The sequence below is a fragment of the Paenibacillus sp. FSL W7-1088 genome (assembly GCF_037969855.1).
In the GTDB taxonomy this organism is placed as follows: Bacteria; Bacillota; Bacilli; order Paenibacillales; family Paenibacillaceae; genus Paenibacillus.
Map to the genome: position 1 here is coordinate 3,629,845 of NZ_CP150216.1, position 115,343 is coordinate 3,745,187.

Annotated in this window: 88 protein-coding genes and 1 pseudogene (2 of these 89 only partly in view); 45 read left to right on the plus strand and 44 right to left on the minus strand. The window is 44.7% G+C overall.

The annotated features are described in order from the left end of the window. Nucleotides 1-150: the beginning of a permease gene (locus tag MKY42_RS16420; RefSeq protein ID WP_090898285.1), read on the minus strand. 885 nt of this gene lie to the left of the window's left edge; 150 of the gene's 1,035 nt are visible here — the first part of the coding sequence; it begins with the start codon at nucleotides 148-150; the stop codon falls past the left edge of the window. Nucleotides 151-421: 271 nt separating this feature from the next. On the opposite strand from MKY42_RS16420, the gene MKY42_RS16425 reads away from it, so the two are divergent. The 7 genes from MKY42_RS16425 (at nucleotide 422) to MKY42_RS16455 (ending at nucleotide 5,949) form a co-directional block, all read left to right on the plus strand. Then, nucleotides 422-1,627 carry a GTP-binding protein gene (locus MKY42_RS16425; RefSeq protein WP_090898288.1) on the plus strand — a complete coding sequence of 402 codons (1,206 nt, stop codon included), beginning with the start codon at nucleotides 422-424 and terminating at the stop codon, nucleotides 1,625-1,627. 74 nt (nucleotides 1,628-1,701) lie between these two features. After that, complete coding sequence (gene rpmG, locus MKY42_RS16430; RefSeq protein WP_024631975.1) at nucleotides 1,702-1,851, plus strand: 50S ribosomal protein L33; 150 nt, start codon at nucleotides 1,702-1,704, stop codon at nucleotides 1,849-1,851. 50 nt (nucleotides 1,852-1,901) lie between these two features. Then, nucleotides 1,902-2,609 carry a metal ABC transporter ATP-binding protein gene (locus MKY42_RS16435; protein ID WP_090898292.1) on the plus strand — a complete coding sequence of 236 codons (708 nt, stop codon included), beginning with the start codon at nucleotides 1,902-1,904 and terminating at the stop codon, nucleotides 2,607-2,609. Next, on the plus strand, nucleotides 2,555-3,448 hold the full coding sequence (locus MKY42_RS16440; protein ID WP_090898295.1) for a metal ABC transporter permease: 894 nt from the start codon (nucleotides 2,555-2,557) through the stop codon (nucleotides 3,446-3,448). Before MKY42_RS16435 ends, MKY42_RS16440 begins: the two co-directional genes overlap by 55 nt. Next, nucleotides 3,435-4,514 carry a metal ABC transporter substrate-binding protein gene (locus tag MKY42_RS16445; protein WP_339852633.1) on the plus strand — a complete coding sequence of 360 codons (1,080 nt, stop codon included), beginning with the start codon at nucleotides 3,435-3,437 and terminating at the stop codon, nucleotides 4,512-4,514. Before MKY42_RS16440 ends, MKY42_RS16445 begins: the two co-directional genes overlap by 14 nt. Nucleotides 4,515-4,716: 202 nt before the next feature. Next, nucleotides 4,717-5,193 (plus strand): hypothetical protein, encoded by a 477-nt coding sequence (locus tag MKY42_RS16450; protein ID WP_090898301.1) that lies wholly within the window; start codon nucleotides 4,717-4,719, stop codon nucleotides 5,191-5,193. Between the two features lie 48 nt (nucleotides 5,194-5,241). Further along, entirely contained in the window at nucleotides 5,242-5,949 is a 708-nt protein-coding gene (locus MKY42_RS16455; protein ID WP_110000202.1) for a M50 family metallopeptidase, read from the plus strand. Between the two features lie 58 nt (nucleotides 5,950-6,007). On the opposite strand, the gene MKY42_RS16460 is transcribed toward MKY42_RS16455, so the two are convergent. The 5 genes from MKY42_RS16460 to MKY42_RS16480 all read right to left on the minus strand — a co-directional run bounded on the left by MKY42_RS16460 (nucleotide 6,008) and on the right by MKY42_RS16480 (nucleotide 10,072). Next, nucleotides 6,008-6,379 carry a DUF4363 family protein gene (locus tag MKY42_RS16460; protein WP_090898306.1) on the minus strand — a complete coding sequence of 124 codons (372 nt, stop codon included), beginning with the start codon at nucleotides 6,377-6,379 and terminating at the stop codon, nucleotides 6,008-6,010. Nucleotides 6,380-6,402: 23 nt separating this feature from the next. Further along, nucleotides 6,403-7,131 carry a DUF421 domain-containing protein gene (locus MKY42_RS16465; protein ID WP_090898309.1) on the minus strand — a complete coding sequence of 243 codons (729 nt, stop codon included), beginning with the start codon at nucleotides 7,129-7,131 and terminating at the stop codon, nucleotides 6,403-6,405. A gap of 234 nt (nucleotides 7,132-7,365) precedes the next feature. Further along, the gene (locus MKY42_RS16470) at nucleotides 7,366-8,229 is read right to left on the minus strand and encodes an SDR family oxidoreductase (RefSeq protein WP_090898312.1); all 864 of its coding nucleotides are present in this window, start codon (nucleotides 8,227-8,229) and stop codon (nucleotides 7,366-7,368) included. Beyond that, a complete protein-coding gene (gene uxuA / locus MKY42_RS16475) occupies nucleotides 8,226-9,293 on the minus strand; it encodes a mannonate dehydratase (protein ID WP_090898315.1) in 1,068 nt (355 codons plus the stop codon). The genes MKY42_RS16470 and uxuA overlap by 4 nt, the downstream gene beginning before the upstream one ends. 47 nt (nucleotides 9,294-9,340) lie before the next feature. Continuing rightward, nucleotides 9,341-10,072 (minus strand): GntR family transcriptional regulator, encoded by a 732-nt coding sequence (locus tag MKY42_RS16480; RefSeq protein ID WP_090898318.1) that lies wholly within the window; start codon nucleotides 10,070-10,072, stop codon nucleotides 9,341-9,343. 196 nt (nucleotides 10,073-10,268) lie between these two features. Here MKY42_RS16480 and MKY42_RS16485 point away from each other — a divergent pair, with 196 nt between their 5' ends. Together MKY42_RS16485 and MKY42_RS16490 are read left to right on the plus strand one after the other, a co-directional pair. Beyond that, on the plus strand, nucleotides 10,269-10,571 hold the full coding sequence (locus MKY42_RS16485) for a metalloregulator ArsR/SmtB family transcription factor (protein ID WP_076288684.1): 303 nt from the start codon (nucleotides 10,269-10,271) through the stop codon (nucleotides 10,569-10,571). A 98-nt stretch (nucleotides 10,572-10,669) separates the two neighbouring features. Then, nucleotides 10,670-12,061 (plus strand): aldehyde dehydrogenase, encoded by a 1,392-nt coding sequence (locus MKY42_RS16490; protein WP_339852939.1) that lies wholly within the window; start codon nucleotides 10,670-10,672, stop codon nucleotides 12,059-12,061. Between the two features lie 65 nt (nucleotides 12,062-12,126). On the opposite strand, the gene MKY42_RS16495 is transcribed toward MKY42_RS16490, so the two are convergent. Beyond that, nucleotides 12,127-13,038: an AraC family transcriptional regulator gene (locus MKY42_RS16495; RefSeq protein ID WP_090898322.1), complete on the minus strand. Its 912-nt coding sequence runs from the start codon at nucleotides 13,036-13,038 to the stop codon at nucleotides 12,127-12,129. A 179-nt stretch (nucleotides 13,039-13,217) separates the two neighbouring features. On the opposite strand from MKY42_RS16495, the gene MKY42_RS16500 reads away from it, so the two are divergent. The 9 genes from MKY42_RS16500 to MKY42_RS16540 all read left to right on the plus strand — a co-directional run bounded on the left by MKY42_RS16500 (nucleotide 13,218) and on the right by MKY42_RS16540 (nucleotide 24,061). Continuing rightward, nucleotides 13,218-15,449, plus strand: coding sequence for a glycoside hydrolase family 52 protein (locus MKY42_RS16500; RefSeq protein ID WP_339843355.1), 2,232 nt, complete (start codon nucleotides 13,218-13,220; stop codon nucleotides 15,447-15,449). Further along, on the plus strand, nucleotides 15,446-17,596 hold the full coding sequence (locus tag MKY42_RS16505; RefSeq protein ID WP_339843357.1) for an alpha-glucuronidase family glycosyl hydrolase: 2,151 nt from the start codon (nucleotides 15,446-15,448) through the stop codon (nucleotides 17,594-17,596). The genes MKY42_RS16500 and MKY42_RS16505 overlap by 4 nt, the downstream gene beginning before the upstream one ends. Before the next feature lie 70 nt (nucleotides 17,597-17,666). Then, nucleotides 17,667-18,734, plus strand: coding sequence for an NAD(P)-dependent alcohol dehydrogenase (locus MKY42_RS16510; RefSeq protein WP_090898331.1), 1,068 nt, complete (start codon nucleotides 17,667-17,669; stop codon nucleotides 18,732-18,734). A 167-nt stretch (nucleotides 18,735-18,901) separates the two neighbouring features. Continuing rightward, nucleotides 18,902-19,168: an HPr family phosphocarrier protein gene (locus MKY42_RS16515; RefSeq protein WP_063563877.1), complete on the plus strand. Its 267-nt coding sequence runs from the start codon at nucleotides 18,902-18,904 to the stop codon at nucleotides 19,166-19,168. Nucleotides 19,169-19,312: 144 nt separating this feature from the next. Then, nucleotides 19,313-19,561 carry a type B 50S ribosomal protein L31 gene (locus MKY42_RS16520; RefSeq protein ID WP_063563876.1) on the plus strand — a complete coding sequence of 83 codons (249 nt, stop codon included), beginning with the start codon at nucleotides 19,313-19,315 and terminating at the stop codon, nucleotides 19,559-19,561. 215 nt (nucleotides 19,562-19,776) lie between these two features. Continuing rightward, nucleotides 19,777-20,082, plus strand: coding sequence for a Dabb family protein (locus MKY42_RS16525; RefSeq protein ID WP_090898334.1), 306 nt, complete (start codon nucleotides 19,777-19,779; stop codon nucleotides 20,080-20,082). Between the two features lie 172 nt (nucleotides 20,083-20,254). Then, complete coding sequence (locus MKY42_RS16530) at nucleotides 20,255-21,016, plus strand: SDR family oxidoreductase (RefSeq protein ID WP_090898337.1); 762 nt, start codon at nucleotides 20,255-20,257, stop codon at nucleotides 21,014-21,016. Nucleotides 21,017-21,240: 224 nt separating this feature from the next. Then, nucleotides 21,241-22,968 (plus strand): ubiquinone-dependent pyruvate dehydrogenase, encoded by a 1,728-nt coding sequence (gene poxB, locus MKY42_RS16535; protein WP_090898340.1) that lies wholly within the window; start codon nucleotides 21,241-21,243, stop codon nucleotides 22,966-22,968. Nucleotides 22,969-23,305: 337 nt separating this feature from the next. Beyond that, nucleotides 23,306-24,061: a glucose 1-dehydrogenase gene (locus MKY42_RS16540; RefSeq protein WP_110000215.1), complete on the plus strand. Its 756-nt coding sequence runs from the start codon at nucleotides 23,306-23,308 to the stop codon at nucleotides 24,059-24,061. 102 nt (nucleotides 24,062-24,163) lie between these two features. On the opposite strand, the gene MKY42_RS16545 is transcribed toward MKY42_RS16540, so the two are convergent. From MKY42_RS16545 to MKY42_RS16560, 4 genes are all read right to left on the minus strand, one after another. Further along, nucleotides 24,164-25,345, minus strand: a complete 1,182-nt coding sequence (locus tag MKY42_RS16545; protein ID WP_339843368.1) for an MFS transporter — start codon at nucleotides 25,343-25,345, stop codon at nucleotides 24,164-24,166. Nucleotides 25,346-25,592: 247 nt separating this feature from the next. After that, nucleotides 25,593-25,877 carry a metalloregulator ArsR/SmtB family transcription factor gene (locus MKY42_RS16550; protein ID WP_177185705.1) on the minus strand — a complete coding sequence of 95 codons (285 nt, stop codon included), beginning with the start codon at nucleotides 25,875-25,877 and terminating at the stop codon, nucleotides 25,593-25,595. A gap of 171 nt (nucleotides 25,878-26,048) precedes the next feature. Then, a complete protein-coding gene (locus MKY42_RS16555) occupies nucleotides 26,049-26,399 on the minus strand; it encodes a hypothetical protein (RefSeq protein ID WP_090898349.1) in 351 nt (116 codons plus the stop codon). A gap of 39 nt (nucleotides 26,400-26,438) precedes the next feature. Beyond that, nucleotides 26,439-27,629 (minus strand): cytochrome P450, encoded by a 1,191-nt coding sequence (locus tag MKY42_RS16560; RefSeq protein WP_090898352.1) that lies wholly within the window; start codon nucleotides 27,627-27,629, stop codon nucleotides 26,439-26,441. Between the two features lie 568 nt (nucleotides 27,630-28,197). Between MKY42_RS16560 and MKY42_RS16565 the strand changes: the two genes are divergently transcribed. From MKY42_RS16565 to MKY42_RS16605, 9 genes are all read left to right on the plus strand, one after another. Beyond that, on the plus strand, nucleotides 28,198-29,298 hold the full coding sequence (locus MKY42_RS16565; protein ID WP_179264796.1) for an AAA family ATPase: 1,101 nt from the start codon (nucleotides 28,198-28,200) through the stop codon (nucleotides 29,296-29,298). Continuing rightward, a complete protein-coding gene (locus MKY42_RS16570) occupies nucleotides 29,286-31,688 on the plus strand; it encodes a DUF5682 family protein (RefSeq protein ID WP_090898358.1) in 2,403 nt (800 codons plus the stop codon). The genes MKY42_RS16565 and MKY42_RS16570 overlap by 13 nt, the downstream gene beginning before the upstream one ends. A 23-nt stretch (nucleotides 31,689-31,711) precedes the next feature. Beyond that, entirely contained in the window at nucleotides 31,712-32,863 is a 1,152-nt protein-coding gene (locus MKY42_RS16575; protein WP_339852942.1) for a VWA domain-containing protein, read from the plus strand. Nucleotides 32,864-32,914: 51 nt separating this feature from the next. Continuing rightward, nucleotides 32,915-36,430, plus strand: coding sequence for a DUF4132 domain-containing protein (locus MKY42_RS16580; protein WP_339843377.1), 3,516 nt, complete (start codon nucleotides 32,915-32,917; stop codon nucleotides 36,428-36,430). Between the two features lie 4 nt (nucleotides 36,431-36,434). After that, complete coding sequence (locus MKY42_RS16585) at nucleotides 36,435-38,216, plus strand: hypothetical protein (protein WP_339843378.1); 1,782 nt, start codon at nucleotides 36,435-36,437, stop codon at nucleotides 38,214-38,216. Next, the gene (locus tag MKY42_RS16590; protein ID WP_143067022.1) at nucleotides 38,203-38,481 is read left to right on the plus strand and encodes a hypothetical protein; all 279 of its coding nucleotides are present in this window, start codon (nucleotides 38,203-38,205) and stop codon (nucleotides 38,479-38,481) included. Before MKY42_RS16585 ends, MKY42_RS16590 begins: the two co-directional genes overlap by 14 nt. A 110-nt stretch (nucleotides 38,482-38,591) precedes the next feature. Then, nucleotides 38,592-39,134 carry a sigma-70 family RNA polymerase sigma factor gene (locus MKY42_RS16595; protein ID WP_339843382.1) on the plus strand — a complete coding sequence of 181 codons (543 nt, stop codon included), beginning with the start codon at nucleotides 38,592-38,594 and terminating at the stop codon, nucleotides 39,132-39,134. A 5-nt stretch (nucleotides 39,135-39,139) separates the two neighbouring features. Further along, nucleotides 39,140-40,522 (plus strand): DUF4179 domain-containing protein, encoded by a 1,383-nt coding sequence (locus MKY42_RS16600; RefSeq protein ID WP_339843384.1) that lies wholly within the window; start codon nucleotides 39,140-39,142, stop codon nucleotides 40,520-40,522. A 169-nt stretch (nucleotides 40,523-40,691) separates the two neighbouring features. Further along, nucleotides 40,692-43,196 (plus strand): WG repeat-containing protein, encoded by a 2,505-nt coding sequence (locus MKY42_RS16605; RefSeq protein ID WP_339843386.1) that lies wholly within the window; start codon nucleotides 40,692-40,694, stop codon nucleotides 43,194-43,196. A 102-nt stretch (nucleotides 43,197-43,298) separates the two neighbouring features. Here the strand turns inward: MKY42_RS16605 and MKY42_RS16610 are convergent, their stop codons facing one another. Next, the gene (locus tag MKY42_RS16610) at nucleotides 43,299-43,601 is read right to left on the minus strand and encodes a DUF2642 domain-containing protein (protein WP_090898375.1); all 303 of its coding nucleotides are present in this window, start codon (nucleotides 43,599-43,601) and stop codon (nucleotides 43,299-43,301) included. 276 nt (nucleotides 43,602-43,877) lie between these two features. Here MKY42_RS16610 and MKY42_RS16615 point away from each other — a divergent pair, with 276 nt between their 5' ends. The 9 genes from MKY42_RS16615 to MKY42_RS16655 all read left to right on the plus strand — a co-directional run bounded on the left by MKY42_RS16615 (nucleotide 43,878) and on the right by MKY42_RS16655 (nucleotide 57,187). Continuing rightward, the gene (locus MKY42_RS16615; protein ID WP_090898378.1) at nucleotides 43,878-44,276 is read left to right on the plus strand and encodes an RDD family protein; all 399 of its coding nucleotides are present in this window, start codon (nucleotides 43,878-43,880) and stop codon (nucleotides 44,274-44,276) included. 319 nt (nucleotides 44,277-44,595) lie between these two features. Next, nucleotides 44,596-46,221, plus strand: coding sequence for an extracellular solute-binding protein (locus tag MKY42_RS16620; RefSeq protein ID WP_339843390.1), 1,626 nt, complete (start codon nucleotides 44,596-44,598; stop codon nucleotides 46,219-46,221). Between the two features lie 56 nt (nucleotides 46,222-46,277). Beyond that, on the plus strand, nucleotides 46,278-47,201 hold the full coding sequence (locus MKY42_RS16625; protein ID WP_072732961.1) for an ABC transporter permease subunit: 924 nt from the start codon (nucleotides 46,278-46,280) through the stop codon (nucleotides 47,199-47,201). Nucleotides 47,202-47,211: 10 nt separating this feature from the next. Continuing rightward, entirely contained in the window at nucleotides 47,212-48,093 is an 882-nt protein-coding gene (locus MKY42_RS16630; protein ID WP_339843393.1) for a carbohydrate ABC transporter permease, read from the plus strand. A 38-nt stretch (nucleotides 48,094-48,131) separates the two neighbouring features. Continuing rightward, entirely contained in the window at nucleotides 48,132-49,253 is a 1,122-nt protein-coding gene (locus MKY42_RS16635; RefSeq protein ID WP_339843395.1) for a glycoside hydrolase family 88 protein, read from the plus strand. 249 nt (nucleotides 49,254-49,502) lie between these two features. Continuing rightward, nucleotides 49,503-51,830 (plus strand): helix-turn-helix domain-containing protein, encoded by a 2,328-nt coding sequence (locus tag MKY42_RS16640; RefSeq protein ID WP_339843397.1) that lies wholly within the window; start codon nucleotides 49,503-49,505, stop codon nucleotides 51,828-51,830. A gap of 23 nt (nucleotides 51,831-51,853) precedes the next feature. Beyond that, nucleotides 51,854-53,503 carry an extracellular solute-binding protein gene (locus MKY42_RS16645; RefSeq protein ID WP_339843399.1) on the plus strand — a complete coding sequence of 550 codons (1,650 nt, stop codon included), beginning with the start codon at nucleotides 51,854-51,856 and terminating at the stop codon, nucleotides 53,501-53,503. Between the two features lie 195 nt (nucleotides 53,504-53,698). Next, nucleotides 53,699-56,365 (plus strand): discoidin domain-containing protein, encoded by a 2,667-nt coding sequence (locus tag MKY42_RS16650; RefSeq protein ID WP_339843401.1) that lies wholly within the window; start codon nucleotides 53,699-53,701, stop codon nucleotides 56,363-56,365. 414 nt (nucleotides 56,366-56,779) lie between these two features. Continuing rightward, nucleotides 56,780-57,187 carry a hypothetical protein gene (locus MKY42_RS16655; RefSeq protein ID WP_339843403.1) on the plus strand — a complete coding sequence of 136 codons (408 nt, stop codon included), beginning with the start codon at nucleotides 56,780-56,782 and terminating at the stop codon, nucleotides 57,185-57,187. A 592-nt stretch (nucleotides 57,188-57,779) separates the two neighbouring features. Here the strand turns inward: MKY42_RS16655 and MKY42_RS16660 are convergent. From MKY42_RS16660 to MKY42_RS16740, 17 genes and pseudogenes are all read right to left on the minus strand, one after another. After that, nucleotides 57,780-60,131: a glycoside hydrolase family 9 protein gene (locus tag MKY42_RS16660; RefSeq protein WP_339843405.1), complete on the minus strand. Its 2,352-nt coding sequence runs from the start codon at nucleotides 60,129-60,131 to the stop codon at nucleotides 57,780-57,782. A 754-nt stretch (nucleotides 60,132-60,885) separates the two neighbouring features. Next, nucleotides 60,886-62,601, minus strand: coding sequence for an ABC transporter substrate-binding protein (locus MKY42_RS16665; protein WP_339843407.1), 1,716 nt, complete (start codon nucleotides 62,599-62,601; stop codon nucleotides 60,886-60,888). A gap of 67 nt (nucleotides 62,602-62,668) precedes the next feature. Next, nucleotides 62,669-63,583 carry a carbohydrate ABC transporter permease gene (locus MKY42_RS16670; RefSeq protein WP_064637943.1) on the minus strand — a complete coding sequence of 305 codons (915 nt, stop codon included), beginning with the start codon at nucleotides 63,581-63,583 and terminating at the stop codon, nucleotides 62,669-62,671. A 12-nt stretch (nucleotides 63,584-63,595) separates the two neighbouring features. Beyond that, the gene (locus MKY42_RS16675) at nucleotides 63,596-64,486 is read right to left on the minus strand and encodes an ABC transporter permease subunit (RefSeq protein ID WP_082935270.1); all 891 of its coding nucleotides are present in this window, start codon (nucleotides 64,484-64,486) and stop codon (nucleotides 63,596-63,598) included. Nucleotides 64,487-65,261: 775 nt separating this feature from the next. After that, nucleotides 65,262-65,656 (minus strand): annotated as a pseudogene (locus MKY42_RS16680) (glycoside hydrolase family 3 C-terminal domain-containing protein); the annotation flags it as partial. 149 nt (nucleotides 65,657-65,805) lie between these two features. Next, nucleotides 65,806-66,075: a cellulase family glycosylhydrolase gene (locus MKY42_RS16685; protein ID WP_064637931.1), complete on the minus strand. Its 270-nt coding sequence runs from the start codon at nucleotides 66,073-66,075 to the stop codon at nucleotides 65,806-65,808. A 25-nt stretch (nucleotides 66,076-66,100) separates the two neighbouring features. After that, nucleotides 66,101-67,045 carry a carbohydrate ABC transporter permease gene (locus tag MKY42_RS16690; RefSeq protein WP_064637929.1) on the minus strand — a complete coding sequence of 315 codons (945 nt, stop codon included), beginning with the start codon at nucleotides 67,043-67,045 and terminating at the stop codon, nucleotides 66,101-66,103. Between the two features lie 13 nt (nucleotides 67,046-67,058). Next, nucleotides 67,059-67,970: a sugar ABC transporter permease gene (locus MKY42_RS16695; RefSeq protein WP_064637927.1), complete on the minus strand. Its 912-nt coding sequence runs from the start codon at nucleotides 67,968-67,970 to the stop codon at nucleotides 67,059-67,061. A gap of 2 nt (nucleotides 67,971-67,972) precedes the next feature. Continuing rightward, nucleotides 67,973-70,522 carry a DUF5696 domain-containing protein gene (locus tag MKY42_RS16700; RefSeq protein ID WP_064637925.1) on the minus strand — a complete coding sequence of 850 codons (2,550 nt, stop codon included), beginning with the start codon at nucleotides 70,520-70,522 and terminating at the stop codon, nucleotides 67,973-67,975. A gap of 14 nt (nucleotides 70,523-70,536) precedes the next feature. Next, on the minus strand, nucleotides 70,537-71,163 hold the full coding sequence (locus MKY42_RS16705; RefSeq protein WP_064637923.1) for a Yip1 family protein: 627 nt from the start codon (nucleotides 71,161-71,163) through the stop codon (nucleotides 70,537-70,539). Then, nucleotides 71,156-72,616 carry an NHL repeat-containing protein gene (locus tag MKY42_RS16710; RefSeq protein WP_064637921.1) on the minus strand — a complete coding sequence of 487 codons (1,461 nt, stop codon included), beginning with the start codon at nucleotides 72,614-72,616 and terminating at the stop codon, nucleotides 71,156-71,158. The genes MKY42_RS16705 and MKY42_RS16710 overlap by 8 nt, the downstream gene beginning before the upstream one ends. Before the next feature lie 16 nt (nucleotides 72,617-72,632). Further along, nucleotides 72,633-73,502 (minus strand): carbohydrate ABC transporter permease, encoded by an 870-nt coding sequence (locus tag MKY42_RS16715; protein ID WP_064637919.1) that lies wholly within the window; start codon nucleotides 73,500-73,502, stop codon nucleotides 72,633-72,635. A 5-nt stretch (nucleotides 73,503-73,507) separates the two neighbouring features. After that, nucleotides 73,508-74,461, minus strand: coding sequence for a sugar ABC transporter permease (locus MKY42_RS16720; RefSeq protein WP_064637917.1), 954 nt, complete (start codon nucleotides 74,459-74,461; stop codon nucleotides 73,508-73,510). After that, a complete protein-coding gene (locus tag MKY42_RS16725; protein WP_339852946.1) occupies nucleotides 74,451-77,306 on the minus strand; it encodes an extracellular solute-binding protein in 2,856 nt (951 codons plus the stop codon). Before MKY42_RS16725 ends, MKY42_RS16720 begins: the two co-directional genes overlap by 11 nt. A gap of 162 nt (nucleotides 77,307-77,468) precedes the next feature. Continuing rightward, nucleotides 77,469-78,881 carry an extracellular solute-binding protein gene (locus MKY42_RS16730; RefSeq protein ID WP_064637913.1) on the minus strand — a complete coding sequence of 471 codons (1,413 nt, stop codon included), beginning with the start codon at nucleotides 78,879-78,881 and terminating at the stop codon, nucleotides 77,469-77,471. 476 nt (nucleotides 78,882-79,357) lie between these two features. After that, nucleotides 79,358-82,273, minus strand: coding sequence for a glycoside hydrolase family 3 protein (locus MKY42_RS16735; RefSeq protein WP_064637911.1), 2,916 nt, complete (start codon nucleotides 82,271-82,273; stop codon nucleotides 79,358-79,360). A 21-nt stretch (nucleotides 82,274-82,294) separates the two neighbouring features. After that, the gene (locus MKY42_RS16740) at nucleotides 82,295-83,812 is read right to left on the minus strand and encodes a glycoside hydrolase family 43 protein (RefSeq protein ID WP_064640838.1); all 1,518 of its coding nucleotides are present in this window, start codon (nucleotides 83,810-83,812) and stop codon (nucleotides 82,295-82,297) included. A 462-nt stretch (nucleotides 83,813-84,274) separates the two neighbouring features. Between MKY42_RS16740 and MKY42_RS16745 the strand changes: the two genes are divergently transcribed. Next, complete coding sequence (locus tag MKY42_RS16745) at nucleotides 84,275-85,147, plus strand: helix-turn-helix domain-containing protein (RefSeq protein WP_064637909.1); 873 nt, start codon at nucleotides 84,275-84,277, stop codon at nucleotides 85,145-85,147. 177 nt (nucleotides 85,148-85,324) lie between these two features. Further along, nucleotides 85,325-85,843 (plus strand): family 43 glycosylhydrolase, encoded by a 519-nt coding sequence (locus tag MKY42_RS16750; RefSeq protein ID WP_064637907.1) that lies wholly within the window; start codon nucleotides 85,325-85,327, stop codon nucleotides 85,841-85,843. A 381-nt stretch (nucleotides 85,844-86,224) separates the two neighbouring features. Here MKY42_RS16750 and MKY42_RS16755 read toward each other — a convergent pair whose 3' ends face one another. Next, nucleotides 86,225-86,812 carry a hypothetical protein gene (locus MKY42_RS16755; RefSeq protein WP_339843414.1) on the minus strand — a complete coding sequence of 196 codons (588 nt, stop codon included), beginning with the start codon at nucleotides 86,810-86,812 and terminating at the stop codon, nucleotides 86,225-86,227. Nucleotides 86,813-86,954: 142 nt separating this feature from the next. Between MKY42_RS16755 and MKY42_RS16760 the strand changes: the two genes are divergently transcribed. Both MKY42_RS16760 and MKY42_RS16765 read left to right on the plus strand, forming a co-directional pair. Beyond that, nucleotides 86,955-87,749, plus strand: a complete 795-nt coding sequence (locus MKY42_RS16760) for an AraC family transcriptional regulator (protein ID WP_179264699.1) — start codon at nucleotides 86,955-86,957, stop codon at nucleotides 87,747-87,749. Between the two features lie 144 nt (nucleotides 87,750-87,893). Further along, nucleotides 87,894-88,280, plus strand: a complete 387-nt coding sequence (locus MKY42_RS16765; RefSeq protein ID WP_339843417.1) for a MerR family transcriptional regulator — start codon at nucleotides 87,894-87,896, stop codon at nucleotides 88,278-88,280. Nucleotides 88,281-88,577: 297 nt separating this feature from the next. On the opposite strand, the gene MKY42_RS16770 is transcribed toward MKY42_RS16765, so the two are convergent. From MKY42_RS16770 to MKY42_RS16785, 4 genes are all read right to left on the minus strand, one after another. Next, the gene (locus tag MKY42_RS16770; protein WP_179265879.1) at nucleotides 88,578-89,336 is read right to left on the minus strand and encodes a glucose 1-dehydrogenase; all 759 of its coding nucleotides are present in this window, start codon (nucleotides 89,334-89,336) and stop codon (nucleotides 88,578-88,580) included. Between the two features lie 389 nt (nucleotides 89,337-89,725). Beyond that, the gene (locus MKY42_RS16775; RefSeq protein ID WP_257031402.1) at nucleotides 89,726-90,958 is read right to left on the minus strand and encodes a cytochrome P450; all 1,233 of its coding nucleotides are present in this window, start codon (nucleotides 90,956-90,958) and stop codon (nucleotides 89,726-89,728) included. A gap of 119 nt (nucleotides 90,959-91,077) precedes the next feature. Continuing rightward, entirely contained in the window at nucleotides 91,078-92,505 is a 1,428-nt protein-coding gene (locus MKY42_RS16780) for a glycoside-pentoside-hexuronide (GPH):cation symporter (RefSeq protein WP_339843422.1), read from the minus strand. Between the two features lie 231 nt (nucleotides 92,506-92,736). Next, the gene (locus tag MKY42_RS16785) at nucleotides 92,737-95,466 is read right to left on the minus strand and encodes a glycoside hydrolase family 78 protein (RefSeq protein ID WP_339843424.1); all 2,730 of its coding nucleotides are present in this window, start codon (nucleotides 95,464-95,466) and stop codon (nucleotides 92,737-92,739) included. Nucleotides 95,467-95,619: 153 nt separating this feature from the next. On the opposite strand from MKY42_RS16785, the gene MKY42_RS16790 reads away from it, so the two are divergent. Beyond that, nucleotides 95,620-96,843, plus strand: a complete 1,224-nt coding sequence (locus MKY42_RS16790) for a helix-turn-helix domain-containing protein (protein ID WP_179264695.1) — start codon at nucleotides 95,620-95,622, stop codon at nucleotides 96,841-96,843. Between the two features lie 38 nt (nucleotides 96,844-96,881). On the opposite strand, the gene MKY42_RS16795 is transcribed toward MKY42_RS16790, so the two are convergent. Continuing rightward, complete coding sequence (locus MKY42_RS16795) at nucleotides 96,882-99,134, minus strand: glycoside hydrolase family 3 C-terminal domain-containing protein (RefSeq protein ID WP_257032045.1); 2,253 nt, start codon at nucleotides 99,132-99,134, stop codon at nucleotides 96,882-96,884. Nucleotides 99,135-99,524: 390 nt separating this feature from the next. On the opposite strand from MKY42_RS16795, the gene MKY42_RS16800 reads away from it, so the two are divergent. The 3 genes from MKY42_RS16800 (at nucleotide 99,525) to MKY42_RS16810 (ending at nucleotide 101,783) form a co-directional block, all read left to right on the plus strand. After that, the gene (locus MKY42_RS16800; RefSeq protein WP_179264693.1) at nucleotides 99,525-99,893 is read left to right on the plus strand and encodes a MerR family transcriptional regulator; all 369 of its coding nucleotides are present in this window, start codon (nucleotides 99,525-99,527) and stop codon (nucleotides 99,891-99,893) included. Nucleotides 99,894-99,974: 81 nt separating this feature from the next. After that, nucleotides 99,975-100,823: an oxidoreductase gene (locus MKY42_RS16805; RefSeq protein WP_339843427.1), complete on the plus strand. Its 849-nt coding sequence runs from the start codon at nucleotides 99,975-99,977 to the stop codon at nucleotides 100,821-100,823. A gap of 348 nt (nucleotides 100,824-101,171) precedes the next feature. Next, nucleotides 101,172-101,783 (plus strand): TetR/AcrR family transcriptional regulator, encoded by a 612-nt coding sequence (locus MKY42_RS16810; protein WP_339843428.1) that lies wholly within the window; start codon nucleotides 101,172-101,174, stop codon nucleotides 101,781-101,783. An 11-nt stretch (nucleotides 101,784-101,794) separates the two neighbouring features. On the opposite strand, the gene MKY42_RS16815 is transcribed toward MKY42_RS16810, so the two are convergent. The 4 genes from MKY42_RS16815 to MKY42_RS16830 form a co-directional block, all read right to left on the minus strand. After that, nucleotides 101,795-104,011, minus strand: a complete 2,217-nt coding sequence (locus MKY42_RS16815; protein WP_339843430.1) for an MMPL family transporter — start codon at nucleotides 104,009-104,011, stop codon at nucleotides 101,795-101,797. A gap of 185 nt (nucleotides 104,012-104,196) precedes the next feature. After that, nucleotides 104,197-104,841 carry a response regulator transcription factor gene (locus MKY42_RS16820; protein WP_179264689.1) on the minus strand — a complete coding sequence of 215 codons (645 nt, stop codon included), beginning with the start codon at nucleotides 104,839-104,841 and terminating at the stop codon, nucleotides 104,197-104,199. A gap of 25 nt (nucleotides 104,842-104,866) precedes the next feature. After that, the gene (locus MKY42_RS16825; protein WP_339843433.1) at nucleotides 104,867-105,934 is read right to left on the minus strand and encodes a sensor histidine kinase; all 1,068 of its coding nucleotides are present in this window, start codon (nucleotides 105,932-105,934) and stop codon (nucleotides 104,867-104,869) included. Between the two features lie 933 nt (nucleotides 105,935-106,867). Then, nucleotides 106,868-107,437, minus strand: coding sequence for a TetR/AcrR family transcriptional regulator (locus MKY42_RS16830; protein ID WP_218152272.1), 570 nt, complete (start codon nucleotides 107,435-107,437; stop codon nucleotides 106,868-106,870). Between the two features lie 155 nt (nucleotides 107,438-107,592). Here MKY42_RS16830 and MKY42_RS16835 point away from each other — a divergent pair, with 155 nt between their 5' ends. Continuing rightward, nucleotides 107,593-108,552: a carotenoid biosynthesis protein gene (locus MKY42_RS16835; RefSeq protein WP_179264687.1), complete on the plus strand. Its 960-nt coding sequence runs from the start codon at nucleotides 107,593-107,595 to the stop codon at nucleotides 108,550-108,552. Between the two features lie 342 nt (nucleotides 108,553-108,894). Here MKY42_RS16835 and ggt read toward each other — a convergent pair whose 3' ends face one another. The 5 genes from ggt to MKY42_RS16860 all read right to left on the minus strand — a co-directional run. After that, a complete protein-coding gene (ggt, locus tag MKY42_RS16840; RefSeq protein WP_090898509.1) occupies nucleotides 108,895-110,475 on the minus strand; it encodes a gamma-glutamyltransferase in 1,581 nt (526 codons plus the stop codon). Between the two features lie 62 nt (nucleotides 110,476-110,537). Continuing rightward, the gene (locus MKY42_RS16845; RefSeq protein WP_179264685.1) at nucleotides 110,538-111,860 is read right to left on the minus strand and encodes an amidohydrolase family protein; all 1,323 of its coding nucleotides are present in this window, start codon (nucleotides 111,858-111,860) and stop codon (nucleotides 110,538-110,540) included. Continuing rightward, a complete protein-coding gene (locus MKY42_RS16850) occupies nucleotides 111,857-112,303 on the minus strand; it encodes a cupin domain-containing protein (RefSeq protein WP_258377851.1) in 447 nt (148 codons plus the stop codon). Before MKY42_RS16850 ends, MKY42_RS16845 begins: the two co-directional genes overlap by 4 nt. Before the next feature lie 40 nt (nucleotides 112,304-112,343). Further along, nucleotides 112,344-114,026, minus strand: a complete 1,683-nt coding sequence (locus MKY42_RS16855; RefSeq protein WP_179264683.1) for a CocE/NonD family hydrolase — start codon at nucleotides 114,024-114,026, stop codon at nucleotides 112,344-112,346. Between the two features lie 96 nt (nucleotides 114,027-114,122). Next, a protein-coding gene (locus MKY42_RS16860; protein ID WP_179264681.1) for an FAD-binding oxidoreductase crosses the window boundary here: on the minus strand, nucleotides 114,123-115,343 show its 3' portion. Its footprint extends 114 nt past the window's final position; 1,221 of the gene's 1,335 nt are visible here — the last part of the coding sequence; the start codon falls outside the window, past its right edge; it ends in the stop codon at nucleotides 114,123-114,125.

Sequence of the window (115,343 nt, forward strand, 5' to 3'; positions counted from 1 at the left end):
AAAAATGCTGATAAATACGGTTTTCATATTTTGTAAGGCTTCACTGTTCCACGCCTCTTTCAAATTGGGAGCCATCGTGATCAACACGGGAACAAGAAATGCACAGGGAATCAGGAATGACAGGAGCTTAAGATGGGCTGCCATTTTCATAGGATAAACCTCCAGAACCGGGACTTTGGTAAAATATATGCTTGTACCGTCCGCATCATACTCGTTCCCTATAATTAATCAACATTTTTACGATTTACATATCTGGACCAAAACTTGTTAGGTTGACAAAAGAAACGAGGTTCAGGTATAGTTTGTTTTGTTAATCGTAATAATTACTATTAAAGAATGGTTATTTTCAGTCTAACGGTCAAGTGGAAGCTACATAAGCATTCCGATTTTTTAGTTTAAAAAGGATAAATGGAAGGGAGTAATGGAAATGACAGAACAACAGATACAACCCCGAGTTCCAGTGACTGTATTAAGTGGATACCTGGGTGCAGGCAAAACGACATTGCTTAACCATGTGCTCCATAATCGGGAGGGCATGCGAGTGGCTGTCATTGTAAATGACCTGAGCGAAGTTAATATTGACGCTGGCTTGATCCGGGATGGTGGTGGATTGTCACGTATTGATGAGAAGCTGGTGGAGATGTCCAATGGCTGCATCTGCTGCACGCTGCGTGAGGATTTGCTGAAAGAGGTGGAGCGGCTTGCGCTGGATGGTTCGTTTGATTATATATTGATTGAATCGACAGGTATTGGAGAGCCAGTCCCCGTTGCCCAGACATTTACGTATATTGATGAAGAGCTGGGAATTGATTTAACGAAATTTACGCGGCTCGATACGATGGTGACAGTAGTGGATGCTGCCCAGTTCTGGCGCGACTTCTACTCCAAAGAAACGTTGAAGGATCGGGGCCAGGAAGCAGGAGAGGACGATGTACGGGGGATCGTTCATCTACTGACGGATCAGGTTGAGTTCTGTGATGTGCTGATATTGAACAAGTGTGATCTGGTATCGGAAGAGGAGCTGCTCAAACTTGAAAAAGCACTGCACGCGATGCAGCCGGAAGCCCGACTTATTCGCACTACACATGGACAGATTGACCCGCGGGAGATATTGAATACCGGACGGTTTGATTTTGAAAAAGCAAGCCAGTCTGCGGGCTGGATCCGCGAATTAATGAAGGAAGAACACACACCCGAGACAGAGGAGTATGGTATTCACTCCTTTGTGTACCATCGGAAACGTCCGTTTCATCCGGAACGTTTGCTGCGCTGGATTGCGAAATGGCCTGATAGCATTGTACGTTCCAAAGGCTTAATGTGGCTGGCTACACGTAACCATATGGCGGTGTCGTTCAGTCATGCGGGAACATCCAAGCAGTTGGGACCAGCCGGGTTGTGGGTAGGCGCAATGAGTGACGAAGAGCGACAAATGCATTTTGGTGATACACTTCCGCCTATTCCGGATTGGGATGAGCAGTGGGGCGATCGGGTTACGAAGCTGGTGTTCATCGGGATAGATATGGACCGACTGGAGATCGAACGGACGTTAGATGAGACGCTCCTTACCGACGAAGAGATGCTAATGAACTGGCGAGAACTGAAAGATCCATTTCCTGCATGGAGTTGACAAACGTAAAAGCATGGGCTAAACTCATCAAATAGTAATAATTACGATTAAATAAATCAAAGGAGGCCCTATCCATGAGAGTCATTGTAACTTTAGCCTGCACCGAGTGCGGAGATCGCAACTATACAACTACCAAGAACAAACGTAACCATCCGGAACGGATCGAATTGAAGAAGTATTCACCACGATTGAAGAAGATGACCATTCACCGGGAAACAAGATAAAATTTTTTTATCATTTTTACATCGTAATATTTACGAAAAGAGGAAAAACCATGATTCTATCTTCCATGCGTGATGTGGTATTCGGATACGGCAAAGAGCCCGTCATTGACCAACTGTCGCTGGATATTCATGTGGGGGAGTTTGTCGGCATTACAGGACCGAATGGTTCTGCGAAGACAACCATGCTGAAATTGCTGCTGGGGCTGTTACAGCCCTGGAGCGGCACGGTACATATGAATGCACAGTCCGTACGTGGCAGTAAGCTGAACATCGGATATGTACCCCAACAGGTAGCATCGTTCAACAGTGGATTTCCCAGTACGGTGATCGAACTGGTGCGATCCGGATGTTACCGCAAACTCGGCTTGTTCCGCAGATTTACATCCGAGCAGGAAGCCATTGTGGAACGAAGCTTGCGGGAAGTCGGCATGTGGGAATACCGCAACGCCAGGGTTGGCGAACTGTCTGGTGGACAAAAGCAGCGAATCTGCATTGCCAGAGCCTTGGCAGGCCAGCCGCAGGTGCTTGTACTGGATGAGCCGACTACAGGCATGGACCGGCGCAGCCGTGAAGGGTTCTATGATCTGATGCGCCATTATGCAGACGTCCATGGACTAACCATTATTATGGTCACCCACGGATTGGAAGAGATGGGCAATCGATTGGATCGGACGATTACCCTGGAACGGCAAGAAAGTGAGGAGTGGCAGTGTTTGAGTACGAATTCATGCAGCGTGCTTTCTGGGCAGGCGGACTGATCGGAGTCATTGCTCCAATTTTAGGAGTTTATCTGATGCTGCGACGGCAGGTGTTGATGGCGGATACATTATCCCATGTTTCATTGGCAGGAGTTGCTCTAGGTTCTGTGATGAACCTGGACCCAGTGATCTGTGGGTTTGCGATTGCGATTATCGGCGCATTGCTGGTGGAACAACTCCGGCGAAATTACCTGACATATAGCGAAGTACCTGTAGCGATCATTATGACGTCGGGGCTGGCCCTTGCTGTGGTGCTCATGAGTCTGAAAACCAATTTGTCCAAGACTTTCAGCTCTTACCTGTTCGGTTCCATCGTTGCCGTTAGTGATATGCAGTTGTGGATTATGGCAGCTGTGTGCGTCATCGGACTGATTTTTTTCATTGTACTCAGAAGGCCACTGTACAATTTGACGTTTGATGAAGAGACAGCTTCTATTGGAGGCATTCAGGTTAAAGGTTTATCCTTTGCCTTTGCTGTCCTGACAGGAATGACTGTTGCTTCAGCCATGCCGATTGTTGGCGTATTGCTTGTGTCTGCTTTAATTGTACTGCCCGCTGCTCTGGCACTGAGATTGTCACGCAGCTTTGCAGCAGCAATCCTCATTGCTGTCGTCACCGGATTAATCGGTATTTTTAGCGGACTGACAACCTCTTACCATCTCAACACACCACCGGGAGGAACGATTGCTCTCATCCTGTTGGTCTTTCTATTGATTGGAATATCAGCACAAAAGCTGATTGGACGATATAACCGTAAACGTCATCGTAAAGAGAGAAAACAACAACGTGCGACTCTATTCATACATTCAAGGGAGAATACGCCACATGAAATTCAATAAAAAATCAGCTCTTGCCTTATTATTTAGTCTTACACTTATCGTAGCCGGTTGTGGACAAAATCAGTCCGCTTCCGATTCCGGTACCAGCTCGGCCAACACGCCGGTACCAGCAGAGACTGAAGAAGCGAAACTGAACGTTGAAGTCAGCTTTTATCCAATGTACGAATTCACCAAAAATGTAGCGGGCGATCTGGCTAATGTTCATACACTCGTTCCAGCGGGCATGGAGCCGCATGATTGGGAGCCGACACCACAGGATATTGCGAGCATCGAAAAAGCGGATGTGCTTGTCTATAATGGGGCGGGAATGGAATTCTGGATCGATCAAGTTACAGATAGTCTGAGCAATGCCAAACTCATTCAAGTGGAAGCGAGTCATGGCATCGATCTGCTGGAAGGATCGGAAGAAGATGAGCATGATCACGAACATGCCGATACAACGGACACGCATGACCATGCGGATGAAGCCACAACGGAGGAGCATGATCACGATCATGACGCTGAGGCAGAAGAGGGACATACACATGATCATGATCACGGTGGCCTTGATCCACACGTTTGGCTGTCACCTGCACTTGCTGTGAAGGAAGTTCGGAATATCGAGGCAGGACTCGCACAGGCTGCGCCTGAACATGCGGAGCAATTCAAGCAAAATGCCGATGCCTACATTGCCAAACTGGAGGCACTGGATCAGGATTTCAAAGCAGCAGTAGCAGACAGCAAACGTAAAGATTTCATCACACAGCATGCTGCATTCGGCTATCTTGCACAGGAATACGGTCTGCAGCAAGTACCGATTGCCGGTCTGTCTCCTGAACAAGAGCCTTCCGCAGCGCAAATGGCGTCCGTTATTGATTTTGCCAAGGAGCACCAGGTCAAGACGATTTTCTTCGAAACATTGGTTTCATCCAAAGTGTCAGAGACTATCGCCAGTGAAGTAGGCGCCAAAACGGCTGTGTTGAACCCCATTGAAGGGTTAACAGAAGAGGAGATCGCAGCAGGAAAGGATTACATCGGCGTAATGCGGGAGAATTTGGAGGCACTGAAGCTGGCGCTGAATGAATAGCATTTGTGTTTCTTTAACAAGTTGAATTTACGTAAAAAGAAAACCCATTTGATGCCTGTCATCGAAAAAGGTACAATAATACAACATGCTGAGGAATGGCACAGCCATTCCTTTGCCTTTGGCCACGCAGAGAGCACAGGGATGTGCTCTTTTCGTTGTTCAACGTGACGGAGATCATGAGGGGAACGGGAGGAAACGCCTTATGGATATACATGAAGAACAGGAAGTGCTGTTAAGCCAGCAGCCTGCCCATCTATGGAGAAGACGCAAGCTGGAGTTAATGCAGTGGACGGAACGCGAGAAACAGACCGTGGAAGCGAAAAGAACGGAGATTTGGAACGATGTCGAAGTGGATGCCGAGCTGGTCGCTGCCTTGACTTTGCTTCACAGAGCGGGCGTACGTACCGAGTTTTCTTGCGCTGGTGTAAGCCCACTAGATGAACCGATAGATCATTCCCTATATGCCTATGTTACACTTGTACAAAACGAGGCAGCTGATCGCTTTGTGAACTTTGCGCTGTCGAAGATGCGGAGCAGATTGCTTGCTACACTGGAGACAGGAACGGGTCGATATGATCTGTCTTCTTTTTTCATAGGTCATAACCGGAGTTTCTGCTGGTGGATGCAATATTGCGCCGCACATTTCACGAATCGAAACGATAATAGTGCAGACACGTAGTACAGTGATATGTATTTTTTACTCGGAGGCAAGGGAGGTAGGACTCGATTGAATAAATGGCTCAAAACCATACTGTTTCTGGTAGGTTCAGCGCTGCTGACTCGCTTTATCCCGTTTTCTTCATTGTTCCGTAACCTGGATACGATGATTCACGAATTTGGCCATGCACTGGTAACACTGTTGTTATCCGGCAAAGTATTGCGCATTGAATTATACGCTGATCACAGCGGCGTTACATATTCATCCATGCTGACACCAGGCAGATCTATATTGGTTTCCTTAGCGGGGTATGTCACGGCGTCTCTCTTTGCCTGGCTGCTATTCTATCTTTACCGGAAAGGACGGCACATGTGGGGACTTGGCATCATGACGGGTGTAGCTCTTGTGTCGCTTCTCTTCTATGTAAGAGGAGAATTCGGCATGCTCTGGCTTACAGGCTTCAGTGCGCTGAATGTTGTGATTATGATCTTTGGTGCCAAAATTGCGAAATTCTATTATTTATTACTGGCCTTCCTCACATTGGAAGAGTCCGTGGTTAGTGCCATGTATGTGGGGCTCATGTCCTGGACACAGCCGTCCCGGGCAGGGGATGCAGCCAATCTGGCACAACAGACATTCCTCCCAGCGCTGTTCTGGGGAACGTTATTTGCACTGTTTGCACTGTGGTGTGCGAAGGGAGCACTTACGCTCTTTTTTCGAAAAGAAAGCACGGCCCGCACGTCAAAATCTCGTGGATTACGCGGGCGGAATGTTTAGAAAACAGAAAAGGCACTTCCTTTTTTTTAAAGGAGAGTGCCTTTTTGCGTGTCTCGGGTCAATCTCCAAGATTTTCCCATAACACATAAAAGTAATAAATTTCTTCCATGATCGCCTTATCATCCTCCGCGGCAATACCGCCCTTCATCCGGGCAAGGGTACCCAGAATATCGTAAATCGTCTCACGCTCCACACTGAATTGTATGCGATTGACGATCTTGTCCCAGGCTTTCATCGCATAATCGATTTGGGATTTGGCTTCAGTCCATTTTTTGCCCTCAACCTGTTTCTGCAATGTTTGTACAGATTCAAGCAATCGATCATCAGCACCAAAGGGCTTTTTGAGAAGGGCTCCGCTTGCCATAATCGCAACGAACACAAGAATGAGGCAGATCGGAAGCACATACAGCAACCAGAAACGCGTTTTCATTCAATCGCCTCCTTCATGTAAATTTAGAAAGGCCCCTCATAATCGCCCATATCGATTTTTTCGGTGATCTTATCCTTAAATAGATCAATATACAATTTATCGTTAGGCAAAATAGCAGCAAAAGCAATATCCTGTATCGTCACTTTTTGCTTCTTGAGCTGCTCGCTGAGCCAATTCGTATCTTTATTTCGTTCCTCCAGATTTTGCTTAATCAGCACGCCATCAATGATAATCTCGGTCATCAGCTTGCTCTTGGCAGGATGCATATGCATGTCCTTCGCGGTTACCGGTTGATTCTCGGGTTTCAACACAACAGAGAGACTGCCGTCCGGTTCAAGAATGGCATAATCCAGCGTAGTGATGTCAAATACATCCTTTTGCCGCAGCATCATGGTCAATTCGTCGAATTTCACCCGCATTTTATGCAGGTTCTGTTCAAGGATTTTACCGTTCTGGATGACCAGTGTAGGGTCGGAGTCCATCAATTTGGAGATGGTACGATTTTTCAGCGTAATATACTGAAAGATAATCGTGATAGTGGTAAAAATGGTCAAGGCCACAAAATGAATCCACGCCTTGGAAGATAGATCGGTCGCAAATGTACCTGCAATGGAACCAATCGTAATACCGTTAATGTAATCAAAATACGTCAAGTTGCCCATTTGTTGTTTGCCCAGCACCCGAGTATAGATGATCAGGGTCAGAAAGGCGATAATCGCTCGCACAGCAACAACCCATGTTTCTTCCATCATGTATGTATCACCTTCCTTCGTTTCGTCTTACAAATTGAAAATGTGAATGCTTGGAGAGCCAAGCTTCATTTCCACACAGCATAATTGTGGGCTATATCAAGCTTTTCCTAGGCTGGATAATCTTATTCTTGAACGCAAAAAAACCGAAACCTGGTTAAGAGCTCCAGGCTTCGGAAGATCATTTGAACGTGTATTTAATTCGGTCAGTCCAAGTAAAAGTAAATAATATTGCGGTTATACGCCCGAGTAAGCCATAAACCCGCCATCCACAGGAATGACAGTACCTGTAACAAAACCGGACTGTCGTTCATCTGCCAGCCACATCAGCGTGCCCAGCAGATCTTCCGGTTTGCCGAAGCGGCGCATTGGCGTGTGCGCAATGATTTTGCTTGAACGTTCGGTCGGCGAGCCATCCGGCTTAAGCAGCAGATTACGATTTTGTTCAGTCAGGAAGAACCCTGGTGCAATGGCGTTTACCCGAATTCCCGATTCAGCCAGATGTACAGCAAGCCATTGCGTGAAATTGTTAATCGCCGCTTTGGCTGCACTGTACGCAGGAACTTTGGTCATGGGCGAAGGGGCACTCATGGATGAAATATTAATAACGGTAGCTGGAACATCACGTTCAATCATTTGTCTTGCGAAGATTTGGGTAGGGATGAGGGACCCGACAAAATTCAGATCCATCACCTGACGGAATCCCTCGACACTTACATCAAAAAAAGTAGTGATATCCGGCTGCTCCAAATCTTCCTGTCTGAAAATTTCATTCGTGGTATTGGCGCTGGCATGGTTGCCACCCGCTCCATTAATAAGGATGTCGCAAGGTCCTAGCTTCTCCTGAACAACAGCTGCTGCCGCTATTACACTATCGGCCTGGGTCACATCACAAGCTACAGCGATCGCTTTTCCACCCGCAGCCTCGATTGCCGCAACGACTTCTTCACCTTTGGATACGGTACGGTTCAGAATGGCTACACTTGCACCATGGCGCGCGAGCTCTTCAGCCATGGAACGACATAGAACACCTGCCCCGCCAGTAATTACAGCTGTTCTGCCTTCCAGACGAGTTGATCTTTCTTTGGCAAAGTCACTCATGCTTTTGACCTCCTTTGCAGGGAGTCCCAGACGCCCCACAGATACATAATTCCCAGAGCACGATCATACAGTCCATATCCGGGTCTGCATTGTTCTCCCCAGAGATGACGTCCATGGTCCGGTCGTGCATAACCTTCAAATCCAATATCGTGATAGGCTTCCACAACACCGGCAATATCGACATTTCCATCCTGACTACGGTGGGATGTCTCGATAAAGTCTCCGTTATCGTAGATTTTGACATTACGGATATGGGCAAAAGGAATACGGTCCTTGAACTCGTGGATCATACCGATAATATCATTGTTCGGATTGGCTCCAAGAGAACCGCTGCACAGCGTTACACTATTGTAAGGGCTATCATACAAGTTCAGATATCTGCGAACATTGTCTTGACTCGTAATAATCTTCGGCAGACCAAAGATCGGCCAAGGCGGATCATCCGGATGAATGGCCATTCGAATACCTAATCGTTCAGCAGTAGGAATGATCTCCTGCAGGAAATAACGGGCGTGCTCCCACATATCTTCCTCTGTTACATCCTTATAGGCTTCGAACAGACCTGTTAAATACTGCAATCGCTCCGGTTCCCAGCCAGGCATCGTCAATGCAGAATTTTCGGTAATGCGTCGAACCAATTCCAGCGGTTCAATGTCGGCAATTTTACTACTCTCATAGAAGAGGGCGGTAGAGCCATCTTCCATCTCCTTATGCAAATCCGTACGCAGCCAATCAAAGATCGGCATGAAGTTGTAACAAATCACTTTAACCCCTACCTGGGCGAGTTTTTCCATCGTTTTTTTGTAATTCTCAATATATTGATCACGTGTAGGCAGACCGAGCTTGATGTCTTCATGAATGTTAACACTCTCAACGACATCCAGATGTAACCCGGCCTGATCTGCAGCAGCTTTGACTGCCAGAATTTTGTCCATGGGCCATTCCTCACCTGCTGGTACATCATGCAGCGCCCATACAATGCCTTCGACACCGGGAATCTGCCGGATATGGTCAAGTGTTACGGTATCATTGCCTTCTCCAAACCAGCGAAAAACCATTCTCATCACATTCACCTCATCAAGATTAGTTTAAAGAACAGGTAGATCCATCATCATTGAAAATAGGAAGGGTATGTATCCCGCAGGACAGCCAGATCCGTAACGGTCTGATGCAGATGTTCCTGCATCATGTGCTCCGCCGTTTGGGCATCGTGCTGTTGTATCGCCTGAACCATGGAACGATGCTGTTCGAGCAAGTGATCCCAATGATGATCCGAAGACAGACGGAGCATTCGACTCCGGTTCAGATGCACGTTCATATGCTGGATCACGGACCAGGTGTTTTTTTTGTTACAGCCTGCAAAGAGAGTACTATGGAATTCCTCATCCAATCTGAACATTCGCTCATCGTCCGGTTCGAGTATGCATTCCTGCTGTTGTGCAAGGTTCTGCTCCAATATCTTCATGTGTTCATCTGGAAATTGCACACACGCAAGCCGTATGACAGCACGCTCAAGGTGCTCACGCATGAAACGTGCTTCCTCCACGAGATCAACCTGAATCAGAGATACATAGGTACCTCGCTGCGGATAGACTTCCAGCAGACCTTCCTGAGCGAGACGGACAAAGCTTTCTCGAACAGGGGTCCGACTTACATTGAACTCAAGCGAGATTTCTTTCTCCGAGATGGCGGTACCGGGAGGCAGCTTCAAACTCAGAATCAACTGCTTCAACGTCGTATAGACCGCCTCACGTGAAGAGAATGCCTGTTTGTTCCGAGAAGACGGGTTTATTAAGGATGATAATAATTCGGCTTTGGACGAAGACCTAGGGGGAAATTCCATAATCTCAACTCCTTCAAGGATATACTACCATACTTGTATGGTAGCGTGGAAGCGCTTTACATAAGTTAATCTACATTTTATTGAATACGGCTTGCTGTTAGCAGGGTGGTGGAGTAAACTATAGTCATTAGGTTCAAATGTTTAAACCAACAGACATGACAATTGTGATATCTGTAGAACATATAGAGGTGAAACCATGGGACAAAAAGCGATTTCTATTTTTCAAACCTGCATCCCCTTATTCCAGGTACTTAGCGACAATCATCGTCAGGCGATTTTGCTTGCTCTTAGCGAGAAGGGCAGCATGACAGTGAATGAAATTACAGAGCAGTTCAACCTGTCACGGCCTGCTATATCTCATCATCTCAAGTTATTGCTTGAAAAAGGGCTCATCTCTGTAGAACAGAAGGGCACACAGCGATATTATTCCGCTTCATTAAGGTCCTCGGTGGAACTATTGAAGGAATTGGTTGGGGCATTGGAAGAAGAGTGTTTATAAGCAAGAGTTGTTAAACATGCCTAGGCATGTGGTCTATATGTTCGTATGTTTAAACCAATCATCATTAACTCGAAGAGGAGTTGTCGTATATGAATGTTATGCAGGAATTAAGCGAACATGCAGTCGAAGAAATTTTACAGCAGCAACGGCAGTTTTTTCGCTCAGGGGCTACTCGTTCGGCAGAGTATCGCATTACACAACTAACCCGGTTGAAACAGGCGATTCAGAAGTATGAGTCCAGTCTCACCGAGGCGCTCTATCAGGATTTGGGCAAAAGTGAGTTCGAATCGTATACTACAGAGATTGGATTCATGCTGGATAGTATCACGCACACCATTCGGAAAGTGAAGAAATGGGTCAAGCCGGTCAAAGTCAAAACCCAATTCGCGCTGATCGGGTCCAAAAGTTATATCATTCCTGAACCCTATGGTGCGGTATTGATTATTGGACCTTTTAACTATCCATTCCAGCTGTTAATTGAACCCCTGGTTGGCGCGTTGGCAGCAGGCAATACGGCAGTCCTCAAAGCGTCAGAGAACACACCAGCCGTCTCGGCTGTTATACGCGAGATGATTAGCTCGGTATTCGAACCAGCATACGTTCGAGTGGTCGAAGGAGCCAAAGATACAACCACGGCGCTTATTCATGCGCCTTTTGACTATATCTTTTTTACAGGAAGTGTACCGGTTGGCAAAATCGTCATGGAGGCCGCTGCCAAAAATCTCGTTCCGGTGACGCTGGAGCTTGGTGGTAAAAGTCCGGTCATCGTGGATAAGCATGCAGATCTTAAAGTGGCTGCACAGCGTATTATATGGGGAAAGCTGCTCAATACGGGCCAGACCTGCATCGCTCCGGATTATTTGCTTGTGCATGAACAGGTGAAAGAATCGTTGATCACCGAAATGAAAGCAGCAGTGGAGTCGTTCTTTGGCACAGATATCCAGCACAATCGAGACTATGGGCGAATCGTCAACAAGGCCCATTTCAAGCGTCTCACGACGCTTATTGAGCGCGATCAGGATCATGTCATCTTTGGTGGTCAATCCGATGAGAAAGACCGCTTTATTGAACCGACGTTTATTGATGCTGAGTCGTGGGAAGCAGCAACAATGGAAGACGAAATTTTTGGTCCGATCCTGCCGATTATCAGTTATTCCCATATAGATGAGGCGATTGCAGGTATTGTGAAACGGCCGAAACCGCTGGCGCTCTATCTCTTTACATCGGATACACAATTACAAGATAAAGTGATGCGAGAGGTTTCTTTTGGGGGAGGATGCATTAACGATACGATTACCCATGTAGCCAACCCACGTCTGCCGTTTGGAGGGGTAGGACATTCCGGCCTTGGCTCGTATCACGGGCGGTATAGCCTGGAGACCTTCTCTCATATGAAAAGTGTGCTCAAAAAGAGCACCAGATTGAACTTATCTATTTTATATCCGCCATACGATAACAAGCTGAAGACGATTAAACGTCTATTAAAATAAAATAACTGACGTTTAATCGTAAGCAAGTTAAATATCATACTGGAATGATGTTCAAAGGAGGAAGTTCATTCGGGAGCAGGCTGTTCCAGTCTATAGCGTGTGGGTGATGTCCCTGACCAGCGCTTGAATTGACGACTGAAATGGGCAATATCCTTGTAACCTAGCATGGCAGCGATGTTCTGAACCGACAACTTAGGGTTGCCCAGCAGAACTTTGGCTTCATGCAGAACCATTTCAGATAAATATACACGCGGAGACTGACCATATACCTGCCGAAATACACGGTTACAATGTGAGGAACTGATGCCCAGCTCTGCTGCAATATCATCAATGCCATAATGGCTGGTAGACTCACGTCCCTGCTTAAATTGCTGACTCACCAGTCCTTGCAGCCGATTACGAATTTGATGGGCCAGTTCGATCTTCTCATATCCATCCGTGAACAATTGTGCGGCTTCCTGAGAGACAGCCTCCCATAAATGGCCGAACAACTCAAATACCGCCGATTGCAGCTGCATGCGCTGTACCATCGTACTCGCCGCCCGGTTATCCGCTGAAGACATTAATTTACGAAGTACAGGCTCGATCTGGCGCGTAACCGGACTATCTGCATCGAACAAAACCTGCTTGATTCGTGCAAGCAACGAGAGAAATAACTGATCATCGATATCAAAATGCATGCAAAAATACGTAAACCCCTTGCCGTTATGGCTCAGGCTGGAATGAATGCTCCCTGGAGGAATCAGGAGTAATTCGCCAGCCTTTTGAATATACAGCTTGCCGTCCACGGTCATGTATTGCTCGCCTTCCGTTACATAATTCAGCTCATATTGTGGATGTTCGTGGGCTGGATAATCCCAATCCGACCCCACACTTCGTAAATGTATAGCGAACAAATTCACCGTTGTTTGTACATCCGGGTAAAACACCTCATGTACACTCTCTCCCAAAGCGGGAGGCAAATAGGTGGAAGACATGGAAGACCCCCTTGATAAAAAGTATAGAAACAGATGTAACCGCTTTATTTATATTATAGTCTACTAGCTTGATTTGGGTAAATATCCGATTGATTTGACCATGGTCTATGGTGGAATGCCCATGGTAGGATGGGGCTAATGAAAACGCATGCAAACCATTTTGAGAGGGGTCATCGTTCATGAGCACTTCCAAATCCATCTTTTATAATGCCCATCACTCACCGATCGGGGCTTTTGCCAGCTTTACGCTTGGTTACAAAGGAGCCAAAGGCGGACTAGGCCTGGAGCTTGGCAAGCCAGCAGATCAGAATATATATATCGGTTTACAATCTCGCGACAGTGACTACTACGAAGCTTTACCATTTTTTGAAGCCGTTGAAGATGCCAGCGTTCGATATGATGTGGAGAAAGGGGACAATTCGGATTCAGATCAGGTGTCTTCGGCCTCGACGGAAAGTGAATTGAGCACGCCAACGGCAGTTGCAGCACAGGGAACACGCCCGTTAATTTCAGCGTTCCGCGATGAAGAGATTACGCGCGAGTTTACTTCAGGAACAGATACATGGACGGCGGGTGATCTGACTTTCCGTATTTACTCACCTGTGCGTCCTGTACCCGAACCGCTGAGTGGCGATCGTGAAGCACTAATGGATGCGCTTGTGCCTGCGGTGCTGGTGGAGATGACGATTGATAACACGCAAGGACAGCAGCAGCGTAAAGCATATTTTGGATACCAGGGTAATGATCCTTACTCAGCCATGCGTATCATCGGAGGACCTGAGGGTGGGTCATTAACCGGAGTTGGACAAGGTCGCCTAACCGCCATTTTATCTGCGGATGAGGGTCTATGGCCTGCTCGAGGATTTACACTGGAGAAGATATTGCAGGAGAAGCATCGTGAGAATCTCGCGTTCGGCCTGGGCGAAACAGCTGCCCTGTTGATGGACGTTCCCGCCGGAGAGAAGCGTACATACCGATTTGCCGTCTGTTTTTATCGCGGTGGGATCGTTACTTCGGGTATAGACACAACCTATTGGTATACACGTTATTTTGCAGATATCCTGGAAGCGGGGAAATATGCGCTTGACCGTTTCAACGAGCTGACTGCTTCCTGTAAGGAAGTTGAGCAACGTCTCGGTACAGCTGCTTTGAGTGAAGATCAATCGTTTATGCTTGCCCATTCCATTCATAGCTATTATGCAAGTACACAACTGCTGGATGCGGACGGCGAGCCGTTCTGGATCGTCAATGAAGGTGAATACCGGATGATGAATACACTCGATCTGACCGCAGATCAGTTGTATTTTGAACTTGCCTTAAATCCCTGGACCGTGCGTAACGAGTTGGAGTGGTTTGTGAAACGCTACAGTTATACGGATCAAGTGCGGTTCCCTGGCGAAGAGAAGGAATATCCGGGCGGCATTACGTTCACCCATGATATCGGCGTAGCCAATGTATTCTCACGTCCGGGACACTCGGCATATGAACTGGTGGGTATTGATGACTGCTTCTCGCAAATGAGTCACGAGGAACTGGTTAACTGGCTCTGCTGTGCAACGGTATATATTGAACAGACGCAGGACCGGGAATTTGTTAAAGAGATGCTGCCCGTCATTCGGGATTGCTTCGAAAGCATGTTGAACCGGGATCATCCGGATGAAAACCAACGCAACGGCCTGATGGGGCTGGATAGCAGTCGTACCAAAGGCGGAGCCGAGATTACCACTTACGACAGCCTGGATGTGTCACTTGGACAATCCCGCAACAACATCTATCTGGCAGGAAAATGCTGGGCCGTCTATGTAGCACTGGAGAAGCTGTTCGCTGCAGAGAAGCTGGCTGATTTGTCTCATCACGCAGGACGTCAGGCAGATCGCTGTGCAGCCAGTATCGCAGCCCAGTTAACCAATGGTGGCTACATTCCGGCAGTGATCGCCGAAAATAATGATTCCCGTATCATTCCGGCTATTGAAGGCTTGGTGTTCCCATACTTCACCGGCTGTGAAGGCGTGCTGGATGTTAATGGTCGTTTCGGTCCTTACCTGCAAGCGCTTCGAACCCACTTTAAAACGGTTCTTGTCCCTGGTACATGCCTGTTCGAAGATGGAGGCTGGAAGCTGTCCTCTACGAGCAATAACTCATGGCTCAGCAAAATATATCTTTCCCAGTTCATCGCACGAGAACTGCTGGGCATGGAATGGGATGAAACAGGCAAGGCATCTGACGCTGCTCATGTAAACTGGCTGCTGCATCCAGAGGAATCCTACTGGTGCTGGAGTGACCAGATCCTGGCAGGTGTGGCGGTCGGAAGCAAGTATTACCCGCGCGGAGTAACATCGATTCTATGGCTGCTCGAAGGCAAAGGTAAGCGCCTGGAGCAGATCTATGCCAGCAAGGAGGCTGTACAATGAGCAACACAACCGTTCAATCCAATATCTCAGGCCCGCAATATGATGCGTGGCTTGGATATCTTCAAAGTCAATCCGCAGTGAAAGGGGCCGCCCAAAAGGCAGTCCCTGCATGGAGCCATACCGTGACTGTGGTGGAACATGAGGAAATCATATCAACAGCAATAGCCGAACTGACTCAGGGACTCGATAAGCTGTTTGGCATCAAACCGAAAGTTAGTCAGGAAACTGCCAATCAAGTGAGTGAGTCGGAATCAGCCCACCGGGAGGCACAAGGGATCTGGCTTGGCACATGGACGGGCTCAGAAGCCGTGGCTCAGGCCTTCAGCGACACGGAGCGCTCTACCGTGCAAGGAGAAGGTTTTATTATCCGCGAAGACAAGGCGCAGGGGAAGCTGTTTATTGGTTCTGAAACCCCTCAAGGTGTTCTATATGGTACTTTTCATCTGTTAAGGGAGCTTGTTCTGGAGCAAGAAAACTCTAACGATGTAGATCCTGCTGCGGGAAGATTAAGTTACATTTCAGAGCAGCCTGTTAATGCATTACGCATGATCAATCAGTGGGATAATGTAGACGGCAGCATCGAGCGTGGTTATGCTGGAAAATCCATTTTCTATGCCAATGGGGAATTTACACGTGATCTTGGGCGTATTCGAGATTATGCCAGATTACTTGCTTCTACAGGTATTAACGCCATTTCAATCAATAACGTAAACGTGCATCAGCGTGAGAGCCTGTTCCTGACGGAACGTTTCCTGGGTGATGTTGCGAAGGTTGCTGCCCAATTCAGAGCGTACGGCATCCGGTTGTTCCTGAGCGCCAACTACGCAAGCCCAATAGAGATTGGTGGATTGCTTACGGCAGATCCGCTGGATGAACAGGTCCGTGAATGGTGGAACATTCAGACAGCCAAGGTATATGCGGCAATCCCGGATTTTGGCGGCTATCTGATCAAAGCGGATTCAGAAAATCGGCCTGGACCCTTCACATATAACCGTGATCATGCTGATGGAGCGAACATGCTGGCCGAGGCACTTCGCCCATTTGGTGGCCTGGTGATTTGGCGCTGCTTCGTCTATAACTGCAAGCAAGACTGGCGTGATCGCTCCACGGATCGTGCACGGGCGGCATATGACCACTTCAAGCCGCTGGATGGCCGATTTGCGGAGAACGTCATTTTGCAGATCAAGAATGGGCCGATGGACTTTCAGGTTCGCGAGGCCGTATCCCCGCTGTTTGGTGCAATGGAGAACACAAATCAGGTATTGGAGTTCCAGATTACGCAGGAGTATACGGGCCAGCAGCGGCATCTGTGCTATCTGATCCCACAGTGGAAAGAAGTATTGGATTTTGATACGTTTGCCAAGGGGCCGGGTTCTGAAATAAAACGCATTGCTGACGGTTCTCTGTACAACAGGCCCTATAGCGGCTTTGCCGCAGTATCCAATATCGGTGCGGATGCTTGCTGGACAGGACATCCGCTCGCTCAGGCGAATCTATACGGATATGGCAGACTTGCCTGGAATCCGGCGCTGTCATCGGAAGAGATCGCGGAGGAGTGGGTCAGACTTACATTCGGACATGACGAAGAGGTCGTTCGTCTAATCTCTGGCATGCTTTTGAATTCGCTCGATATCTATGAAAGTTATACGGCACCGCTCGGCGTAGGCTGGATGGTTAATCCGGAGCACCATTATGGTCCTAATGTGGATGGCTATGAATATTCCAAGTGGGGGACGTACCATTTTGCCGATTGTGATGGCATTGGGGTGGACCGGACCGTGAGCAGTGGAACGGGATATACATCCCAATACCATCGGGAAAACGCCGAGAGATATGAATCCGTAGACTCCTGTCCGGACGAGCTGCTGTTATTTTTCCACCATGTCCCGTATACACATGTTCTGCATTCTGGCAAAACGGTCATTCAGCACATTTATGATACACATTTTGATGGAGCAGAGCAGGCGGAAGCATTAGCACAGACCTGGAGACAGCTGGAAGGCAAAATTGATGCGACTGTATTTGATAAAGTGTCTGCGTTACAGGCAGGGCAGGCGGAGCATGCCAAGGAATGGCGAGACATGATCAATACGTACTTCTATCGCAAAAGCGGTATTGCCGATGAACAAGGAAGAACGATATATTAATCTGGATACAAGAGTCGGATCTTCTTCGTAGGAAAGAACAACGTTGGCATACACGAGAAGGAGGGAACATATGGGACATCATCAAGTACCCAAGACCATGAAGGCTGCTGTCATGACAGAGCCGGGGCACATCATCATTGAAGAACAGGCTGTACCACAGCCGGCTGAAGACGAAGTGCTCATTCAGGTAATGGCCGTTGGCGTCTGCGGATCGGATGTGCATTATTTTGAACATGGCAGAATTGGCCGATTTGTCGTTGAGAAACCGATTATACTTGGACATGAATGTGCAGGTATCGTAGCAGCTGTAGGCTCAAAAGTATCACGGCTGAAAGAAGGAGATCGGGTCGCCATTGAGCCCGGGGTAACCTGCGGACGATGCACGGCATGCAAAGAAGGTCGTTATAATCTGTGTCCCGATGTGCAATTTCTGGCCACGCCTCCGGTGGATGGAGCATTTGTACAATACATGACCATTCGGGAGGATATGGTTTTCCCGATCCCGGATCATCTGTCTTTTGAAGAAGCAGCCATGAACGAACCTTTCTCGGTTGGCATTCATGCTGCAAGACGCAGTAAACTGGCTCCGGGCACCACACTTGCCATTATGGGCATGGGACCTGTTGGACTGATGGCCGTTGCAGCTGCCAAATCGTTTGGCGTAGAACGCATCATCGTCACCGATCTGGAGGAAGTACGGTTGGAAGCTGCTCGTCGTATGGGCGCCACCCATACCATTAATGTACGGAACGAGGATGCACAGGCGGTGATCCGTGAGTTAACGAACGGCGTTGGTGTAGATACAGCATGGGAAACTGCGGGGAATCCGAAGGCGCTTCAGTCTGCATTATATTCGCTCCGGCGAGGAGGCAAGCTTGCTATTGTAGGACTGCCCGCACAGGACGAAATTGCACTGAATGTTCCTTTTATTGCGGACAACGAGGTGGATATATACGGAATCTTCCGTTACGCCAATACGTATCCTGCGGGAATTGAATTTCTGAGTTCAGGCCAGCATGATGTAATGTCCCTGATTACTGACCGTTATTCGCTTGAGGAGACGCAGCAGGCCATGGAACGGGCATTGCACAACAAGAGCGGCAGTCTGAAGGTAATGGTGTATCCGAACGGCAAATGAATCTACTTTAAAGGAGCCCTGAGATTGAGGGTTTCTTTTTTTGTATTTTTCGCCATAAAAGGATTAAACAAGCTTCCATAACGTGGTATAATGCTTGAAGATTTTAATATATAAAATGATACACACCACATTGGTTAAATAGCATCTAGCGAAAGGAACTGAAGGTTGTGAGAACACATGAATTTATGATTCACTCTGATTTCCACCGGGATGATCTGATGTCTGTATCTTCGCAAGCGTCGCGTTTTGCCTCGGATATTTCATTGTCATTTATGGATGCGAATCATGAGCATCGTGTAGATGTCAAAAGCCTGCTCGGTATGGCTTTACTTCCTATTCGACATGGCAGTGTGGTGAGATTGCAGACACGGGGAAGAGATGAACTTGAAGCGTTGGAATACATGCTAAATGTGCTGGAGAAGGGCTTAACTTGAACTCTGAAACCTGTGCAAATCACAGTGAATTGTAAAATATTTATCGTTTCTTCAATTCCGACTGGTACTTCGTCCAAAAAAAGAGTATAATAAAATTTAGTTCTATTCTAAGAAGTACCCATATTAAAGGAGTGTAAATAGATTATGCCAAAAGCTGATATCCATCCAAAGACACAAACAGTAATTTTCTTCGATGCAAGTGCTGATTACAAATTCCTGAGTTCTTCGACTAAATTTTCGAACGAAACAATGGAATGGGAAGATGGTAACTCTTACCCAGTAATCCGTGTGGACACTAGCTCCGCATCCCACCCATTCTTCACTGGTAAACAAAGAAACGTGGACATCGGTGGTCGTGTTGATAAATTTAACCGTAAATACAACATCAAATAGGTTGTCCAACCATTACAAGAAAACCTCGGGATTAGTCCTGAGGTTTTTTTGTTTGTATGCCGTTAGGTAGACCCATGCAATCCAAAGTTAAAAGTAATTCTAATCCCCCTACATATTCAACTGCTCTAAAATTAATTCAACCAATTATTGCGCTTACAATACTTTCGGATGTACACTAGGAAACAGAGTCAGTCATATTGGAGGAGGAAATAGAGATGAGCAGCATCAACCATATGGTAACGTTTACACTTTACGCAGGTAAAGATACACCTGAAGCAGAGGCATTTTTGAAAGAAAGCGCGGATGCACTGGCGAATATTCCGGGTGTAGAGCAATTCCAGGTCCTGCGTCAGGTGAGCGAAAAGAACGAGTTTGATTACAGTTTTTCGATGGTATTTGCCAATCAGGCTGCCTATGATGCCTATAATGATCACCCGGTTCACCGCAAATATGTGGAAGAACGGTGGGAAAAAGAAGTTAGTCGCTTCCAGGAAATCGATCTCATTCCGCACGGGAAGTAATAAAATGATGAATCTCATTGAAACCAAACAGAAGATAACATGAACTTCGAAAGCGTTTTCCAGTTAGATTCCAGTTTGTTTAATATGAGTTAAACTATTTTTGAAATCCTTCTTTCTTCATCGCTAAAATTTCGTGATTACACATGTGTGACTCAAAGGAGCGATTTATCACATGAAATTGGATCTTTCAGGTAAAACGGCGCTGGTAACTGGTGCAACCGGTCAATTGGGAAGGGTCATCGCTTGTACGTTGGCAGACTGTGGTGCTGACCTCGCGCTGCATTACATAAATAATGAAACGAAGGCGAGAGAGCTTCAGGCTGAGATTGAAGCCATCGGTCGGAAAACGGTCATTGTTCAGGGCGACATCACGAAGCAGGATACGGCATTTCGGATGCGGGATGAAATTCAGTCCAGCCTCGGCGATGTGAATATCGTGGTTGCCAATGCGGTCATCCAATATGCCTGGACAACGGTGCTGGAACAATCACCAGATGATTATATAAGCCAGTTCGAATCATGTGTGATGCAGAGTGTGTATCTCGCCAAAGCATTCATCCCTTATATGAAAGAAGCCAGAGCGGGTCGATTCATTGGTATCAATACGGAATGTGCGATGCAAAATTTTGCCACCCAATCTGCATATACAGCTGGAAAACGCGGCATGGACGGTTTGTACCGTGTGCTGGCGAAAGAGGTAGGCGAATATCAGATTACCGTCAACCAGGTTGCTCCTGGATGGACAATCAGTGAACGCGACCGGAGCAGTGAGCCGGGACATGATGAGGGTTATATTCAAACTGTGCCGTTGAAACGCAGGGGAGAAGATCAGGAAATTGCCAATGCGGTAGCATTTTTGGCATCCGACCTGTCCTCTTTTATTACAGGGGCTTATATCCCGGTCAGTGGTGGCAATGTGATGCCTGCCATTTAATATTGATTTATGGATGTGAATGAATTACTAAACATGCAATGAACCACTTTTAAAACCATAACAGCCCATGATCCGTTTGTCAGTCCATGACAAGCGGATTTTTTATATATCCATAAATACATATGATTTTGTTTCTAATTTCAAAAGATTGGGGTAAAAGAATAGGTAGTTTAACGCGGTGGAAACATAACTCAAAATAAGCGAATAAAGGAGACCGACCTGTCATGAAAAAAACAATTGCAGACGTTCTGGTCGAAGCACTATTGAACGCAGGCATCAAACGTATCTATGGTATCGTTGGAGACTCCTTAAATGCGGTACTCGATTCCATCCGTCGTTCGGGGAAAATTGAATGGATTCATGTCCGCCATGAGGAAGTGGCTGCTTTTGCGGCCGGGGCAGATGCCCAAGTGAGCGGAAGTATCGCTGTATGTGCAGGCAGCAGCGGACCGGGAAACATGCACTTGATTAACGGTCTGTACGACTGTCATCGGAACCGTGTACCGGTACTAGCCATCGCTGCTCATATTCCGAGTGATGAGATCGGGAGTGAGTATTTCCAAGCGACTCACCCAGAGTATTTGTTTCAGGAATGCAGTCATTATTGTGAGGTGATTACAACAGCCAAACAGATGCCGCGTTCCTTTACGATGGCTATGCAGACCGCAGTGGCTCGTTCAGGCGTTTCCGTTATTATATTGCCAGGTGATGTAGCGGCTCTGGAAGCGGCTGACCTGCCTGTGCCAGAGCATGTATATCATCCCACACACCCTGTTGTCCATCCTTCCGAACCTGAACTGCGGAAACTGGCGGAATTCCTGAATCAAGGCAAAAAAATTACGTTGCTGTGTGGCGCAGGCTGCGCCGGTGCTCGTGAACCGCTGATGCAGCTCTGTGATCGCTTGAAATCCCCAATGGTTATTGCTTTGCGAGGCAAGGAATATCTGGAATACGATAACCCGTATTCGGTAGGCCTCACCGGATTGATCGGGTATTCCTCCGGATATCATGCCATGATGGACTGTGATGTGCTCCTGATGCTGGGAACCGATTTTCCGTATCGTCAATTCTTCCCGGAAGATGCGGTTGTACTCCAAGTGGATATTCAGTCTTCACATCTTGGACGCCGCACAAAGCTCGATTATGGCGTGTGCGGAGATGTGAAGGCTACGATTGAAACATTGTTACCTTATTTGACGGAAGAGCATAGTGACAAACATTTGCATAAAAGTGTGGAACGTTACGAGAAAGTTCGCAAAGAATTGGATGAGCTTGCCGTAGGAAAACCCGGGAAGACGCCAATTCATCCGCAGTATTTAACCAAGGTCATCAGCGATGCTGCGGCGGAAAATGCAATCTTCACCTGCGATGTTGGTACACCTACAGTATGGGCGGCCCGCTATATTGAAATGAGCCGCAATCGCCGATTGTTAGGTTCATTCAGTCATGGCACCATGGCGAATGCTCTTCCACAGGCAATTGGAGCGCAGGTGTCTGATCCGGGAAGACAGGTGATTTCTTTGTCCGGTGATGGCGGCATTGCCATGCTGATGGGTGATCTTCTGACGCTTAAACAGCATAATCTGCCGATTAAAGTTGTCGTCTTTAACAATGGTGCACTCAGTTTTGTTGAACTGGAGATGAAAGCTGCCGGATTGCTTGAATCCGGTACCGAGCTTGTAAATCCCAACTTTGCGATGGTAGCTCAAGCGATGGGCCTGGAGGGGATACGGGTTGAAGATCCGGCTGATCTGGAAGGGGCTGTAGAGCGAGCATTGCAGCATGATGGCCCTGTTCTGATTGATGTTGTGGTGAACCGTCAGGAGCTGTCCCTGCCTCCGAAGATTAATATAAAACAGGCCGAAGGCTTCACCTTATGGATGATGAAGGCGGTGCTGAATGGGCGTGGCGATGAGCTGATTGAACTGGCTAAAACCAATTTGCTGAGATAAGGATGACGTTCGCCTTAGCATTATCGTGCTATGTTGAAATGTCGATCTGACTATGTAATGTATGAAATTAAACTGTACGTCTCACCAAAAAGAAGGGGAATGTTACACGCTTTTATTAAGAAATTCCCCTTCTTGAGATGTGTAGTATGTGATGAATATTATAGTATGCAGTCATATTATATGATTTGTTTTTAAGCCGTAACTCCATTAAAATAGGTAAAGTCAGGCAGGATTCAAAGCTTTCTACCCTACATATGTTGCATTCCGATGCAAGACCGCTTCATATTGAATTAATCGATCCGATGACAGATGACGAACACACATGGAGGAGATCAGAATGAGTCACGAAGGAAAAGTAGCTATTATCACTGGAGCAGGAAGTGGATTGGGCCGAGCAACCGCACTGAAGCTGGCTGAGAAGGGTGCATCTGTTGTGGTCGTTGATCTCGTGGCAGAGACGGGTCAGGAAACTGTAAAACAGATTGAGAAGCTGGGCGGTAAAGCCATTTTTGTACAAACAGATGTAAGCAAGGCGAACGAGGTAGAGAATTATGTTAACAAAACGATCGAGGAATTCGGTCGAATCGACATGTTCTTCAATAATGCCGGGATCGCTGGTCCGGGTATCAAATTAATTGAGCATACCATCGAGCAGTTTGACCAAATCATTGATATTAACCTGAGAAGTGTATTTTACGGATTGAAGTATGTGATTACCGAAATGCTCAAAACAGGCGGTGGTTCCATCGTCAATACGGCATCTACAGCAGGTATTGTGGGTGTTCAAGCGGTTGCACCCTATGCAGCGACGAAGCATGGCGTAGTTGGATTAACACGAACAGCGGCCATTGAATATGGCAAAGAAAACATTCGTGTGAATGCCATTGCTCCAGGTACGATTGAAACTCCAATGGTGGTTCAGTTTGGTAAGGATAATCCTGAAGTATTCAAAGCAACCCTTGACAGCATTCCTTCCGGTCGTCTCGGTAAGCCTGAAGAGATTGCCAATCTGGTATCCTTCCTGCTGGGAGACGAAGCACCTTATATTAATGGCGCTGTTTATCCTATTGATGGTGCTGTAACCGCACAATAAGGCATTTATCAGACATCATAAGAAAGAGAGGCGACTGTAATGTTACAGTGCCTCTCTTTTTGCGGTTATCATTTTTATTCTTGAGCTTAAGCTTAAATTCCATCATGCCACATTGGAAGATTCAGTCTGAGCTGTAGTGGCAATTCCCGGACGGTAAGCAAGAATAATGATGATCATTGCAATAACCACCCCTGCAGCTCCAATCCAGGTGATGGATGACAATGAAACTGCGCTGACGGCAATTCCCCCAATGCCTGCACCGGCAGCCATAGCCAGTTGCATAACCGAACTGTTCAGACTCAACATAATTCCGGACGATTCCGGTGCCATTGTAACCAGATTATATTGCTGTGTCGGGCCGGAAGACCAGGCGGAGAAGGACCATAGAATCAACACAATAAAGACGATCACACCCGAATGAGCCGTGATGTTCAGCATCAACAGACTTACGACATGCAAGGCCATTCCCAGGATGAGTGTTCGCTTTACTCCCATACGGTCTGCGCTGAATCCTCCTGATTTGGAACCAATCAGACTTGCGATACCAAAAGCCAGCAAAGCGGAACTTAACACCGTTTCGTTCATGCCTGCAACAGTTACCAGGTAAGGTGAAATGTAAGTATACGCAATGGAATAGCCTCCTAACCAGAAAAAGCTGACAAGCAGCGCGAATCCAATACGAGGTTGTTTAAGGAGCGCTAATTGTTTTTTCAAAGGAACGGGTGCTTCGCCTTCAGATGGCGGAATCGTAGAGGCAATAACAATCATGGCAAGCACACCCAAAATCGCGATACCTGCAAAAATCAGTTTCCAATCCCAAGCTGCAGCAACCATTCTTCCCAGTGGAACCCCCACGATTAGGGATGCGGTAAACCCTGTAATGACCGTTGCGATAGAGCTGGCCTGTTTGCCTGCAGGCGCTATTTTGGCAGCGACTGTCAAGGCTGTTACAACGACGACTCCGGCTCCCAGCGCCATAAGGATACGTGCAGCGATAAAGAGCCCATAGCCAGGTAAAAGGTAGGCCAAGACGTTACCTGCGACAAAAAGTCCCAGAAAGTAGAGCAGCAGCTTTCGTCGATCCATACGGGATGTTAAGGCGATAATGATGGGCGTACCAAGTGCATAAACGAGTGAAAAGATTGTGATCAGCTGTCCCGCAGCAATCAACGATATATTCATGGTGTCCGAGATCCGATCCAGAATGCCTGCAATGACATATTCGGAGGTCCCTACAAGAAAGCTGACCAAGGCCAGGACATAGATTTTCCATGTGTTAGACATGAGTATATAACCTCTTTCTGTTTATAATTATTATATTTTTAGAAATATAGAAATAAGGACGAGAGAACAGGATGAAGAAATAACTAACACACCCATGAAACAAGTCTGAGCACTTAATCTATCCATGCACCCGGGTTTTATGGCAAAAGGAGATTAATACGACTACGGTGAGGCTCAGCAGACCGAGTATCAATACCCATATATTGATTTGATATTTCTAGTATTATAGAAATAATAAACAAAAATTTTATCTATCCAGCAGATAAGGAGCGAATCTCTGTACAGTATCTGTATTCAGGGTGTAGTAAATATACGTACCTTTCTTTTGTGAGGTTAACAAACCACAATCGGAAAGCTGCTTCAGGTGATGAGATAAAGTGGAAAGCGCCACGGTTACAAGCCGATTCTCCAAATCAGCTGGACATAGGTTGCTTTCACCCGAAAGAATCTGAATGATTTTATATCGCGTTTGTTCGCCCAGCGCTTTATGAATTTTGACGGCCTGTTCATTATCAATCGGATTGGGTTGCATTAAAATCGGTCCTTTCGTCTTTATTTCTTATTTCTACAAATATTGAAATAACTTTATCATGTCTTTTGAAAAAAGTAAACTCCCTGCGAAGATCGTTGTTTTCAGTCGAACATGAATCAACTGAAAGCAAAAAACCTTTGCAAGGAGTTGGGAAGTCTATCTACATACTAATTATAAGCGTTCAAGATATTCAACGTATTCTTTGGCATCTTTCAATGACAGGTTTCTGGCTTCACGAGCCTTTTTGATTGCAATTATTTTTTTGCCCTGTTTTGCAAGTGCCTGCAATTCTTTATCAAGTTTGGTCAGATCAGCGTGTGTCGGTGTAGGTGTAAGTGGAGACACATTCACTGAAGAAGCGTTATAACTGAGAGGGGAGTGTGCGTTAAGGCCTGAACCATTCTCCAGACGTTCAACATCCCTTTTCAATTCATTCAACTGGGTCTGCAAGCTGATGACGCGAACCAATAAGATAAGAATAAGAAACAAAAAAACGACTAAAACAATGGTGTTTATTTCCATACAGTCAGGTGCCTCACTTTCCTTTCTTCAAATACATATTTATTTAAGCTGTACCGGAATTTCCTTAACCCCACGAACAATCATGCCAGGTCTCCATTCAAGTTCATTAACGTCTGTCTGAAGCTGCATATCGGGAAAGCGGCGAAGCAGTGTATTAATCGCAATCTCGCCTTCAAGTCGCGCGAGAGGGGCTCCCAGACAGAGATGAATGCCTTTGCCAAAAGCCAAATGTGGGCTCTTCTCACGAGTGATGTCAAAAACATCCGCATCTTTAAATTTCTCTTCATCCCGATTGGCTGAATCCAGTGCTACAATGACTAGTTCACCTTCAGCGATGTGATGTCCATGAAATTCTATGTCCTCGGATGCCCAGCGAGATGTGCTGAATTCAACCGGACCGTTATAACGCAGCATTTCTTCAACAGCATTATGGATTAACTCAGGCTGCTTGATCAGCAGGTCGCGTTGTTCCGGATGCTCCAAAAGGGCAAGTACACCATTACCGATCAGATTGACAGTTGTTTCGTGCCCGGCGATGATCAGCAGAGCGACAACACCAAGCAGTTCCTTTTCAGTGAGTTGTTCTCCTGATTCTTCTGCTACAACGAGCTGACTGATCAGATCGTCACCCGGCTGCTCACGTACTTTGGCAAACCAATTATTCAGGTAATCAATGAACTCCTGGGCATGCTTCTCAAACACTTCGGAATGCTCCGCACTTGTCGCATCGATAATGGAATTGGACCATAAACGGAATTTGTCCTGATCTTCAAGAGGTACACCCAGGATCTCGCTGATGACAATGATCGGTAATGGAAATGCAAACTCATCAATCAGATTCATCTTATCCTGGGAATTGAGATTATCCAGGAGATCGTCAGCAATATCTTGAATATGGCTTCTCATGCCCTCAATCAATCTTGGAGTAAAAGCCTTCTGTACGAGTCCACGTAACCGGCGATGATCAGGTGGATCGGAAAAAAGCATGTTATGCACGAATATATTTTGTTGATCGGGTCCATAACGTTTGACTACGTCCTTACTGAAACGGTTGTCTTTCAACACTTCCACTGCATCCTCATATCGGCTAATAATCCAACCGAAATCACCATGAGGAAACAGGACTCTGTGAATTGGATCATTTTGTCTCAGCTTTTCGTATACGGGGTAAGGGTTCTGTGTAAATTCTTGAGTGAACAACTCAGACTGTGAAGTTTCATTAGTACTCAAATGGTTAATCTCCTCTCATCAAAAGCTCGTATTGTTACGCATCTTATCTAAGGGATCATATGTTAATTTCGGTGGCTTCATACGAAAAGCCTGCACCATCTATATATTCAATATTGGATGGATTGAAACCTTGTTTTTGACTAACAAATATGGTATAGAAAGCCTACTTAATTTTAGATAGAATAGCACATGGAATAAGGAATAAAATCAAAAGAAATGAAGTAAAGACACAGACTACTGGGCTGTGTTTTTTTGTGAGATTGGACTTATGCTGCTTGAACCATATTACGTGGTGTTTAATGAACTATAAGGACGTATGGCCTATAAATTGAAGTTGTCTACAACAACAACGAGGATTCAAATTAGTTTTGAATGCAACCTCCATGATGCAATGATATAAGTAATTCACAATTATGCTACGAACTATGTCCATTGGCTCAGGAAGAATGCCGATAAGAAGGACGTTTCAACCATTTTTGGCGTTTTCTAAGTCCGTTCAAAGGCTGCTGTGATAAGATAAAACGTAATAAGAACATACGATCTGTTTGCGAGAGGAGAAACCTTGACGATGGAGATGCTTAAGCCACCCGCCGAGACACTATATGAGACAGAATTAAGGGCTTTACGAGAGGAAGATACGGGAAAACGTCCTCCAAACTGGCTGCTGTCCCCGGCCTATGTCAGAGATTTTATTATTGGCAGAGAAAAGCCTGCGATGTTGAATGGAGGTGAGGTTCCCATTACACGGAAATTTTATGGCAACGATGTTCTCATTGAACGTGCAGTCGTGACACTGGCAGGCAATCGGGGTTTAATGCTTGTGGGTGAACCCGGGACAGCCAAGACCATGCTCAGTGAACTGCTGACCGCTGCCATTTCTGGTACCAGCCTGAACACAATTCAGGGTACGGCAGGTACAACCGAGGACATGATTAAATATTCCTGGAATTATGCCATGCTGCTGGATAAAGGCCCGTCCGAAGCCGCACTTGTACCCTCACCGTTGTATAACGGAATGAAAAAGGGAATTCTTACCCGTTTTGAGGAAATTACACGTTGTCCTGCTGAAGCACAGGATAGCCTGATCAGTATTCTCAGTGACAAGGTGATGAGTATTCCTGAACTGGATGGCGGTGTGCTGTTTGCCAAACCGGGGTTTAACGTTATTGCTACGGCGAACATTCGTGATAAGGGAGTCAATGAAATGAGTGGTGCGCTGAAGCGCCGTTTCAATTTTGAGACGATCAAACCGATCAGCAGTGTGAAAATGGAAGCCAAAATTATTGAATCCCAGGCTCGCAGCCTGTTATTACATAGCGGGATAGACACCGAGATCAATTCGGATGTGGTTGAATTGCTGGCCACGACATTTATGGAGCTTCGCACGGGAATGACGCGGGAAGGTTACAAGCTGGATACGCCCCAAGCGTCCATGAGTACGGCTGAAGCTGTATCTGTATATGTACAGAGTGCAATGACTTCTTATTATTACGAAGACAAGGGAATCGCATTGGATCGGCTGGTGCAAAACATGCTAGGGACGATAGCGAAAGAAAGCGACAAGGATCTGTCCATTCTCAAAACCTACTTCTCCAAGGTCGTGAAGGAGCGTTCGAGAGAAGAAGGGATTTGGAAGGATTATTACGAGGAAAAGAAATGGATCGGTTAACAGGAAAAGCGGATTTGGATGTTGCCCAGTTACAGACGCTATTTGAGTCCCGGGTGTATAACCTGAACAACGGAACGGTTTATTTCCCCATACGCCATCATAGTCCAGCCTGTTCCTATCATTTGCTGCGATTGATTGAAGAATACAAGCCGGACTTCATTCTAATCGAAGGCCCTGAGAGCGGCAATCCCTTACTTCAAGTTCTGGCTGATGAGGCGACCCTACCTCCTGTTAGTCTTTACTACACCTATGAGAGTGAAGAGGAGAGAGCGGCCTGTTATTATCCAATGCTTCGTTACTCTCCTGAATATGTAGCGCTGAAAGAAGCAGCTCGGCTGAGCATCCCTGCAACTTTTATCGACCTGGATTATCATCATTTCTCCAAGCCCAACAAGGCAGAACAGCGGGAAATTTCCATTCAAGATGAAACTTTGCTCGCAGGGTCTGAGTTTATTAACCGTTTATGTCAGAAAACAAACTGTCGAAGTTTCGATGAGTTGTGGGAGAACGTATTTGAGATTGGTGGTCTGGGGAAGTCAACACAGGCATTTGTACAGGATGTATTCACGTACTGTACCTTATCCCGGATGTGTTATTCAGCGGAGCGCTTGCACAGTACAGGGGATTTGGCAAGAGAAGCTCATATGAGAAGTCGTATCAAACAGGCTGGGCAGGAGCATGCACGTGTGCTTGTTATCACTGGCGGATTTCATACGTATGGACTCCTCAGTCCCGAGAATCATGGGACGGACTCAGAAGAGATGACGATGCAAGAGCATGCGAAGGCTCACAATTCGGTGCATCAGCAGATGTATCCCATGGTCTATACGTTTGCCGAAGCGGATCGGCTGAATGGGTATGCAAGCGGCATGCCTTACGTGAATTATTACGAACAGATCTGGACCCAGCTGCTTCGGCGAAAGAATTCCGTGTACAATTTGACCGCTTTGGACTTGTTATCCCGACTAACCCGCAAGCTGAGGGAAGGACATGAACATGTATCAACCAGCGACGCTATTGAGGCGTACAGTATGGTTCAGGGACTCGCAGGACTGAGAGGAAAAAGGGAAGGCGGAGTCTATGAGCTGATGGATGCAACACTTTCTTCCTTTGTTAAGGGTGAACTTACATTAGCTTCAGACAAACCAATACAAGAACTGCACAGATTGCTAACCGGGGATGTCATCGGAAAAGTGGCTCCCAACCCATTCAGTATTCCAATCGTTGAGGATTTCAAAGAACGTTGTACAGAGTCCAAACTTCAAATTCGTACTACAGGCCAACATAAAAAGGTACTTGATCTATACGCCAAACCTGATCATCGTCGGCAAAGTCAATTGTTTCAATGTATGGTCTATCTCGTTCCGGAGTTCGCGAAGCGACAATCGGGCCCGGATTGGATTGCACAGCGTGACATGAACCTTGTTCGGGAGACGTGGGTATATACCTATTCCTCAAGAATTGAGGCTCGATTGATTGAGAATTCACTCTATGGAGGCACAATTCGGGAAGCCGCTACGCGCAAGATGGAAGAAGAGATGCAGGGAATACCGGATCATCACAGCGGTGACCTTGCTAAATCCATGCTTCAGGCTTTACTTATGGGTCTGCAGGATACCGCCATGAAGCTGTATGAACAAGTGAAGTCGGCGCTCCGGAAGGATGGGAATTTCCTGTCGTTGTGTGGAAGTCTGCATATTTTGAATCGAATTCAGCAGCATCGCAGACTTCTTGGGTTGTCTGAGGAACCGCAGCTCCTTAACCTCGTGTCTGAAGCTTATAACAATGCCGTTAACAAACTGATGCAGCTCTCAAGAACGAATCCGGATGAACATGAAGCGATTGTCCAGGGACTGAAGCTGCTTGCCATGCTGGCAGAGTCGTCCGAAGATCATTTTCGGGATGATACCTTCCGGGCACACCTGGATGAACTTCTGTCAGACAGCCAACTTCCGGCACAGCTGGAGGGGGTGTGTATTGCCATCTCTTCAGGACTTGGCGACAGACATAGAGAAGAGATCGTGGATCGGGCACGTGCATATATTCGGGGATCGCAGGAACAGTCCCGGCAGACTGCACTTTATCTACAGGGCGTGTTCTCTGTAGCACGGGACGCTTTTTTGTATGAAGATCAGCTTTTATCAGAATTGAACTATATGATCGAGCAGCTTGATTATGAAGAGTTTATTCGCATGATTCCTGAGCTTCGTTTGGCGTTTACCTACTTTACCCCCATGGAGACAGGCCTGATTGCGGATCGGGTTGCGAGCTTGCATCAGGTAGAGAACGAAGAGATGTCATGGCCTTCCGTTGACGAGCGATTGCTGATCCAGACCAAAACATGGGATGAAGCCCTTCGGAAGGAGTTTGACGCATGGAAGCTAATCTGAATGAGCTCAATACAACCAAGGAAATGGTGAAAGACAATGCTGAGCTGAATCGGGCAGAAACCTTAAACCGTTGGCGCCTTATTCTAGGTGAATCCGCCGAAGAAGGACTGTCCAATGCTGAAGACTATTCCCCTGATGATTTTAAATATACCGAAGTCGATGAGATTCTCGGATATCTGTATAATCGCGAATACGGTGAAGAGCAGGGTTACAGAAAAGGGGGAGGAAGGGGCCCTTCGGATCTATCCGTTCCCAAATGGTTGCATAAGGTCAGGGAATTATTCCCGAAATCAACGGTAGAAATTCTGGAGAAACAGGCGCTTGACCGGTATGGCCTAACGGAATTGTTAACGGACAAAAAGCTGCTGGAATCCCTCGAACCCAATATGAACCTGCTCAAGAACATTATGCAATTTAAAGGACGAATGAAAGGCGACGTGTTAAAGAGTGCCGAGGAAATCGTGCGAGTCGTGGTTGAAGATCTGCGACGCAAACTGGAATCTCAGACCAAAGCGAGCATTATGGGGAAACGCAGCCGTTATGCATCCAGTTCGGTGCGTTCCTTGCGCAATCTGAATTTCAAGCAGACGATTACCAAGAACTTGAAGAATTATGACAAAAACAATCGAAGATTTGTAATTGATCGTCTATATTTTGACGGGAATATCCAGTCTCATAACAAGTGGGACATCATCATTGGTGTGGATGAGAGCGGAAGCATGATGGATTCAGTGATATACAGTTCGGTGATGGCCAGCATTTTCTATCGCCTGAATGCACTGCGAACGAAATTGTTCATTTTTGACACACAGGTTGTCGATTTGAGTGACAGGCTGGAAGATCCGGTAGATGTGCTTATGAACGTGCAGCTTGGCGGGGGAACGCATATTACCAAGGCACTCCGTTATGGTGAGACGTTAATCGAAAATCCCGGGAAAACGATATACATTCTCGTTAGCGATTTGGAGGAGGGTTACCCGATCCAGCACATGTATAAGGCATGTAAGGATATTCTGGATACGGGCTGCAAATTGCTTGTGCTGACGGCACTCGATTTTAACGGAGATACCGTGTACAACAAACATGCTGCGCAGACGTTATCCAATATGGGTGCACATGTAGCTGCGATTACCCCCAATGAGTTGGCAGACTGGATTGGCGAAATTATTACGTAATTGGTTATATACAAGATCATTTATACACTGATATTCGAGGAGGAATGTGTAATGTTAACCGCAGACCGCGCAGTAGAAGCTTTGGTGGAGAAGTTTGCAGAGGTGTGTTCCAATGAATATTCGTTGAAAACGGACCGGAGTTCGGAAATCATCGATTATGTGATGGGAACGACGGATAAGTTTCCGGATATGATGGGTGGTTCCAGCCATTATGCGTACCAGACGATAGAAGTACTCATGAAAATTGCCAAAAAGGATGACGGAGATATCTTTTTTCGAGCGGGAGCCATTGTAATTCATATGGAATCCAATTATTCCAGAAGAAATTCGTGGAGAACCGATGGATTTACGCTCTGCCTTGGAAACGACTCGGAAGCTTATGGACTGAGTGGAAAGAGCAAAACCAATGATCGGATGGGCGGGTTGCTGTCCCGTTTGGAGAAAATCAATCGTTATGCTGGAGAGAAGGAAATTCTGGATGAATTAAAGAGCAGACTGAAGGGGAATTTCCGGGATGTAATCAATGGAATGATACTCCTTCGTCTCTATTCAGATCTCAATGATAGCCCTTCTCATCTTGCCCAGGTACAACAGTTCACTCAATCTCTGCCTGCATTGTTTCAACACGTGATGACCCATGATACAAGTAAGCTGCGGAACGAATTGCATGCATTGATTGAGCCACTGGTAGTTTGCAATTTCCAAACGAAACATAACAGATCTGCATATGAATTAAATGATGAATTCCTGCGAGAGAAGCATAATCAGGTTATAGCTGAGAACTATTCGAATTCTTCTCTCTCCAAAAAGGAGCAGCTGCCTTACAGTGAGTTCGACAAAACGATGATCCTTTTGAGCAATGCTTTGTTGTATTTGGTTAACATCAGTGGTGGCAAACACCGTTTCCTTGAAGACCAAAGTGAGACCGGTCTTATTTTGCTCGAAGCCATAAACCAATTACATGAGATCTATCCACTTGAAGTTCGGCGCTATTTGTTAAGTATGGATACAAGAACGAAAAATGCCAATGAGTTGCTGTCAGGACTGGTACCCCTGGATGAACCATATCAGCTCATCGAAAATTTGCGTACTGAACTCGAATCGTACACCATACCATGGCAATTTCTGCAATCAACGATTGTGAATGATCCGCAACAAGCAATTCGTGCATACCACATATTAAAACCCCCATTCCTCAAATTGTGTATTCAAAAAGTGCTGGAGGACCATGGAATCGCAGTGCCAGATGTGGATGAAACGGTTGAGCAAGCCGTATTCAGCGCTCTTCGACATCCATTAGATGGAGGCAGACAGGGAATTGCGATTGCACGATATTTAAACGGGGAGAGTTCCCTTGAGGACTACTGGGAAGATCCGAATAGTCGTGGACTGTTTAATAACCTGAATCGTGACAAAAGGCGCGTTCATAACTTGATCAGCATTAGTTTCCTGCCTTTGGATTCGGAGGCGATGCGTCGGTTCGTGATTCTGACCACGTATCCCGAGTGGACACTGGATATCGTTTCTGATATGTATCAATCTTACGCGTTTAGCGGTGAGAAGCTGCTTGAACTTTACGGCCAAGATCCAGAGGTGAAACAAGAGAAATTGCTGTCCAGCCTGATCTCTCTCAACGGAATGACCGATTATAAGTACAAATCGATGCCTCAGGATGAATATCGCCGGATCATTCAGCAAAATCTGGACTTTGCTCTGGGACAGTACAAGAAACTGCCCACGGACACACGTATCTTAATCCTGGAAATCACCTTTGAACAACGTCAAGGTCTATCGACTAAACAGGTAGCTGAAGCGATTCGTGCCGGGTTGCAGGATTCATCCAAAAAGGCAAATGGCGTAGCATTATCTGAATTCAATCGGATTCCTGACCCGGACTTATACACGACAATATATCGTTCGGAGAAAAAAACGGGTGTGAAAGAAATGGCTCTGAGCGCCATCCGCAGTTTGGATCATAGCAAGGAGATATACCTTGAGCTTCTGAAGGGTGAGAAGTCTGCCGAATGGAAGAACCTGATTCAAATTCTGCTGGATACCGCGGATCAAAGTCCAGAGTATGCTCATGCGGCACTTGCAGATCAGGCAGATGCCAAAAAGCTGACCAGACTAAGCTGGTTTTCCTTGAACGATCTTCCTTCTCTGATACGTTCAGAGGACAATCAACCATTAGATGATCGAATCAAGCAATATATCTTGGTCCAATCAATAGATCATACATCTGCGCCGAACGAAAGACTGAATGAACTCCGTGAGTATGTAAGCGAGGAATCGCTCGCACGGTTTGCTAGCGAGCTGCTGCAGTTGTGGATTCAGGTGGGTGCTACTGCGAAAGAAAAGTGGGCGATGTACCTCTCGGCACTCTTTGGGGATACTCAAATTGTGAATATCTTGGCTCCCCAAATTAAGGAATGGACAGAAAACAGCCGAGGCGCCATTGCCGCAGATGCTGTAAAAGTATTGGCCTATCTTAAGGAACCTTCTGCTCTCATGGCGATTGACAAGATTAAACGCAGTGTGAAGAACCGCCAGGTTAAGGGTGCGGCTGAAGAAGCGTTGCAGCTGGCAGCGGATAATAGGGGACTTACCTCGGAACAACTGGAAGATCGACTCGTCACCACACTTGGTTTTGATAAAAATGGGACGATGCAGCTGAGCTACGGGGAGCGTTCATTCCTGATTAAAGTGAATGGAGATCTGCAAGTCGTTGTTGTAAATGAAGAAACGGGTAAATCTGTGAAGAGTCTGCCTGCTCCAACGCAGAAAGATGATGCTGAACTTGCAGCACAATCTAAGGCGCGTTTCACACAATTGAAGAAGGATCTCAAAACGATGGTTAACATCCAGGCGCAACGTCTGGAAGAGTCCTTGTCCAAACAACGGCTGTGGTCTGCTGATGAGTGGACAGCATTGTTTGTACAGAATGTAATCATGCAGAAATTTGCTGTAGGTCTGATATGGGGCATATATGAAGATGGTCAGTTGGTCACCACGTTCCGTTATATGGAGGATGGAACGTTTAATACCGTCGATGAGGATGAATACGAGCTGCCTTCGGAATCTCTAGTGGGATTGATTCATCCACTCGAACTGGACCAATCTACGCTCGAAGGATGGAAAACGCAGCTGGAGGATTATGAGATCAAGCAGCCGTTTGAGCAGCTGAATCGTCAAATTCATGTGCCTGAGGATGAAGACAAAAACAAGGTTGAATATGATCGCTTGCCGGAGTCTGATTTCTCTCCCACTGCATTCCCCAAAGCACTGGAGAAATACGGATGGATCAAAGGTCCAGCACAGGATGGCGGCTGGTATCATGAATTTTACAAAGAGTATGGAGATCTTGTCGCAGAACTGCGCTTCAGTGGTACCAGCATTTCATATTATGAAGGATTGGAAGATATCACGCTGGAATCTCTGCACTTCTTCAAACCTGGCAGTCAGAAATACTATTATTATAGCGATCACAAGTCCATTGCTTTGGGTGAAATTGCAGGTCGTGTGTTCAGTGAGACGATCTATGATATTTTAAGAGCGTCAGGACGTTGATCACGTGAGTGGATTTGAACAGAAATTCCGGATATTTTCGACGCTGTGTACGGAGGATTATTTGATTCGATATGCTAACAAGGGATTGTACAAAAGGTCTCTGAAAGAGTTGGATCATGGCGTGACTGTGCAATACACTTGGAATGAAGCCTCTGTGAATTGTCAGTTGACTGATGGTACACATTGTATGCTTGAAAATACGCTGGATCATTGGGAATGCTCCTGTCCGGCAGACAATATTTGCAAACATGTACTGATTTCGATTTTGTATTATCAACGGGAACATCAGACTGAGGATACATTAAATCAGGGTGAAGAAGCGTCAACAGCAGAGTTGGCACCTGAGTCTGGTCTGGATAAAATGCATGTTCATCAGGCAGGTCAAATTCAAAATACACATTCCCATGGGATGAAGTCCCGCTTCCGCTGGATGGTTGAATCGGATCTTGCTCCTTTGATCAAATCATATCGTTCTTCGTTGATTGAGGAGGTTCTGTTCCGATTAAGATATCCAGAGCAGATTGAAGTATTGGAGGATTCTCTTCTAACGGTGCGTCTGGTGAAACAAGAAATTGAGGTTTCGTTTACAGAAGAACCTAGTCTGGCTAAGGCCCTGTGCAAAGTAAAACAAACTGCCGGTAATATGGCCAAACTTGAAGCAATACTGCGGTATCGGATGCAGCAAGGTTTGGATGATACGGATGTCATAAGTGGAAGAGTCCATGATACCACGTTTTCACTTCAAACAGTGAAGGAATGTCGTTCCATGCTGACAGGCCTGCTAAAGACGGGACTTGCTCGTCTACCGCAATCGTATATGGCCCAATTGGAGACATTGGCGATTGCCGCTCATAGTGGTCATCTTCCCGACATTGAGCGAGGTTTACGCGGGATTCAAGGAGAACTGCAACTGTTTTTTAACCGACACGTACGGTTCTCCATGCAATCGATGCTTGATCGGATAAGCAAGTTGTATCTTGCACTACAGGTGCTTGAACAAGAGAAGGTATCTGCGTTCAAACAAAGTCAGCTCATTGGCAGTTTTCGAAGTAAATACTATGCGGTTCCAGAGCTGCATCTGTATGGATTGGGGGCTGATGCATGGGAGACACGCTCCGGTTACCGTGGAATCACTTATTATTTCTATTGCTTTGATGATGCCGAAATCTATACGTACAGCGATGTGCGGGCGGTATACTATGAAGATAATCAATTCTCATATACAGAGCATTATGGTTCCTTCACTCCATGGCTGCCCAATCTGACTTTTCGTCAATTTGCCGGGGAAGAGGTTCAGTTTCGTTCGGTTAAAGTAAATGAAGAGCATAGACTCTCCTCCGGGGAAGGCGCAAAGCTTACACTGTTGCCACGAACATCAGTGGAAGAGATGAATCTGGGCAAGTACATGCAAGAAATACCCTCCGTACTTGCTCAGGATGCACGCTCATTTGAGTTGTTTTCCGTTCCGAAAGAACGACTGGCGATGATCAAGGTTGCCCGGGTTGTAGAGCATCGCTTCGATAAGCAATCGCAGGACCTTATTTTAACGATGGAGAGTGACCATGGGGAGACGTTGGATCTGACTCTTCCATATTCAACGGAATGGCAGACCATGATCAAACGGCTAGAGTCTGGCTATGGAGCAGGAACACTCGAAGACTTCTATGCTTTTGTACGTATAGAGCAGCAACGGATATACCCGATCAGCTTCCTGAAGGGTCCAACAGTGATCAGTCTGAAACTGGATACGGGTTATGGAAGGACGGGAAGAGTTGGAAGACTATAATCAGTTGATGCAGAAGATTAGCAGCTGGTCAGAAGAGCTGTTGCTTCGCGGATTATCCCAATTCACACTGAAAGATATTGATGTGTTGGAACAATTAATTGTAGAGACCTCGAGATTTCAAATGACTTTTCTTCGCGAGATTTTGGAACACATGATAGAAGAGGGCCGAAAAACCGCTTTGGGGAGCGGTAATGAGGAGCTTATGTTGCTTCATTATTGCCGCCTCACACAATATGTGCAGCTCAGCACTCAAGAATCATCCTGAACTAATCGGCACATAAAGAATTGCAGAAGCATGAGCCTCTGCAATTCTTTTTATTTTATTGGAGTAAAATGGGTTTTTGAATCGAATCTAATATGGAAGGGAGGGTGAGCATGAAGGAAGATCAGATCAGGGAAGCAGTTGCTAGACGTGACCATGAAGCTATGGAATGGGTGATGAATAACTATGCTGGATTGTTGTGGAAAATTATTTATTCCATATTACATAATGCCTCAACAGAAGAAATCGAAGAATGCGTAGCAGACACCTTTTTTTCATTTTGGCAAAATCCACTTTCTTTCCAACCCGAGCGCAGTAGTTTGAAAAATTATCTGGCAACCATTGCAAAGCACAAAGCCATTGACCGTTACCGGAAATGGAATCGGAGAAGTGAGATTTCATATGAGGAGAGCATTCATTTCGTTCAAACTGAGGACACTCTCTCTAAATTAATCAGTAAAGAAAGGCAACTTGAATTGGAGCAGGCTATTGAATCATTTCCTGAACCAGACCGGGAAATTCTGAAACGCCGATTTTACGAAGGTCAGAAGCCATTGGAAATTTCAGAAGCATTGTCTTTGCACGTCAGACAGGTTAATAACAAAATTTATCGTTCGAAACAGTGGTTGCGTAAGTGGTGGTTGCAGAAGAAATAGAGGAGGTGATTCCCATATCGAATCCAGGAGATCATTTTACGGAACAGAATCTAACCCATATCAAGAAATTATTCCATGAGAAAGCGCGCCTTGAGGAAAATTCGCCATGTAATTCACAGAAGAAGAGTACACAACCAAATAAAAGAAGAACCCGTAAATTAATCTATATCCCCATTGCAGCCATCCTGTCTTTAGCTATTGTTACTGGTGCAGCAGCGGCCATGGGAGTAATTGATCTTTCATCTATTCTGCAATTTTTGAGTGGAGATCGAATCAACATTCTTCGTCCCGTAAATAAGACCAGTGAAGATCAGGGCATACGCATGCAGACTCTCGGTGCTGTTCGAGACGGCAGCACAACTGAAATTTATGTAGCCCTCAAGGATTTAACAGAAGACCGAGTGAATGCTTCGCTTGATGTATATGATTTTCATGTATCAGGTGGTCGGTCACAGAACGCAAAGTTAGTACAGTATGATCCTGCTGAGAAGACTGCGATTATTCGATTTCTGGTTCAGGGAAAACGGCTCAGCAATCGAATAAGTGTCCAGATGAGTTCTTTTTTATCAGGTGCAAATAAAGAGGTGAACTATGATTCTGGGCTCAATCTCTCAGAACTCCTAAGTAAGAAGCAGCAGACCGAATATGACACTCTTGATCCACTCAAAGACAGTATTAGCGGGTGGGGAGGTGAATCTGCTCTGGAATTAAGTGAACAGGAATTCATTCATGTACTTCATCAGGAGCAAACTCATATTAAGTTGCCTGGGATCAATTGGATGTATATATCCAATATAGGTTTCGTCGATGGGAAATTGCATATTCAGATTAATCCAGATGACGAGATGGGTATATACAATCATGGTTATTTTTTCTTCACTGATGATCAAGGGAACAAGCAGGATATACCCATGAATAGTGTCTCCTATGGCTCTTATATTAAAGGGGGTACTCGATACGGTGGGGATTATGAGGAGTATATTTTTGATATCTCGGATATCAGTCAACTCAACAAGCTCCAGCTTAAAGGAGATTTTACTAGTTATGAGCAGTTCGTTACGGGGAAATGGAAAACAACTTTCGATCTGAAACAGGATTCATTCAGTAAAACTAGAAAAGCAACTCTTACGCTGGATGAGGAAATTCGTACAGAGATTGTAGTCTCCTCCTTGGGTGTTACGCTCATGGGCAAAGGCATCAATCAAATAACGCCTGAGAATCTTCACATGGAACTCTATCTCAACGATGGCACGAGCATTCTTCCCAAATCGGGGTTTCTGAACATTGACAACAATTTGATGAAGTGGATATCACCCCAGACAATACCGGTAAATGAAGTGAATTATTTGATGGTGAACGGACAGAAAGTGTTATTGCAAGATCCTTAAGGAAGGTTACAAAAAAATGGGCGGTCTTCACGACTGCTCTTTTTTTATAAGATTTTGCTATTCGCTTCAACTTTTCAAAGTTAACGGTTATATTCGCTCAGATGTCATATCCCCGCTTATGATGCATACCCATACATTAGGCGAATGCTGTCTTAAGGAGGAAACAGGCATGTCCATGAGTGAACCTCTGTTAACGCAAATTGTCAATCAACATATTCCGGCTGGCGCGACTGTCGTCACCATTGATAAACCGGTCAAACATCCGGCTATTTATGCTTCAGATTTAACCGGAGATGGAATGCCGGAGATTGCTGCTGTATATGAGCAGGGCGGTGAATTAATCCTGCTTGTTCTGAAATTTTACCAAGGTCACTGGATCAAGATGTCTTTGACGAAAGGCTTGGGTTATGGAGTTACCTTATTGACAGCGGCATCTGTGACATCCACGGCGCGGAACAATCTCATTGTCGGCTGGCAGGTCGGTGCGATCTGGTCAAAGCTTGCAGTATACGATTGGACAGAATCAGGACTGACTGATCTCGCGCCAGAAGATTTGTATTACAGCCATGCGGAAATCATCGATATGCCTGGTCCCCACGGCAGAGATGGCAAAGTAGAAATTGCACTCTGGATTCATGATACAGGTGAAGCTTATCGGGTCGAGATCATCCGCTGGCAGAATGGTAATTGGGTGCCCGCAACAGATGTGTATCCATATTACTTTCCTAAGGTCGTACAGTATTATGAACAATTGACTGAACACTATCCAGACTACAATTTCTATTGGTACTATCTTGCAGATGCCCAGTACAAGGCCGGATTATCTCCTGCCGCGCTCGTTTCGGTCCAACAAGCGTTAAGATTCAATGAACCATACCCTTCGCGGGAAGCACTGCTTGAGCTGGAAAAGAAGATTAGGCAAGCCATGGGCACAGAGGGGCCGCGTGAAACGACGTGGTTATTTCCGATATCGGTCAGAACGACAACTGGAACCCGGTGGGGTTATATGGACGCCCAAGGTCGTATTCGAATTGAACCGATCCTTGACGATGCCCAAGACTTTCAACGAAATGGCCTGGCTGTCGTAGTGAAAGACGGGAAGACTGGCATCATCAATCTTAACGGGCAATTTGTCGTTCAACCTGTATACGATTCCATTAATCCTTTTTCAGAAGGTCGGGCCATTGTCATTGATTCCCAAGGGTTCGAGATGATTGATGAACAAGGCGCAGTATTGACCAAACGGGCATATCCCTTTATTGCCGATGTGAAGGACGGCCGAGCGCTGTTTTACCTTTCAGACAACAGTCAGACAGGCGGGGAAGTCAGTCGTTACGGTTATTTGGACACCTCTGGAAATGAGGTCATTCGGGCGCAGTTCGCTTCAGCGAACGATTTTCAGGATGGCAAGGCCGTTGTGCAGATCAAGGAAAATGAATATGCGTTAATTAACCGAAATGGTCAGCGGCTGGCAACGTATCCATATGCCTATGTAGGTCCTCTGGGTAACGGATTACTTCCTTTTCAGAAAGAAGCATCAGGGAAATACGGTTATATCGACGAAAGTGGTCATATCCGGATTCAGCCGAGCTTCACTTCGGCATTTCCGTTCAGTGGTGGATACGCTATTGTGAATACAGCGGAGGATTACAACTCCATCTATGGCGTTATTAATACACAAGGCTCTTTTATCATCCAACCCGCCTACAATGACATTCGAGATCTGGGAGAACATCGGCTGGCCCTGGGGCAAGCGATTGACCCCAAACAGTCTTTTATTGGTTCGATCTATGCAATTGCAGATGTCAATGGTAGGAAACTTTCGGATTTTGTATATACGGATGTATCAAATTACAAGGGAGGACTGGCTTCAGCCACGAATGGGACACAAACGTTCTTTCTGGATCTCAATGGGCGACCTGCATCAGGATACCCCCGTGTTGAAGGGTCGGGCACCCTTGAATTGGTAGCTCCAGATCTAATCAAGGCGTATGTCGACCAGCGGGTATCCTATGTAAACCGGGCAGGGCAGATCATTTGGCGGCAAAATACAATCGTTCCCCTTCACCCGCCATATCGTGTACGCGAAGAAAAATATAAACCCAACCCGGATTACCTCGTGTATTATCCGCAATTGGAAGGGTTAACGGACCAAGCCGTTCAGCTTGCAGTAAATGCCAAGTTAAAGGCACTATCCCAAGTGAAGCCAATCCCTGCGAATCAGAAGCTGGGTTACACATATACAGGGGATTTTGATATTACGTTCTACCAACAGCAATTACTTCAGCTTAAACTCACGGGCTATAACTACCCGGCTGGTGCTGCACATGGCATGCCGACGATGATCTATGCGATTATTAATCTGAGCACCGGTCAGATGTATGAACTTAAGGATTTATTTAAACCGAACAGTGATTATGTGAAGGTGCTTAGCAAAATCGTAGGAGATCAGATCAAGAATGATCCGCAATACTCTTATGTTTTTCCGGACACATATGAGGGAATCAGCCCGGATCAGCCTTTTTTTGTCACAGCGGATGCACTGCACCTATACTTTAGCCCTTATGAAATCGCTCCTTACGTCGCGGGATTCCCGACATTTACGATTCCTTTTGCCCAGATCAAGGATATTATTAATACAGAGGGCTCATTCTGGAAAGCTTTTCATGCTTAAATGAAATGTTTCATCTTAGTGATGCCACAAACAGACTTCACATACTGGGGAGGATGAAAGCTGCTTTGCCTCGCGTATTATAAACATCTTTTTTGCTCATGATTACTCTTTTGCTATTTCAAAATAAACGATTTCACATAATCGAATGTGATGCTTTTTTCCAAGAACATCAAGAGTTACGTAATCACTAGAAACATCATCCAGAATACCTATCAATTTGCCGACAGTTGTCGTGATGACAATCTTTAACCCTATGTGTTGGAATAATAGCTCGGTGAATTTGGGCTCCACATAATTCGGTAATGCCAAAGTATTCTTGTGTTGTACATCTCTATTCAGATAATATTGCGGAGCTGCGGATAAGGCATAATCTTGTGGATCTCCATAGTACTTGAATCTATGCATGTGCTTCATCCTCCTCGGTCTTAAAATAATAAAACATCTATAACGTATGATAATACCTTAGGTGTTCCATGTCGGCCTTCAAATGAAATGTGTTAGACTTGGTTTTAATGGTGTAATGTGGTAGAGATATGAACAGTATATACACCCAGATAGGTGATGGTGAATACCGGTTCCCATGAGCTTCTTAAACCCATGTTGAGCTAGAACAAAAGAATGAAAGGAGTTAAATAACGTATTTATTCGTCTTTTTAGTAAAGAAAGTTTGGAGGAAACATTTTGTATAATGCAGGTTTTTGGATAAGGCTCGGCGCCAGTATTCTGGATGCTATTATTATTGCATTGCCGTTAATGGTTATCGCAGGACTGATTACAGGAAACTTTGATAGTGATGAACCTATAGCCAAAATATTAAGTGCATTGTATTCCATTTTATTGCCCGTTTTCTGGTACGGTAGAACGATAGGAAAACGTATTTGCGGAATTCGAATTCGAAAATACGATACACATGAGCCCCCTGGAATTGGAACCATGCTGATGAGAGTTGTTGTTGCAGGACTGGTATATGGAATCACATTCGGCATTGGTTTCATTGCGAGTGTCATCATGGTTGCTGTACGAGAAGACAAACGTGCAATACATGATTTTATCGCAGGTACCGAAGTGGTCTGGGACTAAAAATGAGATAGCGAGCTCTGCCGTAATATATTCGTGATATTCCAATCCACTCCTATTCACCCACGTGACAGACGATGAACAGTGTTCATGGTCTGTTTTTTGTGCTGTCATAAGTACACTCACAAACCCGCGCCAACACTGTAAATTCAATGCATTGCAGATGATGATATAGAGAATTCGTCTATCGTTTTGGCTAAATGATCATTTGGTTCTGACGAAATCAACATGTCATTTCATCTTTTGCGAATATCGCTACAATGCACTCTCCCTTACTCTGAGGTAGAGCACAGACATTCCCAAAAGGTGGAGGATAAGGTCCATGAGAAGAAAAGTGTTATCTACGAGTTTGATGATTCTGTTATTAGGTACAACGATCCTGGGGTGTTCGTCCGGAGACAGTAAAACGGGCGATGCTGATAAAGGGACACCAAGCGGATCAACGGAAGCAACAACCTATCCAATTCAAACGGATAAGACGCTTACGTACTGGGGTGAAATTAACGGAAACTTGATCGGGGTCAAAAATTCGCACAGCGAAATTCCATTCTTTCAAAAATGGCAGGAAAAAACCGGCGTACCACTCAAATTCACGGCACCACCGACCGGTCAGGTCAGAGAATCCTTTAACGTAATGCTGGCATCCGGGGATTTGCCAGACATGCTGGAGTACAATTTTATCGGAGATTTCCCTGGTGGACCGGAGAAAGCCATCAATGATGGTTATATCCTCAAGCTGAACGATCTGATTGACCAGTATGCTCCGAATCTGAAGAAATACCTGCAGGACAATCCGGACATCGACAAGATGGTCAAAACGGACAGTGGCAGCTACTATGTATTCCCGTTCATTCGGGGAGATGAGTATCTTCGTGTCTTCCAGGGACCCATCATTCGCAAGGATTGGCTGGATGAGCTGGGACTGCCTGTTCCGGAAACGATTGATGAGTGGACAACAACCCTGAGAGCTTTTAAAGAGAAAAAAGGCGCATCCGCTCCGTTCTCTGTTGTAAGTAAGCCACGATTCTTTAACGATTCCGGTAATGGTGCTTTCCTGGGCGCCTTCGGTGTAAACCGCGGATTCTATCAGGAAGACGGACAGGTCAAATTTGGTCCTGCGGAAGAGGGTTTCAAAGAATACCTGACGTTATTCCAAGAATGGTACAAAGAAGGTTTGATTGATAAAAACATCTCAACAGCGGATACCAAATCCGTCGACGGTAACCTCGCTTCGGGTGCTACTGGCGCTAGTGTCGGTAACGCAGGTGGAGGTATCGGCAAATGGCAGCCGCTCGTTGAAGCAAATGATCCGGATGCCGTTCTGGTCGCCGCACCATATCCGGTGCTTAACAAAGGGGATATTCCTAAATTCGGCCAGCTTAACCAGGGTTATGCCTCGGAAGGCACGGTTGCCATCACAACAGCAGCCAAGGACCCGGAACTTGCCGTTCGTATGCTGGATTATGGCTACAGTGAGGAAGGGCACATGTTCTTCAACTTCGGTGAAGAAGGTGTCAGCTATAACATGGAAGGTGATTATCCGAAATTCACGGACTTGCTGCTGAAGAATCCGGATAAACTCGCTCCTGCACAAGCGATTTCCCTATATGCCCGCAGCAGCTATAACGGTCCATTCGTTCAAGACAAACGTTATGCCGAGCAGTTCTTTGCATTACAGACCCAGCGTGATGCCATTGATGTATGGAAGAATACACAGGCCGCCAAATATAATCTGCCTTCAATCACACCTACACCTGAAGAAAGCTCCGAATACGCGACCATCATGAATGATATCAACACGCTCGTCGATGAGATGACCATCAAGATCATTCTGGGCAACGAACCGGTGGATCAATTCGAGAGCTATGTCGCAAAAATGAAATCGTTACATCTGGATCGAGCGATTGAAATCCAGACAGCAGCACTTGAACGCTACAACAACCGGTAATTGTAAAAGGGGAGGGCACTAGCCCTCCCGATTGAAAAGAGGTGAAAAGGTACATCATGAGCAATCGTCAATCCTTTAGAAGCCGGTTCGTGCGGGACTTCATGATGAACAAGTATTTATACATCATGATGATTCCCGTTATTGGATATTATTTAATATTTCATTACGGTCCGATGTACGGCGCAATTATTGCCTTTAAAGATTATTCTCCGATGAAGGGCATTTTGGGGAGTGATTGGGTTGGGCTGAAGCACTTTGAAGAGTTTTTCAACAGTTATTATTTCTTGCGTGTGCTGAAGAACACCCTTCTTATCAGTTTGTACACGCTGGTCTTTGAATTCCCCGCACCAATTATTCTGGCGCTGCTCATCAATGAAGTACGCAAGCGTACATTCAAGCGGGTCGTTCAGACGATTACGTATATGCCGTATTTCATCTCTCTCGTCGTCATATGCGGAATTATTACGGACTTCACGAACGCGGATGGTTTAATCAACCGTCTGATCATGATGCTCGGATATGACGGTCAGGCGATGCTGCAAAAGCCGGAGCTGTTTCGTCCGATCTATGTTCTGTCTGAAATATGGCAGCGGATCGGTTGGGAATCCATTATCTATATTGCTGCGTTGATGAGCATCGACCTGGAGCAGTATGAAGCGGCGAAGATAGACGGAGCGAGCCGTCTCAAGCAAATGTTTCACATTACGCTACCCGGATTGCTGCCTATTATTACGATCATGTTCATTCTCCGGATGGGTAATATGCTGAATGTCGGGTTCGAGAAAATCATTCTCCTTTATAATCCGGTGACCTATGAGACGGCTGACGTAATCTCCTCCTTCGTATATCGAAAGGGATTGTTGGAGTTCGGATGGAGTTACAGCTCGGCAGTTGGTCTATTTAACTCGGTGATCAATCTCGTTCTTCTGATTTCGGCGAACTATATCAGCCGCAGAGTGAGTCAAAACAGCTTATGGTGAGGTGGTAACTTTGATTAAGGAAAGCGGTTGGTTTGACCGAATCTTTACGATCTTCAATTATACGTTTCTAATCCTGCTTGTCATCGTCACATTGTATCCGCTGCTCTACGTGTTATTTGCATCCTTTAGTGACTCGGCGCAGCTGTTAGCAAACAAAGGTCTCCTGTGGAAGCCGGTCGGCTTCAGCCTGGAAGCTTACAAGAGTGTACTTGCCAATCCAGGTATAGCCACTGGTTTCCGTAATACATTGTTTATTCTTGTGTTCGGCGTTATCGTCAACCTGTTCATGACTGCGCTTGGTGCGTATGTGCTATCCCGTAAAAACGTGATGTGGAACAAGGTGTTCATGTTCTTTATCGTGTTCACAATGTTCTTTGGCGGCGGGTTGATTCCCCTGTATCTGGTTGTAAAAGGCGTTGGCCTGTTAGATACATTGTGGTCGACCATTCTGCCTTTTGCCATCAGCACGTTTAACCTGATCATCATGCGAACGTCATTTATGGGCATACCGGACAGCCTGGAAGAGTCGGCCAAGATTGATGGAGCGAATCACTTCACCATTTTGTTCCGTATCATTATCCCATTGTCCATGCCAGTCATTGCCGTGATGATTCTGTATTACGCAGTCGATAAGTGGAACGGGTGGTTCTATGCGTCTGTGTTTATCAAAAGCCGAGAACTGTTCCCATTGCAATTGGTGCTGCGTGAGATTCTGATCGCCAATTCCACGGAGAGCATGTCGGCCGGTGCATCGGCTGGGGACCGCTTCCAGATCGGGGAAACCATCAAGTATGCAACGATTATGGTAGCGACGATACCAATCCTGTGCATCTATCCGTTTTTGCAGCGCTTTTTCGTAAAAGGTGTCATGGTTGGTTCATTGAAAGGTTAAATCAAGTATTGAAGAACAGTAAGGAGGTATGAGGTTACATGAACGTATTAAATGAAGTGAACAAGGACGCATGGGATCAGATTAAAAGTAAAGCCGATCAGATGCTTGCAGCCATAGGTGATAAGTCTCCGCATGTCGCAGGAGCAAATGGCATCTATGACGACATGAGAATCGATTGGTGGACCTCGGGATTCTGGCCGGGCATATTATGGATTGTGTACGATATGACAGGTGATGAGAAATATAAAGAGGCTGCATGGAATTGGGATGAGAGACTATCGGAACGTTTTCTAGAAAACAACTACTTTGATCACGACGTGGGTTTTCATTTCCTGCCTACGGCTGTCATTAAATACAAGCTCACCGGAGATGCCGATGCCGCAAGGCGTGCTCTATTTGCCGCAAACTTTCTGGCTGGCCGCTTCAATACCAAAGGCAGCTTCATCCGGGCTTGGAATGGAGATATGCTGGGCTGGTCGATCATCGACACCATGATGAACCTGTCGTTGCTCTTCTGGGCATCTGAGGAGAGCGGAGATCCTCGTTTCAGCCATATCGCCAAAGCTCATGCGGATATGGTCATGAAGCAATTTGTGCGGGAAGATGGTTCTGTGCATCACATCATTCGCTTTGATCCCGAGACAGGTGAACGTGCAGAAGCGATAGGGGGTCAGGGAGCGGCGCCGGATTCGGCATGGAGTCGGGGAGCGGCGTGGGCTTTATATGGATTAACGAATACGTATCGGTATACAGAGGACCCGGCATATCTGAATGCTGCACAGCGTGTGGCGAACTTCTTCATTTCCAGCCTGCCTGAGGATAGCGTTCCGCATTGGGATTTTCGTGCTGAGACCGAAGAAGGGGAAGAGATCCCACGAGACAGCTCCGCTGGTGCCATTGCTGCTTCCGGATTGCTTGAGCTTGCAGATGTACTTCCTGATCCAGAGGGTAGACTCTATACTACCGTTGCCAAACGTATCCTGAGTTCCCTGCGGGATCATTATGGAACCTGGGATCTTCCTGAGCACGAAGGTATGCTTCTCGAGGGAACCGGTCATAAACCGGCAGGTCAGAACGTGAATGTCTCTCTTATATACGGTGACTATTTCTACGTTGAGGCGAGTGCCAAATTAAACGGTTGGAAGCATCGCATTTTCTAAAAAATGTATAAGAATATTTAAAAAACATTCTCCACTTGATACCGAATGCCCGATAGACGAAAGTAGTCTATTCGGGCTATTTGTGCTTGATTTGACGGGGGAAATCGGTGGTTGCTATCCTTTTTGTCAATCGAATTGAACTTTTTATCTATATCCCAATCGCGCTCTGACCGTTATAATAAATTCCTGATCCAAACATAGATAATCTACGAAGAGTTGGGTGATGTGTTGTTGCTAAACATTCGATATTTGTGGCAAAAACGAGAAAGCATAATTGTAACCTGGCTTGTCTCTTACAGTGCTGTTTTGATTGTGCCGATTCTGATCAGTTTGGTTATTTACATGCAAGCAAATGAGACTTTGAAGAGTGAAATACATCGCGCCAACGATTCTTTATTGAAGCAGATGCGTTATACGATCGATACACAAGTTGATCTGATGAAGCGGTTAAACATGGAGATGACGTGGAGCCCAAATCTGCAAACGTTGATGTATTCCAATCAGCCGGCCAAAGAGGCGCCGTATACGGCATACCAACTGGTGAAGGAACTCCGTCTCTATAAAACATCCTACGCATCCATCGATGAATTCTACGTCGTGTGGAAAAAAGATCAATCCATTCTCCGTTCAGGTAATATTCGGGATATGCGAACGGCATTTCATACCCTACATAACACAGGTGCAATGTCTTTCGAAGCGTGGCGGGATCAGATTCTGGGTACAGAGACGAATCAGTTCGTCATACTGCCACATCAGAATGCAGCTCCGGCGGAGTCTTCCATTGCATACATTACACGTCTTCCTGATGATTTGAATGGTCAGGAGACTGGTACGGTTGTCGTCATGGCGGATACGCGAAGGTTCCAGGAAGCAATTGAGAGCATTTCAGGTTTTAGTGATGCCACGCTGCTGATTCTGAATCAGAATAACGAGATTCTGATGAGCAATCATCCCGGGTCAGAGGAATTGAAGCCATTCATGAATGGCAATCAGGTTCAAATGGATAACGCCAAGGTAGGAAAATCGGAGATGTTTTATATGGACTCCGCGGTATCCGATCTGAAGTACGCATTGATTATTCCCAGCAGCCTGTATTGGGAAAAGGCAGTATATGTCCGCAATTTTACGTATATCAGCATCGTGGTGAGTCTCATTAGTGCGGGTGTACTGACCTGGTTCTTCATGCGCCGGAATTACTCTCCAATCCAGCAGCTCGTGGAATCACTCAAAGACAAAAATTCGCAGAACGAACCTGCTGATCGGAACGAACTTCGATTTATTCAGAAGGTCATCATGAACACACGATCAGAAAAGAATGAGATTGCCCAGCAGCTGCAGAAACATCAGCAGGTGCTGCGCTCCAATATGATTAATCGGCTTCTGAAAGGCAAACAGGATACGCTCGTGCCCTATGAAGATGCATTCCGTTCCTTTCATATGCCGCTGTATTCAAGTGAATTTGCTGTTATCTTATTTGTCATTGAGAATGAAGAGAATCTCTATGGAAAACTGCCGGGTATTGATATCAACGAACGAAACAAATTGATCCATCTCATTATTTCCAATGTGGTTGAAGAACTGGCTTCAGAGCGTCAGCACGTCGGATATGTGGCTGAAGTCGATGATATGATGGTCTGCCTTGTAAATATGAAAGCGGATTCTTCGAATTGGAACCAGGATCTTCATCACATTGCGGCAGAAGCACAGCGCTTCCTGGAACGTTATGATATGGAATTGACGATCTCCATCAGCGGACGCCATACGTCGTGGATTGGTATCGCCGAAGCATACCAGGAAGCAGTAGACGCGATGGAATACAAAATGGTGCTAGGCAAGAAAGGCATCATTACCTATGGTGATGTCCGCAGCGATGCGATGGCGGATGACCCGTTTGGCTACTACTATCCGCTTCAGGTGGAACAGCAGCTTCTTAATTTCATCAAAGCGGGAGATACCGACCAAGCCAGCGCTTATATGAACGAGATTACAGAGCGAAATTTTGATAAACCGATTATGTCGCTCACACTTGCACGTTGCCTGATTTTTAATCTGGTAGGTACAATGATCAAGGCCATCAATGATCTGGGGGACAGGGATAATCATGCGCTAACTCAATACCCGCATCGGATTGAGGACATTATTGCCGGGGATACCATCCAAGAGATGCAGGAGGCTTTGCAGAATTTGCTTGAGGAGGTATGTTCCTATGCCGCTGACAAGCGCGCAACAAATGTATCACAAGAACGTGAGGATTCCCTGCGTCATCTCAGTACTCAAGTCACACAGTATATTGAGAGTAAATATACAGACGTGAATTTGAACGTCAACGCGATTGGTGAGCATTTTGAGCTTAAGGGCAGTTACTTGTCCAAACTGTTCAAGAATCAGACTGGTGAGGGTCTGCTGGACTGTATTCATAAGTGCCGTATCCGACAGGCTAAAGAAATGATTGAGCATAAACAGGCATCCATTACAGAAATATCCCGAATGGTCGGGTATAACGATGCAGCAACTTTCATCCGGGTATTCAAGAAATATGAAGGCATTACGCCAGGTAAATATAAAGAAATCAGTTGATTGATTTGAAAGGAGACCGGAACATGAACGTAAAGAGGGAGTTCGCCTTCATAGCAAAGTTGACAGGATTCATCCTGCTGCTTGGCATGCTGACTGCTTGCGATCAGAACGGGACAGAGTCTGATGCCAAGCTGGATGAACGTTCCGGCTCATCAGAGTACCAGACCGTCTCAATTGCTGCACCCAATGACGCTGGGAAATTAACTTACTGGGCAGAATTGAATGGCAATGCAGCAAGCATTAAGTCCAGTTTCAATGAGGTTCCTTTTTTTCAGGAGTGGCAGCGGAGAACCGGCGTCAACCTGCAATTCATCCGGCCTCCCGCCAATCAGGCCAAAGAAGCGATTAATGTGCTGCTTACGTCCGGAGAACTGCCGGATATGATTGAATACGAGTGGAGCAATTATCCCGGTGGGCCGGAGAAAGCGATCAAAGACGGATATATTCTGAGATTAAACGATGTTATTGATCAATACGCACCTCATCTGAAGCAGTACCTGACGGAGCATCCAGACATTGATATGCAGATTCGCACAGCCAGCGGAAGTTATTATGCGTTTCCTTTTATCCAGGGAGATGATAAGCTGCGAACCTATCAAGGGCCGATTATCCGGAAGGACTGGCTGGATGAACTTGGACTTGATGTGCCAACCACGATTGACGAATGGCATACGATGCTTCAGGCATTTAAGGACAAAAAGGGAGCTGACGCCCCGCTTACTTTTCTGGGTGTTCCGAATCCGTTGTTTGGTATTGAAGGCGGCGGTTTTATTGGCGCATTTGGTATTAAAAAGGGGTTCTACGTGGAAGATGGCCAAATTAAGTTTGGGGCACAAGAACCTGAATATAAAGCGTTTCTCTCCTTATTTCGTGAATGGTACGCAGAAGGACTCATTGACAAGAACCTGGCCGCCGTCGATTCGGAGACTCAGGATACAAACATGACCACAGGACGCAGCGGCGCGAGTATCTGGAATGCAGGTGCGGGGATCGGTACATGGCTACCCATCTTGCAGGAGACGGATCCCCATGCAAAGCTTGTGCCAGCGCCATATCCTGTCATGAACAAAGGAGATCGCCCGAAATTTGGTCAACTTGCTCCCGCGATCGGTTCCAGTGGAGTCGCCATATCCAGCAACAGTCATCATGTAGAAGAAGCAGCACGGATGCTGGACTACGGGTATGGGCCTGAGGGACATTTGCTGTTCAACTTTGGCATTGAAGGTGTCAGTTTTGAGATGAAGGTCGGGTATCCGACGTATACGGAAACTATTTTGAAAAACCCTGATAAGTGGTCGCCGGCGCAAGCGCTTGCGATGTACACGAGAGCGAGTTATTTCGGTCCATTTGTCCAGGATACGCGATATATGGAACAATATTATATTTTACCGGAACAGAAAGAGGCGGTGCAGTTATGGTCCAGTACAGATGCTGTTCTGCATCAGGTACCAACTCTGCCCAAAACCGAGAAAGAAAGCACGGAAATGTCAGTCATCATGCAGGAAGTGAACAAAGTGGTGGACGAGATGTCGCTTAAAATCATTTTTGGCATTGAGCCGATAGATGCTTTCGATACCTATGTCGAGCAAATCAACTCCTTACAGATCGATCGTGCGATTGAGATTCAGCAGCAGGCGTTAGAGCGATATAATCGTGCAGTTTCCTCTAAATAAATCCTTATATTGTATAAAATGGGCATTTAAGTGTCGTTTTTGTTTATGTAATTTCGTTCCCTCGTGCTCTACAATCGGTTATGACATGCTGAGTTGGCATGCACATGACTCTTGCTTGAGCAGGATCGGAGGTGACTATAGGGTTTCTTGAAACCGCTCACATACTCTGAAATCCAAAAGGAGGAGAACGAAAGCATGCGTAGAAAGTGGCCTTTTTTATTGCTGGCATTTACGTTGACTGTTGGATGGTCTGTACCTGGAACCCAGGAGGTTCGAGCGTCAGAGGGTGGCTCACAGCCATCTATTGATCGTGCCGGTGAGAATCTGTCTCTGGGTACGGATGGCAGAAGCAGACTCTATCCAAACGATTGGTATCCTGGATTTAAAGATGAACAGGGAAGGTTTCTGCATGACTTTTCGTATGCCGGTTATCGGCGTGGGGAAACAGAATTACCTAAAACGGCTAAAAACAAACGGATTGACGTTACCAAATCACCGTATTTTGCCGATCCTTCAGGTGGCCGTGATGCAACACAGGCTATTCAAAAGGCAATTGATGCTGCTGTTGCTTTAGGTGGGGGTGTCGTGTATCTTCCCAAGGGTACATATCAGGTTAACCCTCAGGTCGGCAAGGATTATTCACTAAACATTCCTGCAAGTCGTGTAGTCCTGAAAGGTGACGGGATGAACAAGACTCATATCTATAATGCACAGCAAAATATGAAAAACAAGGATATTATCCGTATCGGTAACGGAGATTGGAAGAAAACCGGAATTTCCACGAAACTTCACAAGTCGGTTACTGATCCAACCGTCCTGCTACCCGTTGAGGACACAAGCGGGTTTGCAGTGAATGATTACGTGGTCATTTCATTCGAAACGACGCCAGGTTTCTTACGTGAACTTGGCATGCAAAACAAGTGGTCGTCACGTCTTGGTAAAGTAGAACCGCTATTCTATCGCCAAATTGTAGGCGTAGATCCGGAGAACCATACGATCACGCTAGACATTCCGACGCGTTATCCAATGAAGCTGCGTGATGATATTACGATTAGTCAGACCGCAGATCCGATTGTGGAGGTAGGGTTGGAAGATTTCTCGATTGCAAACATTCAAAATGCGAAGTCGGGGCTTGGTGAAGACGACTTCAAAGTCGTTGGGACTGCTGGATATGAAGCTGATAATGCCAAAGCGGTCAATGTGATTGCGGTGGCGAACAGCTGGATTCGAAATATTAACACCTATAAACCAGCGGGCAATACAGATTATCATCTGTTATCCAAAGGGATTATTCTGGATCGTACAAAGAACGTCACAGTGGATCATGTAACCATGCAGTACCCGCAGTATCGTGGAGCGAATGGGAACGGTTATTTATATCAATTTATTGGCAATGATAATCTCATCAAGAATAGTAAGGCAATAGGAGCTAGACATAGCTTCACATACGCCAACTTCTCTGCGAACGGGAATGTCCTGCAAAGTTCGTATTCTGAGAAGCCATCATTATTGACTGATTTTCATATGTATTTGAGCATGGCGAATCTTATCGATAACCTGGTCGTTAACGGGGACGGGATCTCTGCCATTACACGGGACTATGGATCATCCGAAACGAATCGTCATGGAGTGGTAACCACTGAAAGTGTGTTTTGGAATACAACCGGTCAGGCGGCACACCCTAGTAAATCCGGCATTATTGTAGAATCAGAACAATTCGGGAACGGATATGTCATTGGAACAAAAGGAAAGGACACCGGCGTAAACGTTAATATTGTGGGTTCCATTCCGGATGCGAATACGCTGCCATTTGATATGGCGGAAGGTATTGGACAGGGCGATCGTTTATCCCCGCAAAGTTTATATCAGGACCAGAGCAAGAAACGAATCAAAGATATTCATCTGGGGCTTCAATCCCTGTTAGTGAATGGCGAAGCTATAGGGGGTATGCAGTTCTTAAGAACGGATTACGTTCATATTTTGCCCTATGGCACAACCGAAACGCCGATCATCTCTGCAAAAGCTTATGCCAAGGATGCAAAGGTTAAAATTAAGCAACCGCAAGGAACTAATGGAACTGGAGAGATCACTGTATCCTATCGGGGGCACACCCAGAACGTGCGTGTGAAGTTTAAGGTAGCTGATACACCCGTACTTCCAGAGAATATCTCCATAAGTCCCAATAAAGCAGTACCCGGCTGGAGAGTTGCAGGGAATGCAATCAGCGCAGGCGGAAGCGGAGAATTATCTTCGTTTCTGACATTAGATAATGGGGAGATTGTAAACATTGCAGAATTGAACGTTCCTGTGACGTACACATCGAGTGATGATACGATCGGATATACGGAAGGGACTACATTCCATGCGTTAAAAGCGGGAAAGGTCGACATTATCGTGAGCTGCGTCTTTAATGGCGTAACGGTCGAGGCACGGGAGAAATTTGAAGTCAAAGAGCCTATGGCCGAACCGGAAGGACCGTTCGCTGTTGTAACCAAAGTTACGGCAAGTGCAGATGATGGCAATCTGCCGATCCATACGATCGATCGTGATCCAGACTCCAGATGGTCTGCAGATGGAAAGGGACAATACCTGCAGTTGGAGCTTGAGCAACAGACTCAAGTAGGGCAGGTAAGCATTCAATTCTATAATGGACATACGCGATCCAATTATTTCGATTTGGAGATATCAACTGATGGTATTAATTACCAAAATATATTAAGTAACGTGACCAGTAAAAAACAGGCTGCTTATGAAACATTTGAATTTGAACCGGTTCAGGCAAAATACATTCGTTATGTTGGGCAAGGAAACGAATCCAATACCTGGAACAGCATTATTGAATTTTGGGTGCACGTGAATTAAAAATGACGTAGGATAAAAATCAAAAGAAATTCAGAGAGTCAAATATAATATGCGCTCATTATAAAGCTGGAATGAGTGCATATTATATTTAAGATAACTGAGTTGTGTGATACGACAAATATAATATGCGGGATCACATATTTATCCATACGAAATTAAAAATATCTCGGGGGTTATAAAAAGAAAAAGCCACATTTATCCATGAGATTTAACTGATTGTTTCATTTGAATTATAACAACTGTTTCACAAAACTCGTATTTTGTACATATGTATATGCTTCATACATCACATCCCCGTTAGGCCATATATGTTGTCGGAGGACAAAAACTTGTACCGTTAAAGGACAAGAACTTGTACCCATTAACGATTGGTTCTTCAAGGATTTGCTCGGCCTTAATACTTGGTTTTTCAACTTGTACCCATTAACGATTGGTTCTTCAAGGATTTGCTCGGCCTTAATACTTGGTTTTTCAATCGGACTTCCTGGCTTTTCGTTTGCAATTGTTCAACATTATTTGTTCTTAATACTTATGATTGGTGCTCTCCACCTATTATTAAGTGCTCCTCTTGCCCTATTGGCCTGTATATCGCGTGGTTATCTGGTACCGATCGGCTTTGCATTTACAACTTTAATGTTGGCATTGGTGTTTGGTCCTACCGCCATTGGAGCTTATCTGCATTGGTCTGTACCTGCTTTGCATTTGCAGGAAAGCGGAGTATCTTTATTTCCCTTGTTGGGTACTAGTTATTTACTGGTTTTCTTAATCGGACTCCTAGGTCTCATTGGAACGGTTAAATGGTTACAAAACAGGGAGCAGTGATTGCCAGCCTCTTCATTTTTGCAAAGATCAAGCTTTTGATGCAGGAGCTTTCGTCTAACCTACTTTTCTTTTAATCAGCTCGCTAACTAATTGTTCAGTTGCCCAGCTAATATTACCTGCACCCTTTTGCATTCGCATCCTTCAACATATATCTGAGCTCTGTAGCATAGGAAGGCCCAACCATATGGTCGATAGGTCCTCCCTCCATTCATCTTCAGCGTCAGCTAAAAGGATGTAGAAACAGCGGCTGTCATTGGAAGAACTCTCCCTCCAGTTTGCGCTTCAGGTATTTCAGTTCGATCGCGGTCCTCTGCCCTAGCGTACGTGACCACATGGTCTAAATAGACCCGTGTGCCGGGAGGCTTGACCTCGAAGTGGTAACTCTCATGTGATTTATTCTCTCGGGAACAGGTCATCAAACTGCTTTCGGAAGATGTCGGCCCTAGAATTATCAAGTTTAAAACAAAAGGAGCCAAGGGATGCTTTCCCATTGACTCCTTCCGACCGATACTTTCGGATTTGTTATAAATATATTGGATAAGTTTGTGAAGCATGCAAATTCAAGTAGATTGAATCTGTAGATATATTTATATTATTGAAGATACTCATTTGCAATTTTTTCAATCTCCTCAGTGTAACTGCTGTACGCAAACACTGGAGCATGATTAACAGCTGTAGCTTGATTACTGTTAGCAAATGCAGTGATAAACACCAAATTCGAAGCTGAACCTATCGAGTGCTCATTTGTGGTCCATTCAGTTGCTGAATCCATATAGTTTTTGGCAGGAAAGATTGAGATACCTGTATTATTGTATCTATTAGGTCCCAACGGGATAAAACCCTTTGGTACATCCGGCCTTAGATCGTGGTTAAATATTCCATATACGGTTTTTAGACTATCTTCCCCATATCCCGTTACAAAACTCTTTCGTAAAGGGTTAGCTCCTAGAATGTAGTTTAATGCTGAAAGTGCCATATTATTAACAGTTTTAGTATTGATTCCGAGAATCGTGGAACCAATCAAAGCTTCTGTACCCGTACCCATTATTATATTGTTACTGCCCCAGTAATAATTACCTTCAAATATAGTGTTGTTCCAAGCACTCTGTTTATATCTATTCAGTCCTTTGTTTAACCATATCGTAAACTCATCCTTATACCATTTTGCAGCATCAACGTTAGGGTGGCTCGCTTTCATATAATAGAAAAATGCATAATTCCACAACCCAGCAGAATCCGCTTCCGAATTTTCAAATATATTTTTACTTTGTGTATAGTTATTCAAAAAGTATTCGTTATATTGTGCCTCACCAGTTGCTCTGAACAATGATGCAGATGCAGTCAGCCTCGACTCCTTGTCTGAGTCTGTTTCATAACTACGTGTTGGCCCTTTAACATTGTCGGGATTCTGCTCTAGATATGTCCAGGCACTCTTGGCCGCCTCTAAACATTGATCAGCAAACTCTGGATCATAGCTTGAATAAACAATTGAAGCATGAGCTAGCGAAGCAACTGCAATTGCAGTATCGTTTGTTGGTCTAAGATTTGTGACATTCCCACTCTTGTCTCTTATTACTCTCATATTATCATCATCATTAGTTGACTCAACTTTTGCGTAAAAACCTCCACTAACAGGATCTTGCATCTTTAGTATCCATTCAACTTCCCATCTAGCCTCATCAAGAATATCAGGAACACCATTTCCACTTTCAGGAATATTAAATTGATTATCAGTGTAAGACTCCGGATATAACTCGGATGACCATAACAGAGTCATTACTGCCAGTGCTCCGTCACTTACATATTTACCTTTATCTCCAGCATCAAACCATCCTTTTGTTACATCTCTTGTAACTGCAGAATTGGATTCGAAAGGAGCCGCTGAGTCCATAGGTGTTTTATCTGCCCTCGGAAAACCCAGGGCAAATTCCGGATCAAGCGCAGTTCCTGAACGTTGATAATAATAATATCTTGCCGCATCGGCCAATAGAGGTTTGAATACTTCTGACCCTATTTTAAAATTAAGTGATTTAGCTATTCCGTTTGCGTCAACAGTAATATAATAATCCCCAGGTTCAGTAAGGTCTGTAAATACAGCTTTTAGTACTCTTTCTCCTGAATCGATATCATAATCCTTAACGAGAAGCAATTGCCCACTATAAGCAACTGTGTCATCAGACACTCTCTTCACCTGAAATTGCGTTCCGGGTGTAGCATTGAAATCATCTTCAAATCCGGAAACATAGGCATATTTTTCTGATGAATTTCTGAAGCCCACCTGATTCACCTTAATAGCTGGAAATGCTTTTTCTTTATCAGGTGATGTTAATTTTATTTGGTTTAACCAAACAGTAAATGTATCGTCGTTCACTCTGTCCAATACAACAGATCTCGTATTATACTCATCCAAATCAAAGGATGGATCATTATATATATCCTTCAAAGGAATCTTTACGTGTTGCCATTCCGTGGTAACGGTTACATAATCGGTTATTGATTTATAAACACTTCTTTCATCCCCCGATGCACGCCTTGCAACAAGATCGTCGCCACCGATTTTAAATTGTTCTCCTCCTACTTTACCCTTAACATTAAATTCGAGATAACCGTTAGGGATATAATTATGAATGTCATGAGTATTCCATCCGGCCATAACAATTTTAGCCGCCATCCAATCTATTTTATTTGTAATACTAAATCTCAATGAAGGTAGATTTTCAAAAGTTTCTTGTGAATCTACAGGTAACCCACCATTTACAGTTTCTAAACCGCCACTACTCTCTGCGAACCCGCTAAAACTATCTTTAAATACATAATAATCCGGAAGATTTCTCCACCCCTCTGGAGCGCCGTAATTTGCATAGACCGTAGTGTTTGGAATTACCAAAGTAGACGCTAATGCCAATATACATAGTAATACTGTTAATATTTTTTTCGCTTTCAAAAGAATTACCTCCTTTATGTGCTAATTCGTCAAAAGTAGAATGATTCTGAAAACGGAGTAGACAGCCTTGATAAAACCTAAGTATTGGTGGAGTACAACACGAAAAAACAATTCAAACCGTTTAATTGATAACAAGATTTATAAAACCGCTTACAAGATTTTCGTTGATACTATAAATCCCTCCTTTTTGATATATTAAATTTCATACTGATTATATTTCACTGTACGAAAATAGACCTTAATTATACAGCCATAGATCAGCATCAAATGGACATACAAGCATGAATTTTGTATTATAATTTGGAATCCAGGCAATAAAAGTAGGGCCTTTCTCGGAGTTAAACCAAGAAGAAACCCTTCTCGATGATATTGTTATTGAAAACACTAAACAATCATTTGTTAATGAACATAATCGTATAAGTGCCTTTTTTGCCGGAGTGGCTCAGGTTTTCTTAACATGCCGATATCCCTATTATTAGCAATGTAATGATCCCTGATATCTTAAAATCATCAACTGTTTTATTGGCAAATGGAGCTCTTTTTCCGTTGGATCTAACAACATGTGATTCTCTCTATGGAACGAAGAAAAAGCTATGAATTGAAAAGTCGTGATGATGCGGCAAAGGCAGCATATCACGACTTTTATAAATTGGTACGTCTGATGGAGAAACTTGCATTAGTCAGTTATAGCAGACATGCTTTTTCCATTTTACTGCCAGAGCATTTAGCAAAGAATTTTGAAAGCCTTTCTGAGCTATTCATTCCAAAGCTTAACACGGTCTTGGACATATTTCGTAAATCCAGCTTCCATTTTCTCAACACCGGCATCAATCAATTCCTGCTGATACTCATCCCAAATTTGGTCAAATTCTTCTGGTTTAGCCAAAATAGCTTGAGGGATTCTTTTCCATGAGATGTCCTTCATCTTGACGGCCAGAATATTGGATTCATCATCAGTCGGTACAGGAATATTCCAAGCAGCGCCCCAAGCTTTTACCGGTAAATCATCTTCACTTGTAAACAAATCCGCCCAAGTCGTTACGCCATATGCTTGAAGAGTTTGTTTATCAGCTTCAGTATAACTATTAACAATTAATTCCGGGAAACTTTTTGTATAGTAGTTACCACTAGAATCTTTGACTCCGTCTCCGTAATGTGCGCCGATATTTGTATATAGACCTATTCCGGAATCCTTTGTGAATGCCGTATTGTCGTTTACAACACGGTTCTGAACATCTTCAGGAACAATACGCTTGCCATCTTGCATAGTGTAATGCTTACCCTCTATACCCCAATTGAGCAAAATTTGACCCTGCTCAGAAGCGAGGAAGTCCAGGAACTTAATCGCCCGAACGGGATCTTTGCATTCCTTCGTAATACCTATACCCCATCCAGCCATAAATCCAGTAGACTGTAAACGATTGTCCTTATACTCATCGGACAGCATTACAGGGTAATGTCCATATGTTTGGTCAAACTTACTATCCTTTTTAAGCGCTCTTTCACCATCTGCATAACCCCAGTCAGCATCAGTCAACCCAATTACTCTTCCAGAAGCAATCTTCGCCAAATATTCATCGTTTTTCTGGACAAAGCTATCTTTATCCAGTAATCCAACGTTATTCATATGGTTCAGCCATTTAAAATATTCTTTCTCACCTTCCGTTCGAAAGTGATATATTGCTTCATTAGTCTCGGGATTAATGTAATACTCACCATCATCCGATTTGCCTGTCGTTTCAGCAGCCGGATTCGTAACCGTGATATACATATGCCAGTCATCTCCATTGAGGCTGAGTCCGATGTTTTTGTTACCTTTATCATCGGTTGGATGCTTTTCAAGATAAGATTTGATTACATCCTCGTAGTCCTGAAGTGTTTTGATCGAAGGATAGCCGGCTTCCTTAACAGCACGGTGTTGAAGTTCGAAGCCGCCTCCTGCATTGAAATTTTTACCGTCCACTGCTGAATATGTCGGAATAGCATAAATCGCTCTGTCCTCATTGCTGTAACGAAGACGTTTAAATTGGTCGCCGAACAACTTTTTGATATTAGGAGCATACTGATCAATCAAATCAGTCAGATCAATCATAGCCCCGGCATCAACAAACTTGTTTAAATCTCCTGTTGCGCTGAGGAGATCCGGGTACTGACCACTAGTTGCCATTAAGGCTAACTTTTGCGCGCTACCCCCTACTTCAGTCTCGGCATCTAATGTAACACCAGTCATTTTTGTGATTTCTTTACCGACATCATCCTGCATATTGTTCCAATTAGCGCCAACACTGTAGAAAGAAAAGGTAATAGGTGATGTATCGCTTTCTTTCACTGCGTTTCCTTCAGCATTATTCGTCGTGACGTTTCCGCTACCTTGATTGGCATTGTTTCCACTGCAACCTGCCAGCAGCGTCATTGTAAACATAAGCGTCATAGCGATTTTCCCTGCTGTTCCCTTTTTCCTCACATACATTGCCCCCTTTTTAATTTCTACATATTGTATAAACAGGTTAGCCTGTCAATACACCTCTTAATTAACACTAACTTTTTACTGCTCCAAGCGTCATACCCTTGACAAAATAACGTTGGAGAAACGGATAGATAAGCAGAATTGGCACAGTAACGATGATCGTTATAGCCATCTTGATGGATTCTGGCGAAACCTGATTCATTACTTCATTCATGGTTCGCCCATTTACATTACCACTACCACTACCGCCGCCAGCCTGCGTGCTCTGTAATACTTTCATTAACTCATACTGAAGTGTAGTCAGATGTTTGTTCGATCCGTTATATAGGTATGTGTCAAACCATGAGTTCCATTGACCGACTGCCAAGAACAGAGCAATTGTTGCGAGTGCTGGTGTAGTTAGCGGAAGAATGATACGCCAATAGATTGTGAAATCATTGGCTCCATCAATCCTGGCAGATTCCTGCAATGCGTAGGGGAGACCGTCAATAAACGAACGAATCACGAATACATTGAAGGCGCTTACCATACCAGGCAGTACATACACTGCGAATGTTCCTAGGAGATTCAAATCTCGCATCAAAAGGTAAAAGGGAATTAGCCCGCCTGAAACATACATCGTCAATGCAAGGTAAGTGGATATAAATTTGCGTCCTTCAAATTCAGAACGACTAAGTACATAGGCTAGCATGGATGAGCTTATGAGCCCGAGTATAGTTCCAATTAATGTCCGTAGTACGGATATTTTGAAACCGGTAATAAGTCCTGTAAACGAGAGAATCTGCAAGTAATTCTCAAGTGTAAATTGACGTGGAAAGATTGTAATACCACCTCTAACGGTGTCAGTTGAGTCATTTAACGAAATGGCCAACACGTTCAAAAATGGATAAATCGTACCGATCGTAACTAATAAAATTACAAAGTAGACGATAAAGTCTAAAAACCGATCTGGAAACGAAGCAACTAATCGATTACGTTTTTCCAACTAAAGCCCTCCTTACATAATGCTCTCTTTGGTCACTTTTTTGAAAATGCCGTTAGCCACAAAGAGCAGGAATAAACTTACGACAGAGTTAAATATGTTGATTGCTGTACCGAAGGAATAACGCCCCAATCCCAGGCCATAATTAAGGGCATAGAGATCGAGCACTTCTGATTTCTCCTTTACTAAATTATTGCCAAGAAGGAACTGTTTCTCGAATCCGATACTGAGCAAGTGGCCAATAGACATAATTAACAAAATAATTATTGTAGAACGGATTCCAGGCATTGTTATGTGCCAGATCTGGCGTATTCGGCTGGCACCGTCAACGCGAGCTGCTTCGTACAGTTCAGGCCCAATACCTGCTATTGCCGCCAAGTAAATGATTGCATTCCACCCTGTTTCTTTCCATATGTCTGCACTTGTCACTATGTACCAGAACATACTTTCTTTCGCCATGAACTGAATAGGCTGGTCTATGAGATGCATATTCATTAAAATTTCATTAACAACACCGTTATTCGCTGAAAGCATTTTCGTTACAATGCCTGCAACAACAACCCAGGAGACAAAGTGCGGTAGATATGAAACTGTCTGTGCGAACCGCTTCAGAAATGAGTGACGAACTTCATTTAAAAGGACTGCAAATATTATAGGAATTGTAAAGCCTACAATAAGCCCCATCAAACTCATCGCGAGTGTATTGCGAAGAGCATTAAAGAATTGATCATCTTGAAGCAACATTCGGAAATTTTCGAGACCAACCCACTGTTGCTCAAAAAACGATTTTCCGACACGGAATTTTTGAAAGGCCATCGTCCATCCCCACAATGGCAAATAACTAAACACAAAAACCCATATAATGAACGGTACTGACATAAACCACAGGAGCCTATGTTGTACCATCCGATACCAGAGACCCCTCTTCGTCTTTAATGACGGAACTTGTTTCAATTTAACAGACAAACCAGCACCACTCCTCTGTAATATTGTTCCCAACTAGTATTATATTTTTCTTCTCGGTCCTAAAACCTTAATTCTAGAGACTTAAAACAGGATGATATGGACAAGTATTAAGCAATCCTACATATGTATTTTTTGAACCCGGTCGTATATTCTTCCATTCCGTATTTGAGACAGAAAATAAAGGAATAACGTGTTTTGTTTGTAAATGTTATCCAGGAGAATTTCAGCTAATGATATTGATGCTAAGCTAAACATTTAATTAATTATAATTCTCACAGAAGTACCTACTATCGAAAAATGCGAAGGGACTGCCCCAAAGTAGAATTTCTACTTATAGACACAGCCCCTTTATTTCAAAGCGGAAAGCAGTTTCTTTAAAACAATAGCGATAGTCTAAGGTACGATTATCCTAAAATACGCCATATTCAATCATGTGCTAAGATCAAATGATAAATTCAAGAGCGATTACCTAACACGGCTTAAATTCAATCCAGTTAATACTCATGCCAGGTTTTACATGATTAAGCTTGAGCTCATACAGTCCTTGCTCCAAACTGATTCTTTTAAACTTCTGTCGGACCCAGCGGCCTTCTGTGCCGCTGGTCAACACAGTGAGCATTAGTTCACCATTCATCATCACATTACAAGCGCTTTGCGCCCAGTTGTTGTCTGGTGACATCAGTTCGACTTGTAGCTGGTATTCCTGGCCTCGTCCCGCATTATCCTGGTCTTCCCCAGCCGTCCGACCAATAACAACAACAGCTTTTCCGCAACTCTTTCGTGCTTCGGATACGATCACATCGGTCAATGGCATTTCCTGTTGACGCCATGCTCATAAATTGCAGCCAGCCGTTCATCTACGTCTACTTCTGCTTTGCTCCGAAGCCCATTCAATAAATCTGTCACATAGGGTACATTAGCACTGCCGCCCGAACCCGTTCCCGTGCGGTAATAATCGATCTGGGCACGACCGAATATCGCGATTGCCTCACCGTCTTTAAGAGGAAGAATGTTTCTTGCATTTTGTAATAATACTGCACCTTCTGCGGCAACCCTTCTACTGAACTCCGCAAAGCCTTCCAGAGAGCCTTCAACCTGCCTAATACTCAATATTGTATCTCCTTATACAAACACGCTATTATTTATTAATTAAATCAAATCTGTCGACTTCAGATTGAAACAACGAGCTCACCCCCTACCGCTACGCTAGCAATGAGGGTAACAGACATTGCAATTAAGAATTGGTATTCACCTACGCTTCAATTAGCACTTGAAGCTTGGATCCAGCCATCCTCTCCGCCGTCATGGTGTACGTTCAGAATACAATACATACCCGCGTCTAGTACGTAATCTACAATCTCTTCCACTCTGTCCACCCATGACTTATTTACATTTCCCTCGTTATCCATATGATCTTTCCATGTAACAGGAACACGTACAGCGTTAAAACCGGCATTTTTCACCGTATTGATTTGTTTTCGCTTTTTTTCATCGGCAACCTCCTTTAATCTGCGATATAAATCAGCCAAATCATAGCTACTTCATTTCACTTAATTATCCAACAATACCTGAACGCTCAATCCCCTCAACAAAGTGACGCTGAACGAAAATATAAATAATAATGAGCGGCAGAATAGCCAACAAAATCCCCGTGTCCTGTACCATGCTTAAGTAAAATGGATCTGCCTGAGAGGCGGTTCCATCAGTCAGGCTCGACAAATTAAACGGCAAGGAAGCAAGTTGGATTGACATGACTTTACTTGAAGTCAGATAGGTTGTAGTGTAGAAGCTGTCATTCCATTGCCATACAAACGAAAAGAGTAACACGGTAATAAGTGGAGGTATGGCATTGGGCAGCATGATTCGAGTAAATGTCTTGCCCACACCGGCACCATCAATATAAGCCGCTTCCTCAACTTCTTTTGGGATACCCCGGAAGAATTGCCTGAGTATAAAAATATATAGTCCTGCTTTCAGAGAACTTGCCGTCATTGAGGTCAAAACAAAAGGCCAGTATGAATTCAATAGGTTTATTGACTTGCCAGTTATGAGCGGAATCAGACCTGCTAACGTAAATCCTTTCAAATTAAGGTACATGGGAATCAGGATGGTTGATGGGGGTACTAGAATCGTTAGAATAACGCCTGCAAAGAGCAAATTGCTCCCTTTAAATTTCAGCCGGGCGAAACCGTATGCTGCCAAAGCACAGGAGATGGCTGTAAGGATTGTTGTTCCTGCTGAAAGGGCGAATGTATTCAGTAATGTCTTCCAGTAATCCATAATATCTATTGCAATCCGAAAGTTATCGAATGTCAGATGCTCTGGAATCCAGACGACTATTGGTGAATAGAGATCGCTTTTATCTTTCATCGATGTCGCTATTTTTTGAAGAATGGGATACAAAATCACAAATGATAGCCCTACAATCAGGACTAGCCGGACGAGTGACCACAGCCGCTTCTTCCAGAATTCGATTGATAACCATTGGGAAACATGCATACACCCAACTCCTTTAATCATAATAGAAGACTCTCTTGGAAATCAGATATGTGCTGATCAACAATATTATAGAAACTACTACAAAATAAATCATCGCCATAGCGGAGCTAAGTCCAAAGTTAAATGAACTAAATCCTGTATCGCGAATGAGATTGGTCATGCCATTGACGGATACCGCATCTACGATTGTATAAATGACATTGACGAGGATAAGTGGACTGACCATCGGAAAAGTTATCTTCCAGAAGGCCTCATACCCCGTCGCACCCTCCATCTTCGATGCTTCATATAATTGAGGGGAAATCGTTTGAATACCTGCCAGGAAGATGAGAATTTGCACACCTGACTGGCTGACGATCTGATATATCCGGTTCACTGAGCTGGTCAGATAATTAACAATCCACTCGTTTACCCCCGCCTGGAGCATCATCTCCTCCAACTCAAAGCTCCGCAACGCACCGACTGCTTTGGCGCCTGAACCCGCATCATTGATCGCCTGTACCAGACTGTTACTTTCCAGATTCAAAATAACTCCTGAAGCAAGAATGACAGGCAGGAAGAAAATTGCCCGCGCTGCTGTTCTCCCGATGAATTTCTGGTTTAGCAATACAGCAAGGAACAAGCTGAAGATGACGATCAACGGCACGTTAACAACAATAGTTAGTATAGATTCCGTTAACGTACGGTTGAAGCTAGTATTAATCGTTAATGCTTCGATATAATTTTGCAGGCCGATATAATTAATTGTGATCCCTGACGTATTGGCGGCAATCGAACTAAAGCTGTATCTTATGGAAGATAGCAAAGGGACAAAGAAAAAGAAAAGGAATCCAAGCAGCCACGGCAAGACGTAGAAGAAGCCCCAGATCGCCTTTTTCTCCGCATAGGTCTTGTTACGCATCCGTAATTTTAAAATAGTTTTCATTTTTATGCACCACCTGTAATATAGCTTTCGGCTTCGACAACACTGCCGTCAGCACGTACCGCTGTTTGATTGTAATTCACAATAACAAATACGCCGTTCTCGTAATTGGTCCGGTAAACACCTTCGGCCAGCTTCTCATGGAAGATCATCCGCTTGTTCTGAACTCGGCTTAAAACCCCGTTCACTTCTGAATAGATCTGTGCAGCCTCATCCAGCCATTGCTTGTAATTGATAGCATACAAATCACTGTGCTCGGTGTCCTTTACTGCATAGCTAGGTTCATACATCCACTTGAAATAAATACCAGAACCATATTCCAGGCACTTTAGCATGTATTGCCGCATGTCTGTATAAGTAGATAAATTATAGGGAGCACCTGTATAGCCGGCGTATCCGTGGATAACCATCTGGTAGAACGGAATGGTTTCGTCTTCAATCTTAAAACCGCTGCTTGACATCGGCGCATTCGTGATGTCAGTTACATAAGGTAACGCGTAGGCGTTGCCGCCGTCCGCCATAATCTTAAGGTCTTGGTCGCTGATTGCTGACAAAGCTTGACTTGAGATTCCTTGTGATTCGGTTCGATCGATCTGCTGACCTTTCCGATAATCGCTGTTTAACTGTTCTCCCAGATCACGCAGGGAGATCCCCTCCGGCTTGTAGCTCTCTAGACCATCCAGCAGAGAGTTGACATATTTGGTGATATAACGGGGCGATACCACATAAGAAGGAGTTTTATTAATATCACGTCGATTCAAGGCCAACTCCAGCGGATAAATGGTTGCTGGGTCACCTTTTAACGTTCGAGAAGCTTCTTTACTTAAATTAAAACCGGAGCTGGAGTGAGCTTCAGCTATAGCGGCATCCGGAAAGAATGCTACTTCTTTATCTCGGGTAAAGTCGATGAAATTCTGCAGTGCCTTACTTCCACCAATAGCTCCGTCCACCGAGACTCGGTCCGGAACTTCATGGTCAATGCCGTTGTTGAACCAGCCTGAATATTGTAGTCTGATATTTCGGATATTCCGCTCTTGACTCCCCTCGACTACAAGCTTAGCCTGTTCCAGTGTAGTAAGCGGTTCAAGCGTACTATAAGGAATCCCAAGGAAATGCTTCTCCTTGGTGATGCTTCCGACCAAGTTTAGATAAAATGGTACATTCACTGACGCGTCAGAACTGCTGCCTGGCTTCAGTTCAGGAAGTCCACCTTGCTTTAGCAGGTATTGCTGATAGTACCCGGCCATTCCCGGATAAGAAGCGTCTTCTCCGTTCAGAAAAGCATAACGGACTGTATAATCCGTCTTCGGCGGATGCTCCTGGAACCTTGGTAAGGAACGCTCCTGGCCGCTTGCACTTAATGAGACCTCACCTTTATTTATTAAGGTGATACTGGAATAGATGAAATTATAGCTATTCAACCTGCCGCTGACATCAGCACGGATACTTGCAATCGGCCCTCCCTCTTCAATAATGCCGAGGAAAGCCCCATCTTTCCGCATCATTCCAAAGACCGGCAATCTAACCTTCTCTTCTGTCCCAGTTTTCAACGTATCCGTCGTCTTGTCTATTCCATATACAAGCTGCTCGTAAGACGGATACTGCGTTTTTCCATTGTTGAAGTGAATCAACGCCCCCGATCCATCCGGAACCAGCATGGAGCCTTTTGCATCCTTACCTTGTGCTCCAAAATAACTTAACAGTGAGATTTTATGAATTGGGTATTCTTCAGGATAATGGATATCAGTGGCCGGCACTTTTACAACGAGACTATCCCCATCCAGGGTATACTCAATCGAAGCCAAGAAGACTCTCGGTTCTGAACGGTTCTGTTGCAAATTAAACTCCTTCAAGTCCTTTTCCAGATCTTCCGGGGTATAACCTAATTCAGAGAAAGTATCTAATGCCCGCTGCAGTTGAAGTCCCTGCATCGTATCATTCCGAATATAGATGGATTTTTCTGCATCTTCAGTGTAGGCAATCATCATATTACGCTTCCCTGCTTTATCCAGCTTCCCAGTAAGCTCCTCATAACGTGCCTTGCTGAGCTTTAATGGAAGATCGTCTATGCCCTGCTCCTCCTTCCCGAACTGATACGTTACTTTAATGCCTCTGGGGATATTCTCTACCGTCATTTGGTTATGGGCGACACTGTCCGTGTAAGAATTCACCGTATTGATCTGCCCGAAGTTGTTATAGAAATCAATACTTAATTGGGCGGACAATAAATCCTTATTCACACCAGCAGCTAATGTATCCGTATCGCGCTCCGGCGAGTTGCTATACCACACTTCGCCGCTTTTTTTATCAAGTACGGCTACGACTCCAGTCTTCTCTTCTAGGAATAATCGCAGCCGATCATTTTCTGCGACTCCCGCCAGTCCAGTGACACGCGTGTCTGTAAAGGAGACTATTACAGGTTTGTTTGCAGCTACTGCATGGACAGCGGATGTATCCGCTTCTGTTTCAACATTTGAAATGGAATCTGAACAACCTGTCAGCACCGATCCGCACAGGAGCGCAGCTGCCAGCAGCAGATTTCTCAGCATGTTCATATCTGTGCCCCTCCTTAGCTTCTTAAGACAATCTCTTGATATATTGTTGATATAAATGAAATAATTTGCTGAATCAGACTGAAAAATAGCAGGGTTAAAAAGGCCAAGAATGCCATGGCAACGACAGATAATATCAAAGTCCCTATAGTCTTTGACGGTGAGTACTGATGGACTGTCATATTACCCACAAACAGTAAATATAGGGACCAGAGAATAGCGATACTGCCCGAGAAATGATAATATACAGTCTCCTGATTTGCGATTAAATTGCTAAGCCCAACCCATGGAAGATTAATCAGCACCATCGGGATCAGAGCGAAGCAAGTAGAGATAAATATTTCAACAAATTTCCCCTCGCCGTCCATCAACGTGGTGAGTGACCAATTCGCAACACACCAGTACACTAATGGTAGCATAATGTAAATGACTTCCAGTAGACTATTCATTTCCTGCGGATTGCTAAAATTAACGAGAAATCCACTATACTCCCGCTGCATTACATTCGTTATTACCATTAGAAACAAAATAACAAAAGAAATGATTAGATTAGTTTTCTGACTGCGTTCATACTTTAAATCCCAGAAACCGTTATAGGGGTGCATAATCAAATAGAACGGGTGCTTGACAAGCTCTCTATTCAACGGAGACCACCTTCTTTCTCCTCTTTATTTTGCGGTACTGTCTCCAAATGAATCCACTAATTACGAGTACCAAAAGCAAGGACATGATTGAAGGGAAATACTCTCTCAGTACTTGCTTGCGGTAGAGTAAAAAAGCCTTGGAATACCCTTCACGGTCCATACTCCGCTTGAAGTATTTCATCGCCTCAGCATATTCTCCTTGGCGAACTAATGCTTTACCAATCCCCGCATAAGCAAATTCCAAATTCGAATTCATACTGACTGTCTGCTCGAAAAGCTGATGCGCCTTCTCTTCCTCACCCCTGTAATAACTTCTAACCGCTTCATTCAGCGTTCTTCCGTATTGCGTGGTTTGAAAAATGGTAATCTCCCCGAGTTCCTTATCAATAACCATGAAATCGTCCCCCACCCGATCCATCGCTACAGGCGTATTAAACTCACCGATTTGATTTCCCAATCCACCAAACACATACATGAGATATCCGTCCCCGTTATAGGTAAATATTCTCCCTCTGCTTGCATCCAAAATAGAGTAGATTTCACTGTCGGTTACATCAATATCAATTAAGCGTGTAGGACCGTCCACCTTAGTAAAACGAATATCACCTTCAGGGGGATAATAGCCTAATCTGCGCAAGATATCGCTGCCTTGTGCATTCAACTTTCTAACATTGTCGGCTTTTTGTCCATTTGTGGCGTAGAGAAAACCTTCATCATCAATGTCAATATTCGTAAATTCTACCGGTGTAAACATGACCATCTGCTTCCGCTGCGCCTGTGTCGAGAGCATTTTCCACAGATACTCTGATGGACTGAACGTAACCCGGTTCGCCCCGATAAATGAAGTAAAAGTTCCTTCCGAAGAAAATTCCATAAACCCGTCAAAAATCCCACTAGACATAACATAAATCCGCTGGGCTTTATCCACGACAAGCCGAGTAGGCTGGAACGAGAAATTATCATTCAGTAGCTCAGATTGCGGATTCTCAACCACTTTTACTAGTTGATCATGGGCATCCAGATGGACCATGCGCTGTTTGCCCGTATCCGCCACATACAATTGCTTATCTTCAGTAACAAACAGTCCTTGCGGATTCGAAAAATGATCTTGCTGTCCATTATGGTTGAAGGAATCAATAATTCGAATCAGCTTATAAGCAGAATCCATAAGCACAATACGGTTATTGCCCGAGTCCAGCACATAAATTTGATTATCCGAGGTAACGTACACATCACTTGGATTTTTGAAGGCCCCTATTTTTAGAGTTTCGCCTCTTAATATTATCGTTGCCTGGTAAGCATCTGGAGAGGCTGCTGTATCTCCCCAGTAAGAGTAGTTATAGGAAGAAGGAGCTTCATCAGCACTTACAGTGGTCCCTCCCAGACTGGCGCTTATCAGACAAACCAGTAGCGGTAACAGATAGATTTTTTTGTTCAGCAATTTTTTCAGCATTGAGTATTCATCCCTTCTACTCCTTCATCCCTGAGGTAGCCATCGTCTGCATGACGCTACTTTGTGAGATGATGAAGAGTGTAATTGGGACGATCATCAGGAGTAGCGCGACAGCCGCCCCCACCCCAGCGCGGGCAATCCCACCCTGCGAGATTTGTCCCAAAGCATAGTGAAGCGTTTTTAGATTTTCACTGTAAATGAAGTTCCCCCCATCACTGCCCCATAGCGCAGGAAATTGCAGAATCATAAGGGTAAGCCATGCAGGCTTAACATTAGGCATCACAATTTTCCAGTAAATTTGATATTCATTCGCTCCGTCGATCTTCGCCGCTTCCAGCAGAGCATCGGGAATTTGCTCAATGAACTGCTTCATAAGAAAGAGTCCGAGCGGAAAGGCAAGCGACGGAACGATGATGGAAGCATGAGTGTTAATCCAGCCTAACCATGACATAACGATGTAGTTGGGAATGGCGGTCACCTGTCCTGAGAACATTAAAGCCAATACCACAATTGAGAACAACACTTGAGAACCCGGAAAGCGGTATTTGGCTAGCGGGTAAGCTGCGGCAGAAGCAAGCAGGATATGTCCGGCAGTGCCAATAACTGTAATAAGCAACGTATTCGTAATATATCGCGATAGCGGGATCCAAGAATTGCCCATTAAGTTGAATAAATCACTAAAATTCTCGGTGGTCGGGTTGGTCACGAAAAACCGAGGAGGGAACAAAAACAGTTCGTTTAAGGGCTTAAACGCATTGCTTACTGCATAGATAAGTGGCAATGCCATAAAAGCGCCGAATACAGCAAGTAATGCAAAGAGTAAAACACTTACTGTCAGGGAACGGTTCAATTTCTTGGTCCGCCGGAAAAGCAGCATCGTTCTCATTCTGCTCACTCACCTACCTTTCTGAGCATCTTCTGGGTCAGTTTATTAGCACCGATCATCATACAGAAGAGAATGGTAGCAATAGCTGATGCATAACCCATTTCAAACCTGATCGATCCGAAGTCCATTAAGTGGGTCACAACAGTATGTCCTGCGTAGTTGACACTGGGAAACCCAGCAAGTGCGATGGAAACGTCTGCCACTGCAAAAGAAGCGGTAATCTGCATTACAGCACCGAATAATAATTGGGGCCTCATCGAGGGAAGAGTGATGAACCACAACTCTTGCCAGCGGTTTCGGATCCCGTCAATCGCACCGGCTTCAATCAGCGACCTATCCAACGTCTGTAACCCAGCGATAAATGCCAGAAAACTGGTCCCCAAACTAAGCCACAGTTGAACCACAATGATAATGGGTAGAATGTACTCCTCATTTGAAAGCCACTGAATTGGCTCAAGTATAAATCCGAATTTTTGCAAAAATCCATTCAAATAACCATAGCTATCACCCGAGAAAAAAATTAACCAGATAAAGTACACATTCCCAGAGATCGAAGGTGCATAGAACACCAGAGTCATGAGTGCACGTACTTTAGGTGACAACTCATTTATGATCCAAGCAAACAGGAAGCAGGCGATGTAGCTCACGGGTCCAGTGATTGCCGCAAATAAAAAAGTGTTTTTAAGAGCGATCATAAAGACATCATCATCTAGCAGTAGTCGGGCATAATTCTGCCAGCCTACGAATCTGGGCATTTCCAGCATGTTGAAATTAAAGAAACTAAGTCCTATAGAAATCACGACAGGAATGACTGTAAAAAGAAAGAAGATAATCATATAAGGACTCATTAGCAAATAGTAGTGCTTGTTCCGCTTTAACTCTTGCCATGTATGGGATAACCGGGAATGCCTGGCACGGTAGAGATTCGGTCTAGTTTGTTTATTCGTTTCAGTTTCCATTTTTCTCTGCCTCCATCGCATTCGGTAACCTGAATTCCTTCCGTTTCACATCGATTTCATCGTTTATATAAAGAATGTAATCCGATAATGCTTCACGCGGATTCTCATGTTCGTTTACCACTTTGCGGAACGCATTATCCAAATGTCTTCCTGTAAAATATCCTCCGGGAACCTGCGGTATCCCCCGAACCCATTCCCATTGGCTCTCCAGATTGCGATAATCTTTAATTGGCCAAGGCAGTTCCTCAAGTGCTTCGATATTGGCTGTTGGATAACGTGCCGCCTCACCCAGTAGTCCCTCCATTGCGCGTCCGAACATTACCTGTGAATCCTTGGAGGTCCACCATTTCATAAATGTCCATGCTGCATCTTTGTCCGCAGCGTTCTTCAGCATCATCACTCCAGTGGTGTGACTGGCTACTTCATGGCTAATGCTACCGTCAGCTTGCTCCGTGCCTGGTACCATGCTGAAGTCCCATAGACCTTTGATTTCCGGCGCCAGCACTGTCAGCATGTTATAGATTGAATAATCGGCAATACCTATCGGCATTTCTCCGGTTCGGAAACGGTTGGAAAAGTCCGCCTGCAAAGGGAACTTGTAGTTTGAATAGAACTGCGTCCATTTTTTAAATTGTTCCATGGAAATATCCGAATCCAATGCACTGTCTGCTCCCCCTTCACCGTAAAATTGCCCACCGTTCTGATAAAGCAGCATGGAGAAGGTAGCATTAGGCACGAGAGTTGCATTGTTTGTCGGATTTTCAATTGGCAGATAAAACTCCATATTATGCTTCTGGAGAACCGAAATCATATTGTAGACATCCTGCCATGTATTGGGCGGCGTCAATCCTAATTCATTCAGGATATCTTTGCGAAAAAAGAGCATAGGAAACGTCTGCTGCTCTGGAAGTGCATATAACCCTCCATTATATTCATATGGAGTTAGAGCACTATCCCTGAACCGAGTAACAATCTCATCATAGTCATCAAAGGCTGTCAGATCTGCAGCTGCCCCGCGCATGGCATAATTGACAGGCATATCTTCCCCAATCTGCATGGCAACATCAGGCCCTTCGCCAGAAAGTGTAGCCGGCAGAAGAATATTACCTGGAACTAATCTCAAGTTGACTGAGATTCCGGTTTCAGGCGTAAAGGTGTCGTCAATTAAGCCCTTCATGATCTGTGCCTGGTCCCGTCCGGTCGTAGTCCAGACTGTAACAGAACGATCAGCCTTCCCTGTATTCCCAATACTGTCATAATCCACTGTATAAGAAGAAATTAGCGAACCGACTTCGTGCTTGACTTTCTCCCACCATGTTGCGTTAGCTCTTGGTAACTTGACATCAGGTGAGGAAACGATCATGTAGTCCAGCGTAAGCGGCTGTTCCCGGATGGATAAAATCCAAGTGCCTAGTCCTCCAACATTCGTTTTGAAGGAAGAGAGGTGTCTGGCTACGGTTTCCGGCGCTTTTACCATTTCTTCCAATTGATGGACCATAGTATACAACACTGCAACTTTATCGCTACGCTCCCCTGTCGACTGTTCCAGATAATCGGCAACGCTTCTGATGGTATCTTCCTGCCGTTTAAAGACTTCGATCATGTCAGGAAGCCGTTTATCAAGTTGATAATCCCGGTAGGAATCCGGTGTATTCGACGTAATCATAATAATCTTACGATACATCTCATTTAACTCTAAGACGCTGGATTCAATAGTCTGTAACAACGGCGCAACTTCTCCAAGTGTAACGGTCATCCTGATCCGGTGTATCCCCGGTGTTAAATGAAATAAATACGGTTCTTCGCCGTTGCCGAGAATGTCCGTCTGCCAGCCCATGCTGAAGTTAAAAGGGATGTTCTTCATCTCCGCAAACGGATATTCCCCGTCAATCGTGATACTTCTCGTGGCATACACACCTCTAAGCTGATCTTGCTTACGTTTTAGCGCAAGCTGATATAAACCATCCTCTTTGGCATCAACTTCCCACTCAATCCATTGGCCTGGAAGTTTCCAGTTCACTCCGCCAATTGTGTTCATCCGGATCTTGGAAATATCATATGGAATTACAGTTGGACTGGAACGATCTGACAGAGGTGCAAGGGTAGGTGACGATTTACGCTTTGCGTCCTCTGCCTGAATCACTAGATTTTGATCATCAGCAATTTGGATACCTGCCGCTGCATACTCACTTTTCACCTCTTCATAAGTCTGCACAGGTTTTTCTTGGTAGAGCTCGATATAGTCGATGATCATTGGTTCCCTCAAAGATTCCAACGACAGTTTTTGAATACCTTTTCCAAAGAAGAAGGAGTAGGGCTCTTCGTAATAACCTTCACTGTCGTTAAAAGAGGTTAATACCCACTCTGGTTTTTCAATCTGTTTTGGCCGCAGATCATTTCCCCGGTCATCTCTTTGTATTTCCTGATCTTGATTGCCCCAAATCCGATCAAACGACAGGTTATCTGCACCTGTAAACGGCACGCTATCATTTATCGTTAATTTCCGCTCAATAGCCGAACTTTTGCCTGCGAGCGGGAAATAATGAATTCGAATGTTATATATCCCCGGATTGTGCACATTAAAATTCCAGCTTATACCCCCGCTGTCCGGCATGATTACCGCCTTGCCGTCCAACCCTTCGTACTGATCAACATTCTTGAATCCGTTACCGCTAACATCAATATAGTCTTCGCCTTCCACACGAATAATTTCCGCCGGATGCTGTTCGGAGGAGTAACGACTCAAGTAGCTATCGTAACTATTTTCGGTACCAGTTGATGTCACTGCTTCAAAACCGCCCATAGCTCGGACACGACCTTTGTCGCTCTCCCTTGAAGGAATCATGGTGATTGCAGACAAAAACAACAAGATAATACATACTATGATTGTCACTTTCTTTGGCTTGTTAAAGCTCAAGTCTTCTCCCCCTACCGCTAGAAGATAAATTCTAAGCAGTCCACCCGGCCTAGGAAAAGACCGTGTGGGCTGCTTGAGTGAACAGAATCATTATTTCTTATAGACTTCATCAATTGCTGCCTGGAACGGAACTTTATATTTTTCTACGACAGTTGATACAGAATTACCTGCACTGAGATCATCGGCAAAAGGATAATACGGAAGATTCGGGAACGAACTATGCTCGAGATAATATCTATCAACAGCTGAGATGATATTATCGATGTCTTTCACGTCTGTAAACATGCTCTCATACCAGCCTTGATCCGGGTAGTCATAGATAGATTCAATATCATTAATTTTTTCCAAGATGTATACGAGCTGCTCTGGATTCGCAACCGCCTTAGGAATTACAAACGGTGCAGGATTGCCTTCAGGTGTATGATATGCTGATGCCTGCGGGCCTTTCGGGAACGGGAGGAATCCGATATCTGCATCCTTCATATCAGTACTGAGTCCGCCCTTCTCGTACAGTCCCCCGTAGAACATCAGTGTATTGCCTTGACGGAAGAACTGCCCCGGCTCTGTCCAATCGCCCCCCTCAGTAGCCCTTGCCACCTTATCGGTTACAATTTGAGAGATGAATTTTAAAGACTCAACCGTCTTAGGATCATCAAGATTCTGTTTGTCCCCCTTAGTCAATCCCGTCTCGTTAGAAGCCAGTGCCGGCTCCAGCAAAGAGCCTCCGGCAAGTCCCCATGAATCCAATTTCCCGTCATTATTAGTGTCCTTATTTGCTTCTTTTGCTACCTGGATAAAAGTATCCCAAGTCCAGTTACCTTCGTCGACATATTCCTGGAGAGGCTTCATTCCAAGCTTGTTCATCAGTGTACGATTATAGAAGATTCCATTGGCACCAGCAGCTACACCCGCAAAGCCGTATCCTCTACCGTTGTACAGCATGGCTTCGTTTGTGATTTTTTGATCAAAAACCTTAGCATTCTTGGTATACTCATCAACCGGCCACAGCAGATCTTGTTTCACCAACGTAGGGATAGTATAGGATTTGCTCGCCATCACAATATCACCGATAGGTTCGCCGGACAAAAGAGATGCAGTGACTTTTTTCTGATATTCAGCGAAATCGATGGCTACATACTCCATTTTGAAGTTATGTTTCTTCTCTAATTCCGCTAAGTTTTTCTTCTTTTGAATATTGTCCGGATTATCCTCTGGAATAGTCATATCCCACCAAGCTACGACCTTCACAGACTTGCCACCCAAATCAAAATCCATCTCCGGTGTGGCCTGATCATTACTCCCAGAAGTATCCGTTTCTTTTTGGCTATTATTAGCAGTTGCATTATTAGTAGGCGCTTGTGTCGCTGTTTCATTGTTAGGTGTGTTATTAGTAGCATTAGTGCCACCATTAACATTTCCACTTGTGTTACCGCCGGAACATGCGCTTAATGTAAAAACAACCAGCAAACTCTGTAGTAGAATTAGTGTTTTTTTGATTTTCACTTAATATCCCCCTAGATATATTTTAGGTGTAAGCGATTTCAACAAGAGTTTCTAATATACTTAGCAGTACCGGTACATAGTAAACTTTGTTTGCATCAATACTGTCTCCTCTTCTCTCTCCGTCACTTCACCTCCGTGTGAATTTTTACCGAAGTTCCGATCCTTTTCAGATCACTATTTCAATAAATCAAGTATGCTTTTTTGAAAGCGTGATCAATATATAGCGATAAGTACTTAGTTGTATTATATTGATTGTTTCCGCTTTCATTTTTAAATTTTACAGTACAAAATGACTCAAAACCTTAAAAATCGCGCCAAATAATAGCACAAAATAGACCTCTTAAAAATTTAGTTATATTATTTCTTCTCTTTGATGCAAACATATTCCATTTGCCGTATCTCACGCAGATACTGCTACACGATGCAAAGCCCCGCAAACTTCTGCGGGGCTTTTATTTACCAAATGAATCCTCTGTTCAATTCATTAAACGGAACCAGCTAAGTGCTACTGGCCCTTGCAGAATAAAGTATATATCATGGCGACCGGTAGCCCCATTTAGAGCAAAGGTGTAGCTTCGCCAGTTTCGAGTTCCTTCGGCGAGAATGACATATCTACCGGCAAGTACACCATCCTGACCATCGAGTCTGATTTCCACAATCCCTTCTTCTGAAGCCGCTGCTCTCATTTCTGCCGCAAAAACTCCTTCTTTTAGTTCTACATCTTTGAAAGCTATCCATCCTGCTGTACCGCTTACGACAGCTGCACTACCGCCCTCAGTACATTCACCAAGGTAAATACCATCATAACCATCGTAATTGGTTGCCCGTGTCAATTGTGTCAAATCACGAGGCGGAATTATTTCACCATCAACCATAATAGAGCCTTCCAGACGCAAATCCGCTGAACTGGAGCCAAGCAATATAGAGTAAACGCCGCTTTCGGTACAGAACTGCTCACGCGTCACATCCCAGAACGAAAGCGAATCTGTCGGTAGATGGAATGTTACTTCCGCTGTCTCGCCTGGTGCAAGCAATATCTTCTGGAAATCTGCCAGCTGAAGAAGAGGGCGTTTCACCCGGGAACTCCCCGACTTCACGTAGAGCTGTACCACTTCCTCACCTAAATATTTGCTTGTATTGGTGATGCTGCAGGTTATATCCACAGTTGAATCTTTTTCTGCCTTAATCCGATCTGTAGAAAGCCGAAGATTCTCATACTGGAAATTACTATAAGAAAGACCGTGGCCGAACGGATACAGCGGCGTGCCTTCAAAATACTGATACGTTCGTCCTCCCTGAATGATATCGTAATCCATGAAAGGTGGTAACTGATCAACTGACTTATACCAAGTCATATTTAATCGGCCGGAGGGATTGATGGCTCCAAACAGTGCATCAGCAACACCATTTCCAAGTTCTTGACCAGCATGGGAAGTGTAAAGAATGGCCGGAACCTTATCTTGTATCCAATTGAAGGAGAATGGATAACTACCTACAACCACTACTATGGTATTTGGATTGGCTTCAAACACCTTTTGCACTAGTTTTTCTTGATATTCTGGTAGTGAAATATCTGGACGATCTGTTGTCTCTTTACCATTAATTAGTGGGTGGTTACCGACAAATACAATTGCTGTATCTGCATCACGCGCTGCTTCAGCGGCTTCCTCAATACCGTTTGTTACATATTTAAGCGCAAACTTCTCAGCAGTAGACCCAGGAGAAACCTGCCTGATTTCAGCAGAGCCGCCCACGTTAATGGCATTCGCGGTTTCAGCAGCTTGTCCATCTCCGACAAGAAGTGTTCCGTTCTTATCCCCAATAGTCACCGGCATCCCGTTCCAGGTTTTAATAGTTGTTAAGTTATCTTCAGAAGTAAACTTTTGAAGCTTAAACTCTTCCTTCGTAAACCAATCCCAAATCCGACCAGAAGAAGCCTGTATAGTTTTATCATCTGTACTCAGGTAACGTCCATTCCGCTCCGCTATGATTGTATGGCTATCCCAGCCCCAATCGGTTGCCTCAAATACGTCGCCTTCCTTTGCCGAGTTTGCATCGGCTACGAGTGTTGCTTTGTCATCATCACCTAAGCGAACATATTTTCCGCTGCTTACTGCCTTCAGCTGTATGCGGTCAGTACCTCGGGTGAATAACGCTTCGCCGTTGTTCCCTGCTTCCGCCAACCGATCGCGAATACCCTTCAGTGGGGACACGGTATACGGCATAGTACCGCTATACCAATCACTGTACACGATATCAGCCAATGGACCAATTACTGCAACTTTGTTCAACTTGTCCACTTGAAGAGGCAGTATATTATCCTCATTTTTCAACAGTACTATTGCCTTTTGTACAGCTTCAAGTGCAAGTTCGGCATGCCCAGTCCCAAGAATTGCTGTTTCGTCAATGCCTGCGTACGGATTCCGATCAGCCGGGTCGAACTCCCCAAGCCGGAAACGGACTCGGAAGGTATTACGCAACGCGATATCGAGATCGTTCTCACTAAGCAGCCCTTCCGCAAGCGCCGTACGGATAGCCGCAGTTACCACGCCGGCCTCATCAGTAATGCTGTCAATACCGCCTTCACGGATAGAACGGGCTACCGCTTCCTGTAAAGATTCTATATAGTGATGATCTCTGACTGTTCCGGTTACGTCAAATGCATCGCTGACCACGAACCCGTCCATTCCCCACTCACGTTTAACGATATCGATTACGCTATTGCTGAGATTCGCTGGTACGCCATTAATCGCATTGTATGCAGTCATCATAGACTTGGCGCCACCTTCTTTGAATGGAATCTCGAATGCCTTCAAATAATATTCACGTAGATTACGCGGGTCGAGACTGATAGAGGTCTCTCCCCTACCCACCTCATTGTTGTTAGCAATAAAATGCTTCAATGTCGCAACCGCCTTCAAATAAAACGGGTGCTCACCTTGAATGCCCTGCGTTAGCGCTGCAGTTAATTTGCCAGCAAGTACTGGATCTTCTCCATAGGCTTCTTCCGTCCGGCCCCAGCGCGGATCACGCTCCATATCCACCGTCGGCGCCCATAAAGTCAAGCCGTTATGGGTTGAGTTTTGCTTATAGAATCCTCTCGCCTCTTCACCAATTGCATTTCCAATACGCTTTAGTAGTTTCTTATCCCAGGTACACGCCAGACCAATAGGTTGCGGATAGGTTGTCGCTTCACCCAGCCAAGCCATGCCGTGTGCAGCTTCTGTACCATGCTTATATGCTTGAATTCCAAGTCTTTCGACTGCAATCTGATATTGAGGCATGAGATCTATTTTTTCATCCAGAGTAAGACGTCCAATTAAATCATTCACTCGCTCTTCAAGCGGCAGATCAGGATTCCAGTAGGGGGAAGACGTTTCTTCTATTGCCATTTCAAACACACTCCAATCCTATTAATAAGCTTGATAATCAAACCAGTCAAAATGAGCAGGGGAGAGAGAATGTGCCCCGTTCCCTGTTGCGTACATAGCGATAAACACACCTGTAAATCCACCAGCCACTTCCGTAGACAGCAGTCCACACTCTCCGCTGCCGAATACAACTGGTTCCTCGTTATCTTGTGAAAATTCAAAAACATAATGTGTTTTGTCAGCACGGACTGTGAGAATAACTGTATCAGAAAACCATGGAATTTCGTTCTCTATCTTCCAAAGCGTACCCAATCTTCTCCGGAAGATAAGCTTTCGTTCGCCCTCAGTGCGCAACAACGCAAGCTCATAATGAAAACGTTCATTCATAAATACAGTAAGACCTGCTTCTTCACCGTCTTGCTGCGGCTCAAACGTCAGATGTGCAGCAAACCGTGCAGCAAAATGTTGCTGTCTTCTACCGATAAATGCCGGTGAATCTGCTTCATTCAACGTAACAGGGGAGCCGTGAAGCGTTAGGCAACCTTTATTTTCTGATAGCGACCAATTCTCCTGATCTGGTGTACGTAAAAATGTCCAGTATGGAGCCAGCAACTCGTCATCAAAATCATCGCGTACCGTAATCATTGATTCTGACAGTTGTTGTTGCGGAAGGTTTATTACCGTCATTCTATCGCTGATAGTCCCATTGTCGCCAATCATCGGATAACCCTCTGACGTCCAGCTTACCGGTGCCAGGAACGTTTCACGACCAAGGTGATGGTGCATCGGGTAGCCAATCGGTCTGATCCCCAGGAATACCGCCCACCAGGCGCCGTCTGGTGACTGTACCAGGTCTGCATGTCCAGTTGCGTGGACAGGCTTAAGCAAACTTCTATGGGACAAGATCGGATTATGGGGGCAACCCTCGAATGGTCCCTGCGGACTCTTACTCCGCGCTACTGTGACCATATGTCCGTATTCAGTACCGCCTTCAGAAATCATTAGATAATACCAGCTGCCGACCCGGTAGAGATGTGGGCCTTCCGGATATTGCCCTCCGCTTCCCTTCCATATCAATTTCACTTCCGATAGGCGCTCTCCTGATTTTATATCAATACGACTCTGGTATGCTCCCTGACCATTGGCGTCATAAGAGGTCGTGTAATAAACTGTGCCATCCTCATCGAAGAATAGATCAGGATCAATCCCCAACTGATCGACATAAACAGGATCAGACCACTCCCCCCACGGATCATCAGTGTACACATAAAAGTTGCCACCGCCGGATACGTTTGTAGTAGTCATGTAAAATGTCCCTTTGTGATGCCGGATAGTTGGAGCATAAATTCCACCCGAGCTTCTCACTTTTGTGAGATTCAATTGTTCTACCCTTGTTAAAACATGGCCAATCTGCTCCCAGTTTACCAAGTCTTTGCTATGAAACAGCGGTACTCCTGGAAAATATTCAAACGAACTTGTAACAAGAAAATAGTCATCCCCTACCCGGCAGATACTGGGGTCTGGATGAAATCCACTGATAATAGGATTGCAATAATTAATTTGTGTATTAACCGACAAAACTGAATCACTCCTTATAAAAATTATTCAGTTCGTATTATAATTCAATTCAATGTCCTTTTTCCTTGACTTTCCGGCCTGAAAGTAGCATTTTCAGGACATTATTTCTCGCTGTAGACAGACTACAAGACTTCAATTAAATTATCTATGCAAATGATAGAGAGAAGACTATATCAGCTTTACATTATCTTTTATCCATCATGTAAAAGAAATAAATGAACTAGGCTTCTTCGATTTTCAAGATCCTAATTTTGGCGTTTAGTAGAATTAAAGCCCCTATAAGTTTTCCAGACATGCTCGGAATCAAAGTTTTTCCCACTAACGAAGGATATCTATTTATTGGATTAAGTATTTTTTTTACTTCTACTTCGGATAAAGACTTGATTATCAGATTATTAACAGCATAATATAGACTAAAATCCCATAAGATTGGAGGGTTTCAAATTGAGTGATGTATATTTAAACTGGTTTACAACAGACGAAAAGTTCCCCTTCTTTATTCAATACGGAGGGCATGAGGAAGAAATGTCGCTACATCAACATGTCGATTTCTCCGAACTTGTCATTGTCCTGAAAGGTCATGCTACACATGTTGTTAATAATGAAGAAACTTTTATTAAGAAAGGAGATGCTTTTGTCCTGAATGGCGGTACTCAGCATGCGTATAAAGCCCCTCAAGATTTCAAAATATGCAATGTGATGTATAAACAAGAAATGTTAAACACGGCCGGTTCTGACTTACGCTCCTTAAACGGTTATCAGGCACTTTTTATTTTGGAGCCATTCTATCGGAATAATAATTCATATAAAAGTAAGTTGAACATGTCCATTGCGAGTTTAGAATATGTCTCAGCAGTGGTTTCCACCATGGTGACAGAATATGAACTCAAACAACCTGGCCATCAAACGATGCTCGTTTCCCGATTTATGGAACTTGTCGTGTTCTTATCTAGACAGTACGATCATCAGGAAAAAGGCTTTGCTAACAGTCTAATGCATCTCGCCAGTGCCATTTCATATATTGAGGATCACTTTCTTGAACAAGTAACTTTGGAAGAAATAGCTGCTCGTTCGGGGATTTCTGTCCGACATCTTAATCGGATCTTTCAGTCTTATTATCAAACCACTCCAATCGCTTACCTTCAGCGACTCCGGCTAGAACGAGCTTGTACACTGTTGAAGCAAACTAACCTTACAATCACCGAGATCTCTTATGAGTGTGGCTTTAACGACAGCAACTACCTCACCCGTCAGTTTAAAAGAATACATGGAATGACTCCGAGGACATTTCGTAAACATAAATCTACGATGCAATAATAAAAAATTTAGCGGCTCAATAGTGCTAATCTCGGTCTCAATAATTAAGGAACGGTTCATGCTCTTCCTATAAAATATTTATTGTTAACTATATGCTCCGGATGTTGTTGAAAAGGATAGAAAATATTATCTTTATGCATACATTCATGGTTCTAAGGGTTGTGTCGCTGTTCGTTTATGGCCGAAATCAACAACGAAAATATGATAGAAGTTTTACAAAATACATTTATTGATGACATTTTGCCCACTGAAGAACCATTCTCTTTTTTTGAAGCTTGTTCACCTCGTAAAATAGGAGATACGTATTATTTAATTTATTCTCCGAGAGTTGGCAGTAGGATTGATTATGCTACTAGCGAGTCACCCACTGGCCCTTTTAAATACCGAGGCACAATTATAGACAATGCCATTGAATACCCTGGTGGAAATAATCACGGCTCAATTTGTAAAATCAAAGATCAATGGTATATCTTTTACCATAGAATGACCAATAATACTGTGTTTTCTAGACGAGGCTGCGTTGAACGCATAGAAATCTTGGCGGACGGAACTATACCTCTAGTTGAGATGACCTCTCAAGGCTTTGAGCAATCCCTTCTTCATTATCATTGCATTCCAGCAGATCTGGCTTGCGTGCTTACTGAAGGTTGCTACATCACCGAACGAAACGTCACATGTGAGGAGATGGAAAAATAAATGAACCAAAAGACACATCCAGCAGCCTCTTCACTTCTTTGCTAAAGTGCTTTTACAAGTTTGTTTTATCTAATTCAAATGAGATCACTGTTTTAATTGAAGTACTTCCGATCATTGAAGCTGGTTTCTTTGACTAAAAACAGCATTCAGTGTTTCTGTCACCCAAAAGAGACACAACACTTCTACTCAGATCTTCATTTAAATTGAAATGCGAAAACTGTCCTGCATAATGCTGCTTATTGAGGTTTTAATTACATTGCTTTTCATTTATATATCCATCTAATCGGTAATCGGACTATGTTCTTGTCCTTGGCTCGGGACACGAACTTGTACCAATAAAATAAAAAAGCCGCTTAAATAGCGACTTCAATGGGAATATGTTCATGTCCCTCGACAATATAGTAACGGTTCATAGATATATCCCTCCTGAATATTTCTAAAAAACCTCCTATTGCCTTCCGGATCAGCGAATAAGGCTTGCATCTGTTGCTTCTCTTCATCTGTAATTCGTGATAACGATCCGTTAGACAGGCTCCAATTTTGCTTCAGACTCACAAGCGAATACTGCACGCCATCAAGCCCCATCGTTGCAATATAACCTAGCTGGGAATTCAGTTCGCGATATGCTTCATAATCTTGCCCGCTTAATGGACTGTTAATGACCTTACGAAACGATGGCGTCGTACTGTACGTGGCAAAAGCATATTCAATGGTTTGAATTTTTTGTTCCAGTGTATTTCTCACCTGCAGAATTAAGCTTTGGTGCCCCTCGCTTACACGCTCTATTACCGATTTTGTAGTTGAAACATAGATATAACTCCCAAAACCTACAACGAGTCCAATGCTAAGGAGTAGGATCGAGACAAAGATATTCGTAAACGTTTTACTCTTTCGCATGTCCTGCTCCTCCATCTGTTTGAATTGGTACATCTTGAGTCCATTTGTCATGAAACCCTTCACGGCAGTCATGTAATCGCTTGCATTTTGCCGTACTATAAAAATTATGAGCCGTTGTAGATCTCGTCACACTAGAGTTTATCATGGCAATGAACAAGAATATAGACATAAAGAATATAAAACTAGCCAAAAATTGCACTGGAGGTTAAGACGGATGTTACCTTTTTATGAGATTCGTAAGGATGAATTATCGGTTATCTGGAATTTGAAGGAGATTTCTTTCCCTCCACATATGCATGGATATCTTGAAATTCTATATGTCATTTCAGGGTCTCAACGGATTGAAGTGAATGATCAAACGTATGATTTGCACGAAGGTGACGCAGCAATGATATTCCCTGATATGGTTCACCGTTACGAAACAACTGGGAATTCCTATACGAGGGAGGTGTTAATTATTATCCATCCCAAGCTCTTAGGCGGTCTGTTTCCTGATCTGACTCGCTTCCATCCTAAGAATCCAACTATTACTAAACCATATGTTCATGAAGACGTTGCAATTGCATTTGAGAAAGTGAAACGGGATGATGATTATGCCATTAAGCTTGGTTGGATTCACATCATCATCGCGCATCTATTGCGCAAAATTGAATTTGAACAAGTACAGCAACTCCCCGTGCAGGATTTATCCAAGAAGCTGATGGAATACTTAGCAACACATTTCACCGAGCCCATCACCCTAGACACACTTGCCTCCGAGTTTAACGTAAGTAAATATTATATTTCTCGCATCTTCTCCAAGCGATTCAAGATGAATCTACGAAACTATCTATCGATGCTTCGGGTTGAGTATGCTTCCATGCTAATTCGTACCACAGATGCGTCTCTAACAACGGTGTGGATGAATGCAGGATTCGATAGCCAGCGTACGTTCAATCGGGTGTTCCAGGCTATTTACGGCATGACACCACGAGATTTTAAGAACAATGTGAGTAACTATCTAAAATGAGGATTCTATGCTTTAAAACTTCATAACATCAGCATGCATAAGTCATTTCGTTGTCGTTTATATTTTACCGCTGACTGTGATCAGTCTTTGATTTGGCATATAACACGTTACTAGTGTGCAATTCACTTCAAGTTAACTTTAACTATGAAAGGATCGTTTGGCATGTACAGTATTAGTGAAGTTGAGAAAATTACAGGTTTACGTCGCTCCACCCTGCGCTATTATGAACAAGAAGACAGCTTACCTCATGTGGAACGTAATGCTTCAGGTAGAAGAGAATATTCGAACGAAGTCCTAGAGTGGCTGGAGTTGGTTATCGCTTTGAAAGATACGGATATGTCTATTGAGGATATTGAGGTTTACACAGAACTGATTCGACAAGGAGATCCTCCTCTCGATGCCAGAAAACAATTTTTGCTCATGCACAAAGCTAAGGAACGTGCAGTGGCACAGACACAATTCCGTCTGGAGAAAATTATATGCAAAAACGCCTATCCGGAAATAGGAACATGTTCTTGTCCATTTCGGTAATCGGTACAAGTTCTTGTCCTTGGCTCGGGACAAGAACTTGTACCGATAAATTAAAAAAGCCGCTAAAATAGCGACTTCAATAGGAATATGTTCTTGTCCCTCGACAGTTATCACATGGACTATGTTCTTGTCCTCAGCTTTTCCTTAAAACAAAAAAGTCGCTATAATAGCGACTTTGAACGTCCCGCGACATCTCATTAATTGACAATGTCGCTCCTCTATATCTAGAGTTATGCGTAATTAAAAAACGTTGATGATTATATACTTTATTTCATCTAATAAAATTTCTTCAAACCATTAAAGTGTGATGCCACCATCTGCGAGGATGATTGATCCTGTCATATAACTGGAATAATCAGATGCAAGAAACGCAACGATCTGGGCGAGTTCTTCTGGCTCTGCATAACGCCCGATCCGCATACTCGGAAACTCTTCAGGCACATAGCCACTCTCCTGCAACGATTGGGGAACCGCAGCCGTCAATGTTGTAGCTACACCTCCTGGACAGATAGCATTGATGCGAATACCTTTGCGTACATATTCAATGGCCGCCGCTTTGGTCAATCCCGCAACCGCATGTTTGCTAGCCGTGTATGCAGCCAGACTGTGTTCAGCACGAATAGCCGTAGTGGACGCCGTATTAATGATATGACCGTATCCCTGTTTATCCATAACCTGCAAGGCATATTTCATGCCTAAAAAGATCCCTTTCACATTCACATCCATGATCCGTGTATATTCTTCCTCGGAGATATCCTGAAAACGTTGGAATTTCTGGAGTATGCCCACGTTGTTGAATGCCACATCAATTTTTCCATAGGCTTCTACTGCTTTTTGAATATAGTTTTGAACATCGCTCTCTTTGGATACGTCAGCCTGTACAAATGTAGCTTCGCCGCCATTTTCGCGAACCAGTGCTAACGTTTCTCCCCCTGTCTGCTCATTGAAATCAACCAGTACAAGCTTCGCTCCGCGAGATCCCATCATCACCGCGCTGGCTCTTCCAATCCCACTGCCAGCTCCCGTAACAATGATCACTTTACCTTCCAGAGAAATACCTTCTTTATTTCCTGTCGGTGCACCAATTTCTTGCTTCTGGACTGTTGCTTCAAACGCAATGGTTGCCAGTTCCTGCTTCAAAATCTGAAGTGTAGGTAAAGGAATATCTACCTGAGGCAATGCAGCTAGTTGATCCAACGTAAAGTTAGTGGCCATCTTGAACGTTGGTTCTTTCACGAATTCCGGCAAATGCTTTTCCAGTACAGCAAACGATTCTGCGTTGTTCAACAATTCACCAATTCGGATATTCTCGTCATAACTCATTAGGTTCATCTCTCCAATATATTGATTAATTTTGGGTCAAATCTATCATTTCTATGTGTATCATCCATCAGGGCATTGTTTCTAAGCATTTGAATAGCTGAAATCAATCGCATGCGCGGAATTTAGTATACGACTGGAAAAGCTTTGAGCCCCCGGATGATCATACCTGGCCTCCACTCCAGCAGTTCCGCATCCGTATTTAACCGAATCTCCGGCAGCCGTTGAAGTAAAGCGTTGATCGCAATCTCGCCTTCAAGTCTCGCAAGTGGAGCTCCAAGACAATAATGAATTCCTTTACCAAAAGCAATGTGGTCATTGACTTTGCGAGTAATGTCAAACGTATCGGGGTTTTCATATCGACTGGAATCCCGATTCGCTGAGGATAAAGCGACCAGCATCATGTCTCCTTGGCGAATTTGTATTCCTTGAAAATCAACATTTTCTGCAGCCCATCGAACATTGCTAATTTCTGCCGGCCCGTTAAATCGCAGCACTTCCTCAACCGCCGCTTGAATCAGAGCCGGTTGCTCCATAAGTAGTTGCTTTTGCTGGGGATGTTCCAGCAACGCCAGCATGCCGTTCCCGATCAGATTTACTGTTGTTTCATGCCCCGCTATGATGAGTACGAACACGAGTGCATATAACTCCTGCTCTGTTAGTTTGTCACCTTCTTCCTCTATGCTGATGAGATCGCTGACGAGGTCCTGTTGAATATGATTACGACGATCCGTGATCAGTTCTTGTAAGTAATCCACAAAAGCCTTCATTACTTCATCGCTCTCCTGATTCATCTGCGGATTGCTGACACTCTCCATAATGGTGTTGGACCAGGCTCTGAATTTGTCTTGATCCTTCAGCGGAACGCCTAGCATTTCGCAAATAACGATAATGGGCAGTGGGAAGGCATAGTCCTCGATCAAATCAAACTCCCGAGTGTTTCCTGCCTGAATCTTGTCTAGTAATTCATCGCTTATTTCCACAATTCGTCCCCGCAGCCTCTCAATCATTCGGGGAGTAAATGCCTTCTGAATCAAGCGCCGCAGTCGACGATGATCTTCAGGACCAACACTGATCAGATTGCGTGAAATAATTACCTGATGTGGAGGAAGTGTCTCCTCCGTTTCATCATTCCTGTTATCGAGAACTCCGGTTACAAAGCGACCATCCTGCAAAATGTTGACGGCATCCTCATATCGGGTAACCATCCACGCAGCATGCCCACTTGGCAGTAATAGTCGATGGACAGGCTCTTCGGAACGCAGCTTTTCGTAGACTGGGAAAGGCTGCTGAATGAAAGAATGATCCATGAAATCTACTTTGGACTTGGAACGACCTTGATTTTCATTGGTAAACATCACATCACTCCTTAAAACGATAGTATTAATATCACTACAATATAAATACTATCATATCTAACGATTCACTTTCAAATAGGTTCATTTAATCCCAGTAATCCGCGATAACTTGCATCTTCCTAAGGATTCAAGCGTTCTTCCAGTTCTTTTACAATTTGAGGATACTTCTCATCCAAATCGTACTTGCGCAAGCAGAGATACGTAAGAACGAATATCACCAAAGGAAGATATACCGTCAGAACCAGGATGCTGGTAATCGCTGAATCCGCCTGTGTTACTAACGCTCCATCGTAGTTGCCCATGGCAAGAATCCAGCCGATCATCGCGGCAGCCAGGCCCGTACCAATTTTAACGCCAAAGCTGTTTGCACTATTGACCATCCCAACTAGGCGTTTACCTGTCTTCCATTCACCGTATTCCACGGTGTTGTTCACCAACACTCCGCCGACAGCCATCATTGGAATGGTTGCCAGTGTCGCGATACCGCCAAGTACTATAGCTGCAATAAAGTTATATGGCATAAAGCAACGAATAAGTGATGAAACGATGCCAGGAATCATGCCTATCCGTGCAGTTCTGGTAAGTCCGAATTTCTTGATCATGGGTCCCACCATAACAAATCCCAAAAAAACCGGGACTAATCCAACTGCCCCCATGATTCCGATCAGGTTCTCATTCCCGAGAATATACTTGGTGTAATAGATTCCTGTTGAACCATTAAGCGTATAGAGCATGTTGATCAATAACTGAGCAAACAGCATGATGACCCAGTATTTGTTCTGGAATAGGAGCTTAATGCTTTCCCAGAAAGGAATGTTATCGCTTTCAACAATACTTGCGCCAGCATTGTTTTCTTTGGATGCTAAGAAGGTCAGGATTAAGGAAATGAAAGATACAATACCCAGAACAACCGCAACGATAATCCATGCTTTTTGATCCCCACCAAGCATATTGGTTAATGGAATTAATGCGATAGCGATAATCATCCCGATAATATATCCAAAGATGGTTCGGGTAAGGCCCATTTTACCGCGTTCTTCTACACTTCTGGTACGGATCGCCATCAAGCTTCCGAAAGGGATCGCAATTCCCGTATACACAATAGCTGAAGCAAAGGCAACTGTAGCTAACGCATAGAAGGTTTTTACCGTTGATGATGCCTCGGCGGGCACTGTGAACAGTAATATGATAGATGCCATTGCGGGGAGAGCCATCCATAGAATCCAAGGTCTGGCCTTTCCATATTTGGATTTTGTCGCATCAACGATCCTACCCATCAGCAAGTCTGCTATTGCATTGATAAATTTGGTGATGAGCATAATCGTGCCCACTGTGGCAGCAGCAATCCCTACCTTGTCTGTATAAAAATAAGTTAACATCCCAATCAGTCCGCTGATGGAGTTTAAGGCAACTTGCGCTGCTCCGTCACCTAAGTAATGGTAAGGGCGCATTGTTTTCTGAATGCCTTGGGCATCAAGACCTAATGCCTTGGACTTCTTGCTTCCCTTTACAACTGATGGATTAAGGATTTCTCGTTCTGCTTTCATTGCTGTTCCCCCTTATTTCATTCGCTTCATGGTACCGCTTTCAAACATTATTTTAGTCCTCCTCAAGGGTTTAATATGGTAACTTCATTATTTTTTTAGTAAATTCGTATTGGTGCTTATCCCTTTTTTTAAGTGCTAATCTTTCGTTCTTCCATAACGAATTTCTGTAATACAAAATGGCGCTGCTCGTTTCCTGCAGCGCCTTCATAATCAACCCTTTCCCCTTCATACCTAAGATGCATTGAGCATTTGGATGACTCTTCTAAATAACTGTTCGGTCTCCTCTGGCGTATTGGCCAGCAATTCGCTTACAGATAAATCATAAGCATATTGGATCATCGGGTGATCCAGCATACCGGGAGCGTGCTCGTTTAACATTCGAACTGCTGTGGGCTCTTCCACAATCTCTTTGAGTGTCGAATCCATGGTAAACCGTTCTCTTTCGAGACTGATTTGCGTCGCATATTCGAAGCTGTAAGATCCGGAACCAACCTCTACAGGCACAGGTTTCTCAGGCAGTACAATAATTGCTGTTGTATTTGCTGGTATCGTTACATTTACAATAATTTTACCCGCCCTGCATGACCAAGAGCTTTTTATCTCTCCGTAGACCGAATCAAAAGCAGCATCTACCGAACTGATTCCTCGGATGAATTGAGGTTTTATCAGAATCTTCTTATAACCTGCCTCAATTGGATTAATTCCCGCGAGTTTTCTATACATCCATTCCCCAATGGATCCATAGGCGTAATGATTCAAGGAATTCATACCTGATGTATCGAAATCACCATTAGGCAGAATGGAATTCCACCGTTCCCATATCGTGGTAGCCCCTTTTTTTACAGCGTACAACCAAGATGGGAAATCCTCTTTCAGAAACAAGGTACCAGCAAGGTCATGCAGGTCATTGTCCGATAAGGCATGACACAGATATGGAGTACCAACAAATCCTGTCGTGAGATGGTTTTTATGTTTCGCTATATTGTTTTCAAGCGTCTTGCGAATCCGATCCTTGTATCTCTCCTCGGCAAGGTTGAAGTGTAGCGCTAACACGCAGGCCGTTTGAGTTTCGCTGACCAGTCTGCCAGTTGAAGAGATATATTCTGCATTGAAAGCCTGTTTGATCTGGCTATGCAATTCTTCGTAACGGACGGCATCTTCGGTTTTGTCCAGAAGCTTGGCTGTCTTTGCAACCAGTTCGGTCGAATACGCATAATAAGCGTTTGCTACCAGATAAACATCTGTAGCCCCTGTTCTATCGTTACTAATCTCCTCTTTGTCCAACCCTAACCAGTCCCCATATTGATAACCAGTCTGCCATAATCCATTCGCTCCACAACGTGCAGTAATATAATCAATCCACCCCTTCATGCTGTCATATTGTTCTCGCAGCAATCGAAGATCTCCATAGGTTTGGTACATGACCCAAGGGACAATAACAGCGGCATCGCTCCAGGCAGCAGCACCTTCCTGATTTCCAAGAATGTTAGGAATGACATGGGGAACCCCATATTCCTCCGTCTGCTCAGAGGCAAGGTCGCGCAGCCATTTCTTGAAGAAGGAAGCAACATTCATATTGAACGCAGCGGTCCCAACAAATACTTGTGCATCTCCTGTCCACCCTAGACGCTCGTCTCTTTGAGGGCAGTCCGTCGGTATATCCAGAAAGTTACCTCTTTGGCTCCACTGAATGTTGCTTTGCAATTGGTTCACCATCGCATTGGAGGTCACGAAACGGCCTGTTTCCTCCAGACTTGAATGCAGCACGCAAGCTGTGAATTGATCAAGCTGGATCTCATCTACCCCTTCAATGGCGATATACCGAAATCCATGGAAAGTGAAATGAGGACGGAAAATTTGATCTTTACCGTTACAGATCAATTGATCAATGGATACTGCCTGTCTTAACGTATCCGGATAGAAATTTCCTTCCTTATCAAGGACCTCAGCATGCCGTATGGTTATCGTTTGACCTTTCCGCCCTTTGGTTCGAAGTTCTACAAACCCAGTAAGGATTTGCCCGAAATCTATGACACATTCTCCTTTTGGGGTTGTAATCAACTGAAGTGCAGGGAGCCTTTTTGTGATTTTGACGGGTTCACTTTCCTGAGCAACAAGGCGATTTTTATCGAAAGAGGTTGTTTCCACATGAAAGGACTGACTTTCATGAAAACATGAATCATAAGTCTCGCCCATGTAAATTTCACTTGAACGGATGGGTCCGGTAGTCACCTGCCAGGTTTTGTCGGTTGCAATGATCTCTTTTGTTCCATCCGTATAGACAATATGGATTTCAGCAAGTGCAGCAACTCTATCCCCGTAATGGTTCGGAGTGCAGGTGAAACCAAATATGCCTTTATACCAGCCATTCCCCACCGTAATCTCTATTTTATTCTGGCTCTCTAGCATCCCGTCCAAACGGTAAGTCTGATACTGCAATCGCTCGTTGTAATTCGTCCATCCAGGTGCAAAGTAGTCTTCTCCTACTCTTGTCCCATTGATTGCAATTTCATAAACACCGAGGGAAGTGGTATAGATTCGGGCTTGCTGAATTTCCTTTTCGACAGAGAATTCTTTGTAGAAAACGGGTGGAGCACTTTCTTCGCTCGGGAATGGATGTGTAATCCAGTCTGCCTGAAAGTTGCTGCCATTCAGCAACCCGGTCTCAAAATGTCCTTCCATGACTGCGTGATTACCTTTGTTATCCCAAACTTCGACTTGAACCTGATACAAAGTCGAGGCCTGTAAACGAGGACCAGCATATTCCACTAAAACGGAGACGTCTTCATCCCTCTTTTCAGAATCCCAGATTTTCTGCAAATCTTGTGTGACACTTATTCGGTAAGCGGATTGCATTACGTCCTGTTCAGTAGAATCTAATTTCCATGAGAATCTTGGGTTTACTGTGTCCAGTCCAATCGGATTAAGCATGTATTCAATCCGTAAATCTTTTAATTCCATGAGATGACCACCTTTCAACATAGATCTCATACACCTAAATGTTAACGCTTACTAAAATATCATAAAGAATTTTCCTCATACAATATGGTAATATCATTGTAATTTTATAATTTTGATGTGATAAAATGATTGAAAAAAGGAGTCACACACAAAATGGACCTAAAACGTCAATGTAAACTTATTGCAGAACTTTTTGATATGTCCATCTTCTTTGTAAGCTCCACCGGAGAGGTTCAATTCGAACTGATGGGTAATCGAATACTTAATCCGCTGTATAAAAATGATAAACAATTCTTTTTTTCAGTGTTGGGGTTTGATCCATCCGTGTGTAAAGAAGATCCTTCAGTAGTAAGAACGATGTTTTTTGAGAACTACATTTTAATTCGTATTGGTAACGATTTGAACGATGAAGGCACCATCATTTTAGGACCTTCCCTTCCATTTAGCTTGATTGAACATAAAATAAATGGGCTTATCAATGACACACATCTCTTTGCCAACCGGGAACAAGTATATCATTATTATCAGTCTGTTCCTGTGATAACCCATGAGAGGCTAATCAACATCACGATCTTGGTTAATCAAATGTTTAATCACGAATTGATCGAAGCTGAGGATGTAGTACAGGACTATTTGCGCGGTATTCATATCAAGGAAAAAGAAATACAAAGTTCCATACATTCATCAAAAGGCTATGATGAGATGCTCCATCACAACCCGCTAAATGAAAAGAAATTGTTAACGATTGTTAAGGACGGTAAATTGGATATGCTCAAACACTTTACACAACTTGGTCGTGAAAATACAGGAGTCCTGTCCAAATCAAGTCATATCCGTTCTAAAAAGAATCTTGGCATCATCGGTATAGCTCTTGCAGCCAGAGCAGCAATTGACGGGGGTCTCTATTCGGAGATTGCTTTTTCAGTAAGTGATGTCTACATACAGCGCCTTGAGGATCTACGGACCGATAAAGAGATCGATCAATGCTGCTTGGAAGCATTTTTTTCGTTAACCGAGAAAGTCTCTCAGGTTAAAGAATCGCAGCATTCTAAAATCGTAACACTTTGCAAAAATTATATATATAACCACCGTTATTCCAAAATTACACACGAGGAAATTGCTGAACATGCTGGTATTAGCCCAAACTATCTGTCTGTACTATTTAAAAAAGAAGTTGGGGTTCCCGTGAATGAATATATTCAACAGATCAAAATTGAGGAAGCTAAACATATGATTCAATTTACGAGCACTCCACTTTCTGAAATCGGGTCTCTTTTAAGTTTTACGGATCAGAGTTATTTCACCAAAATCTTCAAAAAACACACAGGTAGAACCCCTAAGCAGTATCAACAAACGCATCATATGAGACAGGAATAAGCCCGACTGCGCCGGGCTTATTCTAATTATTCATGCATTCAACGGTTAACAGCGGATAAGATGCTCTGTAGTGTTTCTTCTGTAAACTGACCGTTGCTCATAAGTGCTGCATTGTGCAATGTGGTACCCATGATTAATTCCTGCATTCCCTCACCCAGTCCTGCTTCATTCCCATCATATTGCCCCATCGCAGCCATAATTTCAGCACCAACGGGATGCTGCAGTAATTCACCGAATGTGGAATGCCTGGTAATTGTTCTGGTAACTATTACGCTCGATTCTACCTCTATCGTTTCAGCGAGTTCAATCTCTCTTGAAGATTTTCCGACCATAATGTCGAATGTACCCGTCTCCACATGCCAGTCTTTCAGCTTAACATCGTAGTAAGCAAAGGCCCTTTTGTCCAGTTCAAAATGTACGGTGGTCTCTTCACCAGGCTGAAGTGAAACTTTTGTGTACCCCTTCAATTCCTGAAGTGGACGTGGGACCGTTGATTCCACATCACGTACATATAGCTGAACGGCCTCTTTGCCCCCTCTTTTACCCGTGTTTTTAATTTTTGCTGTAACCGTTACACTGTTGGTATCTTTGATCTGTTTATGACTAACCTGTAGATCACTATATTCAAATTGGGTGTAGCTCAAACCGAAGCCAAATGGAAACAAAGGCTCCACATCTCTTGTATCATAATGACGATATCCCGTAAAAATACCTTCTCGATATTCAGCAGTTTCGCCGTCTCCGGGGAAATTCAAGTACGACGGATTGTGGATCAGTTTTTCAGGAAATGTCTCAGCCAGTTTTCCACTTGGATTTACGCTTCCAAAGAGAATATCAACGATCGCACCACCCAAAGCCTGTCCTCCAAGGTATGCCTCCAATACAGCCTTAACTTTATCCAGCCAAGGCATTTCAATGGGGCCTCCGTTGCTCAATACAACAACAATATTCTCCTGAACCTCCGCGACTGCTTCAATTAAAGTTCTGTGACTTTCCGGCAAATGAAGGTGTTTCCGGTCGAAACCTTCGGACTCATAACGTTCAGGCAGCCCGGCAAAAATCACTGCAACGTGTGCATGCTTTGCGGTAGCTACTGCTTCTTGAATAAGTTCTTCGTTTACAACATCTTCGTCTATTGTATAACCGGCCGCATACGAGATACTCGCACTGTCAGTGGCAGTTTTAAGGATTTCTTCATAGATGTTATCCAAATTCGTTGGCATAATGTGTGAACTACCACCGCCCTGGTAGCGCGGTTGCTGCGCGAATGCTCCGATAACTGCAATGGAATCTTCGGTGTTTAGAGGGAGAATGCTCTCCTCATTTTTAAGCAGGACCATGCATTCACTTGCCATTTTTCTGGCCAACTGGTGCTGTGCCTCTACATCAACCGATACTAACTTCCGTTGGTTGTCTACAGCTTTGAATACAAGTGACAACAATCTCTCAACAGACCGATCCAGCACCTCTTCGCTCAGCTTTCCCGATTGAACAGCTTCAATAATTTTCTTGCTTCCCGCACCGTTGCTGGAAGGCATCTCCAGATCCAGACCAGCAGCTAGTCCCTGATCCCGTTTATTGACAGCTCCCCAATCCGACACCACTACGCCTGCAAATCCCCATTCTTCCCGGAGAATCTCAGTCAATAATCGGCTGTTTTCGGAACAAAAATCACCATTTACCCTGTTATAAGCGGCCATGACAGTCCATGGCTCTCCCTCTTTCACTGCATACTCAAAGCTAGCCAGATAAATTTCCCGCAATGTCCGTTCATCGACCACCGCATCGACAGACATTCGCTTATATTCCTGGTTGTTTACAGCAAAATGTTTGATGGAAGTGCCCACGCCTTGGCTTTGTACGCCTTGAATATAGCTGGCTGCCAAAGTTCCCGATAAATAAGGATCTTCAGAAAAATATTCAAAATTTCGTCCGCATAGCGGGGAACGCTTGATATTCGCACCAGGCCCCAAAACAATCGAAATATCCGCTGCTATTGCTTCTTGTCCGAGTGCTTTCCCCATCGTGTGAGCAAGTTCACGATTCCACGATGAGGCAACTCCACTTCCAGTTGGGAAGCAGGTAGCTGGTACACTTTTGTTTAAACCTAAGTGGTCCACGCTCCCCTCTTGTTTTCTAAGTCCGTGAGGGCCATCAGTCATCATAATAGAGGGAATCCCAAGGCGGTCAATGGATTTGGTGTTCGAGAAATCTTTACCTGAGCAGAGTTCTGCTTTTTCTTCCAATGTCATTTGCCTGATCAATTCTTGTAAATTTCGTTCCACTAGTATTCCTCCAACCTTAATGATATCGCTTACATATACAAGAATAGATGAATTCACTCATCGAATATGGTAATATAATTGTTTTTTTAGAATTAATCAACTGAATCGTATCGAATAATCATTTTCTTCAACAATTTATTTACTTCACAAGGGAAATGAGTGTATATAAAAATTGAGGTGAATCTTCTTGAGCGTTCATCCTGATGAGAGAAGTTTTAACCTTAATTCAATCAACCCACAAGTCACCCAATTAGATGCGCTTAGATTGAGGAACTCCTCAATGTCTTCTATACGAGTTGAAATGACCATACCAAGTGTCAGGGAATTCGCTTTTGTTTCATGAAAAAGGTACAATTTACTTCAAGTTAACTTTAACTATTAAAGGAGCATCTTGACATGTACAGTATTAGTGAAATTGAGAAGATCACAGGTTTACGTCCCTCCACTCTACGTTATTATGAACAAGAAGGCATCTTACCACATGTTGAACGGAATGCTTCAGGTAGAAGAGAATATTCAGATGAGGTTTTAGAGTGGCTTGAACTGGTTGTCGCTTTAAAAGATACCGGAATGTCCATTGAAGACATAAAGGCTTATACAGAATTGATTCGCCAAGGCGATCCTTCCCTGGATGCCAGAAAACAATTTTTGCTTATGCATAAAACTAAAGTGGAACGTACTGTGGCTCAGACTCAGTTCCATCTGGAAAAGATTATTCGGAAGATTGCGATTTACGATGTTTTGATGCATAAGAAGATGAAATAGTCTATGAATATTTATTTTTCAAAATGAGTGTTGACTTCAAGTTAACTTTAAGAGTTAAAGTAAAGTTATTACCTTGAAGGAGTGATTACATTGTCAGAATCAAAAGTATGGCTTATCACTGGATGTTCAACAGGATTTGGGCGACACATCTCGCAGAAAGCGATTGAAGCAGGTTATAAAGTTGTCGTGACCGCGCGTAATGTTGAGCAGGTAACAGATCTTGCAGCCGGGCATGAGGATCAGGTAATTGCTCTCCCACTGGACGTGACTAATCCAGAACAGATCCGTAATGTGGTTGACCGCACGATTGAGAAGTTTAACCGTATAGATGTGCTTGTGAACAATGCAGGTATCGGATATTTCAGCTCCGTTGAGGAAAGCGAAGAGGAAGAAACTCGTAAGATGTTCGAGGTTAACTTCTGGGGACTCATGAATGTAACCAATGCTGTTCTTCCACATATGAGATCACAAAAAAGTGGTCACATTATAAACTTCTCATCCATTGGCGGTCTGACTTCATTCCCGACCCTTGGCTATTATCATGCTACAAAATACGCTGTTGAGGGCATATCTGAGAGTCTATCCCAAGAAGTGGCACCTTTTAATATTCATGTGACTTTAATAGAGCCAAGCAGTTTCCGCACAGATTGGGGTGGCCGCTCTTCTGTCAAAACAGAGACAAGCATCCCTGAGCTTAAAGAATCCATCGTCGGACAGATGTTGCAAGGGATCGAACTCGGTGTTGGTCAAGAAGCTGGAGATCCTGCAAAGGCAGCTGAAGCAGTTATTAAAGTTGTGGAAACAACGGAACCGCCTCTTCGTTTATTGCTGGGACAACAAGCCTACGATGCAGCGACCTATAAATTTAACAGCCTGCTTGCCAGCATAGAACAATGGAAAGAAACAACGATAAACGCAGATTACAAATAAAAAAAGCTTGAATTACAAAATCCCACAGGGCATCACTTTTTTATGTGATATCCTTGTGGGTTAATTTGTGCTTTGAACTCGGTTGTGAATGTACGTCGTTGTTGTTTAGGCATTGTAGAAATCCGCTCCTTAACATGATAGTTCTATCTACAAGCCCTTATTTTTCTGTCCAACCAAGTGTAGCCGATCCAGAGCTGTTTTTTTTAAAACGTGATCTGTATCAGTTGATGTTATGCAAGGTCCCTTTTCGTTGACAAACCATATTTAAGTTGATAGCATAATTTAATTGAACTTAAGGAGGTCATTCTCATTCAACCCAAACAAAGGTTAGAACAGGAGCGTACCAGCTTGCGGCAGAAACGCCGGATCGAAATTATTAAAGCGGCTACTGCTGTATTTGCACGACAGGGTTTTGAACAAACGACGATGCAGGAAATTGCAAATGAAGCGATACTCGGCGTTGCAACAATTTTCCGTTACTTCCCAAAAAAAGAGCATCTTATTGTAGAGGTAGCAGCTAACATCGTGCTTTCAGAAATTGAGATACTTCAAGACGTATTGCATGATGAAGGTACGTGTTATGAGAAAATGGAGCGCATCTTTGACGCTTTGGTTTTCTATCATCAAGCTCATTATCAACAGAATTCCAAACTTATAGAAGCTTTTGAATGTTATGTTGCCTTGTCTAAAGCACCTTTGGAGAACCTACAGATTTATCAGGATGCATATGATCAGTTGATCCACCTGTTTACGGATCTTGCCCATTTAGGCGAACAGGATGGTTCTGTGCGAACTGACATGAATACAGTAGAAACACTGATTACAATGATGAATGTATTCGGTAATTTCTCCAAAAAGATGTCCATGTTGCATGATACGGATGCATTCAATACCCGGGTAGACTTGAATCAACAATTTAACATTCTTAAAACGACGTTTCTTTCAGCGCTCAAGGCTTAATGATATCTTTTTTATTTAATGTTTGATTCCGTCTGAACTTTGGTATTTTTTGTCATTCCGCTCTCGTTCATATTCTCTTGCATAATGGATTCACCTTCAATATCGATATTAGGTAGAAGTCGATCCAACCATTTAGGCAGATACCAAGCGTATTTACCGAGTATTGTCATGACGGCAGGTACAAGTGTCATTCGTACAATAAAGGCATCTACGAGGATACCAAAAGCAAGGGCAAGCCCCATCGATTTGATGATTGTATCTTCGGCAAAAATAAAGCTCGCAAACACAGCAATCATGATAAGCCCTGCGGCTGTAACCACTGGCCCGCTGTGAGTTAATCCACTTCTTACAGAACGGTGGGCGTCACCTGTGTGGGTATAATCCTCACGCATTCTGCTCACCAGAAATACTTCGTAATCCATTGCCAATCCGAACAAAATTCCTGTTACAAGTATAGGTAGAAAATTCAAGACAGGACCAGGTTCTGGAATGCCGAACAAGCTGCCAAGGTATCCATCCTGGATGACCCATACGATAAAGCCAAGTGTTGAACCTAACGTGAACAGGAAGCCAACAACTGCTTTAATAGGAACCAGGATTGAACGGAAGACAAGCATCAGCAGAACAAAGGCTAATCCAACGATAAGCAATGCAAACTTAGGCAGTGCCTCCTGTAATTTTTCGGATATATCAATGTTGACTGCCGTTCCACCGGTTACCATAATCTCTACGTTGTCTTTTTTCAGCACGTTCTCCGATTGATCCCGAATAGCTTGTACTAATTCAGTCGTGCGAATATCATGTGGTCCTGTCTCAGGCAAGACGGTAATGATTGCTGCTTGTCCTGAAGGAGTAGGGATAGCAGGCGATACACTTGCAACACCTGGAATATCTTTAATGTAAGTCGTTGCCTCTGCAATCTTGGTCTGGCTGTCCTTGCTGACACTGGTTTTGGCTACAACGACAAGCGGACCATTAAAGCCGGCTCCAAAACCCTCTGCTAATAAGTCGTATCCTCTTCGTTCCGTGGTTTCGGTTGATTTAAGCCCGCTATCCGGCAAGCCTAGCTGCATGTGCAGGAATGGCAATGTACATACGGTAAGAATGATTATGGATAGAACCGAGATTAACCACGGTTTTCGGGTGATCAACCCTCCCCAGGCATTTTCTTTTGTTTTATTTTTCTTTTGACCTGACCATTTGCGCAACCAGCGATTTTCTCGTGCTGGACTGATCCGATCTCCAGCAACAGCCAGAAGAGCAGGCACAAAAATGATGGCAATAAGCACAGCGACAAATACACTGATTGCTGCGGCCAAGCCCATCATGGTAATAAACGGAATTTGAACAACGGATAGTCCTACAAGGGCGATAATAACGGTCAATCCCGCAAAAACGACTGATCCTCCGGCAGTAGCATTGGCTTGCGCAATGGCCGTCTCACGGTCATAACCTTCGGCCAGCTGTTGACGGTAACGGGATATAATGAACAAAGCGTAGTCAATACCTACGGCTAAAGCAAGCATGACAGCGAGTGTAATTGAAAATGAAGACATGGATACAAAGTTTGATCCAACGATTACGGTCATCAAGCCAATTCCCAAACCGATAACTGCTGTCAGAATAGGTAATCCGGCTGCAAGAAATGATGTGAAGGTAAAAGCCAGAATCATAAACGCAATCAGAATTCCAATTACTTCAGAGATGCCGCCTATTTCAATTTCAGAGAAAGCCACACTGCCTCCGAGTTCTGTTTGCACTCCATTCTTCGTTAATGTTTCTGCTATGTTTAATACATGTTCTTTTGAATGTTCTCCTACTTCACTTGCGGCCTGTTTATACGTAATATCAGCATATCCGATTTTTTTGTCTGGACTTAGTGTCATGGTTTCGTAAGGATTGGAAACGGAGACGACGGACAAATCCGTTTTAACATCTTTCAACGCCTTTTTTATTTTGGATTGATTACCCTCTGATGTGAGCAAACCCTGATCAGCTTTGAAAATCAGACGTATCTGACCACCACCATCCGACGCTGGAAATTCGGATTTCAATACCTCGGCAGCCTGCTCGGATTTTGTTCCAGGTATAGTCATCTCACCTGTAAACGAAGGCCCCATGCCCAGACCGAGAGCTGCCATTACAATGAGAAGTGTGATTCCTGCCGTAATTACTGCTTTTCTTTTCCTCGAAGACCAGGCTCCGAGACGATATAACCATTTTGCCATAATAAATGTCATGCCCCTTTCAACTTGCTGCAATTAGGAAGTGTTTCATCACCACCCTATGTCTGTATTGTATTGAAAAATAGACGAAAAAAAATCGTACATAAGGGCATTCCCTAAATGTACGATCGGGCAAGATGGGGCATGTACGTTAGTTAAATCAAGACGTACGCGAGGCATTTTTTTACTTAGAGATGCAGGAGTCCCTTTTCGACAGCGACAGCAACCGCTTCAGACCGTGAATCTACGCCAAGTTTGTTGTAAATATTCGTAAGATGAGCTTTCACCGTACGTTCGGCAATGCCCATATCGAAAGCAATCTCCTTACTACGCATTCCTCTTGCGATGGCTTGCAGAACAATCGTTTCTTTATCGCTAAGCAAGGTAGGCTCCGTTTTTCTGGCTAACGATCGGGTCTGATGAGCAAATACTCTGGCAGTAATCTCTGGCTGAAGCAAAGTCTCTCCACGGAGTGCAGAGTCTAATGTACGGAATAGGTTTTCACGGCTGGTATCCTTTAAAAGATATCCTTTGGCACCCAGGGATAAACCTTCGATCATAAGTTCGTCCTCGTTATATGTGGTAAGAATGATAACGGGAATAAGCAGGCCTTGTTCTTGCATCCGTTTCATGGTATCCAGTCCCCCAAGTCCCCCTGGCATGTTAAGGTCCATCAGGATGACATCCGGTTCAGAAATTTCCATCAGTTTTAATGCTTCAACACCTTCGTCGGCTTCTCCTACAATGCAGTAATTGTCGTCTGTTTCCAGAATAAGCTTCAGACCTTCTCGTACAACCCAATGGTCATCCACAATCATGACTTTGTGCTTCATGCGGCTATCCCTCTCCTCCTACCGATTATAATGGAAAGCTTAAGTGTACAGCTGTTCCTTGTGCATTACTGTCAATCTCAATACTCCCGCCAATGAGTCTGGCGCGCTCCTGTACACCAATTAAGCCGTAATGGCCATGTAATTTTCCGATGCGATCCGTGTTAAACCCTTGGCCGTTATCGATGATGTTCAGGTTAAACTTATTATTGCTATGGCTGGTAGTTATCTTGACAAGGTTCGCTTGTGCGTGCCTAGCGATATTCATAAGGGACTCGCTCAAAATATGCAAGATATGCTCCATCTGCACTTTGTTCAACTGTGAAGAGAGCTCTCCCTGAAATTCAGTTGTAATGCCAGTCGCCTGTCGGAATCGTTCCAGTTGCTCTTGAAACGCCTCGCTCAGCGTGATGGAAGGGTTTGATTTCGTGCGTAAATCATCTATTGCTCGTCGTGCATCCGCCAATGATTGTCTGGCTTGTACCATGGCATTGCGTATGATCTCCTGTGCTTTGAGCTGGTTCCCCTTTTCTTGATGAATACTTGCAGCCTCCAATTGCATAATAATTCCGGCAAGGCCTTGGGCCAATGTGTCATGTAAGTCTCTAGCCATCCGCTGTCTCTCACCAGTGAGTGTAAGTTCCTCTACTTTTTGGTGAGCCAGCTCTAATTCCCGCAAGAAATTTTGGGTTCTGACACGTGCATTAACTTGTTTGTAAAACAATGACGCGTAAGATATGACTACAACCATCATGAGTAAAAGTAATAAAACAAGCAGTGCCGCCTCAGGGCCAGTTCGATTAAATAAAGTTAAAGAACAAAACATGGCATAGAGCACAAATGCAACGAAAACCACTTTTGTTGTTTCGAAATAGATCGCAACGGTTTGCCCGATCAATACAGGTATAAGACCAATCAGGATCGCCGGCATGCCATCCGGCATAAGAATAGCACTAATGTATATTAAACTTGCTTGTATTATAATATATAACGGCTTGGAATAAGCAACGACTGAACCTGTTATCCAGTAAAAGTAACTATGGGCGAGCATCACTATGACGAAAAAAACACTCGGGATAATAATGGGTGCTGACATGGTCTGTAGTATAAGGGTTGCGGTGGTAACAAGGCATAGCCATATTAACACAGGGAGCCGCGAAGCGGATAAAGGGTCGATATGTTCTTTTGCATCTGAAGCGGTATTCAGTCTTCTCTTAAACCACATTGGATTCACCTCGGTATCCAGTATACCTCTTTTCAACATGAATAATAGTACTTTAGTACATGCCCCTTCGGACATAAGAAACGAAGAGCGTTAAAAAAATTCTTTTTACACGTTTGCTAGCCAAATCCCTTCTCCACTGAAGACCAAGACTATGTACAGGAAGGTTTTAGATCTTTGAAGTGTTGGGTTTTTATCAAATACCTTCTAGCCTTGAAGCCCTAGTCTGTTAAATCACTCATAAAGAAACTCATCTCTAAACTTAGATGTTTATCTAATCGGGAATAGGAACATGTTGTTGTCTATTTCGGTAATTCGAACAAGTTCTTGTCCTTGGCTTGGGACAAGAACTTGTACCGATAAAATAAAAGAGCCGCTAAAATAGCGACTTCAATGGGACCATGTTCTTGTCCCTCGACACCACCCAACGAAGGACAGCAGGATTCATTTGATCAGGCGCTTCTCCATTCGTTCCAACTGGACATATGAAAAGTAGCAAAAGCATATCCACACTTGCACTGAAATGCATGTTCTAACTGTCTATTCGACAACAAGAAAGGTATCGTTGATCTACAGTTAGGGCAAGTATTATTCAATTTTAGATCATGAAATGCGCATTCATCCAGAAGTTTAAACTGATGCAGCCAAGAATGATCCCCCCTCCCCGTTTTCAAACTCAGTTTCGTCGATAGGGATAATTCCTTTGACATGACCTACGAATACAATAACGCACACCTTGCCTTCGTGAGTTTCAACAATCATACTGCGTAGAAGCTGCCGGGCTTTTTGGTGAGAAGCGGGGAAATCCTACAATTCTTCAGAATAAAAAGCTTTAGATACGGATTCCGTAGCTTTATCAATAAAAGCTGCAATTTGACTGGGGCTTTCCTTCAGACCACTACTCACCCACTTTTTAATAATAGCTATACTGCCATGAGCGGTGAACGTATACCAGGACTCAAATAATTGTGGATCAAAATATTTTAATTCCGTCTTCCATCGTTCAATAGTTAAATCGTGACTGATATAAAGGATTCGTTCCAATAATTCTTTATCGCCATGCTCTGAGAACAGAACCTCACATATCGTTTTATTTGCTTTGATATACTTACATAATTCAAAAGATAGCGTTTGAGGGTTTGAAGTACTCATCCCAACTTGCTTAATGTCTTCGTAAAGATCATTTTCAATCGTTGAAAGAAGCTCAAACTGATTAGCATAGTGTGTATAAAAGGTGTTGCGATTAATCCCTGCTTCTCTGCAAATGTCGGTCACGGTAACTTTATTGATAGACCGTTCTGTCAAAAGCTTCAACAGGCTTTCTTTGATAACCATTTTTGTATACCTCACTCTGTGATCTGTTTTTTTGTCTGCCATAATATCCTCCCAATTTGAAATAATGAACAAATCTAAGGTGGTTTGTATGATAACTAACATATCTCAATCGAACAGGCTGTTGTTTAAGTAACACAGTGAAATTATAATTTATTTGAACGTTCAATTCTATTTTTAAACTTAAATGGAGGTGAAATATGAGTGATATAACTGTAGTGCCTGTATGGATAATTCAAGATATTATCGTCTTAATTGCTGCTGTTCTAATGGTTTTCTACATCCTTGATAAGGAAACACATCCCAAAACGGTTCTACTGCAGTTTATAGGTTTTGTGTTTTTTTACGCAGCCGTTTTTGAAATTACTGCTTCATCGCTTGGGGAAGGTTTTTACGCCTATGGGCGGAGTATTTTAATGTTATTTAATATACCGATTACTGTCCCTATTATTGAGTTTCTGATCATTTATTCAACTTTGCGTGTTCTAAAGTCTGTAAATATACCGTCCTGGACTAAACCATTTATTACGGGATTGAGCGCTATGGTTTTTGACTTTTCATTGGACCCGGTGGCTGTTAAACAGATATTTCAGACTACAGATGGACTCATGGCAAGATGGACTTATTATCCGCTAGCCGGTGAGCCTCAAATCTATGGGGAACCTGTGATGAATTTTACAGGATGGATTTATATAGCGGGATATTGGACCATCTTTATTCTAATTGGTGAATGGTGGCATAAAAAGAAAGGCTACAGTAAATCAATTGGTTATATCTATCCGTTTCTGGCGGCCATTCTGTCATTAGCGTGTATGTTCTCACCCTTATCTAACTTCTTTAATTATATGGGTCCGTTCTTCGAAAGAACCTCTAATATGCAATGGGTGATGTTGATTACACTTTCTGTAATTACAATCGGAATTTTAGCATTAGCTTTTATAAAGTTTTGGGACCGGAAGGTTAATTATTCAATCACTCCCAAAAAAGATTTTTCTATCATGTTTACTTTCGTGGGGTTCCCCCTAGTCAATACTATATTTTGCATTATAGGAGGTTACACGCAAGTGTTGTGGCTGGTCGCTCTGGCTCAGATCCTATTATTGCTAGGCTGGATTGGAATTTACATTATGGGTAAAAAAGCAAGTCCAATCACGAAATAACCATAAACCCAAGCATTGAGGCAAAGACACACTTTCATTAATATTCCTTTTCGACATTTTTATTTTGGTGCTTCTTGCTTACATGAAAAGAAATAGACCGCCCACCCTAAGGTATCAGTCTATTCCGACCACCACCGAGCGGCCGACTGCTCTTTATGTAGTTAATGTACACTGGAGTCGTGTTACAGCACGGCTCCTTACTTATTCTTACCTCTGTATAACAGATACTATAACGGTTTATTTAGCGGTGGTTTTTGTTTCGCGCGTTTCACGCACTCAACTGGCTAAAGCCATAATAAAAGCCTGGGCAGTATGCACCCAGACCTTTCACCTGGTTTTGGTTTACCATCCGATAGCCGCACCATCGCAGCGGGGGTCTGTGCCCCCGAGCAGGAAGCCATTGTCATCGATCATAATGGCATGCGCATGTCCCATGACTCTAGCAAAATCTTCAACTTTTTGTACCTTGTGTCCGGTGAGCTGTAAGCGCTGCTGCACTTCTGCTGCGATCCGGCCCTCCACTCTCAATTCTTGCGTTGCCTCTCCCCATGTTCTTCCCCACACCCAGCGGGGTTCACGTACAGCGGTCTGGGGGGCCATGCCATAATCCACCATGCGGGTCAGCAGCGCGGTCTGTGTCTGGGGCTGACCTTCTCCTCCCTGGGTACCGTACAAAATATACGGCTTCCCATCACGGCATGCCATTGCCGGCATCAGCGTATGAAAGGTTCTTTTGTCCGGCTCCAGCCTGTTCACATGTGTCGGATCCAGGGAGAAGAATGAGCCTCGGTTCTGCAGCAATATACCAGTGTCTCCCCCAACCACGGCCGAGCCGAACTCAAAGTAGAGACTTTGGATAAATGAAACGGCATTGCCCTCACTGTCTACTACCGCCGCATATGCCGTATCATGACCTACCGGTTGAGAATCCATCGGCAGGGCTCGCTCCATATCAATGCAGGCCGCGAGCTTCGCAGCATAGGATTTGGATAGCAGCTGTTCCAGAGGAATGGATGAAAATTGTGGATCTGTCAAATAACGATCGCGATCACGGAAGCTCAGCTTCAGCGCCTCCACGAGCAGGTGATAGTACGCATAGGAACCATGCTCTATACTGTCCAAATCAAACTGTTCTAGAATTTGAAGCGCCATTATACCGGTAAAGCCCTGTGAATTCGGCGGGACCTGATAAAGATCAAGCCCTCGGTAACTCCCTTTGATCGGCTCCACCCATTCACCTCTGTGTCTCGCAAAGTCCTCCAGTGTCAGTAGACCTCCCTGCTCCTTAAGTGAGCGAACAATCTCCTGACCAACACTGCCTGAATAAAATACGTCTCGGCCCTGGTCTGCAACCTGGAGCAGGCTGCTTCCCAAAGCAGACTGCACAAAGCGGCTGCCTTGCTCCGGAACTTTACCTCCGGGCAGATAGATGTCGGCTGTCTGTGGATAAGCTGCCAGCACATCGAAACGCTCGGCCGTATTGACATGCTGGTCCGGCGACAGCGGGAAGCCTTCCAGCGCATATTGGATCGCGGGCTCAAGCACCTCTGCCAGCGTCTTCGAGCCATATTCCTGTAATATGGCATCCCAGCCGTCCACCATACCCGGCACGGTAATGACGCTGCGGGGTCCCCGCTGCGGGATGGCTGACTCGCCTTCAAAGCAGCTGGCGGTAATCCGACTGCCCGAACGTCCACTCGCGTTATATGCCCTGACTTTTCTCTCTTCGGTGCTATAGGTCAGCCAGAAGGAATCGCCTCCCAGTCCCGTCATATGTGGGTATACGACAGCAAGACAGGCGCTCACCGCCACGGCGGCATCAAAGGCGTTACCTCCCTGCTGCAAAATACGCGATCCTGCCGCACTGGCCAAAGAATGAGGACTGACGACCATCGTCTGTGTGCCTGTGACTTGTGGAACCATCTTGCCACCTTCTTTCTCTTCTATGTTCAACTGACGGAAATTCCTGTTTGTTGCAAATCATGTTACCATTCAGACGCGAATGTCTGAGCTGTATGCAAAGCAGACTGCCATCTGCCCGAGGCATACACCCAGCGACTCATTTTTGTACCTGATAGCAGCTGCGTGACATCCGAAGCATCCGTGACTACAAAGTTGCAGTCATGTCCTTCTTCTATTCCATACTTGTTGCAGCCCGTGATTGCAGCAGGTATATCCGTGATCATCCGCAGCAGCTGTGCTAAATCCCGTTCACTGCCCATATGGGCCGCATATGATGTGATTTGGGCGATCTGTATCAGATCCCCGCGGCCGAACGGATGGAACGGGTCTTGAATATTGTCGGAGGCCGCAGCAAGCGGAATGCCTTCTGCAAGCAGCTCGCGAATGCGTGTTGTGCCCCGTCTTACCAGGCCGCGATCTTCCCGTCCTTGAAGATACAGGTTCACCGCAGGCAGCGTTACCGCGTTCAAACCGGCTTCCTTCATCTTCGCCATCACATGCTGTGCATCGTTTTCCGTCATGGCAGACAACGAGCACAGATGATCTGCCGTCACTCTGCGCTGATAACCGTAGTGAATCGTATGCTCTGCTAAGCTCAGTACGGTCTTTTTTCCTGGATTATCACTTTCATCTGCATGCAGATCAATGGGTACTCCGAAACGTTCTGCTAACCGAAAAATCCTGCCAATCTCTCTTTCAGAGTCGTCTGCCAGATGAGGGGCTCCGCCCAGTACATCAATTCCCATCCGCAGTGCTTCCTCGATTGCCTCATCCGCAGCTTCTTGATTGCCGCGGAACGGAACCATGAGCGCATATTGAATAGTCATACTACCCTTCAACTTCTCCCGTACCTCCAAGGCTGCCTCAATTGTCCGAAAGGCCACCTCTCTCCCCAAATGAACAGGGAAGTCGAGGTGGCTCCTTATGGTCGTGGTTCCGTAGCTCAGTGCCATTCTGGCGGCAGTCAGCATGCGTTCCGCTAGCTGCTCCTTGCTGAATGTCTGTACAGCCTGGCTGTAATTGAGAATGGCTTCATGAAGTGTGCCGGATCGGTTCGACACCTGCTCAAGCGAGAAGGCCTTATCCAGATGCATATGACAGTCAACCAGGCCAGGAAGCATCATCCCACCCTGCAGATCGATGCAATCCGCGTCTGCGAGCCGTTTCAGATCCGATCCAGCCTGGTGCGGGACCATCATACGGGAAGCACCGCTCTCCCGTGCATCAAGAAAACGATCCTGCCGACGGATACTAACCCATTTTCCAGCCTCCGCCTGTAGTTCATAAAGACAGAGGTCTTCCCGGCGCGGAAGGCATACATTAATGAAACGCAGCCCTGCACTCATTGTGCGGTAGCCAGCGCCTGAAGCACGGCCAGATCCTCCTCGTCAAGCTCGGTGGCCGGACCCGCTTTGATCATATCCGAGAACATTTCGTCCGGCACCATGGTCGTCAGACAATACAGACGTGTGCTGCCCGTGTTAATAATATCGTGATGGTTGCCCGGTGGAATGATAATGAATGAACCTTGGCGGATCGGCGTCTCATATTCGTTGCCAACTTTGGCTAGCCCCTCCCCTTTTAACACATAAAAATATTCATAAGCTTCCCGGTGTTCATTGGATGGAGTTCTGCCTCCAACCTCGAAGATCTCCACGAATGAAGTGAAAGGAACCTGCTCCCTGTCGCACAGCAGGATGAACTTATTCGTATCCTGTGCGGAAATTTTGTGGACGGGACAATTCTCAAAGTTACCAGCAACCAGACCTGGAATGTTCACCATATACATTCAACCTCACTTTGACTGATTTTAATTTACGCTTCGCTTTTTATCTTTTTACCGGCAGCCTCAAACAGGATATGTCCTGTTCTGTACTGCGAACAGCCGTGGTGGCAATCTTCAACCCACCTGTTCCCGTGCTGTTCATCTCGTCCCTAACACCGTTTGGATGCCGGGCGAATAACGGGAAGGCGCTGCCTGTCAACTCAAGCCGGACATACGAGCCTGCCGGAAGGGTGGCCGCCAAGGGACGCAGCCGGATCTGCGCTGTTCTCCATTCATTGGAATCATCTGCTCCTTCACTGCAGATTTCCGTGCGACCCACACTCAGTAGCCGGGCCGCCCCTTTCTCGGATACGGTCGTGAGGATAGCCACCAGATCCGTCGGACCTCCCAATGTTTGGTACTGCACGGATAACACCGGAGACCCAAAAATAGGGATATCCTCTGCAAGCGGTCCTCCCGTGTATACCAGAATCTCTTGCCGTTCCTGAATAGCAGCTCGGTCGGTGGGCAGGTAAGAGTCCAGGCGCATCGGCAGACGTGAGTCGTACACGAATACATCCGGCACAGCCTCCTCCACATCTTCCTTATGCTTTTCGAGTCTCCCGCCTCCTGCCGCACCGTTCGCCGGGGTCTGTGACCCGGACAGATAAAACCATTCGGACGGAGAGGCCCCATCCTCATATAGAGAAGGCAGCTGTTCCGCCGTGTGCCATTCATGACTCAATTGGTCAAAATATCGGATCGGCAGTTCACCAGGCAGTTCCATGTCTTCCTTGCCCTTCAGCCAATAATCAAACCAGCGCAGCTGCTCCAGATGATGACCACCATCCGCCTGCTCGCCATGATCGATTCCGCCCGCTCTGCGCCCCCATGGAATATGGGCCCACGGGCCGACAATGAGCCGATGAAAGCAATCCGGCGTGGCCGTAGCTTGCAGAGCTTCGAACGACTGTAACGTGCCCATGAGGAAACCGTCATACCATCCCCCAATATGAAGCGCAGGCACGGGTTCCTTTACGATATCGTTGATCCAGTTCATCTTCTCCCAGTACTCATCGTACGCTTGATGATCGATCCAATCATAAAATGCGGGAAAGTATTGCTCCAGAATCGGATGTCTTTCATTCAATGGCATTTTCCAGAGCATCTCCTCGGGGCTGCGCATGAGTCGTGAGCATTGCTCTGCCGTTTCGAAGTCACCCGCTCTTTGTGCCGTGTCACGAGCCAGCTGGAAAGCCCACGGCAGATGGTTGCCAAGTGCGAAGGAGCCATGCGGATAAAATAAGCCATGATACATGTCAGCCGGACACATGCTCGGTGCAATCGCCTTGAGCGCAGGCGGGTGAAGGGAAGCCGCTGCCCATTGTGTGAGGCCTTGATAAGAGAAACCGTACATGCCTACGTTCCCGGTCGAGCCGGACAGATCGGCTGCCCATTCGATGGTATCAAATCCGTCCTCTGCTTCTTGAACAAACGGATTAAATTCGCCTTCCGACTCACCCCGCCCCCTGACGTCCTGAATTACAACGATATATCCCTTACTTGCATACCAGACGGGGTGGGCATGCGTAACGGTAGAAGCAATCGACCGTCCGTAGGGCTGGCGCATCAGCAGCACAGGATATTCTCCTGTCTCGTCCGGCAGGTATATATCTGAATACAACGTTATGCCGTCGCGCATCGTGCAAGGGACCTTTCGGCGGATGACGACATTTCCAAATTTCATGCAACTCGCTCCTTTGCTGTAGATACGGATTGACTATTAAAATCCGCATGGCACGTTAACTGCTGCAGGCTGCGCCATTCTTCCATCATCCGTTGATCAGATACCGCTAACTGCCGAACGCTTTAATTTCTCCTGATTCAAAATTCCCTTCGGGTCGTTGTGATGTTTAATTTCCCACAAACGATCATGGGCGTATGATCGCCCGCCTTCCTTCAAATCCCATGTATGCGGATTGTTGACTATAACGCGGTTTTTCTCGTAACATTCCATCAGCTGATTCAGGTTTTCCTCCGTTGTGAAGGGAACCAGCGGCAGGCCGGAGATTAGCAAATTTCCGTTTTGGCGGGCAAACTCGATATGATTCATCACTTCCGGATATTCCTTTTTCATTAATGAGATTTGCTCAAGGGCACTGGATGGATCAAAATTTAGCTGCAGGTAAGTCAAGCCAGGATCTGCCTTGCGTGCCCACAATGTTGTATGATTCCATGTGAAATCGGAGACACCTACACCTTTGTGATACTGTTCGGCAGAGACCTTCATAGCCAAGTGACCTCCATACTCCGATAGGATACATTCAAGCTGGGATTCGTTGGCCGTATCCACTTCCAGTAATGCGACAGCATGGTCAGCGGGGAGATCAAGCGGGAGAAAATAGGATGGTACCGGCCATTCATGGATGGAAATTAGCCGTTTCATCAAGGAAGTGTCCTCAGCAACCGCCTGCCCGAAGCGAAAAGCCTGTTCAAAACGGTCAAAGGTCACTGCCCATTGCATCCATTCCACTCGGGGAGCCAGATTGATTTCCACTTCGGACAAAATGCCGATTGTACCGTAAGTATGCAGGTAAGGCAGCACTTCGTCTCCCTGGAGCTCAATGGTACGGGGATGAACCTCAACGGTCTTGATTTTTAGAGAACGTACCAGCCCATCCCAGATCGTCCCCCAGCTGATCGAACCGATGCCGCCAAAACCGCCGCATAAAAACCCGCCGATCGTCGCAGATTGAAAGGTGGAAGGCATCGTACGCAGCTCGTAACCTGCCTTGCGGGCAGTGGATTCCATTTTGCCGAGTCTGGCCCCGGCCTGGATCCGCATCGTGCCTTCTCCCATTTCGAGCACCTTGTTGTATTTGGCCAGATTCAGGACGATTCCGCCTGTGACCGGAACACATTGGCCATAGTTGCCGGTTCCGTTCCCCCTGATGGTGAGCGGAACTCCCAGCTCTGCTGCTATGGAGAGCAGATCGTCAAGTTCTTCCTCGGTGTGCGGACTGGCGATGCACTCGGCGATCTTACCCTGCAGCTGACTGGCCAG

Bases quoted from the DNA above. Each gene is read 5' to 3' on its own strand.
- MKY42_RS16625 (WP_072732961.1), top strand. From the start codon at position 46,278: ATGAGCAATCGTCAATCCTTTAGAAGCCGGTTCGTGCGGGACTTCATG.
- MKY42_RS16850 (WP_258377851.1), bottom strand. From the start codon at position 112,303: ATGTATATGGTGAACATTCCAGGTCTGGTTGCTGGTAACTTTGAGAAT.
- MKY42_RS16470 (WP_090898312.1), bottom strand. From the start codon at position 8,229: ATGAGTGACTTTGCCAAAGAAAGATCAACTCGTCTGGAAGGCAGAACA.
- MKY42_RS16620 (WP_339843390.1), top strand. From the start codon at position 44,596: ATGAGAAGAAAAGTGTTATCTACGAGTTTGATGATTCTGTTATTAGGT.
- MKY42_RS16855 (WP_179264683.1), bottom strand. From the start codon at position 114,026: ATGAAATTTGGAAATGTCGTCATCCGCCGAAAGGTCCCTTGCACGATG.
- MKY42_RS16715 (WP_064637919.1), bottom strand. From the start codon at position 73,502: ATGAGAACGATGCTGCTTTTCCGGCGGACCAAGAAATTGAACCGTTCC.
- MKY42_RS16500 (WP_339843355.1), top strand. From the start codon at position 13,218: ATGAGCACTTCCAAATCCATCTTTTATAATGCCCATCACTCACCGATC.
- MKY42_RS16435 (WP_090898292.1), top strand. From the start codon at position 1,902: ATGATTCTATCTTCCATGCGTGATGTGGTATTCGGATACGGCAAAGAG.
- MKY42_RS16445 (WP_339852633.1), top strand. From the start codon at position 3,435: ATGAAATTCAATAAAAAATCAGCTCTTGCCTTATTATTTAGTCTTACA.
- MKY42_RS16700 (WP_064637925.1), bottom strand. From the start codon at position 70,522: ATGAACATGCTGAGAAATCTGCTGCTGGCAGCTGCGCTCCTGTGCGGA.
- MKY42_RS16835 (WP_179264687.1), top strand. From the start codon at position 107,593: ATGAGTGATATAACTGTAGTGCCTGTATGGATAATTCAAGATATTATC.
- MKY42_RS16510 (WP_090898331.1), top strand. From the start codon at position 17,667: ATGGGACATCATCAAGTACCCAAGACCATGAAGGCTGCTGTCATGACA.
- MKY42_RS16635 (WP_339843395.1), top strand. From the start codon at position 48,132: ATGAACGTATTAAATGAAGTGAACAAGGACGCATGGGATCAGATTAAA.
- MKY42_RS16460 (WP_090898306.1), bottom strand. From the start codon at position 6,379: ATGAAAACGCGTTTCTGGTTGCTGTATGTGCTTCCGATCTGCCTCATT.
- MKY42_RS16825 (WP_339843433.1), bottom strand. From the start codon at position 105,934: ATGTCAGCACCCATTATTATCCCGAGTGTTTTTTTCGTCATAGTGATG.
- MKY42_RS16525 (WP_090898334.1), top strand. From the start codon at position 19,777: ATGAGCAGCATCAACCATATGGTAACGTTTACACTTTACGCAGGTAAA.
- uxuA (WP_090898315.1), bottom strand. From the start codon at position 9,293: ATGAGAATGGTTTTTCGCTGGTTTGGAGAAGGCAATGATACCGTAACA.
- MKY42_RS16610 (WP_090898375.1), bottom strand. From the start codon at position 43,601: ATGCATAGATTCAAGTACTATGGAGATCCACAAGATTATGCCTTATCC.
- MKY42_RS16465 (WP_090898309.1), bottom strand. From the start codon at position 7,131: ATGATGGAAGAAACATGGGTTGTTGCTGTGCGAGCGATTATCGCCTTT.
- MKY42_RS16495 (WP_090898322.1), bottom strand. From the start codon at position 13,038: ATGTCTTCCACCTATTTGCCTCCCGCTTTGGGAGAGAGTGTACATGAG.
- MKY42_RS16750 (WP_064637907.1), top strand. From the start codon at position 85,325: ATGGCCGAAATCAACAACGAAAATATGATAGAAGTTTTACAAAATACA.
- MKY42_RS16830 (WP_218152272.1), bottom strand. From the start codon at position 107,437: ATGGCAGACAAAAAAACAGATCACAGAGTGAGGTATACAAAAATGGTT.
- MKY42_RS16785 (WP_339843424.1), bottom strand. From the start codon at position 95,466: ATGGAATTAAAAGATTTACGGATTGAATACATGCTTAATCCGATTGGA.
- MKY42_RS16725 (WP_339852946.1), bottom strand. From the start codon at position 77,306: ATGATTCCTTCAAGGGAGAGCGACAAAGGTCGTGTCCGAGCTATGGGC.
- MKY42_RS16595 (WP_339843382.1), top strand. From the start codon at position 38,592: ATGAAGGAAGATCAGATCAGGGAAGCAGTTGCTAGACGTGACCATGAA.
- MKY42_RS16485 (WP_076288684.1), top strand. From the start codon at position 10,269: ATGGGACAAAAAGCGATTTCTATTTTTCAAACCTGCATCCCCTTATTC.
- MKY42_RS16665 (WP_339843407.1), bottom strand. From the start codon at position 62,601: ATGTATGTGAGGAAAAAGGGAACAGCAGGGAAAATCGCTATGACGCTT.
- MKY42_RS16815 (WP_339843430.1), bottom strand. From the start codon at position 104,011: ATGGCAAAATGGTTATATCGTCTCGGAGCCTGGTCTTCGAGGAAAAGA.
- MKY42_RS16450 (WP_090898301.1), top strand. From the start codon at position 4,717: ATGGATATACATGAAGAACAGGAAGTGCTGTTAAGCCAGCAGCCTGCC.
- MKY42_RS16720 (WP_064637917.1), bottom strand. From the start codon at position 74,461: ATGGAAACTGAAACGAATAAACAAACTAGACCGAATCTCTACCGTGCC.
- MKY42_RS16555 (WP_090898349.1), bottom strand. From the start codon at position 26,399: ATGGAAATAAACACCATTGTTTTAGTCGTTTTTTTGTTTCTTATTCTT.
- MKY42_RS16755 (WP_339843414.1), bottom strand. From the start codon at position 86,812: ATGACTGCCGTGAAGGGTTTCATGACAAATGGACTCAAGATGTACCAA.
- MKY42_RS16580 (WP_339843377.1), top strand. From the start codon at position 32,915: ATGTTAACCGCAGACCGCGCAGTAGAAGCTTTGGTGGAGAAGTTTGCA.
- MKY42_RS16760 (WP_179264699.1), top strand. From the start codon at position 86,955: ATGTTACCTTTTTATGAGATTCGTAAGGATGAATTATCGGTTATCTGG.
- MKY42_RS16540 (WP_110000215.1), top strand. From the start codon at position 23,306: ATGAGTCACGAAGGAAAAGTAGCTATTATCACTGGAGCAGGAAGTGGA.
- MKY42_RS16735 (WP_064637911.1), bottom strand. From the start codon at position 82,273: ATGGCAATAGAAGAAACGTCTTCCCCCTACTGGAATCCTGATCTGCCG.
- MKY42_RS16765 (WP_339843417.1), top strand. From the start codon at position 87,894: ATGAAAGGATCGTTTGGCATGTACAGTATTAGTGAAGTTGAGAAAATT.
- ggt (WP_090898509.1), bottom strand. From the start codon at position 110,475: ATGGTTCCACAAGTCACAGGCACACAGACGATGGTCGTCAGTCCTCAT.
- MKY42_RS16790 (WP_179264695.1), top strand. From the start codon at position 95,620: ATGGACCTAAAACGTCAATGTAAACTTATTGCAGAACTTTTTGATATG.
- MKY42_RS16820 (WP_179264689.1), bottom strand. From the start codon at position 104,841: ATGAAGCACAAAGTCATGATTGTGGATGACCATTGGGTTGTACGAGAA.
- MKY42_RS16545 (WP_339843368.1), bottom strand. From the start codon at position 25,345: ATGTCTAACACATGGAAAATCTATGTCCTGGCCTTGGTCAGCTTTCTT.
- MKY42_RS16695 (WP_064637927.1), bottom strand. From the start codon at position 67,970: ATGAAAACTATTTTAAAATTACGGATGCGTAACAAGACCTATGCGGAG.
- MKY42_RS16605 (WP_339843386.1), top strand. From the start codon at position 40,692: ATGTCCATGAGTGAACCTCTGTTAACGCAAATTGTCAATCAACATATT.
- MKY42_RS16650 (WP_339843401.1), top strand. From the start codon at position 53,699: ATGCGTAGAAAGTGGCCTTTTTTATTGCTGGCATTTACGTTGACTGTT.
- MKY42_RS16800 (WP_179264693.1), top strand. From the start codon at position 99,525: ATGTACAGTATTAGTGAAATTGAGAAGATCACAGGTTTACGTCCCTCC.
- MKY42_RS16530 (WP_090898337.1), top strand. From the start codon at position 20,255: ATGAAATTGGATCTTTCAGGTAAAACGGCGCTGGTAACTGGTGCAACC.
- MKY42_RS16845 (WP_179264685.1), bottom strand. From the start codon at position 111,860: ATGAGTGCAGGGCTGCGTTTCATTAATGTATGCCTTCCGCGCCGGGAA.
- MKY42_RS16570 (WP_090898358.1), top strand. From the start codon at position 29,286: ATGGATCGGTTAACAGGAAAAGCGGATTTGGATGTTGCCCAGTTACAG.
- MKY42_RS16505 (WP_339843357.1), top strand. From the start codon at position 15,446: ATGAGCAACACAACCGTTCAATCCAATATCTCAGGCCCGCAATATGAT.
- MKY42_RS16425 (WP_090898288.1), top strand. From the start codon at position 422: ATGGAAATGACAGAACAACAGATACAACCCCGAGTTCCAGTGACTGTA.
- MKY42_RS16775 (WP_257031402.1), bottom strand. From the start codon at position 90,958: ATGTTTACCAATGAAAATCAAGGTCGTTCCAAGTCCAAAGTAGATTTC.
- MKY42_RS16490 (WP_339852939.1), top strand. From the start codon at position 10,670: ATGCAGGAATTAAGCGAACATGCAGTCGAAGAAATTTTACAGCAGCAA.
- MKY42_RS16780 (WP_339843422.1), bottom strand. From the start codon at position 92,505: ATGAAAGCAGAACGAGAAATCCTTAATCCATCAGTTGTAAAGGGAAGC.
- MKY42_RS16675 (WP_082935270.1), bottom strand. From the start codon at position 64,486: ATGGTACAACATAGGCTCCTGTGGTTTATGTCAGTACCGTTCATTATA.
- poxB (WP_090898340.1), top strand. From the start codon at position 21,241: ATGAAAAAAACAATTGCAGACGTTCTGGTCGAAGCACTATTGAACGCA.
- MKY42_RS16550 (WP_177185705.1), bottom strand. From the start codon at position 25,877: ATGCAACCCAATCCGATTGATAATGAACAGGCCGTCAAAATTCATAAA.
- MKY42_RS16520 (WP_063563876.1), top strand. From the start codon at position 19,313: ATGCCAAAAGCTGATATCCATCCAAAGACACAAACAGTAATTTTCTTC.
- MKY42_RS16565 (WP_179264796.1), top strand. From the start codon at position 28,198: ATGGAGATGCTTAAGCCACCCGCCGAGACACTATATGAGACAGAATTA.
- MKY42_RS16645 (WP_339843399.1), top strand. From the start codon at position 51,854: ATGAACGTAAAGAGGGAGTTCGCCTTCATAGCAAAGTTGACAGGATTC.
- MKY42_RS16710 (WP_064637921.1), bottom strand. From the start codon at position 72,616: ATGCTGAAAAAATTGCTGAACAAAAAAATCTATCTGTTACCGCTACTG.
- MKY42_RS16690 (WP_064637929.1), bottom strand. From the start codon at position 67,045: ATGCATGTTTCCCAATGGTTATCAATCGAATTCTGGAAGAAGCGGCTG.
- rpmG (WP_024631975.1), top strand. From the start codon at position 1,702: ATGAGAGTCATTGTAACTTTAGCCTGCACCGAGTGCGGAGATCGCAAC.
- MKY42_RS16480 (WP_090898318.1), bottom strand. From the start codon at position 10,072: ATGGAATTTCCCCCTAGGTCTTCGTCCAAAGCCGAATTATTATCATCC.
- MKY42_RS16575 (WP_339852942.1), top strand. From the start codon at position 31,712: ATGGTGAAAGACAATGCTGAGCTGAATCGGGCAGAAACCTTAAACCGT.